Annotated in this window: 101 protein-coding genes (2 of these 101 cut by a window edge); 64 read left to right on the plus strand and 37 right to left on the minus strand. The window is 46.2% G+C overall.

Annotation, left to right across the window (positions count from 1 at the left end; all coding sequences use genetic code 11):
- The 6 genes from ACXAGP_RS10815 to ACXAGP_RS10840 all read left to right on the plus strand — a co-directional run.
- On the plus strand, nt 1-135 hold the 3' end of the coding sequence (locus ACXAGP_RS10815) for a pilus assembly protein PilP (protein ID WP_475261349.1). The gene continues 405 nt to the left of window position 1, outside the view; 135 of the gene's 540 nt are visible here — the last part of the coding sequence; the start codon falls outside the window, past its left edge; it ends in the stop codon at nt 133-135.
- Nucleotides 128-1,852, plus strand: a complete 1,725-nt coding sequence (locus ACXAGP_RS10820) for a type IV pilus secretin PilQ (RefSeq protein WP_475261350.1) — start codon at nt 128-130, stop codon at nt 1,850-1,852. Before ACXAGP_RS10815 ends, ACXAGP_RS10820 begins: the two co-directional genes overlap by 8 nt.
- 160 nt (nt 1,853-2,012) lie before the next feature.
- Nucleotides 2,013-2,528, plus strand: a complete 516-nt coding sequence (aroK, locus tag ACXAGP_RS10825; protein WP_338294293.1) for a shikimate kinase AroK — start codon at nt 2,013-2,015, stop codon at nt 2,526-2,528.
- A gap of 26 nt (nt 2,529-2,554) precedes the next feature.
- Entirely contained in the window at nt 2,555-3,622 is a 1,068-nt protein-coding gene (gene aroB, locus ACXAGP_RS10830) for a 3-dehydroquinate synthase (RefSeq protein WP_475261351.1), read from the plus strand.
- A gap of 42 nt (nt 3,623-3,664) precedes the next feature.
- Complete coding sequence (locus ACXAGP_RS10835) at nt 3,665-5,698, plus strand: hypothetical protein (protein WP_475261352.1); 2,034 nt, start codon at nt 3,665-3,667, stop codon at nt 5,696-5,698.
- Between the two features lie 67 nt (nt 5,699-5,765).
- Nucleotides 5,766-6,596 (plus strand): Dam family site-specific DNA-(adenine-N6)-methyltransferase, encoded by an 831-nt coding sequence (locus ACXAGP_RS10840; protein WP_475261353.1) that lies wholly within the window; start codon nt 5,766-5,768, stop codon nt 6,594-6,596.
- Here the strand turns inward: ACXAGP_RS10840 and ACXAGP_RS10845 are convergent.
- The 5 genes from ACXAGP_RS10845 to ACXAGP_RS10865 form a co-directional block, all read right to left on the minus strand.
- Nucleotides 6,591-8,471, minus strand: a complete 1,881-nt coding sequence (locus tag ACXAGP_RS10845; RefSeq protein ID WP_475261354.1) for a methyl-accepting chemotaxis protein — start codon at nt 8,469-8,471, stop codon at nt 6,591-6,593. The genes ACXAGP_RS10840 and ACXAGP_RS10845 overlap by 6 nt on opposite strands.
- Before the next feature lie 36 nt (nt 8,472-8,507).
- Nucleotides 8,508-9,218 carry a nucleoside-binding protein gene (locus ACXAGP_RS10850; RefSeq protein ID WP_475261355.1) on the minus strand — a complete coding sequence of 237 codons (711 nt, stop codon included), beginning with the start codon at nt 9,216-9,218 and terminating at the stop codon, nt 8,508-8,510.
- A gap of 148 nt (nt 9,219-9,366) precedes the next feature.
- Nucleotides 9,367-9,597: a DUF2970 domain-containing protein gene (locus ACXAGP_RS10855; protein WP_475261357.1), complete on the minus strand. Its 231-nt coding sequence runs from the start codon at nt 9,595-9,597 to the stop codon at nt 9,367-9,369.
- Between the two features lie 14 nt (nt 9,598-9,611).
- Entirely contained in the window at nt 9,612-9,950 is a 339-nt protein-coding gene (locus ACXAGP_RS10860) for a hypothetical protein (protein WP_475261358.1), read from the minus strand.
- Nucleotides 9,951-10,621: 671 nt separating this feature from the next.
- Nucleotides 10,622-11,266: a TorF family putative porin gene (locus tag ACXAGP_RS10865; RefSeq protein ID WP_475261359.1), complete on the minus strand. Its 645-nt coding sequence runs from the start codon at nt 11,264-11,266 to the stop codon at nt 10,622-10,624.
- Nucleotides 11,267-11,551: 285 nt separating this feature from the next.
- On the opposite strand from ACXAGP_RS10865, the gene rpe reads away from it, so the two are divergent.
- Together rpe and trpS are read left to right on the plus strand one after the other, a co-directional pair.
- On the plus strand, nt 11,552-12,238 hold the full coding sequence (rpe, locus tag ACXAGP_RS10870; RefSeq protein WP_475261360.1) for a ribulose-phosphate 3-epimerase: 687 nt from the start codon (nt 11,552-11,554) through the stop codon (nt 12,236-12,238).
- A gap of 27 nt (nt 12,239-12,265) precedes the next feature.
- Complete coding sequence (gene trpS / locus ACXAGP_RS10875; protein WP_475261361.1) at nt 12,266-13,273, plus strand: tryptophan--tRNA ligase; 1,008 nt, start codon at nt 12,266-12,268, stop codon at nt 13,271-13,273.
- Here the strand turns inward: trpS and ACXAGP_RS10880 are convergent.
- Nucleotides 13,260-14,168 carry a LysR family transcriptional regulator gene (locus ACXAGP_RS10880; protein WP_475261362.1) on the minus strand — a complete coding sequence of 303 codons (909 nt, stop codon included), beginning with the start codon at nt 14,166-14,168 and terminating at the stop codon, nt 13,260-13,262. The genes trpS and ACXAGP_RS10880 overlap by 14 nt on opposite strands.
- 92 nt (nt 14,169-14,260) lie before the next feature.
- On the opposite strand from ACXAGP_RS10880, the gene ACXAGP_RS10885 reads away from it, so the two are divergent.
- The gene (locus ACXAGP_RS10885) at nt 14,261-15,064 is read left to right on the plus strand and encodes a class II aldolase/adducin family protein (protein WP_475261363.1); all 804 of its coding nucleotides are present in this window, start codon (nt 14,261-14,263) and stop codon (nt 15,062-15,064) included.
- An 87-nt stretch (nt 15,065-15,151) separates the two neighbouring features.
- The gene (locus ACXAGP_RS10890) at nt 15,152-16,021 is read left to right on the plus strand and encodes a bile acid:sodium symporter family protein (RefSeq protein WP_475261364.1); all 870 of its coding nucleotides are present in this window, start codon (nt 15,152-15,154) and stop codon (nt 16,019-16,021) included.
- Nucleotides 16,022-16,027: 6 nt separating this feature from the next.
- Here the strand turns inward: ACXAGP_RS10890 and ACXAGP_RS10895 are convergent, their stop codons facing one another.
- Entirely contained in the window at nt 16,028-18,343 is a 2,316-nt protein-coding gene (locus tag ACXAGP_RS10895) for a methyl-accepting chemotaxis protein (RefSeq protein ID WP_475261365.1), read from the minus strand.
- Nucleotides 18,344-18,595: 252 nt separating this feature from the next.
- Here ACXAGP_RS10895 and ACXAGP_RS10900 point away from each other — a divergent pair, with 252 nt between their 5' ends.
- From ACXAGP_RS10900 to ACXAGP_RS10925, 6 genes are all read left to right on the plus strand, one after another.
- Nucleotides 18,596-19,189 carry an anthranilate synthase component II gene (locus ACXAGP_RS10900; protein ID WP_475261366.1) on the plus strand — a complete coding sequence of 198 codons (594 nt, stop codon included), beginning with the start codon at nt 18,596-18,598 and terminating at the stop codon, nt 19,187-19,189.
- 74 nt (nt 19,190-19,263) lie between these two features.
- Nucleotides 19,264-20,427, plus strand: coding sequence for an HDOD domain-containing protein (locus tag ACXAGP_RS10905; RefSeq protein WP_475261367.1), 1,164 nt, complete (start codon nt 19,264-19,266; stop codon nt 20,425-20,427).
- A 326-nt stretch (nt 20,428-20,753) separates the two neighbouring features.
- Nucleotides 20,754-21,965 carry an aspartate aminotransferase family protein gene (locus ACXAGP_RS10910; protein ID WP_475261368.1) on the plus strand — a complete coding sequence of 404 codons (1,212 nt, stop codon included), beginning with the start codon at nt 20,754-20,756 and terminating at the stop codon, nt 21,963-21,965.
- A gap of 5 nt (nt 21,966-21,970) precedes the next feature.
- Complete coding sequence (astA, locus tag ACXAGP_RS10915) at nt 21,971-23,005, plus strand: arginine N-succinyltransferase (RefSeq protein WP_475261369.1); 1,035 nt, start codon at nt 21,971-21,973, stop codon at nt 23,003-23,005.
- Between the two features lie 2 nt (nt 23,006-23,007).
- On the plus strand, nt 23,008-24,480 hold the full coding sequence (gene astD / locus ACXAGP_RS10920; protein ID WP_475261370.1) for a succinylglutamate-semialdehyde dehydrogenase: 1,473 nt from the start codon (nt 23,008-23,010) through the stop codon (nt 24,478-24,480).
- Nucleotides 24,481-24,579: 99 nt separating this feature from the next.
- Nucleotides 24,580-25,386 carry a 2-oxoadipate dioxygenase/decarboxylase family protein gene (locus tag ACXAGP_RS10925; protein WP_475261371.1) on the plus strand — a complete coding sequence of 269 codons (807 nt, stop codon included), beginning with the start codon at nt 24,580-24,582 and terminating at the stop codon, nt 25,384-25,386.
- Nucleotides 25,387-25,456: 70 nt separating this feature from the next.
- On the opposite strand, the gene ACXAGP_RS10930 is transcribed toward ACXAGP_RS10925, so the two are convergent.
- The 5 genes from ACXAGP_RS10930 to ACXAGP_RS10950 all read right to left on the minus strand — a co-directional run bounded on the left by ACXAGP_RS10930 (nt 25,457) and on the right by ACXAGP_RS10950 (nt 31,463).
- On the minus strand, nt 25,457-26,023 hold the full coding sequence (locus ACXAGP_RS10930) for a lipid-binding SYLF domain-containing protein (protein WP_475261372.1): 567 nt from the start codon (nt 26,021-26,023) through the stop codon (nt 25,457-25,459).
- A gap of 111 nt (nt 26,024-26,134) precedes the next feature.
- A complete protein-coding gene (locus tag ACXAGP_RS10935) occupies nt 26,135-26,539 on the minus strand; it encodes an ExbD/TolR family protein (RefSeq protein ID WP_475261373.1) in 405 nt (134 codons plus the stop codon).
- A 214-nt stretch (nt 26,540-26,753) separates the two neighbouring features.
- Nucleotides 26,754-27,794, minus strand: a complete 1,041-nt coding sequence (locus ACXAGP_RS10940) for an ACP S-malonyltransferase (RefSeq protein ID WP_475261374.1) — start codon at nt 27,792-27,794, stop codon at nt 26,754-26,756.
- 16 nt (nt 27,795-27,810) lie between these two features.
- Nucleotides 27,811-30,045, minus strand: a complete 2,235-nt coding sequence (locus ACXAGP_RS10945) for a dehydrogenase E1 component subunit alpha/beta (RefSeq protein ID WP_475261551.1) — start codon at nt 30,043-30,045, stop codon at nt 27,811-27,813.
- A gap of 230 nt (nt 30,046-30,275) precedes the next feature.
- The gene (locus ACXAGP_RS10950) at nt 30,276-31,463 is read right to left on the minus strand and encodes an acyl-CoA dehydrogenase (protein ID WP_475261376.1); all 1,188 of its coding nucleotides are present in this window, start codon (nt 31,461-31,463) and stop codon (nt 30,276-30,278) included.
- Nucleotides 31,464-31,602: 139 nt separating this feature from the next.
- Between ACXAGP_RS10950 and ACXAGP_RS10955 the strand changes: the two genes are divergently transcribed.
- From ACXAGP_RS10955 to ACXAGP_RS10970, 4 genes are all read left to right on the plus strand, one after another.
- Entirely contained in the window at nt 31,603-32,424 is an 822-nt protein-coding gene (locus tag ACXAGP_RS10955; RefSeq protein WP_475261377.1) for a LysR family transcriptional regulator, read from the plus strand.
- 448 nt (nt 32,425-32,872) lie between these two features.
- Nucleotides 32,873-33,151 (plus strand): peptidylprolyl isomerase, encoded by a 279-nt coding sequence (locus ACXAGP_RS10960; protein WP_475261378.1) that lies wholly within the window; start codon nt 32,873-32,875, stop codon nt 33,149-33,151.
- A 303-nt stretch (nt 33,152-33,454) separates the two neighbouring features.
- A complete protein-coding gene (locus tag ACXAGP_RS10965; protein ID WP_475261552.1) occupies nt 33,455-34,366 on the plus strand; it encodes an SPFH domain-containing protein in 912 nt (303 codons plus the stop codon).
- An 8-nt stretch (nt 34,367-34,374) separates the two neighbouring features.
- Nucleotides 34,375-34,743 (plus strand): hypothetical protein, encoded by a 369-nt coding sequence (locus ACXAGP_RS10970; RefSeq protein ID WP_475261379.1) that lies wholly within the window; start codon nt 34,375-34,377, stop codon nt 34,741-34,743.
- A gap of 11 nt (nt 34,744-34,754) precedes the next feature.
- On the opposite strand, the gene ACXAGP_RS10975 is transcribed toward ACXAGP_RS10970, so the two are convergent.
- Together ACXAGP_RS10975 and parC are read right to left on the minus strand one after the other, a co-directional pair.
- On the minus strand, nt 34,755-35,450 hold the full coding sequence (locus tag ACXAGP_RS10975; RefSeq protein ID WP_475261380.1) for an SOS response-associated peptidase family protein: 696 nt from the start codon (nt 35,448-35,450) through the stop codon (nt 34,755-34,757).
- Nucleotides 35,451-35,453: 3 nt separating this feature from the next.
- The gene (parC, locus tag ACXAGP_RS10980; protein WP_475261381.1) at nt 35,454-37,763 is read right to left on the minus strand and encodes a DNA topoisomerase IV subunit A; all 2,310 of its coding nucleotides are present in this window, start codon (nt 37,761-37,763) and stop codon (nt 35,454-35,456) included.
- Between the two features lie 330 nt (nt 37,764-38,093).
- Between parC and ACXAGP_RS10985 the strand changes: the two genes are divergently transcribed.
- Nucleotides 38,094-41,219: a 7TM diverse intracellular signaling domain-containing protein gene (locus ACXAGP_RS10985; protein ID WP_475261382.1), complete on the plus strand. Its 3,126-nt coding sequence runs from the start codon at nt 38,094-38,096 to the stop codon at nt 41,217-41,219.
- On the opposite strand, the gene ACXAGP_RS10990 is transcribed toward ACXAGP_RS10985, so the two are convergent.
- A complete protein-coding gene (locus tag ACXAGP_RS10990) occupies nt 41,184-41,879 on the minus strand; it encodes a DUF2982 domain-containing protein (protein ID WP_475261383.1) in 696 nt (231 codons plus the stop codon). The two genes, ACXAGP_RS10985 and ACXAGP_RS10990, sit on opposite strands and share 36 nt — an antisense overlap.
- A gap of 417 nt (nt 41,880-42,296) precedes the next feature.
- On the opposite strand from ACXAGP_RS10990, the gene ACXAGP_RS10995 reads away from it, so the two are divergent.
- From ACXAGP_RS10995 to folE, 3 genes are all read left to right on the plus strand, one after another.
- The gene (locus ACXAGP_RS10995; protein ID WP_475261384.1) at nt 42,297-43,346 is read left to right on the plus strand and encodes an efflux RND transporter periplasmic adaptor subunit; all 1,050 of its coding nucleotides are present in this window, start codon (nt 42,297-42,299) and stop codon (nt 43,344-43,346) included.
- A gap of 2 nt (nt 43,347-43,348) precedes the next feature.
- On the plus strand, nt 43,349-46,459 hold the full coding sequence (locus tag ACXAGP_RS11000; RefSeq protein ID WP_475261385.1) for an efflux RND transporter permease subunit: 3,111 nt from the start codon (nt 43,349-43,351) through the stop codon (nt 46,457-46,459).
- A 131-nt stretch (nt 46,460-46,590) separates the two neighbouring features.
- Nucleotides 46,591-47,160, plus strand: coding sequence for a GTP cyclohydrolase I FolE (gene folE / locus ACXAGP_RS11005; protein ID WP_475261386.1), 570 nt, complete (start codon nt 46,591-46,593; stop codon nt 47,158-47,160).
- 16 nt (nt 47,161-47,176) lie between these two features.
- On the opposite strand, the gene ACXAGP_RS11010 is transcribed toward folE, so the two are convergent.
- The 5 genes from ACXAGP_RS11010 to ACXAGP_RS11030 all read right to left on the minus strand — a co-directional run bounded on the left by ACXAGP_RS11010 (nt 47,177) and on the right by ACXAGP_RS11030 (nt 51,955).
- Complete coding sequence (locus ACXAGP_RS11010; RefSeq protein ID WP_475261387.1) at nt 47,177-48,127, minus strand: S41 family peptidase; 951 nt, start codon at nt 48,125-48,127, stop codon at nt 47,177-47,179.
- Nucleotides 48,128-48,187: 60 nt separating this feature from the next.
- A complete protein-coding gene (locus ACXAGP_RS11015) occupies nt 48,188-48,838 on the minus strand; it encodes a UPF0149 family protein (RefSeq protein WP_475261388.1) in 651 nt (216 codons plus the stop codon).
- Nucleotides 48,839-48,861: 23 nt separating this feature from the next.
- Nucleotides 48,862-50,073 carry a SixA phosphatase family protein gene (locus ACXAGP_RS11020; protein WP_475261389.1) on the minus strand — a complete coding sequence of 404 codons (1,212 nt, stop codon included), beginning with the start codon at nt 50,071-50,073 and terminating at the stop codon, nt 48,862-48,864.
- 211 nt (nt 50,074-50,284) lie between these two features.
- The gene (locus ACXAGP_RS11025) at nt 50,285-51,427 is read right to left on the minus strand and encodes a MalY/PatB family protein (protein WP_475261390.1); all 1,143 of its coding nucleotides are present in this window, start codon (nt 51,425-51,427) and stop codon (nt 50,285-50,287) included.
- Nucleotides 51,428-51,550: 123 nt separating this feature from the next.
- Nucleotides 51,551-51,955 (minus strand): response regulator, encoded by a 405-nt coding sequence (locus ACXAGP_RS11030; RefSeq protein ID WP_475261391.1) that lies wholly within the window; start codon nt 51,953-51,955, stop codon nt 51,551-51,553.
- A gap of 153 nt (nt 51,956-52,108) precedes the next feature.
- Here ACXAGP_RS11030 and ACXAGP_RS11035 point away from each other — a divergent pair, with 153 nt between their 5' ends.
- Complete coding sequence (locus tag ACXAGP_RS11035; RefSeq protein WP_475261392.1) at nt 52,109-52,321, plus strand: YgaP family membrane protein; 213 nt, start codon at nt 52,109-52,111, stop codon at nt 52,319-52,321.
- Nucleotides 52,322-52,392: 71 nt separating this feature from the next.
- On the opposite strand, the gene ACXAGP_RS11040 is transcribed toward ACXAGP_RS11035, so the two are convergent.
- Nucleotides 52,393-52,581 (minus strand): hypothetical protein, encoded by a 189-nt coding sequence (locus ACXAGP_RS11040; protein ID WP_475261393.1) that lies wholly within the window; start codon nt 52,579-52,581, stop codon nt 52,393-52,395.
- Between the two features lie 114 nt (nt 52,582-52,695).
- On the opposite strand from ACXAGP_RS11040, the gene ACXAGP_RS11045 reads away from it, so the two are divergent.
- Nucleotides 52,696-53,514 carry an NAD-dependent epimerase/dehydratase family protein gene (locus ACXAGP_RS11045; RefSeq protein WP_475261394.1) on the plus strand — a complete coding sequence of 273 codons (819 nt, stop codon included), beginning with the start codon at nt 52,696-52,698 and terminating at the stop codon, nt 53,512-53,514.
- A 60-nt stretch (nt 53,515-53,574) separates the two neighbouring features.
- On the opposite strand, the gene ACXAGP_RS11050 is transcribed toward ACXAGP_RS11045, so the two are convergent.
- From ACXAGP_RS11050 to ACXAGP_RS11060, 3 genes are all read right to left on the minus strand, one after another.
- The gene (locus ACXAGP_RS11050; protein WP_475261395.1) at nt 53,575-54,996 is read right to left on the minus strand and encodes a sodium-dependent transporter; all 1,422 of its coding nucleotides are present in this window, start codon (nt 54,994-54,996) and stop codon (nt 53,575-53,577) included.
- Nucleotides 54,997-55,310: 314 nt separating this feature from the next.
- Nucleotides 55,311-56,045: an SDR family NAD(P)-dependent oxidoreductase gene (locus tag ACXAGP_RS11055; protein ID WP_475261396.1), complete on the minus strand. Its 735-nt coding sequence runs from the start codon at nt 56,043-56,045 to the stop codon at nt 55,311-55,313.
- 6 nt (nt 56,046-56,051) lie between these two features.
- Entirely contained in the window at nt 56,052-56,456 is a 405-nt protein-coding gene (locus ACXAGP_RS11060) for a thiol-disulfide oxidoreductase DCC family protein (RefSeq protein WP_475261397.1), read from the minus strand.
- A gap of 109 nt (nt 56,457-56,565) precedes the next feature.
- Between ACXAGP_RS11060 and msrA the strand changes: the two genes are divergently transcribed.
- Nucleotides 56,566-57,123, plus strand: coding sequence for a peptide-methionine (S)-S-oxide reductase MsrA (msrA, locus tag ACXAGP_RS11065; protein WP_475261398.1), 558 nt, complete (start codon nt 56,566-56,568; stop codon nt 57,121-57,123).
- A gap of 655 nt (nt 57,124-57,778) precedes the next feature.
- Here the strand turns inward: msrA and ACXAGP_RS11070 are convergent.
- The 3 genes from ACXAGP_RS11070 to mpl form a co-directional block, all read right to left on the minus strand.
- Complete coding sequence (locus ACXAGP_RS11070) at nt 57,779-58,564, minus strand: S1/P1 nuclease (RefSeq protein ID WP_475261399.1); 786 nt, start codon at nt 58,562-58,564, stop codon at nt 57,779-57,781.
- Nucleotides 58,565-58,642: 78 nt separating this feature from the next.
- Nucleotides 58,643-59,263: a flavin prenyltransferase UbiX gene (locus ACXAGP_RS11075; RefSeq protein ID WP_475261401.1), complete on the minus strand. Its 621-nt coding sequence runs from the start codon at nt 59,261-59,263 to the stop codon at nt 58,643-58,645.
- Nucleotides 59,264-59,268: 5 nt separating this feature from the next.
- Nucleotides 59,269-60,618 (minus strand): UDP-N-acetylmuramate:L-alanyl-gamma-D-glutamyl-meso-diaminopimelate ligase, encoded by a 1,350-nt coding sequence (gene mpl, locus ACXAGP_RS11080; RefSeq protein ID WP_475261402.1) that lies wholly within the window; start codon nt 60,616-60,618, stop codon nt 59,269-59,271.
- Nucleotides 60,619-60,821: 203 nt separating this feature from the next.
- On the opposite strand from mpl, the gene ACXAGP_RS11085 reads away from it, so the two are divergent.
- The 3 genes from ACXAGP_RS11085 to ACXAGP_RS11095 all read left to right on the plus strand — a co-directional run bounded on the left by ACXAGP_RS11085 (nt 60,822) and on the right by ACXAGP_RS11095 (nt 64,324).
- Nucleotides 60,822-61,808 carry a class 1 fructose-bisphosphatase gene (locus tag ACXAGP_RS11085; protein ID WP_475261403.1) on the plus strand — a complete coding sequence of 329 codons (987 nt, stop codon included), beginning with the start codon at nt 60,822-60,824 and terminating at the stop codon, nt 61,806-61,808.
- 206 nt (nt 61,809-62,014) lie between these two features.
- The gene (locus tag ACXAGP_RS11090) at nt 62,015-63,130 is read left to right on the plus strand and encodes a phosphoserine transaminase (protein ID WP_475261404.1); all 1,116 of its coding nucleotides are present in this window, start codon (nt 62,015-62,017) and stop codon (nt 63,128-63,130) included.
- Between the two features lie 15 nt (nt 63,131-63,145).
- Complete coding sequence (locus ACXAGP_RS11095) at nt 63,146-64,324, plus strand: phosphoglycerate dehydrogenase (RefSeq protein ID WP_475261405.1); 1,179 nt, start codon at nt 63,146-63,148, stop codon at nt 64,322-64,324.
- Nucleotides 64,325-64,398: 74 nt separating this feature from the next.
- Here ACXAGP_RS11095 and ACXAGP_RS11100 read toward each other — a convergent pair whose 3' ends face one another.
- Nucleotides 64,399-66,390, minus strand: a complete 1,992-nt coding sequence (locus tag ACXAGP_RS11100; RefSeq protein WP_475261406.1) for a sodium-translocating pyrophosphatase — start codon at nt 66,388-66,390, stop codon at nt 64,399-64,401.
- Nucleotides 66,391-66,909: 519 nt separating this feature from the next.
- On the opposite strand from ACXAGP_RS11100, the gene ACXAGP_RS11105 reads away from it, so the two are divergent.
- The 7 genes from ACXAGP_RS11105 (at nt 66,910) to ACXAGP_RS11135 (ending at nt 76,028) form a co-directional block, all read left to right on the plus strand.
- Nucleotides 66,910-68,061 (plus strand): efflux RND transporter periplasmic adaptor subunit, encoded by a 1,152-nt coding sequence (locus tag ACXAGP_RS11105; protein WP_475261407.1) that lies wholly within the window; start codon nt 66,910-66,912, stop codon nt 68,059-68,061.
- A gap of 17 nt (nt 68,062-68,078) precedes the next feature.
- Nucleotides 68,079-71,231, plus strand: a complete 3,153-nt coding sequence (locus ACXAGP_RS11110; RefSeq protein WP_475261408.1) for an efflux RND transporter permease subunit — start codon at nt 68,079-68,081, stop codon at nt 71,229-71,231.
- A gap of 176 nt (nt 71,232-71,407) precedes the next feature.
- Nucleotides 71,408-71,956, plus strand: coding sequence for an inorganic diphosphatase (gene ppa, locus ACXAGP_RS11115; protein ID WP_475261409.1), 549 nt, complete (start codon nt 71,408-71,410; stop codon nt 71,954-71,956).
- A gap of 136 nt (nt 71,957-72,092) precedes the next feature.
- The gene (locus ACXAGP_RS11120; RefSeq protein WP_475261410.1) at nt 72,093-74,603 is read left to right on the plus strand and encodes an intermembrane phospholipid transport protein YdbH family protein; all 2,511 of its coding nucleotides are present in this window, start codon (nt 72,093-72,095) and stop codon (nt 74,601-74,603) included.
- A 38-nt stretch (nt 74,604-74,641) separates the two neighbouring features.
- Nucleotides 74,642-74,830: a YnbE family lipoprotein gene (locus tag ACXAGP_RS11125; RefSeq protein WP_475261412.1), complete on the plus strand. Its 189-nt coding sequence runs from the start codon at nt 74,642-74,644 to the stop codon at nt 74,828-74,830.
- 19 nt (nt 74,831-74,849) lie between these two features.
- Nucleotides 74,850-75,179 (plus strand): YdbL family probable chaperone protein, encoded by a 330-nt coding sequence (locus tag ACXAGP_RS11130; RefSeq protein ID WP_475261413.1) that lies wholly within the window; start codon nt 74,850-74,852, stop codon nt 75,177-75,179.
- A gap of 114 nt (nt 75,180-75,293) precedes the next feature.
- On the plus strand, nt 75,294-76,028 hold the full coding sequence (locus ACXAGP_RS11135; RefSeq protein ID WP_475261414.1) for a methyltransferase domain-containing protein: 735 nt from the start codon (nt 75,294-75,296) through the stop codon (nt 76,026-76,028).
- Nucleotides 76,029-76,076: 48 nt separating this feature from the next.
- Here the strand turns inward: ACXAGP_RS11135 and ACXAGP_RS11140 are convergent, their stop codons facing one another.
- The 5 genes from ACXAGP_RS11140 to ACXAGP_RS11160 form a co-directional block, all read right to left on the minus strand.
- On the minus strand, nt 76,077-77,060 hold the full coding sequence (locus ACXAGP_RS11140; RefSeq protein ID WP_475261415.1) for a catalase family peroxidase: 984 nt from the start codon (nt 77,058-77,060) through the stop codon (nt 76,077-76,079).
- A gap of 158 nt (nt 77,061-77,218) precedes the next feature.
- Nucleotides 77,219-78,034 (minus strand): polysaccharide deacetylase family protein, encoded by an 816-nt coding sequence (locus tag ACXAGP_RS11145; RefSeq protein ID WP_475261417.1) that lies wholly within the window; start codon nt 78,032-78,034, stop codon nt 77,219-77,221.
- Entirely contained in the window at nt 77,995-78,702 is a 708-nt protein-coding gene (locus tag ACXAGP_RS11150) for a GDSL-type esterase/lipase family protein (protein WP_475261419.1), read from the minus strand. Before ACXAGP_RS11150 ends, ACXAGP_RS11145 begins: the two co-directional genes overlap by 40 nt.
- Before the next feature lie 194 nt (nt 78,703-78,896).
- Nucleotides 78,897-79,211, minus strand: a complete 315-nt coding sequence (locus ACXAGP_RS11155; RefSeq protein WP_475261420.1) for an antibiotic biosynthesis monooxygenase family protein — start codon at nt 79,209-79,211, stop codon at nt 78,897-78,899.
- A 3-nt stretch (nt 79,212-79,214) separates the two neighbouring features.
- Nucleotides 79,215-79,544, minus strand: coding sequence for an NIPSNAP family protein (locus ACXAGP_RS11160; protein ID WP_475261421.1), 330 nt, complete (start codon nt 79,542-79,544; stop codon nt 79,215-79,217).
- Nucleotides 79,545-79,629: 85 nt separating this feature from the next.
- Between ACXAGP_RS11160 and ACXAGP_RS11165 the strand changes: the two genes are divergently transcribed.
- Nucleotides 79,630-80,313, plus strand: a complete 684-nt coding sequence (locus ACXAGP_RS11165) for an ArsR/SmtB family transcription factor (RefSeq protein WP_475261422.1) — start codon at nt 79,630-79,632, stop codon at nt 80,311-80,313.
- Between the two features lie 79 nt (nt 80,314-80,392).
- Here the strand turns inward: ACXAGP_RS11165 and ACXAGP_RS11170 are convergent, their stop codons facing one another.
- Nucleotides 80,393-82,042, minus strand: a complete 1,650-nt coding sequence (locus tag ACXAGP_RS11170) for an endonuclease (RefSeq protein ID WP_475261423.1) — start codon at nt 82,040-82,042, stop codon at nt 80,393-80,395.
- Between the two features lie 313 nt (nt 82,043-82,355).
- Here ACXAGP_RS11170 and ACXAGP_RS11175 point away from each other — a divergent pair, with 313 nt between their 5' ends.
- Both ACXAGP_RS11175 and ACXAGP_RS11180 read left to right on the plus strand, forming a co-directional pair.
- On the plus strand, nt 82,356-83,552 hold the full coding sequence (locus ACXAGP_RS11175) for an MFS transporter (RefSeq protein ID WP_475261424.1): 1,197 nt from the start codon (nt 82,356-82,358) through the stop codon (nt 83,550-83,552).
- 3 nt (nt 83,553-83,555) lie between these two features.
- Nucleotides 83,556-84,026, plus strand: a complete 471-nt coding sequence (locus ACXAGP_RS11180; RefSeq protein WP_475261426.1) for a DUF3299 domain-containing protein — start codon at nt 83,556-83,558, stop codon at nt 84,024-84,026.
- Nucleotides 84,027-84,052: 26 nt separating this feature from the next.
- Here ACXAGP_RS11180 and ACXAGP_RS11185 read toward each other — a convergent pair whose 3' ends face one another.
- Genes ACXAGP_RS11185 through uvrA form a run of 3 tightly spaced genes read right to left on the minus strand, consistent with a single transcriptional unit; the run spans nt 84,053 to nt 87,990 of the window.
- Nucleotides 84,053-84,748 (minus strand): 2OG-Fe(II) oxygenase, encoded by a 696-nt coding sequence (locus ACXAGP_RS11185; RefSeq protein WP_475261427.1) that lies wholly within the window; start codon nt 84,746-84,748, stop codon nt 84,053-84,055.
- Complete coding sequence (locus ACXAGP_RS11190) at nt 84,748-85,143, minus strand: acyl-CoA thioesterase (protein WP_475261428.1); 396 nt, start codon at nt 85,141-85,143, stop codon at nt 84,748-84,750. Before ACXAGP_RS11190 ends, ACXAGP_RS11185 begins: the two co-directional genes overlap by 1 nt.
- 12 nt (nt 85,144-85,155) lie before the next feature.
- On the minus strand, nt 85,156-87,990 hold the full coding sequence (gene uvrA / locus ACXAGP_RS11195; protein WP_475261429.1) for an excinuclease ABC subunit UvrA: 2,835 nt from the start codon (nt 87,988-87,990) through the stop codon (nt 85,156-85,158).
- 170 nt (nt 87,991-88,160) lie between these two features.
- On the opposite strand from uvrA, the gene ACXAGP_RS11200 reads away from it, so the two are divergent.
- The 24 genes from ACXAGP_RS11200 to ACXAGP_RS11315 form a co-directional block, all read left to right on the plus strand.
- A complete protein-coding gene (locus ACXAGP_RS11200) occupies nt 88,161-89,513 on the plus strand; it encodes an MFS transporter (RefSeq protein ID WP_475261431.1) in 1,353 nt (450 codons plus the stop codon).
- Nucleotides 89,514-89,521: 8 nt separating this feature from the next.
- Nucleotides 89,522-90,088: a single-stranded DNA-binding protein gene (locus ACXAGP_RS11205; RefSeq protein WP_475261432.1), complete on the plus strand. Its 567-nt coding sequence runs from the start codon at nt 89,522-89,524 to the stop codon at nt 90,086-90,088.
- A 276-nt stretch (nt 90,089-90,364) separates the two neighbouring features.
- Nucleotides 90,365-90,940, plus strand: coding sequence for a response regulator (locus tag ACXAGP_RS11210; RefSeq protein WP_475261434.1), 576 nt, complete (start codon nt 90,365-90,367; stop codon nt 90,938-90,940).
- Nucleotides 90,941-91,109: 169 nt separating this feature from the next.
- Nucleotides 91,110-92,066, plus strand: coding sequence for an MSHA biogenesis protein MshI (locus ACXAGP_RS11215; protein ID WP_475261435.1), 957 nt, complete (start codon nt 91,110-91,112; stop codon nt 92,064-92,066).
- On the plus strand, nt 92,063-92,701 hold the full coding sequence (locus ACXAGP_RS11220) for a PilN domain-containing protein (protein ID WP_475261436.1): 639 nt from the start codon (nt 92,063-92,065) through the stop codon (nt 92,699-92,701). The genes ACXAGP_RS11215 and ACXAGP_RS11220 overlap by 4 nt, the downstream gene beginning before the upstream one ends.
- Entirely contained in the window at nt 92,698-93,360 is a 663-nt protein-coding gene (gene gspM, locus ACXAGP_RS11225; protein WP_475261437.1) for a type II secretion system protein GspM, read from the plus strand. Before ACXAGP_RS11220 ends, gspM begins: the two co-directional genes overlap by 4 nt.
- A gap of 1 nt (nt 93,361) precedes the next feature.
- Nucleotides 93,362-93,760, plus strand: a complete 399-nt coding sequence (locus ACXAGP_RS11230) for a hypothetical protein (RefSeq protein WP_475261439.1) — start codon at nt 93,362-93,364, stop codon at nt 93,758-93,760.
- Nucleotides 93,750-95,399, plus strand: coding sequence for a pilus (MSHA type) biogenesis protein MshL (mshL, locus tag ACXAGP_RS11235; RefSeq protein ID WP_475261440.1), 1,650 nt, complete (start codon nt 93,750-93,752; stop codon nt 95,397-95,399). Before ACXAGP_RS11230 ends, mshL begins: the two co-directional genes overlap by 11 nt.
- Before the next feature lie 3 nt (nt 95,400-95,402).
- Nucleotides 95,403-96,329, plus strand: a complete 927-nt coding sequence (locus tag ACXAGP_RS11240; protein WP_475261441.1) for an ExeA family protein — start codon at nt 95,403-95,405, stop codon at nt 96,327-96,329.
- Nucleotides 96,326-97,507 carry a tetratricopeptide repeat protein gene (locus tag ACXAGP_RS11245; RefSeq protein ID WP_475261442.1) on the plus strand — a complete coding sequence of 394 codons (1,182 nt, stop codon included), beginning with the start codon at nt 96,326-96,328 and terminating at the stop codon, nt 97,505-97,507. Before ACXAGP_RS11240 ends, ACXAGP_RS11245 begins: the two co-directional genes overlap by 4 nt.
- A gap of 2 nt (nt 97,508-97,509) precedes the next feature.
- Nucleotides 97,510-99,360, plus strand: coding sequence for a GspE/PulE family protein (locus ACXAGP_RS11250; protein WP_475261443.1), 1,851 nt, complete (start codon nt 97,510-97,512; stop codon nt 99,358-99,360).
- A 111-nt stretch (nt 99,361-99,471) separates the two neighbouring features.
- On the plus strand, nt 99,472-100,722 hold the full coding sequence (locus tag ACXAGP_RS11255; protein ID WP_475261444.1) for a type II secretion system F family protein: 1,251 nt from the start codon (nt 99,472-99,474) through the stop codon (nt 100,720-100,722).
- 71 nt (nt 100,723-100,793) lie between these two features.
- Complete coding sequence (locus ACXAGP_RS11260) at nt 100,794-101,297, plus strand: hypothetical protein (RefSeq protein WP_475261445.1); 504 nt, start codon at nt 100,794-100,796, stop codon at nt 101,295-101,297.
- A gap of 275 nt (nt 101,298-101,572) precedes the next feature.
- A complete protein-coding gene (locus ACXAGP_RS11265) occupies nt 101,573-102,193 on the plus strand; it encodes a prepilin-type N-terminal cleavage/methylation domain-containing protein (protein ID WP_475261447.1) in 621 nt (206 codons plus the stop codon).
- A gap of 257 nt (nt 102,194-102,450) precedes the next feature.
- Complete coding sequence (locus tag ACXAGP_RS11270; protein WP_475261448.1) at nt 102,451-102,972, plus strand: prepilin-type N-terminal cleavage/methylation domain-containing protein; 522 nt, start codon at nt 102,451-102,453, stop codon at nt 102,970-102,972.
- Nucleotides 102,973-102,991: 19 nt separating this feature from the next.
- Nucleotides 102,992-103,579: a prepilin-type N-terminal cleavage/methylation domain-containing protein gene (locus ACXAGP_RS11275; RefSeq protein WP_475261449.1), complete on the plus strand. Its 588-nt coding sequence runs from the start codon at nt 102,992-102,994 to the stop codon at nt 103,577-103,579.
- Entirely contained in the window at nt 103,569-104,180 is a 612-nt protein-coding gene (locus ACXAGP_RS11280) for a type IV pilus modification PilV family protein (protein WP_475261451.1), read from the plus strand. The genes ACXAGP_RS11275 and ACXAGP_RS11280 overlap by 11 nt, the downstream gene beginning before the upstream one ends.
- Before the next feature lie 8 nt (nt 104,181-104,188).
- Entirely contained in the window at nt 104,189-105,160 is a 972-nt protein-coding gene (locus ACXAGP_RS11285) for a PilW family protein (RefSeq protein ID WP_475261453.1), read from the plus strand.
- Nucleotides 105,161-105,197: 37 nt separating this feature from the next.
- Nucleotides 105,198-105,602, plus strand: coding sequence for a type II secretory pathway protein (locus ACXAGP_RS11290; RefSeq protein ID WP_475261454.1), 405 nt, complete (start codon nt 105,198-105,200; stop codon nt 105,600-105,602).
- Nucleotides 105,599-112,255: a LamG-like jellyroll fold domain-containing protein gene (locus ACXAGP_RS11295; RefSeq protein ID WP_475261455.1), complete on the plus strand. Its 6,657-nt coding sequence runs from the start codon at nt 105,599-105,601 to the stop codon at nt 112,253-112,255. The genes ACXAGP_RS11290 and ACXAGP_RS11295 overlap by 4 nt, the downstream gene beginning before the upstream one ends.
- 198 nt (nt 112,256-112,453) lie before the next feature.
- Entirely contained in the window at nt 112,454-113,497 is a 1,044-nt protein-coding gene (locus tag ACXAGP_RS11300) for a rod shape-determining protein (protein WP_229531281.1), read from the plus strand.
- Nucleotides 113,498-113,548: 51 nt separating this feature from the next.
- Nucleotides 113,549-114,394 carry a rod shape-determining protein MreC gene (mreC, locus tag ACXAGP_RS11305; RefSeq protein WP_475261456.1) on the plus strand — a complete coding sequence of 282 codons (846 nt, stop codon included), beginning with the start codon at nt 113,549-113,551 and terminating at the stop codon, nt 114,392-114,394.
- Nucleotides 114,394-114,873, plus strand: a complete 480-nt coding sequence (gene mreD / locus ACXAGP_RS11310; RefSeq protein ID WP_338294199.1) for a rod shape-determining protein MreD — start codon at nt 114,394-114,396, stop codon at nt 114,871-114,873. Before mreC ends, mreD begins: the two co-directional genes overlap by 1 nt.
- A gap of 17 nt (nt 114,874-114,890) precedes the next feature.
- Nucleotides 114,891-115,343, plus strand: partial view of a Maf family protein gene (locus ACXAGP_RS11315; RefSeq protein WP_475261458.1) — the 5' portion only. 126 nt of this gene lie beyond the right edge of the window; 453 of the gene's 579 nt are visible here — the first part of the coding sequence; the start codon lies at nt 114,891-114,893; its stop codon lies beyond the right edge, outside the window.

Raw genomic sequence — 115,343 nt, forward strand, 5'->3', positions numbered from 1 at the left:
TTTGGAAGAATCACCAGAATAACACAAAACACTGTATTCTATACCGAACAGTTGCCCGATGGGGCAGGGTGTTGGCAAGAGAAACATTCTAAATTAACAACTTCAGACGGGGCCGGAGAAGTAACCAATGTATGATAATAAATTTGCTCCATTTATCGTATTTGTTTGTCTTGTGCAGCTGTTCAATCAATCAGTTTTTGCACAACAAGACATCAGACTAGTTGATCCGTCGCCTGTGCAGAGCACCTCAGTTCAAGCAACACTCAATAATATTGATTTCAGAAAACTTTCTGACGGCAGTGGTGAGTTGCTAATAGAGTTTGACTCAAATGACTATCCGATATTGCTCTCCAGAGAAAACAAACTTCTGCATTTAAATTTACCCGGCATAAAACTTGGTGAAGGGCAACTGCTACGCCTGAATGTGACGGAGTTTACTACCCCAATTCAATATGTAGAAAGCTTTCAGGATGCTAACCAATCTTCATTAATAATAGAGATGGCTGGTGATTTTAATCATCACCATGAAAAAGAGGGCAGGCAGCTGCGGATCGTGATTAGTGAGGTTGAGTTGACTGACAATGAAGCCCGGTTTAAGGCACAGTTTTCAGGTGAGCCAATCTCACTCGATTTTCAGGATGTGCCTGTCAGACAAGTTTTGCAGATCATAGCCCAGGTTAACGGTTTTAATTTAGTTACGACTGATACTGTCACCGGCAACGTCACAATAAATCTCTCGGATGTACCTTGGGATCAAGCACTGAGTATGATTTTGCGCATAAAAGGGCTGGATCAACGGATGGAAGGAAATATTTTATTGGTTGCGCCTTCGGAGGAGATGGCCGCTAGAGAAGCGCAAATCTTGCAGACTAAAATGCAGGCAGCCGAGCTGGCGCCGCTCACGACTCGGCATATACAGGTAAATTATGCCAAAGCGTCTGACTTAGCGCAGATTTTGAAATCTAGTGATGGCAGTGTCCTCAGTGCTCGAGGTAGTGCGACAGTTGATGAGAGAACCAATACTCTCATAGTGAAGGATAGCCAGGAATCCATCGTGGAAGTACTGGAAATGATAGAGCTGTTGGATATTCCTGTGCGTCAGGTATTGATTGAGTCACGTATGGTGACAGTGCGTGACGGAGTAGATGAACAACTGGGAGTTCGTTGGGGCTTTAGCGACCGGCAAGATGAAGATGGTGTTTCGGGCTCTCTGGTGGCGGCAGATCAGCTTTCCGCGGGTACTGTACCTTCAATCGATGATAGGTTAAACGTTAATTTGCCGGTTAGCTCTCCTGCGGGGCGCATCGGTTTTACTGTAGCTCGCCTGGTGGACGGTACTATTCTGGATCTGGAGCTATCCGCGCTTGAGACGGAAAACAAAGGTGAAATCATTGCCAGTCCGAGAATAACGGTGGCCAATCAACATGAAGCCTATATAGAACAAGGTACTGAAATACCTTATGTTCAAGCCACCTCCAGTGGTGCTACCTCCGTAGAATTTAAAAAGGCCGTGTTAAGTATGATGGTAACTCCTCATATCACACCCGATAATCGCATTATTCTTGATTTAGTGGTCACCCAAGATACCCGTGGTGAGACAGTGTCTACACCCACAGGCCCGGCCGTTGCGATAGATACTCAGGAAATAAGCACTCAGGTACTAGTAGAAAATGGTGAGACAATAGTACTGGGCGGTATTTTTCAGCAAACCATCTCTGACGCGGATACCAAAGTACCGCTGCTGGGTGACTTGCCATTGCTTGGAGGATTGTTTAGAAACAGTCAACAAGTGAATGACAAACGGGAGCTGTTGATTTTTGTGACGCCAAAAATTCTGACGGATTCCTTGTAAAACCACAAAAAATCCCCATATCCAGCGAGTTAATCGAAGCAAACCGAAGATAAGGCAAGCAAAAGGGTTGCCAAATCGCGCCTGTAACTGAGATAATCCCGCTCTCGAAAATCGAGCGAGGTTGGAATTTCCATTTTTTTAGATTGTTGACGTAGATAAAATGGCCGAAAAAAGAAACATTTTTTTAATAGGGCCGATGGGGGCTGGTAAGAGCACCATTGGCAGACATCTGGCAGACGAATTACACTTAGAATTTTTTGACTCTGATCAGGAAATAGAAAAACGCACTGGTGCGGACATTTCCTGGGTATTTGATATTGAAGGCGAAGAAGGTTTTCGCGATAGAGAAGAGTCTGTCATCACTGATTTAACCGAAAAACAAGGCATTGTACTCGCTACTGGCGGTGGCTCTATCGTGCGCAATTCTGTGCGCAACAGATTGTCAGCCAGGGGCATTGTTGTGTATCTGGAAACGACTATAGACAAGCAAGTGGCTCGTACGCAAAGAGATAAGCGTCGTCCACTGTTGCAAAATAACGATCCGGAGCAAGTATTGAAGGGATTAGCGGGAGAGCGCAATCCACTGTACGAAGAAATTGCCGATTATACAGTTCAAACAGACGACCAAAGCGCCAGAGCTGTGGCGAATGCCATTATAAGTAAAATTGGTCTGTAACTAAATATCCTTTGGGGGGAGCGCGCATGTCGACCTTAACAGTTGAGTTGGGGGTGCGAAGCTACCCCATTATCATTTCTGAGAATCCACTTTCTCAACCAGAACTCATTAAAAAACACCTGAAAACCAATCGCCTGTTTGTGGTGACTAATCCTGTGGTTTATGACCTGTGGGCTGAAAAATTGCGCTCTGCACTTGCTGATGTCGATTTGGTGTTTATTCAGGTTCCCGATGGTGAAGAATACAAAACACTACACACCATGGAGCAAGTGATTGGCGAGCTATTGCAAAATCACGCTGCTCGAGATGCCACTTTACTGGCGCTAGGCGGTGGTGTTATTGGTGATCTGACGGGGTATGTTGCCGCCAGTTATCAGCGCGGCATTCCGTTTATCCAGATGCCAACTACCTTGTTGTCACAAGTGGATTCCAGTGTTGGTGGTAAAACCGCAGTAAATCATGCTTTAGGCAAGAATATGATTGGTGCGTTTTATCAGCCGCAAACCGTGATCATCGATACTCAAACTTTAACCACGTTACCGCCACGAGAGTTTTCAGCGGGTATGGCTGAGGTCATCAAATACGGTATTATCTATGATGCCGTATTTTTCCGGTGGTTAGAGTCGCAGCAGCAAGCCATTAAAGCTTTGCAAACTGATGCCATTCAAAAAATGATTTATCGTTGCTGTGAAATAAAAGCAGAAATTGTCGCCCAAGACGAGCGAGAAAAAGGATTACGCGCTTTACTTAATCTCGGCCATACTTTTGGTCATGCCATAGAAGCAGAGCAGGGCTATGGCAATTGGTTACACGGAGAAGCAGTTTCAGCTGGCACCATAATTGCTTCAATGGTTGCACAGCAAAAAGGCTGGTTGACAGCGTCAGAAGTCAGTCGCATTCGCAGTTTACACGAGGCGTTTGACCTTCCTGTGGAGGCACCGAAAGACATGGGTTTCCAACAGTTTATGGCGCACATGCAGCACGATAAAAAAGTCGAAGCTGGTCAGATTCGCTTTATTATTCCCCAAGGGATTGGCAAAGCGGTGGTGACCTCAGACATTGATAATGGGCTATTAAAAAGTATTTTAAAATAGCAGTAAGAACTTGATTAGACTTTGAAGGTAAATAAACCCGAAATGCAACATTCAACCTTGTTAACCGAATACACTGATATTTCCCAGCGGTTGGAATATCTGGTGGCGCACTCATCGCAAATGGTGTTTATCACCGGCGAAGATGTGGCGGTGCAACAAGGTTTCGTGGAGGCGTTTTTAGGGCAGCAAAGTCAACGGGCAAATGTGGCCTTTATCAACGCACGACGCGGAAAAAATGGTCATTATTACCTACAGCAGCTTTGCGAGCAGTTGCAAATTCGTCTCAACAAGGGTCACTCTTTGGTACAGGCTTTTGCCGCCAGAGCGGACAAAGGTGAGCCGATACTGATTGCTATCACTGCCGCTGAGAATATTCCTGAGGATGTGTTGCGAGAGCTTTGGGACCTGGTACTGCAAAATCGCTTCGCCCGCAATGGTGAGCAAATTAATATCTTGATGTTTGGCGAACACTATTGGGCGGAAGACGTGAAATCATGGTTACCTACTAACAATAACGATAAACCTGTATTACTCACTACACAAACCCTTGAATACGATGAAGAAACGGAAATCGAAGGCGACCTGGATGAGCTGATCGCCAACCGTCGGGCTTTGTTTCAGGAGCGTATGAAAAGCCGTGCCAACAGTCCTGTGAAGAGACAGTCACCGCTTAAAATCTGGTGGGTAAAACTGGCCTTGGCTCTGGTGTTTTTAGCCAGTTTCTCTTCTTTATTGATTTGGCAATATTTTGATGTCACATCTGCTGCGGTTAAGGAATTTACACAGTTTTTGTTTCAGAGTAATTCCGCTCCTGAAACTGCGAGACAGCCCGCTGAATTAGAATTAGAAGCAGAGCCAGAGAGTGCGGAATCTCTGGATAATCAACGTGTCGCCATGAACTTTAGCGATGCTATGGAACGCATTGAAAACAGCAACCAGTCGCAAAATTCAGCGACAGAATCAAGACTTGAAAGTGATGTTAATGTTGCTACTTTTAGCAAACAAAGTGCCGACTCACCTACGTCGGAGTTTATTGCCGATATCAGTGCAGAGCAGTTAAAACAGCTAAGAGATACCGGAACTATTAGCCCCACAAGCACTAATAATGTGACTGATACTGAAAGCGCCACAGAGGCACCTGCCGAATTGGCGACCAATGGGATTAATACTGATGTCAGTGCACTGGCACAAGAAAGCACCCTTAATCGAAATGGTGCAGTCGCTCAGGATGAGGCGCTATCGGCTTCCGTAATGGATGCGCTAGCCACCCTGGAAGTAATGACCTCACCTGTTACGAAAAATCAAGTAGACAGGGCTGAGCAACCACAAACTATCGCCAGCGAACCCGTAATTCTGAATGCCGCAAGTGAGCAAAATGCCACGCTAGACTCCATTGATCAAGCTTCACAATCTGAGCAAGAGGCAGCTACTGAGATAGTGAGTCAGCAAAGTGTAACATCTGACGCTTCAAACACTGAGAGTGCAATAAACCCGGTGATTACACCGGATACTAGTAATTCACAGCAGCCCTTAACTCTGGACACCCGTCGTGGTGAAGTTAACGATTACCCCGTGGAAGACATTGTGGCACAGCCTTTGGTAAGCGCGGATGGTACTGCTCAAACAGAAGCGCAGGCAACCGTACCATCAGAGAATAATGCCGGGGTGGAGGCTAACATCGGGGCTGAAGTTAATACCGTGTCTGACGTTGTCACTGAAAATGCCACTGAAACAACCGATAATGCGTTGGTAGCCGAACAAACCACCAGCTACCAATATCACGAACCCCTATTGTTAGAGCTACCGCAAAACAGTTTTGTACTGCAGATATCGGGGATTAGCAGTGAGTCGCTGTTGCAAGAATACTTAGTGGACAATCGTTTGCTCAATGATGTGTGGGTTTACAAAACCCGTCGCTATGGTGGTGATTGGTTTGTGGTGGTGCACAACCAAAATTACATCAGTCTGGATGCTGCCAGAGTCGCGGCACAGAACTTTTCGACACAATTTCCCGGCACGGAGCCTTTTGCCAAGACGCTTGCCCAAGTACGCAATGAAATTGCCAGTGTGAATTAGCTGTAATTTTTTATCAGTCAGGTACAATCTCAGCGTTCAGTTTTTCAGGTCAGATAATAATAACAGCATGCCGCAATCTAAACACCGCGCCTTTTTGAAGTGGGCTGGTGGCAAATACAACCTCATTGAGCGCATAAACAAAGAATTACCCAAAGCAAGTGTGTTGGTGGAGCCCTTTGTTGGTGCGGGATCAGTGTTTCTCAATACTGACTACGAAAGCTATCATCTTAATGACATCAACGAAGATCTGATCAACCTGTATAAAATTTTGCAAACGGATAGCCAGTCCTATATTGCTGAAGCTGAGCGATATTTTACGCCGGAATACAACCAGGAGAAGGTTTACTACCAGATACGAGAGCAGTTTAACCACAGCATCGATGTGTTTCAGCGGGCAGTGTTGTTTTTGTACCTTAATCGTCACGGCTACAATGGGCTTTGTCGTTATAACCTCTCCGGCAAATTTAATGTGCCATTTGGGCGTTATAAAGCCCCTTATTTCCCGCGCAAAGAATTAGTGTTATTTGCACAAAAATCCGCAAGAGCTACATTCAGTTGTTTACCGTTCCAGCAAGTTATGCTCAATGCGCCTGAGGGCTCAGTCATTTATTGCGATCCGCCTTACGCACCAGTGTCTGAAACGGCTTATTTTACCTCGTATGCTAAACAGGGATTTAGCTTGGCTTTGCAAGAAGAGCTGGCGCAATTGGCCAGCGATGTGAGTCAAACACACGGGCGTTTTGTTTTGATTAGTAATCACGATACGCCTTTTACTCGCAAGATTTATGCTTCTGCCAGGTTACGCAAACTCTCTGTTGCGCGCTTTATCAGCCCCAAAGGAGATGGGCGAAAGAAAGTAGCGGAACTATTGGCTTTATACAAGCCAGGCGCCTTATAGTTTAAATTTCGCAATCAAGTCGCTTAGTTTTGATGTCAGAGCATGCAATTCTTGAATGGCACTTTGCGCATTTTCCATTAACTCTTGGGTTTCCAGTGCGTCATTGGAAATAGTAACGACGTTACTATTAATTTCTGCTGTTGCAATTTGCTGCTCACTGGTGGCATGAGCCACCTGTTCATTAATTTGACTTATCTCACCAACAACATCGAAGGCATCCATCATTTTGCGGCCAGAATTGTTCACCAGTTCAACATTGGTTTTGGTGGATTCTCGGCCATTTTCAATTGCGGAAACAGACATGGAGGCTTTGGAGTTCAGGCGGCCAACCATTTCATTGATCTCTTCAGTGGACTCAGAGGTCCTCTTGGCCAGACTTCTCACTTCGTCCGCAACGACAGCAAAGCCACGCCCCTGTTCACCTGCTCTGGCTGCTTCTATTGCAGCGTTCAATGCCAATAGGTTGGTTTGCTCTGAAATGCCTCTGATGACTTCCAAAACATGGGTTATCGACGCAATTTCCTCAGATAATTCTTTGACACTGGTTACGGCATTTTCCATTGATGAAGAGAGCGTTGTCATTTCCTGAATAGATTTTTGCGCATCTTTGTTGCCGATAGTGAGCTCTTTTTGAGCGTCTGAAGCAAATCCTGATGCCTGCTTGGCGTTTTGGGATATTTGGCCTACCGTCGCTTCCATTTGATTTATTGCAGCTGCTACGGTTTGGGTACTGCTGCTTTGATTTTTCGAAACCAAAGTGGCCTTGCTTGAAGTTTGATTAACCGAGTCGGCTACCTTGGCGATTTCTTTTGCGCTGTCTGATACTGCGCTAAACATCATATGTAATCTGGCAATGAATTTATTAATTTCCCCCGCCAGCAGTCCTAGTTCATTCCCTGTATGTTCTGGCAGACGAACGGTGAGGTCACCTTCTCTTTCCGTAAGCCCCGTAATGGCATCGGTGATCTTATCCAAAGGGCGAAATATTTTTTCAGCAATAATTCTGACGATAAAAAATGCGGCTATTGCGACGATGATTGCGATGAAGAAGATTTTATAGATTGCTTCATCAATACTTTTATAAAGCTCTGCCTTGGGGATCTCCCCAACCAATTGCCAATCTATCGAATTCAAGGGCACACGAGCTGTAGCAAAGCTTTGGCCATCTTGTTCAATTGTACTGTAACCTTGACTGATAGACTTTGGTAAGCTGATTTTGTTGCCTATCTCATTCTTGTTCCGGTGTAATTTGATTTCACCTTGCTCATCAATGAGATACACCAAACCTGACTGAGCTATTGAATAGTTTTTAATGATCTCCGTCATGTCTGCGAGAGACTTCCCGATCCCAGCAATACCAATACGCTGGCCGTTTTGGACAATTGCGTAATTGATAAAGACTACCGGTACTTGAGTTGCCTGGTCGATATCAAAACTCAGTTCGAATTGGCGATTTGAATTAATGAACGAGTAAAACCACTGATCTTGCGATGGGGATAGGGTTCGGGATAATCCTTGATGGTTGTAATAGTTTCGCGATTCTTTCAGAACTACGTAAGCTGAGATGGCATCGTTTCTTTGTTTAATATCTGTCAGGTAGTACACAATGTTTTTTCGAAATGATTCAGGTTCACCTTGAGCTATCCATTGCAGCACCAGGTGGTTTTGGGCGATGCTTTGAGACAGAATCACAGGTGGTGCCAGCTCTAGTTCTATGGCGTTTCTTACCTCTCGCATTGCCGTAGGCAACTCTGTTTCACTGAGTTTTTGATTTGCCTGTTCCCTCAACCCCGAAGACACAAACAGCGATGATATGAGAATGGGCAGTATCGCGGCAGCAATTAAACTGGCGTATACTTGATGCTTTAACAACATGTTAGTTAGTCCTCTGAGTAGCAGTTTGCATTGCGCTTAAAAGTGCCACTTTGTTAGCAAATTGAGGTTTTTTTCATCGATGCCTTCGATGCCAAACTTATTAGTCCAATAAACATATTCGATACCGACATACAGCTTGCTTTTTTCAATGGAGAAATGCGGCGCCAGGTCGTATTTAAGCTGTGACGTAAAGTTAAGATGACTTTTCAGAACATTGCCAAAGTCATCCTGAGTGCTGGAGGCGAAATCAATAAAGCCATCGAAATAGAGCTTACCTAGCGGCAATCCGAAGACTACCGTCAGCTGCTCGCTGTTGTCGGCAAATTCATTGTTCCGTATATACAAGTTGGTTTGCAGATAATCAAAAGCAGAAATTTTTAGATCCAGTCCAATGCCATAGAGAAAATTAGTAAAACCGTCGCCAATTTCACTAGAGCCAGCCAGATAAATTGCACCGATAGGGGTTTGTTCAAATTGCTTGAGTTGATAGCGCAAAGTGAGCTCTGCATAGGTTTCGGTGAAACCATCATCTGACTCTAGTCGGTCAACAAAAAGGAAGCTGTCACCCCAAGTATTACCAGAAGCGTGCTCCAGGGTTAACACTGTCCGGTTGCTGTCACCCAGTTCATAATCATTGCCTCTAAGGGCGGTTATACTGAAGTCTGACCAGAGATTTTCAGCCAATAATTCACCAGCGAAACAACAAAAGATTAATCCTCCAATACAATGCCGTGTAACTCTATTCATAATTCATTTTCGCCTTAAGCTTTAAATATCTCGCCAGTGAGTGTGGAGCTTCATGGTTAGCAAAAGGGCTGGATGAAAAATCAACACTCACTGAACTGAGTGTTGTAGATAAGTGCTGGAAAATCAAATATCAGCGTCGAGTGTCAATTCAAGCGGGTAGAATCAGAGAAACGAGCGCGATGAGGGCGGCAACAAAAAGCGCTACAAAGCCAATACCCACAATTAAATAAGGCACAAACGAGGGTTGCTGAAAATCACTGTGGTGATTTTTAAAACTCTGCACGCCGAACATGCTGGCTGATACGCTTTTTATCACTTGCCACAAGGATGCTGGCTGTGGTGGATGCGATTCCGAGGGCGTCTTGGTTGGCTGAGACATCAGGATAGTCCCGATTAGCTGGCTGTGCTGTTATCCTGACCGCTATCGGTGACTCTTGTCAACAGCTCCAACAAATCCAGATAGTGGAACTGCTTGCTGGCACTGCTACCTGAGAACCAGGACACCCAACTGACACCGGACGCTTGCTGTTTGGCACAGCGATTGACCGGATGACTCATGGGCAATGATTTGTCAAAAGTGCTGTCGGCGGGGCAACTGCAGAATTGCAGGCTGTCATCTTCCAGTTCACCAGCGAAGGAGAGCATAGCCACTAATGCTGTACTCAGTACTAACATTTTTTGATTTCTTGTGGAGAGCATATTCTCAATCCTGGTTGCAACACTTTGTTTCATTATACGTCCTGTCTGACAAAGATAAGAGGAAGTTGGTCGTTAAAAATCTGTCGTTTATCTCAGCAATACGCTTGTTTAGCATACAAAGCGTGATATTTGGCCGTGAGTTAACATCCTGAGTTTGGACAACTTCAGTAACAAAAGTTCATATTTTTCAAGCTATGAAGCACAGATAAGCAGCAATTTAATAATATTCGGCTGGTATGAATTTTACCTGAATAGGATAGGCAGAGGTCATTTTGTAGGTATTCGTCGCAATTTGAGCGGTGGCGACAGTTCGCAGCAACAGGAGCAGGCGGCCATGCATCCTGCATAGCCGCCGAGATATATCCGACAGGCTCACCCTACAGAGCCCGGCAGACATATATACCCAAACCACCTCAAGATGCCTGCTTCAGAGCTTTCACGGCGCTTTCAGTACAAGGCGCACTTGAGAAGGAATGTCGGCTACCTTTCAAACAAGTGCAACACAGTAATGGAAGCGCCGTGAAGCTCCCGAAAGGCGGGGCCTAAAAGCATTTGTGCGGCGTTAAATTGTATCGACGTGAGAACAACCATGCCATCTCCAATTTACCTTGCCTAAATCCTTTTATCCTCCCGCTGAAGTCGAGTATCTTGAGGTAGTTTGGGTATATAAGTTGAAGCATCCGTGCTTCTGAGTGAATCTTTATTTACAGTGAGAAAGATTTGCCGATGCTGAACAGGATGGTTTCATCGCTTTCACCGCCACCCAGGTCACTGTCAGCAAACACCATAGAGATGCCAGCATCAAAACCGCCGATCTCTGTGCCATAGCCTACTTCAAAGTATTCCCCGTCTGCTTCGTCACCAAAGGTACCGAAAGTACCGTAGAAACCTTCGTGCTCTAAAGTTAGGCCCAGGAAGGTGTAGTCGCCGCCAGCAATGCCAAGGTCTGCGTCATCTTCCCAATCACCAATTGTATATTCAATAGACAGCATGCCCCAACCTAAGCCAAGGTTCAGTTCGTTGTAAGCTGAATCGAAGTCACCCGTGTACTGGTATGTAGTTACGCCGATACTGGCAGATACATCTTCGCTGATATCAAAACCGTAACCGCCATAAAAATCGATTTCCAGACCGTCTTCAACGTCTGCTACCCAAGTACCCAGGTAAAAACCACCCTCTTCGTAATCAAGTCCGGCACTTGCTGAGGCAGAAGAAGTTTGCTGAATACCGCGGAAGTGGTACTCAGATACCAAACCAACATTGGCGCTAACTTCGGCATAAGAGGCTTGCGAGAATGTGCAGGCGGCAACGGCAAAAGCGATTGCGGCGCTAGTTTTAGTTAATTTCATGTGTGTTTCTCCGTTTTTTGTAGTGTGCTGGCCTAACTAGAGCAAAACTGATGCCCGTTTATTTTATCCCTTTAAGGAAGTTTTAAGTGCTTCTTAAGTATCTGAAAAATATAGTTATATTTGGTTTTTATTTATCCGGGTGTTTTTCAGGATGCCAGTAAACGCCGCCTGGATTATTCGGACTGTGCACAAAATTAGCGCAATCGCACCAAAATAAGGCTTAGCCTTATGGGGGGGGAACTGGTATTTTGTGCGCCTGGATTATTGCTTGATTGAGAGTGAAAGATGTTTGATTCGCAGAAATTCCTGATTGCCCCTTCTATCTTATCTGCTGACCTGGCACGCCTGGGTGACGATGTTGCTCGGGTAGTAGCAGCGGGAGCGGATGTGATCCACTTTGATGTGATGGATAATCACTATGTGCCCAACCTGACATTTGGACCGGCAGTGTGTAAGGCCTTGCGGGATTATGGCATTACTGCAGATATCGACGTGCATTTGATGGTGAAACCAGTGGATGCCCTTATTGAGCAGTTTGCGGATGCGGGCGCCAGTTATATCAGTTTTCATCCCGAGGCAAGCGAGCATGTTGATCGCAGTATTCAATTGATTAAAGACAAAGGCTGCAAAGCTGGCTTGGTATTGAATCCCGCGACCCCACTTTCCGTTCTGGACTATGTTATTTACAAGCTGGATTTCGTATTATTAATGTCAGTAAATCCCGGTTTTGGTGGACAGGCCTTTATCCCGAAAACCCTGGACAAGCTTCGCGATCTAAAACATCTAATTCATGAGCAAGGGTTGGAGACCCGAATAGAAATTGACGGCGGCGTGAAAGTCGATAATATTCGCGCCATAGCAGAAGCCGGGGCAGATATGTTCGTCGCTGGCTCAGCGATTTTTAATCAACCAGATTATCAGCAGGTAATCGACGCCATGCGCAGCGAGTTGGCGCAGGTAAACAGTAAATAGTAATTGTATTTAAAAAGAGAGTTTCTGATGAGTAGTAAACCCATTGTATTAAGCGGCTGCCAACCTTCCGGGCAATTGACTATCGGCAATTATATGGGCGCCTTAAAACAGTGGGTGAGCATGCAGGAAGATCACGACTGCCTTTATATGTTGGTAGACTTGCACGCCATCACCGTGCGTCAGGATCCTAAACAGCTTTATGAAGCCTGTCTTGATGGTTTAGCGCTATATGTTGCCTGTGGTATTGATCCCGTTAAAAGCACCTTGTTTATGCAGTCGCATGTGCCGGAGCACGCCCAACTGGCCTGGATCATGAACTGCTACGCTCAAATGGGTGAGTTGAATCGCATGACCCAGTTCAAAGATAAGTCAGCGAAGAACGTCAATAATATCAACGTAGGCTTGTATAGCTATCCGGCACTACAAGCCGCAGACATTTTGCTGTATCAGGCGAATAAAGTCCCGGTAGGCGAAGATCAAAAACAGCACCTGGAGCTCACTCGAGACATCGCCACTCGTATGAATAATTTATACGGTGATCTGTTTACACTACCAGACCCATATATTCCTGAATTTGGTGCGCGCATTATGAGCCTTCAGGAGCCCACCAAAAAAATGTCCAAGTCGGATGATAATCCCAATAACTATATTGGTTTATTAGAAGAGCCTAAAAAGCTGGCGAAAAAAATAAAACGCGCAGTCACCGATTCAGACGAGCAAGCTCGTATTTATTTTGACGTGGCTGAAAAGCCCGGCGTTTCTAATCTGTTGACCTTGTTATCTTTGTCTACAGGACGCTCTGTGGCGGATTTGGTACCGGAATACGAAGATAAAATGTACGGCCATCTCAAAACAGATGTTGCTGATGCCGTTGTGGCGCTGGTGGAGCCAATTCAGGAAAAATTCAAAGCCTTGCGGGAAGACCGAGCTGCTCTTGATGCCATAATGAAAAGTGGTGCTGAGCGTGCTTCTGCCAGAGCCGCTGAAACCCTGGCAAAAGTGTACGATGCCGTGGGCTTTATCAAGCGTCCTTAGTCAGGTCTTCTGCAAGCACTGTAATTTCGTTTTTTAACCACATCACGGCGGGATCCAGTTCCGCCGCTTGCCACCAGTAGAGATGAATGCTGATTTGAGGCAGCTGCAATGGCAACGGTAAAATCGTCAGTGGCAGATGAGTCGCAAACTGACGCGCTGCGGTTTCCGGTGCGGTCATGATCAAATCCGTATTGCATACCACTTGCACGGCACCATAGAAGTTTTCACAGCGCAGTACCACATCCCGTTTTAAGTTCGCTGCCGTGAGGGCATTATCTACCAGGTTAATATCTGAGTCCTTCAAAGCAGCTACCACATGCGGCCATTTCTGATAACTTTCGAGGTCACATTGCCTCGTGATTGCATGGCCTTTGCGGCATAACAAAACAAACTTATTCTTTCCAAGTAGCTGATTATTTATGTTGCCCGGTATGGCGATAAGTGAATCCAATGCCAGGTCAATCTCCCCATTGTTTAGCGCTGAGGCAAGGTATTTTGGCTCAATGCTGTGATTGCGCAGGCGAATTTGTGGGGCGAGTTGTTGCAGCCTGGCCACCAGGGCCGGAAAGTAAAGGGCTTCCAGAATATCGCGCACCGCAATATTAAAGGTGCGTGGTCGCTTGCCCGGTTGCCACTGAGTGTTAGCCATGAGTGTGTTTTGCAGGGTGTGCAAGCCACTCTCTACATCGGCAATGATGCTCTGACAGTATTCGGTGGCGATCATCTGGCGTCCGTGGCGCTCGAATAACCTGTCATTAAAGTGTTCCCGCAATCGGGCCAAAGCATGGCTCACTGCCGGTTGCGTCAGATGCAGTTTATCCGCGGCCTTGCTCACCGAACCTTGTTGATAAATGGTCAGCAAAACATGGAACAGATTATAATCAATACTATGCATAAGATTAATGGGTGGCGATAAATATTCATCATTTGAGTTTATCTTTATGGCGTTTAAAATCCAATCAGTTTAAAAATTGAGCGGAGTATGTAATGTCTGGAAATCAAACCACAATCGAAAATATGACTATTGGCGCGGAGCAATACGTTGTGCCACAGCCGCCAGTATTTGATGATCCTGTACAACAGCGGGAGTACGATAAAGTGCGTTTGGCAGCGGCCTTTCGAGTATTTGCACTGCAGGGGTTTGACGAAGGGCTGGCTGGCCACATTACAGTGCGTGATGCCTTGGAAAAAGATACCTTCTGGGTGAACCCATTGGCGGTACACTTTCGCCATATAAAAGCCAGCGACCTGGTACGAGTGAGCCATCAGGGGGAAATACTCGAAGGAAAGCACGCCATCAACAACGCCGCGTTTGCCATCCACTCTCGTATTCACATGGCGCGGCCCGATGTTAATGCGGTTGCTCACGCCCATACTCGCAATGGCAGAGCCTTTTCGGCACTAGGCCAAAAACTGGCACCTATCTCACAAGATGCCTGTATGTTCTATGAAAATCACGGTTTGTTTGATCACTTTACCGGTGTTGTGGCGGGTTTGGATGAGGGGGATCTCATCGCGGAGGCACTTGCTGATAATTTGGCGGTTATATTGCAAAACCATGGGCTACTCACCGTTGGTAAATCCGTTGATGCCGCGGCGGCAAACTTTGTTTTGATGGACAGCTGCTGCGAAAGCCAGCTATTGGCGCAAGCCGCAGGTGCGCTAAAACCCATTCCGCATGAAATTGCCGTAAAAACGCGAGCCATGAATGCCAACGATTTGGTAACCTGGGGGAACTTCCAACCTCTATATCAAATCGTTCAAGCTCAGGACGATAGTTTTAAATATTAAAGCGCTAAAGCTTTGCAACAGTAAAGCATTTGACATACTGCACCATACAGGTGAGGGTAGTTCAAAAAAGAGAATAACAGGTGAACAATGCAAGACTCAGTCTTAACACAGGTATTACTGCCGCTAATCTTGGCGGTAATTATGTTCGGGATGGGGCTGAGTCTCACCAAAGCCGACTTCGCTCGCTTGTGGCGCACGCCCAAACCAATATTGGTGGGCTTGATTGGGCAAATTTTATTATTGCCAGCGTTGGCCTTCGCCGTTGCCATTTTATTTAATTTGTCTGAAGAGTTGGCCATTGGATTAATGATCCTGGCTGCCTGTCCCGGTGGCACCACTTCTAATGTGATCAGTCATCTGGCAAGAGCCAATTTGGCTTTGTCAGTATCATTGACTGCCGTGACCACCGTGATTTGTGTCTTTACCACGCCCTGGATTATTCAGTTTGCCATCCTGCAATTCAGCAGTGCTGAAGCACAATCCTTCTCATTGTTAAAAACTTCGATTGGCCTGATGGTGTTAACGCTGGCACCGGTCTTGGCGGGTATATGGTTTCGTTCTCGTTGGGAGCAAAGGGCGTTATCCATTGAGGGGGTTTTTCGCAAAATATCACTGATTTTCATGATAGTGCTGATCATTGCTATCGTGATCCAGGAACGCGACATGCTAATGAGTTCCTTTGACAAAGTTTTTTGGGCCACCGTCATTTTAAATTTTGCCGCCATTGGCACCGGGATATTATTGGCTCACCTAAGCGGATTAGCGTTCAGGGAAAGGGTGACTTTGGGTATTGAGGTGGGGGTGCAAAACGCATCGATGGCCATACTCATTGCCATCACCTTCTTATCCAGCCCGGCATTTGCCACTTCCGCCGGTGTCTATGGCGTCACCATGTATATTGGCTCAGTGTTTTTAGCCGCTTGGGCGAAGAAAAACGCAAAGCGACTCTGTAATTAGGGATTGCTAAGTACGGAATCGTCCCACTTCTTGCTGCAGGTCAGCCGCAATTTCGGCAAGACCTACAGCTGAACGGGCAATTTCATCGGATGCCTGACATAGTTCAGTTGATGATTCTCTAACGTGCTCGACATTGCGATTGATTTCGTCACAGGTGTACTTTTGTTGCTCGCTGGCAGAAGCCACCGCAGAATTCACCGAAGCCAATTGGGTAATTTGTTGGTTGAGCTGTTGCAGTGATTGATTAACACTTTCCACCAGTTCAATACCCTCTTCGGCAGAATCAGAGGCCCTGCCCATGGATTCGACTGCGTTATTGGCAACTGTGGTTAATTGTGCGATTTTGCCCTGAATTTCCACCGTACTTTCCTGAGTACGGGAAGCCAAATTGCGCACCTCATCGGCCACCACAGCAAAACCGCGACCGTGTTCGCCAGCTCTTGCCGCTTCTATTGCAGCATTAAGGGCCAACAAATTGGTTTGATCCGCAATGCTGTTAATGACAACCAATACTTCATTGATATTTTCCACTTCAGTTTGCAATGTTTGCAGGGTATTGGCAGATTGAGTGACTTCCTGTACCAGAAGTCCTATGTTTCCACTGGTTTGGGCCGCTCTTTGAGAATTTTTTTCGGTATTTTGTTTCGCTTCAGAAGTGCTGTTGGCGGCGACCACGGAATTTTCGGAGACTTCCTGAATCGCTTGATTAAATTGCTGAATAGACAAGGTGACTTCTTCGGCGTCATGCTGCTGACTCTGCGCAGCTTGATTGGTTTGTTCCGTAGTGGCGCTTAATTCAGTACTCGCAGATGAAATCATTTCAGCACTTTGTTTCACAATGCTGATAATTTTACGGATCTGTTCAATGAACTGGTTAAAACCATTGGCTATACGATCTATTTCAGGAATACCCGATTCAGGGATGCGAGTGGTCAGATTGGCATCTTCTGAAGTCAAGGCTTGAAACTCATTACTGATTTTCAGCAGTGGTTTGATGAGCATTTTTGCCAAGTAAAAGGTGAGAGCGACGCTGGCGGCGATCATCAGTGCGGTGACCAGAGTGCTGTAGCCCCATATTTTTGCTGTGAGTTCATAAGTGGGGGCGAAGGCTTCCTCCTCGTCGATTTCTGCCAGGATGCCCCAAGTGTAAGATCCTACTTCAACAGCTGCATAGGCCGAAAGCACCTTCACTCCGCGATAATCTTCAATTATTTCGAATCCACTTTGCCCTCTAAGCGCCTTATTGGCGCCAGAGGTATTAACAGATTGCTGCGCAATACTGGTATTTTTAAGTTCAATCTCGCTGGCAATATTACTCATCCCGCGAGTTTTTAAAACACTAAGATAACCTTTGGGATCTTCCACCCAAAAGCGACTTTCGTTTCTCAATGTCTGATCTTCACCGATTAAATATATTTCGCCACTGTCACCAAAACCGCTATCCTGCCATTTTTGTTCATGGGTCATGATGTCATTCAATCGACTGATGGGCATTTGAAAGATTAGCACTGTCGAGACAGTACCTTCATCGTACACCGGGGTGGCTATGAAACTGGCAGGGTTATTATAAGAGGGCAGATAAGCCTTGAAATCGGTTAACCAGGTTTGTCCGGGTTGAAGATTCACCGCTTTGTTAAAAGCCTCAGCGATACCGCTTTGCGCATAGGGCCCGCTGCGCAAATTAGTGGCAAAGTCCAACTCCTTAAATACGCTGTATACCAGGTTGCCTGTTTGGGCATCAACAATGAATACATCGTAGTAAGCAAAGGTCTCCAAAAATACTTTGAAGGTTTCATGGTAAGTGGCATGTGCTTCGGCATATTGAGTGCCGTTGTTTAGCTCAAACAGGCGGTCTTTGTTACCTAATGGGTTGGGGTTTTGCACGATAAAGTCATGTTGTAAAAGTAGTGCGTTTTCGCTTAAGCCGCCGAGCATAGCTGCAGTATTGGCGCTATCCTTATTTTGGCGCTGATATTCAGCCAGGAACTGATTCTGATAGTAATTACTCACTTTGCTAGCGATTTGATTGTCAAATGTTTGTTCGCTGGAATAGGCTTCAAAGGCTGAATTAAATGCACGACTGGCCTCTATCACCGTTTTATTGGTTGCCAATGCGGTCAATTGCCCCTCGATAGTGTGGAAGTAATTTTCTACTTCCCCTTTAACGAGCGAGCGTTTTGAGACTAAGTCCTTCTGATATTGATGCAATAACGCTTCGTTCATCTCAGCGATTGAAAGGCTTGAGTTAATTGTGACGTTGGTGAGTAGTGCAACAAAAACAATTAACGCAATAGCAGAAACCAGTCTGGCTTGTAGAGTCATAAACTTCCCTGTTTAAAAAATAACCTAATGTGGCACGTGAGATTCTAGATGGAGACTTGAGCACGATGCAAATACATTGCGAGAATAAGATAAGGAATTTTGTATGAATCTGTTAACGGACAAGCTTTTTAAGCAAACTGTGAATACCTGTTACACATATTCGCTAAATCTATAGAATGTATTCCTTCGAGGCTTGATTTTATACTCTTAAACCTGTTTAATTCCGCAGTTTTGTTGGCCTGATACCCTGATATGCGAATTCTGCTGCTGGATAATTTTGATTCTTTTACTTTTAATTTAGCGCGCTATTTTGAAGAGCTGGATTGTCAGGTAGAAGTCGTGCGCAATAATCAGACAAATGTGGCTGAGGTACGAAATTCAAATCCTGATTTGATTGTGATCTCACCAGGGCCTTGTTCTCCAGATGAGGCCGGAATCTCGTTGTCCTTGGTAAATGAATTGGCTGGGAGTGTTCCCATTTTTGGTGTTTGTCTCGGACATCAGGTGATCGCACAGGCTTTTGGGTGTCAGGTAGGCCGGGCATCGAAAGTGATGCATGGCAAAGTTTCAGAAGTTACTCATAGCGGACATCAAATGTTTTGTGGAGTACCTGAAAAGTTTGCAGTTACCCGCTATCATTCATTGGTAGTAAGTGAAAAAACCATACCGGAAGAATTTGAAGTGAGTGCTGTTGTCTGTACTTCTGGTTCTGTCGCTCCGGAAGTGATGGCCATTGCTCACAAAAAGTTACCATTGTGGGGCGTTCAGTTTCATCCTGAGTCGCATTTGACTGAACATGGCCATCGGATTTTACAGAATATACTTAACTTATCGCGGGCGGTATAGACACCGGGCTGCAAGATAGTGAGCCAAGCAGGCTTCTTTGTTACAACACTTTATAGCAGATACTGAGAAACGGAATGAGCGACGCGCAAGACATTCGCACAGACATAGATAATCGATATTACCACTTGCTAATGGGCTTACAGACCGGACAAGAGGCAGCTGGCATCGAGGTGGAAGGCAAGGTCAAAGCTGAGCATTCTGAGCAGCACAATTCCAGACGCAAGTTGTTGGATGTGGAGCGCATTGCCATGCGTGATAAAGAGTTGAATCAACGCTCTAAACTGCATTATCTGGAAAACATCAGCACCATCGTACACGAGGAAGTGTGCGACAGAATGCAAAAGAAAATAGATAACATTGATGATTTAAGCCAAAACGTATTGGGCATGGATGATGGTTTAGCTGCAGTTTATGATGCCCTCGCCATTAAAGCCGCTTCGATTGCCAAGATAGAACCCACCATCGCCGCCATTCCCTGGTTGACTAAAGAGCTTATGGACCTGTCTAACAGTCCGAAATATCGAAAAACAGATAGATTAGGCAAAGTTGTGCGTTTTGAAACGTTACGCATGACTTTAAGCTTTTTCGGTATTGAAAATCTGAAGCTATTGATCCCGATGCTGACGGTACAACGTTGGATCCCTAAGGTTACCGACCCATATCCGGCCTTTAAACAAAAGCTGTGGGAGCAGGTCATTGCCACTGGCATCAGTTGTAGAAAAATTGCTGAGTTTGGTAAGGTGGATCCTTTTCATGCCTATCTGGCAGGCATGTACCATGAGCTAGGTAAAATCGCCATCACCAAAATGTTCTTTAAGTTTTTCGACAATGTGCAGCAAGAGGCCATGATGGAAGCCCATAAAGAGCAAAAGCGCGAAGAACACCTTGCCTTGCAAGACGTAAAGATCGATCCCGATGTCTGGTTGGCAATGATGTGGAATCAGTCTTATCAAATTGCTGCAAATGCCGTCCAGCACATGAGCATGAAACGCGTGCCCATTTTCCAGGGCATGCAAGAACTGGCTGATAAAACTCCTTTAATTGAACGCTCACCGCTTGGACGTGTTCTGGAACAGGGGCGCTGTTATGCCCGATTCAGGGTACTCAGAAGCTACAAATTGCTAAATATCGAAGATGCCAAGAAATACCTGATTTCTTGCCGGATGCCAAAAGGTGCAGTTGCTGCGTTGAAAGATGTTGATATGCGCCAAATCGCCTTAAGCTTTGGTGAGGATTGAGTCGGTTAACCTCTATTCGGCGATGAAAATTGACGATTTTTCAGCAAATTCTCTCTATATAGCAAAATATTCTAAAAAATAAGAATTCAGTTCTATATAAGACTCAGTTGTACATTAAAGTATCAGAATGGGCGGTTTCTGATGGTTTTTTGTAACTCTATATCGAAACTTTCACATACTTATTCAGTTTCTATGCAATTTTAGCGTAGCCCTTTAAATACAAAGGTTTGACCACCGTAATTGAGAAGACAACAGGCGGCTTTTCTGGAATAATGCTGTCTCTTTTTTCACGGTGTATTACCGAATTACTCTACAGGAGGCAATATATGAATGTGACTCGTGAAATGTTTGCTGATGTCATGGTCCCTAATTACAACCCGGCAGCAATGGTGCCTGTGCGTGGTGAAGGTTCAAAAGTCTGGGACCAGGAAGGCAACGAGTACATCGATTTTGCTGGGGGGATTGCAGTCAACGCATTGGGACATTGTCACCCGGAAATGGTTGCTGCATTAAAAGACCAGAGCGAGAAGCTTTGGCACCTAAGTAACGTGTTTACTAACGAGCCCGCTATACGTTTAGCTAAAAAGCTAACCGATGCCACATTTGCTGAGCGTGTATACTTCGCTAACTCAGGTGCGGAAGCGAACGAAGCGGCACTTAAATTGGCGCGTCGCTGGGCGTTAGATCACCACGGTGACCACAAAGACCAAATCATTTCTTTCAAACAAGGTTTCCACGGTCGTACTTTCTTCACGGTAACTGTGGGTGGCCAGGCAGCTTACTCTGATGGTTTCGGCCCTAAGCCCGGTGCCATTGAGCACGCGACTTATAACGATCTTGAAAGCCTTAAAGCTATCATGAGCGAAAAAACCTGTGCAGTAATGATGGAGCCTCTGCAAGGTGAAGGCGGGATTATCTCTCCGACTGCTGAGTTTGTTGAAGGCGTCAGAGCTTTGTGTGATCAGCACAACGCATTGTTGATTTTTGACGAAGTGCAATCAGGTGTAGGCCGCACTGGTGAGCTGTATGCCTACATGGGCTTGGGTGTAACGCCTGATATCCTGACTACGGCTAAAGCATTAGGCGGCGGCTTCCCTGTGGGGGCCATGTTGACTACTGCAAAAATCGCTGAAAGCTTAAAGCCTGGTACTCATGGTAGTACATACGGTGGTAACCCACTGGCTTGTGCGGTAGCAGAAAAAGTCTTCGACATCATCAATGACCGCGAATTACTGGATAACGTTAAGCGTAAAGAGCAATTGTTCCGCGATGGCTTAAATGCCATTAACGACAAATACCATGTATTCAGTGAAATCCGTGGTAAAGGGTTGTTGTTGGGTTGTGCACTGAACGAAGATTATGCCGGTCGTGCCAGAGATTTCCTGGTTGCCTCCACTAACACTAAGTTGATGTGTTTGGTAGCCGGTGCCAACGTTGTGCGCTTTGCGCCATCGTTAGTGATCCCTGATGAAGACATCAAAGAGGGATTGGCGCGTTTTGAGCAAGCAGTTGCTGCAGTGGTTAACGGCCAGGAATAAGTCCTATGGTGATCATTCGTCCTATTACCTCAGATGATTTTCAGGCGCTCTATGAGATTGCCGAAGAGTCCGGTATTGGTTTTACGTCATTACCGGTAAACGAGGAAATTATTCGCAAGCGCATAGAACACGCCGAAGCTTCCTTTGCCAAAGAGGTAAGCAAGCCTGGCGTGGAAGATTATCTGTTTGTAATGGAAGATCCTGAAACCGGGCGTGTTTTAGGCACAAGTGGCATTGAAGCAGCAGTGGGTATGGACAATACCTTCTACTGCTATCACTTGGGCAAGGTCATCCACGCTTCCAGAGAGTTAAACATCCGCAATGAAGTGGGCACGCTAACTCTGTGTAACGATTACACCGGTGCTTCGGAAATCTGTACATTGTTTTTGCGTGAAGATGCCCGCAAAGGAGCCAACGGACGCTTCTTGTCGAAGTTTCGCTTTTTGTTTATCGCGGAACACCGTCAACGTTTTTCCGATACTATAATTGCGGAAATGCGTGGCGTCAGCGATGAAGATGGTAACTCACCTTTCTGGCAATGGTTGGAAGAGCACTTTTTCTCGATGGATTTCCCCACTGCGGATTATCTCACTGGCATCGGCCAGAAGGTGTTTATTGCTGAGTTGATGCCCAAGTACCCCATTTATGTGAATCTGCTGAGCAAAGAAGCACAGGCCGTTATCGGTCAGGTACATGAAAAAACCAAACCGGCACTTAACTTGCTGTTGAGTGAAGGATTCAGCAAAGGCGGGTACGTGGATATCTTTGACGGCGGTCCAACTGTAGAAGCGAATGTTAATTACATTCGCACGGCGCAGGCCAGCCGCAACTTACCGATTGAAATTGACAGCACTTTGAGTGGCGAAAAAGACAGTCACTTCGTTATCAACACCCAGGTTAAAGACTTCCGCGGTGTGATGACAGCTGTCAAAGTCAATGAAGAAAAAGACGTTGCCCGAATCTCACCTGAAGCAGCCAAGGCGTTAAACGTGAGCGCAGGTGAGCACATTCGTTTTGCTCCGATACATTTAGGAGAATAAGTATGTCTGAACAAATACATTACATTGGCGGCCAATGGGTTGCTGGTGAAGGCCACGGAGTGAATTCTGTGGATCCGGCTAAAAAGCAGGAAATCTGGAAAGGCAGCGCTGCCAGCAGTGCACAGGTAGATGCAGCTGTCGCAGCAGCTCGCAATGCATTCCAGAGCTGGCAACACGTGAGTTTTGATGAGCGTGTCGCTATTGTCGAAAAGTTTGCCGCTTTGTTAGGCGAGCACAAAGCCCGTCTGGCAAAAGTGATCGCAATGGAAACTGGTAAGCCTGAATGGGAAACTGCCACAGAAGTGGGCGCCATGATGGGTAAAGCTGCGATTTCCATTAAAGCCTACAACGAGCGCACCGGTACGGTAGAAAATGCCATGCCTTTGGGCAAAGCCTTTATTCGCCACAAACCTCATGGTGTGGTTGCGGTGTTTGGCCCGTATAACTTCCCCGGTCACTTGCCAAATGGTCATATTATCCCGGCCTTATTGGCAGGTAATACTGTGGTATTCAAACCCAGTGATTTAACGCCAATGGTAGCGGAAGAAACCGTAAAACTGTGGCAAGAGGCAGGGTTACCTGCAGGTGTGGTTAACTTGATCCAGGGCCATGTTGAGACAGGCAAGGCGCTTGCTTCTCACAATGGTATCGACGGCCTGTTTTTCACTGGTAGTTCCCGTACAGGTAAGCTGTTGCACGAACAATTTGCCGGTCATCCGGGCAAGATTCTGGCGCTGGAAATGGGTGGCAATAATCCGCTTATCGTGAAAGACGTAACAGATATTGATGCCGTTGTGCATGATATCGTGCAGTCTGCTTTTATCACCAGCGGACAGCGCTGTACTTGTGCGCGTAAACTGTTTTTACAAAACGGTGCGCAAGGCGATGCCATTTTAGCGCGCTTGATTGAAGTAACGCGTAACATCAGCGTGGGTCATTACGACGCAGCTGAGCAGCCCTTCATGGGCGCCATGGTGTCTGCTCAAGCCGCTAGCATGATGGTACAAGCACAACAGCAGTTATTGGAATTGGGTGCTACCTCCCTGGTGGAACTGACTCACACTGATACTGACAGTGGCTTTGTTACCCCGGGTATTGTTGATGTTACTTCGATTATCGACACTATGCCTGATGAAGAGCATTTCGGGCCACTGCTCAAAGTGGTGCGCTATGATGATTTTGACGTTGCCATTGACCATGCAAACAATACCTCCTTTGGTTTGTCTGCGGGCTTGTTGGCGGATAGTGAAGCGGATTATCAGCACTTCTTTAGCCGTATACGCGCCGGTATCGTTAACTGGAACCGACCTATCACTGGGGCCAGCAGTGCCGCACCTTTCGGTGGTATTGGTGACAGCGGTAATCACCGCGCTAGCGCTTATTATGCTGCAGACTATTGTGCCTATCCGGTAGCATCAGTGGAATTAGAAAAAGTCGCTATGCCTGGAACCTTAAGTCCAGGTCTCAAATTCTAAAAGTCTGATTTAAAATACATTTTACTAAAGTTATGCCCATCGCTTCGGCGATGGGCCTTTTCTTGTTGTTTGTGATTTGGAAGTTGTTTAAGAACCACTATGAATAAACTCGATACCCTATTTGCCAACCTTTGGCAGGACTACATAAATATCACCCCTTCTGCCCATAAAATCCATGATCTGTTGGGCATGCATGGCGAAATTGTTAACGATCATATCGCGTTGCGTACCTTTAACCTGGAAAAAGTGAACCTGGATAAGATCTCGGCTCACTTCACCAACTTGGGCTACGAAGAAAAAGGTCAATACACCTTTGAACAGAAAAAGTTGCGCGCTAAACACTTTGAGCACCCAGAGGCTAATCGCCCTAAAGTATTCATCAGTGAATTACTGGTAGAGGAGTTTTCCGAGCAGTTACAAGCCACGGTGCAATCCATGGTGGAGCAAATTGATGAAGCAGCTGTTGCGGCTGAAGGATTTGTTTATTCTGGTGTCCATTGGCAAATTAGTAGTGAGCAATATGACGCGCTGCTACAAGAGTCTGAATATGCGGCCTGGATGGCAGCGTGGGGATTCCGTGCCAATCATTTCACGGTAAGCTCTAACCATCTTGATGCCTTAAATCAATTGGTAGACATCAACGATACCTTGAAAAATGCAGGCTTTGAACTCAACACTTCTGGTGGCGAGATCAAAGGTGGCGAAGAGGTGCTGTTAGCACAGTCTTCCACTATGGCCGACAAAGTACCGGTTAAATTCAGCGATATCGAGCGTGTTATCCCAAGCTGTTTTTATGAATTTGCGCAGCGCTATCCCATGTCAAATGGTCAGCTGTATCAAGGTTTTGTCGCAGCATCTGCTGATAAGATCTTTGAAAGCACCAATGCTCGTAAGTTAGATTCGTAATAGCGTTTCTGATGAATATCCAAGGCGACCCCATTCTGGCGTGTCGCCTTTTTGTTTTTTAGAGCCCCGATTAGTTTAAGTCCCCATCCACCCAGAATTTAGTACCCTTGATAGTTGCCTGAAAAGCCAGACCTGCCTCTGTAAAAGTGTAAACCGTAACATCACCATAATAGGCTTCGCCTTCTACTGAGCCGCCCTTATCGCCTGCTTTCGCTGCCGCATCAGCATTGCCACCGAAGGTCCAGCCAGAATCGATAAAGCGGTTAAGAGCTCCCTCGTTGTGGAACACCATTACGATGCGGTAGTCTTTAGCGCCAAAACCCAGTCCAACACCACCTTCTGCCATATTCATATAGGTATGAACTCCTGTCCGCATGTTTTTAGCCACACCGTAACCGCCGCCAGCTGCCACAAAGATGATGTTGATATTGGCATTAGAAAACACGGCATAACCTGCTGCAGAGTTTATCTGGCTGCGCGTGTCAGGTTTTTCTTTGAATAGCTGAGTCATCACCTGGTCTTTCATTTGCAATACTTTTTGCCGTTTTTCGGCCACTGTACCCTCCGAGGAAGTGGCAGCACAGCCAGCTAGCATCGTTAAAAGTAGTACCAACACCAGATTTCGTAAAATAATCATAATGACTCCTTAGTTGTGTCGTACCAACTTTAGCAGCGCTCCGGGTAAGTCTCGAATTTAAGACATAAAAAAAGCCCCCATTTGGGAGCTTCTTCACAAGATTTGTTTATCTTATTCGCCGTCAACGGCCACCGATAAAGTACCAATGCCAGCTTCGGCTGCCTGGTCTAGTACGCGTACTACGATACCGTGTGGTGCACCTTTAGCTGCTTTAACAACTGCAACATCGGTCTCAACTTCTGCCAGGTAGTTCTGAATGTTAGCGTTAACACGCTCGATATCTACCAAGCGGTTATTCATATAAATCTGACCTGTTTCGGTGATCAGTATGCTTACCGCATCAGATTTAGTTTGATTCTGCTGTTGATTATCTTTAGGGCGCTGAACCTCTAAGCCTTTCTCTTTCACAAATGAGGTTGTTACGATAAAGAAAATCAACATGATGAATACGATATCCAACATGGGTGTCATGTCGATATCAGCTTCGTCTTCTACTGTTTTATGCTTCTTGGCCATTTAATTACTCCGTATCCGCTCATTTGGGAAATACATTCGATACGATTTGTGTCGCTATCATTATCATTGTAGACACATCATTCGCCACTCAGTGGCGGAAGACTTCCAACTATAGCCTGGTAAGTCTTTAGCTGCTATTAAAAATACATGCTTCCCACAAAAAATAAACCGTTTTGTAACAAAAATCATGTGCTTGCTGAATTTATAGACAATATTAGCAGACTATTTTTCGCTGCGCTTCCATGCCCATGGCTAAAATTACCGGATCCGCTTTTTGTCTTTCAATAAAGCTGGCCTTATCGGTTAAATCGTACCAGTTATGGGTGATGAGCGTTTGGGCTAAGGCTCCGCCTAATGTGGCTCCCGGTCCAGTGATAATCAAAGCATCAGGCGCAAACTCTTTGATACTCACCTCAATGGCTTTGCTGAAGTTATAAGTTTCCCGAACCTGAGTGCCCAAGGTGTAATCGTATAAGTCTGAAACTTCTGTACTGTGGGGTTGCCAGATAGTGCCTTCACCATCGATCAAAGGAATGTCAGGAGCGCCAAACAGATTCTTACTTAACTGCTGTTGCCCTTTGTTGGCAATGTCATTCATCATCGGTGTATGAAAGGCCGCATGATTGAATAAGCGCATCGGGTAGCGATTCTCCAATTCCGGTAGATGCTGAGCAAGTGCCTTAAGCGCTGCTTCATTACCGCCAAATACCATGTAACCACCCAGCAGAATAGATGCATAAAGTTCGCACTCTGCTTGCTGATTGATCACTTCGACGGCGTTTAGAACCAAAGCGAAACGTTCAGGGCAATGTTGCCAGTTATCGTTGACGATGGGGTAAATCGCCTGGCCACCTATCAAACCATTGGTCATCATAGATCCCATGGTATTGATAAGCATAGCGCCACTTTCGTGACTTAAAGCACCCGCAACCGCACAGGCGATATACCAGCCCATGGAGTTACCGGTGACGGCAACGATGTCGTACTCATCGCGATTGATATCCAAAAAGTCTCCGCGAGCGCAAGCGTAGATTAGCGATGAGGCGTTTTCACCGGCTGTGTGTTGGCGCATGTTGTACTTTTCAGCGGCATCCAATTCGGCAATGGAGAGCTGGTTGCGGGCTTTTCTATCGGCATCAATCACATCAATCATGGCTTGTTTGTCGCCGTGGTATTTAGCCAGATAGCCAAGTTCTTCTTTGTTGTAAGTGCCGCGACCCGGACAGATCACGACCGCGCGTTTTTTATTAGTCATGTGGTTTACTATCCTGTCAGGAAACTTGTTTTAAAGGTGCACTGTTGTTCACCAGCGCCATTGCTGCTGCAACGATACCCTGTTTATCAGGCAATACTTCATAGGAGGCACTGCCAAGAGGGATGAAGCTATCATCAGCCACCACACGAGCCACTTTTTCAGTGAGCTGATATTGTTCTCTGGCTTCCTGCAGTGCCGTGATAATCTCTTCACTGATGGAGCCTGTTTTACGGCATTCATCCACCACCAGAATATGCTCACAATCGGCGACGGCTTCAATAATGGCTTGCATGTTAAGCGGGGCTAACCAGCGAATGTCGATAATCCGAGTCTCAATGCCTTGCTCAGCAAGCTGTTTTTCTGCCTGGCGCGACAGGTAATATCCATTGCCATAGGAGATGATGCCCAGCTTTTTACCTGTGCCGAATACACCAGGCTTGCCCATTGGTGTTTCAATCGCCTGTTCCGGCGCCGGATATTCAAAAGTCCAGAGTCCATCACCGTCTTCGTGCAGGTCTTTGCGCATATACATGGCGATGGGCTCCAGGAAGATAACAACGCGTTGCTCTTCTTGGGCCAATCGCACTGACTCCCGCAGCATGTGGGCTGCATCTTCGCCGTTAGAAGGGCAGGCCACGATGAGGCCTGGAATGTCTCGAAATACGGCGAATGAGTTGTCATTGTGAAAATGACCGCCGAAGCCTTTTTGATAAGCCAGCCCGGCAATACGGATCACCATGGGGTTGGTGAACTGACCATTAGAGAAAAACGGCAAGGTGGCGGCTTCTCCTCTGATTTGGTCTTCGGCATTGTGCACATAGGCGAGGAATTGGATTTCCGGTATGGGCAAGATGCCATTGTGTGCCATACCGATAGCCAAACCGAGAATCGACTGTTCGTCTAGTAAGGTATTAATAACACGAGAATTACCAAACTTTTCTACAAGTTTACTGGTGACACTATAGACACCGCCTTTACGACCAATATCTTCGCCACAAAGCACAATGTTACTTTGCTGGTTCATCAAATCCATTAAGGTCCAGTTGATGATTTTGGCAAGATGCTGTTTTTTACTCAGGTTGTGTTTTTCGTGTTTAAATAGTTGTTCTCGTGGCTGAGATTCTGTGAACACGGGCACCGCTCGCTTATCCGGTACTAAAGAGTCCTTCACCTGCTCAGCCGAAGTTAATCGCGGCCGATTACCGGCACGTTCTGCGATGGCTTCAATCCGCGCTTTCAGTGAAAGGTACAGGTTGCTGATTTGCTCAGCGGATAAAATCCCGTTCTCAGTTAATAGACGGGCGCTGTGCAATAGCGGATCCTGATGTTCAATAGCATCAATTTCTGCACCTTTGCGATAGGAGAATTCACTGTCGGAACCGGCGTGCCCCAATAACCTGACGGTGTGAAAGTGCAAAAATACCGGCTTGCGTTTTTCGCGGGCAATTCTCACCGCTTCGCAGGCTTTTGCGTATGTATCTGTCAGGCTCAAGCCATCACATTCAATGTAGGTGAGACCGGGTCTTTGGCTAAAGTTGGCTTTTATCCAACCGCCCGGCGTCGGGGTAGAAATACCAATACCATTGTCTTCGCACACAAATACGATGGGCATAGGAATGGACTGAAATGCTGCCCAGCAAGTGGCATTAATCGCTCCTTGTGCCGTAGAGTGATTGGCTGACGCATCACCAAAGTTACACAAGATCACACCATCGTCTTGCAGCGGGCCTTCCAGTTGTAGTTTGCGTTTCAGAGCAATGCTAAATGCCGCGCCAGACGCTTTGGGTAAATGGGAAGCGATGGTACTGGTTTGTGGCGGGATAAACAGGCTCTTACTACCCAGCACTTTGTGTCTTCCACCGGAGGTGGGATCTTCACTGGAGGCAGCAAAAGACAATAGCATGTCGTATAACGGTGTTTGTCCTTTCACTTGCTTGGCACGCTGCACCATAAAAGCGCCACTGCGATAGTGCAAAAACGCCATATCATCATGGCGAAAGGCTTTGCCATAAGCGGCATTGCCCTCATGGCCCGCGCTGCCAATGGTGTAAAAGCTCTTGCCTTGCTTTTGCATTTTTCGGGATTGTAAATCCAGCAAGCGGCTCATGATTTGAGTTTCGAATAAGTCTACCAAGGCTTCATTTGACAGGCCTGATTCGGCAATACTGGTGTGGGAACGGGCAGTGGGGTACTGACCCTGTTTGACGGCATCGAAAAACTTGTCTTCGATTAACTGATTGCGATCCAACATCTTAATAGGCTCATTTTCGGGATGAATTGTCTCGTGGATGATGTTTTGAGCCTCAGGTGACAAGGGTTGCTGTTACCATCCGGCTCTGTCGTTAGGTGCAGATTTTTTTCTGCTTATTATTTTTTTGTGCCGAGAGTTAAAGGATTGCCCGGCACAAGCCGGGCGGGCACAGCGTTCAGGCTTTATTATTATTATTGCCTGACGTTCTTAACTCGTTGCATTGTTTGGTGTTAGCCTGCGAAAGCTTGTAATCCGGTTTGTGCTCTACCCAGGATCAGCGCGTGCACATCATGGGTACCTTCATAAGTATTTACTGCTTCCAGATTCATCACGTGACGGATAACGTGGAATTCATCGGCGATACCATTACCGCCATGCATGTCACGGGCAACTCGCGCGATATCCAGGGCTTTGCCACAAGAATTGCGCTTGATAAGGGAGATGGCTTCAGGCGCAAGTTTGTTTTGGTCCATCAGGCGTCCTGCCATTAAACAAGCGCTTAAGCCAGTAGTTATTTCAGTTTGCATGTCCGCCAGTTTTTTCTGGATAAGCTGGGTGGCAGCCAGTGGGCGGCCAAATTGCTCTCTGTCCAGGGTATATTGACGTGCTGCATGCCAGCAAAATTCTGCAGCTCCTAACGCGCCCCACGCGATACCATAGCGAGCTTTGTTCAGGCAGCCGAAGGGGCCTTTAATACCTTCTACATTAGGCATCAGGTTTTCTTCTGGAACAAATACACCGTCCATCACAATTTCACCAGTAATGGAGGCTCTTAAAGAGAATTTACCCTCAATTTTGGGGGCAGACAGACCTTCCATACCTTTTTCAAGGATAAAGCCACGTACTACACCGTCGAGTTTGCCCCAAACCACAAATACATCAGCAATCGGGGAGTTAGTGATCCACATCTTGGTGCCTGTTAAACGGTAACCACCGTCTACTTTTTCTGCTCTTGTGGCCATACTGGCAGGATCGGAACCTGAATTAGGTTCAGTTAAGCCAAAACAGCCTACCCATTCACCGCTGGCCAGCTTGGGCAGGTATTTATCCCGCTGAGCTTCTGAGCCGTAAGTATAAATGGGGTACATCACTAAGGATGATTGCACACTCATGGCACTGCGGTATCCAGAGTCCACACGTTCTACTTCACGGGCAATAAGGCCGTAAGCAACATTATTAACTTCGGCGCAGCCATACTTTTCTGGAAGAGTGCAGCCCAATAAGCCTAACTCACCCAATTCGTTCATAATTTCACGGTCAAAGTGTTCGTGGCGGTTGGCCTCAAGCACTCTGGGCATCAAGCGTTCCTGACAGTACTGGTGAGCGCTGTCGCGAATTAAGCGCTCGTCTTCCTCCAGAAAAGAATCTAATAACAACGGATCTTCCCAACTAAATGCAACTTTGCTTGACGAACTCATGGTATATCTCAGTGATGTAATCAAAATGTTAATGGGCGCTAGTGTAAGCCGAAAGTAAGATAAATAAAAAATATATTTTATTGAGGTTTGATATAGGTAAAATCTATATCAAGAGCCCTTGATTGTATAAGAGAAAACCATGGACCTACGTGCATTGCGCTATTTTGTGGCGGTAAAAGAATCCGGTAGCATTAGTGGCGCTGCCAGGCGTTGTTACGTGGCGCAGCCTTCCATTTCCTCCTCCTTGAAACAGCTAGAAGATACGGTTGGAAAATCGCTTTTCAGTCGGCATACCCGGGGAATGAAAGCGACAGAAGCGGGAGAACAACTTTACCCTTTGGCCAAACAACTATTAGGCCAGGCTAGTGCGATTGAGGAACTGTTTAAAACGGAAACTCGCAAGCTCCCCTTCCGTTTGGGGGTGGTAAGAGGGCTTGGTGTGCAGCGTATGAGTCAGATTTTGCAAAAATTTACTGCTGAAAACCCCGGGATTGAACTAACTCTGGTGCCGCCGGAAGAGGAATGCGACGCCAGGATTATCAACGAAACCGGATTGAACTCTGGTGAGCAATCACAGTTTATGTGGCAGGAAACTTTTCAGATTGCTCTACCTGCAGGCCATCCGCTTACCCTCAGAAAAGAGTTGTTATTAGCTGACTTGCACGGCCTGGCTTTTATTCAACGGCTGCCTTGTGATGCCGGCCTGGCGTTACAAAACAAACTTAACAGTTCCGGTTATAAAGTGGATATCCGGGCGCGTATTCAAACAATCGAATATGCCATTGGCCTGGTGAAGGCTGGTGTAGGTTGTGCTCTGTTACCCAACTACAAAGAAATTCTTGCGGACACGGAGATGCAATTTCGACAGATTAAAGAGGAACCTTTCTCAAGACATATCGTATTAGCCTGGCAACAAGACTCGGATATAGTGAGTTCCCTGGCGGAGATAGCGCAAGGTTGATGTGAATTGATATCTTTTTTTGACTTCAATGTAGCCTGACAGACGCCATCCATGGCTTTTCTGAACCAAATCCCTTTGGTCCACATACCATTTCTTTTTGCCAAAAAGAAACCGTATGCGAAAGAAAAAGGCTCCCCGCATTACGCTTAATCCATTGAAAAACTGCAAGTTTCCGTCGTCACGATGCGCGTCCATGCTTAGGCGTGACTTGATTTTCATCCCTGAAAATCACCGGAAACTTGCTTAAAGTTTTTCAATGGCGCTTCATGAGGGGAAATAGGGTGGTTTAATAACTTCCATGCGAGACGAAAAAATTAGACTTCGTTAGCACTTTCGATTGAATGGCTATAAAGATTGTGAACGGTCAGGCTTACTCAATTCACACAATTGACTACAACCCTCTGATTTACCTTTATACTTTACAAAAACGTAATCAAAAGAGAATCTCATGCCAAGAGCGAGTGCCTATCATATTTTGGTAAAGACCAAACAAGAAGCTGAAAAGCTTAAGCAGCAATTGAGCAATGGTGCTAACTTCCAGCAGTTAGCCAAAAAGCATTCACTCTGCCCCTCCCGTAAACGCGGAGGCGATTTAGGTGAGTTTAATCGTGGAGATATGGTTAAAGCTTTTGACGATGTTGTGTTCAAAAAAGCCTTGTTAGAAGTGCATGGCCCGGTAAAAACCAAATTTGGCTTTCACTTAATTAAGACTGTCTATCGCAGTTAGCTTTTTTAAGATACTTTAGATGCTAAGGCACTTGAGGCGTAACTTTCGCACTCAAAAACACTGGAAGGTTAGTTTCATTCAGATTAGGTTTAGGTTAACTGGATATACTACACAGTATAGAAATCTCCAGTTTCTATTGTTCCTGTAGAAAGTTCCTTGATATCTTTCCTTTATACGCAGAGTTGCTTTCCCAACTCTGCATTTTTTTATTCTGTTTATCTTATCATTCATTACTCATTGCACATCCTCACAAAGGTGTTATTTTTAGCCTTCAACACTGAAATTTAAATAGGGATGCGCGTGATGAAGGTATTGATGTTAAGAGTCGTGGTCGTAACTAGTGCAATGTTACTGCTGGCGGGGTGCAGTTTATTTGGCGAAAAGGTGCAGGTTCCGCCGGCCCACATTGGCAAAGTGCTAACCAAAGATGGCTATAAAAAAGATAACTATGGTCCGTCTCGTTTTCGTTTAGACGCCTGTTTCGCTTATTGTGATTCCTTAGTATTGTTGGAAACTTCCGACCAGCCGGTTACTGAGCGATTTGCCTTGTTCATGCCCAAAGATCAACTGAATATGGGCTTTGATTTACGTATGACGGTAAGCGTGGATGATGCTCAAATTGATAATATCTATAAACGCGTTCCTGCAGAAAGGGGACTAATTTCTTTTAACAAGATTTATGTTACCTACGCCCAACCCATCATTCGAGATGTCGCTCGTCAGATAATGGCGAAATATACAATTAACGAAGTGGCCAGTTCGCGTGAGCGATTGAGCGCAGAGTTGCAAAATGCCATTGGTGAAGCGCTTAAGGCCGCGCCGCTCAAGCTGAAACGATTAGGTTTGGCCGATGTGCAATTCCCGGAAATCATCACCAAAGCGAAGGAACAGGCAGCTGAGCGCAGGGAGCAAATCGAACGGGAAAAAGCCCAGTTTGAAATCCAAAAGATTCAGCAAGAGCGCGAGTTGGCGCAGGCGCAAATGCAGCGTGCTATCGACCGTGAAAAAGCCGAAGCCACCAAAGAAGTGAATGAAATTTTGGCCAAGTCAGTGACGGATAAATATCTGTCGTATCGCTCTTTAGAGGTTCTGGAGAAAATGGCAAGTTCCAAAAATAAAGTGTTTGTACCTGTCGAGGCGTTAGGATCTTTGGGTTTGCAACAGGCTATCTTCGCCGACCAGGTTAAACAAACCGCGAAAAGTAAAAAGAATTAGGGGGGACTATGGATTCGATTATTGAAGCCATTCCGGAAATTGCGATTGCCGGTATTGTTGCAGGCCTGTTTTATTTTCTCAGTAAAGATAAGCTCAGTATCAGTGCCCGCAATAAATCGATGGTGGTCTTTGCGGCACTAGTGACTGTGTGGCTGATAATGTTAGCCCAAAGTGGTTCGGTGCCAGAGCAATTGCAGGTAGAGGAAAAGTCGCCCGATTATCAACAGCCATTGGCGGAGTTACAGGACACCTCGCCTGAGACGTTAACTGCAGAGGAGTCCAGTGAACGGCTTGCTGAGTTGAGGGAGCAGCAGAAACAAGGCACATCATTAGAAGGCGAGGAAACCAAGGAAGAGAGTGACGATAGTCAGCCCTAATATGTGACGAGTTAATCCGTCGAGATTATAAAAGGCTCGCCCAGGGTGTCGTCAAATTTACTGGGTTTACTGATTTGTTGCGTCTGTAAATCCTGGTAAATGCTCGGCTGCAATAACGGCTCAAATTGCTCTACGTTCTGATTGCCTTCATCCAGCCATGCGGCAATAAGCTTGTCGTCCTGAGGGAACATCATGGGAGTCGATTTGGAATGAATATTTTGCAGCTTAGGGTGCGGCGGCAAGGTGATTACTGAGCAAGATGTGATGCTTTCCCCGGTGCTGGAATGACGCCATTCTTTGCACAAACCCGCCATCAGTAAGGCTCCTTCTTTGGCCTGCATATCATGACAGTGCAGCAATTTCCCTGACTTGTATTCCGACTCGCCAAAGCCCTTTACTGGAATGAGAATTCGGCTTTGACGAAAAGGTCGATAGCCTGCTTTGCGGGGATTGTTCAGGCTGTCGTAACGGGTATTGATACTGGTGTATCGTGAAGGCTTGAATCCTGTTTCAGTTGGCTCCAGTAGTAACCACCAGATAGCATTTTCCATAATGCGCTTGCCGTTTTTCTGCCGCACAATGGATACTTTGCTGGCAGCGCCAATGTAGCGCTGATAAATTTGTGGCTCGTACCCAAGTTCAATATCCAGGGCGTCGCATAAAGCTCGGACACCTGGGTCATCGGTAACGTTGAGTCGACCACACATGGTTTACTCCTCGCTGGAAGGGGGAACTTCTGCTGGAAGCTCGGGCGCTTGCGTCGTGCTTGGCAGTTCGATTGCAACTTCATCCACTCGCTGTAGTCCACGTGGCAACTTGTTACCACGGCGACCACGCTCACCGCGATAATGCTCTAAGTCTTTTGAACTGAGCGTCATGGAGCGTTTTCCAGCTGTCACTTTTACCGAAGCGCCATCTGGAACTACTTCAAGGATACTGACATATTCCTCTCTGGATTGTGCTCTGGCAGAAGGAATGCTGATGATCTTATTGCCTTTCCCTTTGCCTAAACTGGGCAGATCTTTAAGTGGGAATAGCAGTAAGCGGCCTTCGTTTGAGATGGCCATACACCAGTCGGTTTCCAGGTTGTGCACTCGTCCTGGTCGCATGGCTTTCGCCCCGGTTGGCAGTGACAGATAGGCTTTACCGGCCTTGGCTTTGCTCAACATATCAGTGAATTGCCCTACAAAACCGTAACCGGCATCGGAGGATATCAGGAATTTCTGACTGTCTTCCGCCATGATGGCGTGTTCGAAGCTTTCACCTGCCACCACAGAAAAGCGCCCGGTGAGTGGTTCACCCTGACTTCGTGCCGAGGGTAAACTGTGAGCATCACAGGAAAAGGCGCGTCCGGAAGTATCCATAAACACTACCTGCTGATTGCTGCGACCTTTGGCGCTGCTTAAGAATTTATCTCCGGCTTTATAACTCAAGCCCACAACGTCAACATCATGGCCCTTGGCACAGCGAGCCCAACCTTTTTCTGACAGTACCACGGTAACCGCTTCTGAAGGCACCAGCTCTTTCTCAGACAGGGCTTTAGCTTCTCCTCGCTCAACGATGGGGGAGCGACGTTCATCACCGTATTTTTCGGCATCTGCCAGGATCTCTTTTTTGATCAGCGTTTTCAAACGGCGATCTGAGCTGAGCAATTGTTCCAGCTTTTCGCGTTCGGCATTCAGCTCATCTTGTTCGCCCTTGATTTTCATTTCTTCCAGTTTGGCAAGATGGCGTAGTTTTAATTCCAAGATGGCTTCGGCTTGGGTATCAGTAAGCGCGAAGCGTTTCATCAATTCTTGTTTTGGCTCATCTTCATAGCGGATGATGCGGATCACTTCGTCAATATTTAAGAAAGCAATCAGCAAACCTTCCAAAATGTGCAAGCGCGCCAGCACTTTATCCAAACGATATTGCAGACGACGAGTTACCGTTGCTTTGCGGTACTCCAGCCACTCTCTGAGGATCATGACCAGCGTTTTCACCTGAGGACGTCCGTCCAGGCCGATCATGTTGAGGTTAACACGATAGTTTTTCTCAAGATCGGTGGTGGCAAACAGGTGCTGCATCATTTGTTCAACGTCTACGCGATTTGAGCGAGGCGTCAATACCAGGCGTACCGGATTTTCGTGGTCTGATTCGTCCCGTAAGTCGCTCACCATGGGCAGCTTTTTAGCGGTCATCTGCGCGGCAATTTGTTCCAGCACTTTTGCGCCTGAGGCTTGATGAGGCAAAGCAGTTATAACGACATCGCCGTTATCCTCGTGAAAAACCGCGCGCATCTTGATAGAGCCCTTGCCCGTTTCATACAGCTTGCGAATATCGTCTTTGGGAGTAATGATTTCGGCTTCAGTGGGGTAATCGGGGCCCTGTACAAATTCCATCAATTCACTGAGCTCAGCTTTACTGTTATCCAGTAAATGGGCGCAGGCGTTGGCCAGTTCCCGCACATTGTGCGGTGGAATATCTGTGGCCATGCCCACTGCAATACCAGTAACGCCATTGAGCAATATGTGGGGTAATCGAGCCGGTAATACTTTGGGTTCTTTCAAGGTGCCGTCAAAGTTGGGTTGCCAGTCAACAGTGCCTTGCCCTAATTCTTGCAACAATACCTCACTAAAGCGGGATAGTCTGGCTTCGGTGTAACGCATTGCGGCAAAGGATTTGGGATCATCTGGCGCACCCCAGTTCCCCTGACCATCCACCAAGGGGTAGCGGTAAGAAAAGGGTTGTGCCATCAGCACCATGGCTTCATAACAAGCTGAATCGCCATGAGGGTGGAACTTACCTAATACGTCACCCACAGTACGGGCTGATTTTTTGTATTTGGCATTATTACTCAAACCCAAGTCTGACATGGCGTATACAATTCGCCGCTGCACGGGTTTTAAGCCATCTCCTATGTGGGGCAAAGCCCTGTCCATGATCACGTACATGGAATAGTTCAGGTAAGCATCTTCGGCAAAACGTCGAATCGGTAGTTGCTCTACACCGTCTTGGGAAATTGTAATGTCGTCGTTCATGAAATCCGGCTTGTTATTCTTGTTAGGGTTAAATTACCTGGCTTTGAGAGCCTCGCCTTTTCTGGCGCCGCCATTGCCAATACTCGATGTTACTTTTGGTGGCTGACTCTGTAAATGGCATCTGCAAAATCAGTAGAAATTTACTGGCTGTCACCACGTATTGGCAACCGAGTTGCAAACAAAACATCCAATGCGGAACGTAATTTTGCGCACAATGGTAATCAAATTTCACGTACCGCATTAAATATGATAAAAACATAACATTGGCACCTGTCATTCGACAATGTTTTCCGTTTGCCAGCAGACTTAATTATCCATAGCGGGTAAAAAATGATAAAAACAAGACGATTACCGCCCCTTTTGCTGTTCACTGTGTTGGCAATGCTGTTTAGTGTTTCTGCCAATGCTTGGATTCAACTATATAACAGTGAAGAATCCACCCTGCTCAACAAGCAATTACAGATATATTGGGAAAACCCCGGTCAGCCCCTCACTGTAGAACAAGTCATGAATCGAACCCAGTCATTTGCCTGGCCGCCTGGTGGAAACCCCAATTATGGCTTCCCCGACAGTGGTATATGGTTTTTTGCTGAAATGTCCAACATGAGTAATGTCTCTGAGTGGGTTACCGAAGTGGCATTTGCTCAGAATGATCAGGTGGATTTTTATTTAGTGGCGGATGGTCGTGTATTGTCCTCCGTATCTCAAGGCAAGCAACGAGGCCAGCAATTACATCGATTTCCCACATTTCGCATGAGTTTGCCATTTGGTAAAGATGTGCAGCTGTTTATCAGAGTACAAAGCGACGAGCAGGCAATGGTAGCGCCAGTATATATCGAGTCTGCGCGCTCATTTGAGTCTTCCGTGGCTCAAGACAATATCTGGTGGGGGATTTTTTACGGCGGTCTGGTGATTTTGTTGTTGTACAACATGGTGCTTTATGTCGTGACCCGGGAAAAGAGTTTGCTGGCTTATGTGGCTTACATCACGGCTGCAGTGCTTTGGCAATTCGTTTGGGGAGGGCACAGTCAGTTAGTGTTACCTGTTGCCACCAATGTGTGGTTTGCTGAGCATACCGATATTTTATTTTTGCTGGTGGGACTGGGTGCCGGGTTTTTCACCCTGACCTTTCTCGAAGCGAAAAAAACGGCACCCAAAATAAATCCAGTTGTTCGATGGATTATGCTAGGGCTGGCACTTTCACTGGTTGTTGCCTTAACGCAAATATTGCAACAGACAATACAAAATTATCTGGTTTATAGCATCTCAATACTGGCGATCTGTGTTTATTTGCTGGCAGGTCTGGAGAGTTATTTTAATGCTTTTAAACCAGCGCGATATTTCGTCTTTGCCTGGAGTGTACTGTTAACTGCTGCGCTTGTGGGCATGTTGGGGTTGGTGGGCATATTCCCATCCAATCAGTTCACCACGTATTGTTTTCAGGTGGGAGTATTTTTTGAAGCCGCGCTGTTTTCTGTGGCACTTATTGAAAAAACCCGCGAAAAACTGGAACTGGATGCCAGCTCAGCGAATGCCGACATTCTCAACAATATTGAGATTATTGAAGAGCAGAATGTGCACCTGGATATCGCTCGAAAAGAGGCCGAGCGCGCCAGTAAAATCAAAACCCAATTTCTGGCCAATATGAGTCATGAAATTCGCACGCCACTTAATGCCATTGTTGGATTTAGTCAGGAATTAGCCAAACAAAGCCTGCCTTTAGAGCAACAAGAACACGTGCAAATTATTAATCAGTCCGCCACCAATTTATTGGCGATCATTAACGACGTACTGGATTTTTCCAAAATAGAAGCGGGCAAACTGCAGATTAATCACGAAGCCTTCTCACTTGGGGATTTGCTGGAAGAGTTGGTTTTTGTGTTTGCCAAAGATGCACAAAAGAAAGGCTTAAAGTTTTACTACGAACCTTGTCCATTACCCACCCGGATTGTGGGTGACGGTGCCAGATTAAAACAAGTACTTACCAATCTTTTGAGCAATGCCGTTAAATTTACTAATGAGGGCTCAGTTAGCCTGGTAATCAATGCCCGACAAAAGCAAAAAGACATACTGGAATTAAACATACAGGTACAGGACACCGGTATAGGCATCGCGGCTGAGAATCAAGACAAGCTATTCCAATCCTTTTCCCAGTTGGATGACTCTTTGAATCGCAACTATCAAGGTACTGGGTTGGGCCTGGTGATTTGCCGTCAATTAATGCAATTGATGGGGGGGCGTCTCAATTATCACAGCGAGCATGGTACTGGTAGTTGTTTTGAAATATTCGTGGGTTGCCACAAAACCAGCAAACACAACGATATTGTGGAGCATGCGGATTGGATGAACAAACGTATTTTGCTGCTGGATCACGACCCGCGTAGCCGCTACACCAGCGCCTGCATTTTACATCGTCTTGGAGCACAGGTAACGTCAGGCACACACATCGATTGGTTGTCTGAGCAATTTGAAGCCTTCGACTACTTCTTTATCGATGAGCTAACCCTAGCCCGTTTTGACGAAAAACAAATGCTTCGGGTGATAAGAACCCTTGAGGTACAACAGAGAGTGTTGCTGGTGGGGGCCAATGGTAGCCCGACGGGCCCATTTGCTGAGCATTTTCACAAGCTTCTGGAAACTCCGTTGTTAGTGAGCCGTTTGCAAACCTTCCGCGACAAAGAGCAACAAAACCCCGGTAATATCTGGAACGAAAGGCTACTCAATCTTCCTAAAGTGAAGGTGCTGGCCGTGGACGACATGCCCATCAATTTGCGTTTGTTATCCACCTGGCTGAAGGAGTCTCCGGTGGAACTACAACTGGCTTACAGCGGGCAAGACGCACTAACGCTGTGTCAGAAAGAAGAGTTTGATCTGATTTTAATGGATGTACAGATGCCCGATATGGATGGGCTAGAGGCTACATCACTGATTAGAAAAACAACCCTCAATCAAGGAACGCCAGTTATCGCCGTAACCGCCCATGCCTTTAAAGAGGAAAAGGAGCGCCTGATGACCTCCGGCATGGATGATTATCTGCCTAAGCCTTTGGAGTTGGGGGCCTTGTTAAACCTCATAAAACGCTGGTGCAGTGTACCTGAGCACAATGTCACCATGTTAGCCGATATTGATTGGCAATTAGCGCTCAGCAGGGCCAACGACAATGAGGTGATTGCCAGGGAGATGTTGCAGGATTTTGTAACTTGCTTACCTGATGCGGTAATTCAAATTGAAAAGGCCTGTATGCTGGGAGAATGGCAGGAGATGCAACATCAGGTGCACAGGCTGCACGGAGCCAGCTGTTACACAGGGGTGCCCAAGTTACAGCGATTATGCGCTGAAATTGAAGGGGATCTAAAAGTGGGTCACATTACTGAGGCCAAGCGTGGTTTTGAAGAACTGAATCGCGCGGTAAAATCCGTACTAGCTCAACAAACTACGTTGGCAAGAGCGCAATAAATCGGCGAACTCTTCTGCGCTGCGATCAAGTTCAGCGCTATTGATATAGAGATCATATCCCAGCCCTGTTCGCAGCTTTTGCATACGGTTTGCGAACATTGCCTGTACTCCTCTGTAGATTTTGCCATCAGTGTCTTTGAACACATCATCTTCCAACAGGCCTTCGCCATAACAATTACCTGTTGTGCAGTCTTTATTGCCAACTTGTAGCAACAGTGGTCGTTGCTCCATTAACAGATGGGTCATCAAGCGCGGTGAGATCCTCTCCAATATTGGACCGTAGTTTTTGACGCGTATTCCCACTAAGGTTAAGTTCCTCTGCTCCAGGCCAAGGCTGACTTTGGGAATATCAATACGTTGTATATTCTGCCAAGCCAATTGCCAGTGACCATTGCGATGTTGATAGTGGATCTGTTCTTTGGAAATAGAAAGGCTGTGCTCTGGCTCGCGCATTTTTAGGTAGCCCAATAACAGCATGACGATTGCCGCCGAAGTTACACCGATGGCGGCTATGCTTAAGTCCTCGGGCAACAGTCGAAACATGGCGATTGCAATAAGTAATAAACCGCCGCCAATCATCAGACTGGTAAGGCCATTGCGTTTTGCAACGGGACGAATGTTTATGGTTTCTGAATCTTGTATATCCTGCTGCTCTGTCATTTGATGCTTCCGGTTACCACCAAAAATATTCCAATAAAATATACATGAGTACGGCCCACAACAAAATAAAGCGCAATTTTTTGCAGTAGGGACAGTCGGTTTGCCACCATTTCATCTTTTTATACCCGCCTAGTACTCTACCGGTGTCTCAGTTTATCTTGATGTTACTGGAAAAAAATGCGCCAATCAGGTGCAAATACAGGTATTTCATATTTTTCCGCAATTTTGCGACAGGATAACAAAAAATCACGATGAACAGCTGTCAAGTTGGTTGTTTTCAAACGGTCTGGAACATCTAATGGCAACGCGTCTGCTACAGTCAATATAAACCTTTTTCTGGTAATCTCGTAGTAGTCTCATTGACGGAATGGCGTCATGCGCTTTTTGTTTTGATTCACTAATGAACAGGACCTCTTAATGGCTCAACAATTTAAATTTTCTCCTTTGATTTTCGCGATACTGTTATTAGCGGGTTTACTGGTCTGGCTATACATGCCCGTGGACCAGCAGCAACAGCGGCGTCGCGGTGGAGACATACCAGTTGTAGCCCAGACTGTCCAATTGCAACCCTTTGCCCAAGTGGTGGAGGCGCTGGGCACGGCAAATGCTAATGAGGCCATTGTCGTGACTGCACAGGAAACCGATAAAATTGAAGCTTTGCTGTTTGATGATGGTGATCTGGTAACCCAAGGCCAGTTGTTAGTGCGCATGAATACCAAAGAAGAGCAGGCTCGACTGAACGAATTGAAAATTAATCTGGCCGAAGCACAACGACAGCTCAAAAGAGTTAAAAACCTGGCTAAAGAAAATGCGGCTTCTCAGCAACTATTGGATGAGCGAGAAGCGGAGGTGGATGCGCTGGTGGCACAAATCGACATTGCCGAAGCACAAATTGCAGATCGGGAGATTCGCGCTCCATTTGCTGGCTTATTGGGAGTCAGGCAAGTGAGTGAAGGTGCCTTAGTAAGACCTGGGGATCAAATTTCTACCTTGGATGACATTCAGACTTTGAAGGTGGATTTTAGTGTGGCGGAGCGTCACCTTCCCAGTGTCCGTCTTAAGCAAAAAGTCGCGGCAACCTCGGTGGCTTATCCCGGTCGGGTGTTTGAAGGGGAAATCTCCCATATTGATTCAAGAGTGGATGCCGCAACTCGAGCCATCAGAGTCAGAGCAAAAATTACAAACTCGGAACTGCTACTAAGACCAGGAATGTTATTGCAGATCCTGGTGCAAAAAAGCGTTAGTGAGTCTCTGGTAGTGGATGAGTCTGCACTGGTACCCATTGACGACAAGCAGTATGTATTTGTTATTGAAGAGGGCAAAGCCCGCAAGGTTGAAGTGCAAATAGGTACTCGTAAACCCGGCCAGGTGCAAATTGTTGCTGGGCTAACAAGCGGGCAACAGGTGGTTACTGAAGGTACGCTGCGCTTGCAGGATGGCACTTCAGTGCGCATCGTGGAGGGTTAACAATGATCCTCTCGGATTTATCAGTAAAACGCCCGGTATTTGCTACCGTAGTTAACGCATTATTATTAATTTTTGGCTTGGTGGCTTTTAATCTGTTAGCCCTGAGGGAATATCCCGATATCGATCCGCCCATCGTATCCATAAACACCAACTATCCTGGTGCATCTGCCACCATTATTGAATCCCGTATCACTCAGCTTATTGAAGATCGGATTAGTGGCATTGAGGGTATTAAAAACATTACCTCGAACAGCCGCAATGGTCGCTCTAGCATCAGGATTGAGTTTGAGTTATCAAGAGATATTGATGCCGCCGCTAACGATGTGCGGGAGCGGGTCAGCCGCGCTTTAAACAACCTGCCAGACCAGGCTGATCCACCAGAAGTATTCAAGAGTGATTCCGATGAGAATGTTATCGTCTGGTACAACTTAAGAAGTGACAACCTGTCGGTGCTGGAGCTTACTGATTATGCCAATCGCTTTATTGTGGACCGATTGTCTACCGCCAATGGGGTGGCCCGAGTCAGAGTGGGCGGCGGTCGAGATTATGCCATGAAAGTTTGGTTGGATCGCAATGCGATGGCGGCAAGAGGGATCACCGTTAGTGATGTAGAGCGAGTGATCCGCTCTGAAAACGTGGAATTACCTGCCGGTGAAGTAGAATCCCTGGATCGCAACATGGAAGTTCGGGTGGCTCGGACCTTCTTAACCGAAGATGATTTTGCCAACTTAACCATTGCACAAGGCCTGGACGGCTACCTGGTAAAATTAAAAGACATCGCCGAAGTGGAACTGACAGCTGAGGATGATGAAACGGAATTTCGTGGCAACGGTAAAAACATGGTGGGACTGGGTATTATTAAACAGTCTAAAGCCAACACCTTAGAGGTGGCTCGATCTGCCAAAAAAGCCATTGAGTCTATTCAGCAAAGCCTGCCGGAAAACATCATTATTGTGCCCAGTTATGATTCGTCCATTTTTATCGCAGAATCGATAGAAGAAGTTTACAACACGTTGGGCATTGCCATGTTGATGGTGGTGCTGGTGATCTATTTATTTTTGGGCAATATCAGGGCAACTTTTATCCCCGCTATTACCGTACCAATCTCGCTGGTTGCCGCATTCACCGTGATGCTGGCCTTGGGCTTTTCCATCAATCTCCTGACGTTGTTGGCCTTGGTATTAGCCATTGGCTTGGTAGTAGACGACGCCATTGTGGTACTGGAAAACATCTATCGCCGCATCGAATTAGGGGAGCCACCGCTTCTGGCTGCCTATCGCGGTGCTCGAGAAGTGGGCTTTGCCGTTATCGCCACCACTTTGGTATTAATATCCGTATTCGTGCCCTTAGTGTTTCTGGAAGGCAACATTGGTCGTTTGTTTACTGAGTTCGCTCTGGCCATTGCCGCCGCCGTGGCCTTTTCCAGCTTTACGGCACTGACGCTTTCTCCCATGTTGGGCTCCAAAATTTTGCAAAAAAGAGAACGCAACAGTGGCTTTGGCGCTTGGGTAGACAATCGCTTTTCTGCGTTGGAACGAGCCTATGATCGGGTGCTGGACAATACCTTGCACCAACCGCTGGTAACCGGGTTATTAATCATCGGGAGTTTATTGGCCATTTATTGCCTACTGCAAAAAATTCCCAGTGAGTTTGTGCCCAGAGAAGATAGAGGCAATTTCTTTGTATTGATGCAAGCGGCTGAGGGTGCCAGTTTTGAAAGCAATGCCGCTAACCTTGAAAAAATAGAGGCCATCTTGCTGCCTTACATCGAAAACGGCGAGTCAGATCGGGTTTTGGTGCGTACTCCGGGGTTTGGCGGTTCTGCCGGTATCGCCATCATTGGTGCGGTTCCCTGGGAGCAGCGCAAGCGCTCTACTTTTGAGCTGATGAACGAAATCAGTGGCAAGCTAGCTGATATACCCGACGTCAGAGCCTTTGCTGTAATGCGTAGCAGTCTGGGAGGCCGAGGCTTGGGCAGACCTGTGCAGTTTGTACTGCAGGGGGATACTTATGAAGACCTGGTGCGTTATCGCAATATTGTGATGGAAAAAGCATCAGACAATGAAAACTTACTGCGTCTGGACTCCGACTATAAAGAAACCTTACCGCAACTACTGGTTAATATTGATCGCGAAAGGGCGGCCGACCTGGGCGTCTCGATTGGAGACATTGGCCGCACTCTGGAAACCATGTTAGGACAACGTCGCGCTTCCACTTTTCTCGACCGCGGTGAAGAATACGATGTGATATTAGAGGGCAAAGACGAAGATTATCGCAGCCCCGATAGTATCGAAAATATCTATGTCAGATCCTCAACCAGCGAGAGGCTTATTCCGCTGGATAATCTGGTTAATGTGAGTGAGCAAGCTACATCCGCTCAGCTCAACCGCTACAACCGCATGCGTAGCATTACCATCAGTGCTAACCTGGCAGAGGGTTATACTTTGGGTGAAGCGTTAGAGTATTTGCGCACTGTAGTGAAGCAGGAGTTGCCGGAAGGCGTGAGTATCGATTATCGAGGCGAGTCTCAGTTGTATCAGGATTCAGGAAACTCGGTGTTATTTATATTTGTGCTGGCCTTAGTTATTACTTATTTGGTGCTGGCGGCTCAGTTTGAGAGCTTTGTGCATCCTTGGGTTATTCTGTTAACCGTGCCACTTGCTTTGGTGGGCGGACTTGCTGGACTCTGGCTAGCGGGGCTTAGTATCAACATTTACAGTCAAATTGGACTAGTAATGCTCATTGGTCTGGCCGCCAAAAATGGGATTTTGATTGTGGAATTCGCCAATCAACTGAGAGATGCCGGCTATGAATTTGAAGCTGCGTTAAAAAGAGCTTCTACCCAACGCTTACGCCCCATTGTAATGACTGGCTTTACCACCTTGTTCAGCGCCATTCCTTTGGTTATCGCCACCGGACCCGGCGCTGAAAGTCGCATGGTGATTGGCATGGTGATTTTTGCTGGCGTCGCGATTTCAGCTTTTATGACACTGTTTATCGTGCCAACGGCCTATTATTACCTGGCGAAAAATACGGGTTCACCGCAAAAACTGGCGCACCAAATTGATGAGATGCAAGAGAGTATCCCTTACAAAAAAGGCGGAGAAATCTAAATTTTTATTTCAGGCCCTCTGTGGGGCTATTTTTCTGGGGTGAACGCTTTATGTTCACCCCGGCTCGGTGGTATAATCCGCCACCCAAAAAATCTCGTATTACGGTTTTACCAAATTCAGGACAAAAGCAAATGGCAGACAATTCGGCCCAATCTCAAATAGCGCAGCATTACAACGATATCATTCAATTATTGGGTGAAGACGTCTCGCGAGATGGCTTGCTGGATACGCCTAAACGAGCGGCTAAAGCCATGCAAGCACTTACTTCTGGCTATGAAAAAAGCCTGGAAGAAGTGGTCAACGGCGCGATTTTCGAATCTGATACTGACGAAATGGTGGTAGTACAAGGCATAGAGTTTTACTCCCTGTGTGAGCATCATTTGTTGCCCTTTATTGGCACCTGTAATATCGCTTATTTGCCTGAAAACAAAGTGTTGGGCTTATCTAAGTTTGCTCGTATCGTCGACATGTTTGCCCGACGTCTGCAAATTCAGGAAGGTCTTACCAAGCAAATCGCTGAGGCTATTCAAGAGGTTACCGGGGCAAAGGGCGTTGGGGTGATCATGGAAGCTAAGCACATGTGTATGATGATGCGTGGCGTACAAAAGCAAAACTCTTCCATGGTGACCTCTGTTATGCTTGGCAACTTCCGTAGCTCTCAGGCTACTCGAGACGAGTTTTTACGACTTATCGGCAAGTAATTTTTTCTGCCTAATCTCAATCAGAAACGGCCTGCATTGCCAGGTCGTGTGCCATCTCAAGCGCATTTTCCATTTCCGTAAAATAATCCGGTTCAATACCTGTTTGATGCCAGTTTTCGCCGCTGACAGGGTCAATGGGAATGGCATGAGCCAGGGTAAGGCGCGAGTGTTTACTCAACGGCACTTGTTTGGTGAGCAACGCCAATCCCATAGTATTCATACCCACTACTTGTGCCATATCTTGCTGTTGCAACGTATAAGCAAATAGCTCCCACGTACCCAACACAAAGGGCGAAGTCAGGAGCCAGGTTTTTCCTCTCCAGTTTTTTAGCGAAGGGCTTTCTAAAGGAATGTTGCGCAAGTTTTGGCTTGTGCCTTTTAGTTGCAGAGCACTAATAATGGTTTCTGGCACTAACCAATAGCTTAATAATCTTTGAATTAATGGCAGGTTAGCTTCACCACTTTGACGAATATCCACTATGAGTGCGCTGCAAGACGAAAGCTTTGTTATCGCGTACTGGATATCGGGCAACGACTTTAAATCCAGGAAATTTCCGCGCAGATTCAAGTAACCTACATTGCCGGGTAAAATTTCACTTTCGATTGTGTAGCTATCAGGAAAGCCATCCGGGGCAGCCGTATTCGCAGTGCTTAATTTTCTATTGTTGAAGTGCAGTTCAAAGTTACTGTCGCCAGTGGCCGAAACCAGCAGTTGTTCCAGTTTAATTTTTAACATACCGAATGGTTTGTCGTCAGCAAATTGCCCATTGTGGTTTTGGTTGCCTAGTGCTTGTTCAACAGCACTAATTTTGTCCGGAAAGACGTAGTGCTGACGCAATGCTGGCACCAGGTTATCCAAAGTTTGGGTTATTTCCTCTTTGGCTATGATGAGTTCACTGTGTTCTGCCTGAAGGGCAGAAACGCAGAATAAGGAAAGAAAACACAACCAAGGTAACGCTTTTAGCATGTATTACACCGACAATTAACTAAGCTCTTTAGCTGGTGTCTTCCGTTGCAATTGCAAGTGCTAATGCCCCGGCATATTTTTTTGAAAGGTATCAAACTGCTGGGGTAGAAAGTCAACCAGCTCCCCTGATAGCTTAACGTACTCCTGAAGTGTGCTGGAGAGTGACTTTGCCAGTACGGGTAACTTCTGCTCAAAGTCTTCAGCATTTCGCTCTTGTGCCTGCTTAACGGCCATGTCGGTATCAGCAAAAGTAGTAAACATTTTTAAACAACGGGTTAAGCGTTTGGAAAACTGTTCCGAAGCCTCAGGTTCGGCTTCCATCATGGCTTGCCACGCTTCCTGCCAGACCTTTTCCAATAAACCATGTCCGGCGACAAGCCCCTGCATCCACAAGGCCAAATTGCCGTTACTTTCCGGCTCAGGACTAAAGTGGCAATCGGCAGGCAGGTTGACTTTATTGTCTCGCATGGCTTGCAATTGCTCCTTTAGCAGCTGCATAAGGATATTAGCTACTTTATCCACCTGCTGAGAGTTGATCTCTCCTCCGGTTTTAACCACCCATGGAAACCATTGTTCTGGCATGGGGATATCCGGGCTGGCACAGACGGCAAACAAAAGTCCTCTGATATAGACGGGGGATTGAAATATTTCTGCATTGTTTTGCCACTGGTAAAACTTTTCCAGCGCTTTGAGGCTTTCGGGTTGTAACATGGACTGGCTCATTTGTTGGCTAGTTAAAGTGTTTTGTATTGCGTAAGTTCATAGATCCAAGGCATGTGCAAGACTTCAATTTTGACCACTTTGGGTTTGTCTTCATCACTGATATAGAAAATTTGAGAAGGTGCACCACCAGATAGTTTGACCTTGTAGGTGTCAAAGCTACCGGCTGGTACAGTCACTTTTTCTTTACCCAAAGGAATATACTGGATTTTTCGTTCGGAAAACTGATAGGTATCGTACCATTTGAAGGTGAAAGCTTTGTTGTTGTCCCAAAATGGTACTGTCATGATGGCAGTAGTACGCTCTATTGAAGTCAGGCCTGAAGCATTCTCAATGCTTTGCCGCCCCTGTAGTTTATAGACAGCCCGAGAAATATCAGAGTAGCCGTAAATCACTCTGAAATTATTGTTTGGACCTTCTTCCCGCCATTCCATGTTAATGTCTGCGGCTCTGCCCATTGAGCCTGTCAGGCGCATGGAAATAGGTAACAAATCCTCTTTTTTAGCCACCGCTTTTATCGTGGCATCCACATTAAATTTTTTATTGCGGGTTACTTCTGTGAGTAATACTTGATTGTCTTGCACCTTCACTGTCTGGGTTGCGGTACCGGTTTTTTGTCCGGAAAACAACATGTTGAATTGCGACTCAAAGCTGTGTAATTTTTGTTTGTTGACCTTAATTTTAGCCAGTTCCGGTTTCTTCCACTCAACATATTGATCCACAGGACCTAATGAAAAGCTGCCGGGATTGATGGCATACAAGGTCCAGTTATATTCGTCTTCATCAATGTCTGGCTGTGGTTGCCCGGTTAGTCGCCAGGCCAATTCTGGAGTTGTATTACTATGACCCACTACCAGGGTTTTGAAATCAGACGCCTTTATCGACTCTGCCAACTGCGCTAAGTTTCTTGGATCATAGAGCTTCACCGTTAAACCCAACGCCGTAGCTAGCGGCTCGGCGGTTTGTTTAGTGCGCTGATAATCTGAGCTATAAATAACTTGAATACCCTTGTCTTTCAGGGCGTCCCGTAACTTTTTGGCTTGTACCCAGCCCTTTTCTGTGAGTTGTGGATCTTTACTGCTATCCCGCTGTTTTTCCATGTGTCGCACCAGATAAACATCGGCGTCTCTAATGTGTTCGTATTGGGCTATGGCCGGCCATGTCAACAGTGTGGAAATGAGCAGGATAGAAAATGACAGAGTTATTTTGAGTGAGTACTGATTCATGAGGTTTAGCAATTTTTGATTCTGACGTTACTATGACAAAAAAAAATGAGGACGTCATAAAAAGCTGAAAAATCCTGTTTTTTCAGTGGCTTTTTTACTTGCTTGGGTGCTGAGGATATAGATTTTGTCAGGCTGATGACCATGCTCTGTTTAGTCATGGCCATCAGATCATTAATAGTGGGGAGGCGGTTTGAGCCGGGCTCTTTAAGAGCTATCTGTTTAAGCGGGCGATGGTTTCTTCCAGCATGCTTCTCGGGCAACCAAAGTTGATCCTGAAAAAGTCTGGGTCAGCAAAGTCTGCACCTGGTGACGGCCCGACACCTTTGTTTTCTGCCCAGGTTTGGGGTAATTCGACACCAAGTTTGCTACCATCAATCCAGGCCAAGAACGTGGCCTGAGGCAACAACATATTCAGCCCTTCGATTTGATTGATCTGTTGGTATAGGTATTCACGGTTGCCTTTAAGGTATTGGAGCAAGGTGTCGTACCATTGATCGCATTGAGTGAAGGCGGTTTCGGTGGCCACCAAACCCAATATGGTCACCCAAGGCACGATGCCCATCATGGCTTTATTGAAATTCGCTCTTAGCTTGGCATCAGGAATAATGGCAAATGAGGTGCCAAGTCCGGCGACGTTAAAGGTTTTACTGGCCGCCATTAGGGTGACACTGTTGCTTTCAAGTGCTGGTATCGCCCCTGCTGGCAGGTGCGTGGCATTGTCATCTAATACCAGATCACAGTGAATTTCATCGGAGATCAGCAATACCTGGTTTTGCTCACAGATTCGGGCAATCTCAGCCAGTTCTTGTTGCGTGAACACCGTGCCCGCCGGATTTCCGGGATTACACACGATAAATAGCTTGCAAGCAGGGTCTTTCGCGGCTTCTTCAAGAGCATTAAGATCGATGGTCCATCGCTCGTTTTCAACAATGGTGGGGATATCAACGCGCTCTAATTGATTGATCCCCGGGGCCGCTAACAATGGCGGGTAGTTAGGCGTTTGCACAATGACTTTATCTCCGGCTTGGCAATAGGCCTGACATGCAACATTGAAGGCGGGTACAACACCGGGCGTCCATACAATCCATTCTGGTTTTATCTGCCAGTTGTGTTGCTTTTGTAACCAACGACATACCGCATTATTCGCTGGCTCGTAACGGGAAGGCAAATGATAGCCTAATAAGCCGTGATCAGTTCGAGATTTAATGGCATCTAAAATTGGCTGGGCACATTTAAATTCTGTATCGGCGACCCACATAGGGAAAATGTCTTTGCCTTCATATTTTTGCCATTTCAACGAATAGGTGTCACTGCGATCAGTTCGGATGTCAAAGTCGGATAGGGTATAGGGCATGGGAAAACTGCTATATCAAAATGGTTGTTATTAATGATTGCGCAACTATAGCTTTGGCCTGCATCAAAATACCAAGAATGTTGGGTTGTATATTATAACAAAGCCCGGATCACATCGGAGATACTAGGAATTACCGGTTGGTTGCGCACCGGGAACCAATTTTTGCACTTTATTGTGCAAACTGTTGGCGGTAAAAGGTTTGGCCAGAAAATCAGTCACACCCGCCTGAACAGCTCGGATCACATAATCCTTGGAAGCATTGCCAGTGACCATCAAAAAGGGAATGTCTTCACTTAGGATTCTCACTTCTTTCAAAAATTCCAGGCCGTTCATCCCCGGCACTTCCCAGTCACTGATGATCATTGCGAAGTATGCGGGATCTTTTTTAAAGCGAGATAACGCTTTAGCACAACTGGACTGAATATCTATGTCACCTAATTGCAGTTCCCGCAACATGTGACGCAAAAGCTCTTGAGTGAGCTCTTCGTCGTCAATCACCAAAATATTGGGACCTTTTGACATGGCCATAGTTTGATTTCTCCAGTGACTCGCGAATTTCCTTGGGAATCAAAGATAGCCTTAATCGCTGGCAAATTAAAGGGACAATTCTTTGATCACGATCAAAATGCACAATATTTGAACGAGGGATAATGACAGCAACTAAATAGCGGAGTGAACATCATGAGAGAAAGAGATAATGTTGGCGTTCTGGATACTGCAATTAGAGCAGTAGTTGCATGTGTACTATTAGCCTTGGCAATTGAAGGTATGTTCAGTGCGACAGTGAGTATTGTATTTTTAGTGTTAGGCTCTGCGCTGTTTGTAAGCAGTGCCACAGGTGTTTGCTTACTGTACAAAGCTCTGGGTATCGATACCTATCACTTAAAATACTGAGCAGAGACTATTGCAGTAATGAATACAAAAAACGGGAGCAGCTGCTCCCGTTTTTTTATTCGCTTTTTCGCTTACATTAGTGCGTAAACAAACACTAAGCTCAATGCCAGTCCTGATACACCAAAGAAACCGTATTCTACTTGAGAGCGTATAGCGTCGCCTTCTTTAACCGGTAAAAACGCCATGATCAGACTGCTCATACCGAGTGTAAACGCCATTAAAAATAAACCAAAAACAAACGCTGAGATCCACTCACCCATGTCAAAAACCTTATTTAATTTTTCACCTAGACTAATTATGCCCTAAAATCAGAGTATTGGCAGTGAGCCAGATCAAAAAACTTCGAATTTAACCTATTTCTGTCAGGAAAACCCATGAAAGTCGCTGTAATTGGAGCTGGATGGTTAGGCTTTTCATTATGTAAAGCATTACAAAAACAAGGTGTAGAGGTGGTTGCCAGCAAACGAGATAGCGAGCAGGCAGAAAAATTAACCTTTGAAGGGCTGGATACTTTTGAATATCAGCTAGGTGCAAGGCTCCCAGAGGCTTTAAAGTTGTGCAGTCATTTTGTGATCAACATTGGTGCTGGTCGAAGGGGGTTTCAAAAAGCGTTGTTTGAGCAGCAAATGCAAGAGCTTATGCAGCAATGTCTGGATACGGCTGATAAAAAACTATTGTTTATCAGTACCACCTCAGTGTATGGCGAAGCGAATCAGACATTTACTGAGGAAACGCTCCCAGATCCTATTAGTGACTCAGCCAAGGCCCATGTTGCGATTGAGCAATTTTTGCGAGATAAGTTTGCGCAACAATCCAGTATTTTACGATTGGCGGGACTCATTGCTGAGGACAGACACCCGGTGTATTACCTGGAAGGGAAAAAGGATATTACAGCGGCTCATAAGATGGTGAACCTGGTGCACAGGGATGATGCCATCGCTGCTATCAGGGCTATCCTTGACAAGCAGCTTTGGGGGGATGTGTTCCACCTGTGCGCTACTTCCCATCCGACCCGGCGAAACTACTATACTAAAGCGGCAGAATTACTGGAGTTAGTGCCGCCAGAGTTTTTGGATAACAGCGACCAGCCTGCAACCGGAAAATGCATTGATCCTGGCGTTACCCTGGAAAAGCTAGGACTTACTCTGCAATATGCCAGTCCCTTTGATATGCTGCCGCAAGAGGGTGAGTAGATACTCCGGGGAATCAAAAAAGGTCGGCATAGCCGACCTTTTTAATACATTAATAATAAGTTAGCCTATCAACCCGGCACCGAAATATTTCAGAGCTACGGTATTGATAAAGATTAACAACAGAATAAATGGAATAAAGGTGCCAATGGAAAAATCCACATATTTCTGGAACAGACTATTTTTGAATTCTGGCTCGCCCTCTTCCAACGCTTTGTTGAGGTTTGCCGATTTCCAGCGATAAACCACAAAGATACAAATCAGGAAGCCATTGAGTGGCAATATGGTGTCGTAAAATACATCATAGATGAGATCGAAGAAGGATTTCTCTGATCCCGCATAAGTAATAAAGTGAGTGGTAAAGTCCAGCATTCCGAAGGAAGTTGCTGAGATTGCGGCGAATACCACCATCGCTGCACCCAACAAGGTAAGCGAAGACTTACGGCTTAAATTTCTCTCATCCATAATAGCCGCATTAGGTACCTCTAAAATTGAAACCAGCGAAGTGATGGCGGCAAAAAATACCAGCAAGAAGAACACCGAACCGACTATGCTGGCACCCACGTAGCCGATAGTGGTTTGCAGGGCCAAAAATATCTTCGGCAGGAAGCTGAATATCATGCTTAACGAAGAATCACTCAATTCGGCGGTATTGGTGTTAGGGTTGAAAGAAAATATTGCCGGTAAAATCATCAGGCCTGCAATAAACGCGACCCCAGTATCCATTAAGGCCACCATTTTCGCCGAGCCTGGGATGCCATCACGCTTGCCCAGATATGAGCCGTAAGTGATCAGTATCCCCATACCCAGAGACAAGGAGAAGAAGGCTTGGGATAAGGCCGCGCTCACTACTGTCGCATTAATCTTGCTAAAGTCCGGCACCAGGTAGTACTCAACACCTGCAAAGGCGTTGTCCAGAGACAATACAAAAATAACCATCCCTACTAACATCACAAATAGCGTGGGCATGAGTATTTTTGCGGCTTTTTCAATACCTTGCTTTACCCCTCCCAACAGGATCAGGAAGACAATCGCGGTGACAATTGCCATAAAGGTAAATACCGTGCCAGCATTGACGAAATTATCGAAAAAGTCAGGTTCCGCTAGTTTCGCTAGATCCCCGGTAACAGAGAAATATAGATAACCAAAAATCCAAACCGTGATCACCATATAAAATACGGCAATCATGAAGGGAGTGATAATGGAAAGCCAACCAGCTATGTGCCAATGTTTTTCATTCGGTGCAATGGTTTTATAGGCACCTAGTGGATCTTTACGGCTATGACGACCTGCCGCCATCTCGGCCAACATCACTGGGAGGCAAATAAAGAATACAAATATGGCGTAAATAAGCAGAAACGCGGCGCCACCATTTTTAGTGGCTGCAACGGGGAATCCCACCATATTTCCTATACCGACAGCTGAGCCTGCTGCCGCCAGAATAAATCCTAATCGAGAGCCAAACTCTTCGCGGGGTGCATTCATACTGATGAATCCTTAGACTTCTTGTAATTGTTGTATTGGTGCCACTCAACCCCGGCAAGGTAAAAATCACATCAGGTGATTGCACACAGGGGAGGAGGCTATTTTACCGTCCGGGTAAAAGATCAACACGCTCTACACTTGTTGTTTATTGTTATTTTACGCAGGTTACGCAATGTAAACTGCTTGTTAACGGCGCTATGCTAGCAGCCCTCAAGGAAAATGTCCTTATTTAATATGACAAATATGTGTCGCGATTGAGAACAGTGAAGCAAGTTTTGTTTACACTACGAGCGGCATAAGGAGTGAGGTGTTAGTTACCAAGGAATGGGTTTGTTTTGCCAGTCAAGGTACCAGGGAGGCGGGGAATCCGGGGGCGAGTTTAAAATGTCAAACAAACAGTTAGCAGTGAATTCAGGTGTGAATAATTTCTCCGGTTTTATGTTGCGTTGAAAAGGTTCAGAAAGTCGAGTGTCGACAGTGCCGGGATGGTAGGCGATGAGATTACAAGCCTTAGCGCGTCGTTGATATTCTATCTGCGCAGTCTTAAGCAGCATATTTAAAGCCGACTTAGAAGCCCTGTAGCCATACCAGCCACCCAAACCATTATCGCTAATGCTACCTACACGGGCACTAAAAAATACAATATTGCTGGCCTCTGGATTTACTTTGCTTATTAATCCTTTTAGCCATAAAGCTGGCAAAATACTGTTGATGCGGAAGTATTCTGAGAGGGACCTTTCGCCGATATCCTCTAGTTTTTTTTCCGGAGTAATAGAAGCAGAACTGTCGTGTAGTACGCCGATGGTACTTATTACTAGATCGAAGTGCCGCTCTGGGAATGTTGCGCAGCACTGGGCGATACTCTGTTCGTTTTGATGTGGCAGGGAAATCCAATCGGTTTTAGTGAGATGGGCTGGTTCAGGCCGCCGTGATATCGCGGTGATTTGCGCTACATCGGGGTTACTCTCAAATTTTGCCTGGCAAGCTTCGGCAATGCCGCCGGAAGCGCCAATTAGCAGTACGTGCTTGAACCTGGATGAAGGATTCACAACGGCTTACCTGTCAATGCTGCAGCTTTGACAGCGAGCTTGCCCGGTTAGCCAGCGGGACAGCGTGAAGCGATGTTTGGCAAACTGAAGGTAACAATAATCAGCGATGACTTTTACAACCGGCCACCTCAATGGCGCAATTAACCAGCCTTTACCCACTAATCGCCAGGCGTGGTAGGTAACATCCAGCCCGGTTAACAATGTCTTGCTTGATTGATCTTCCAGGTAACCATGCAGTTTGCTCATTGCTGCCTGATGGCTAACCTCAGGAAAACGCGTTGCAAACTCCGGGGCATTGATATCGGCAAGTTGTATTTTGTGTTGCGAGTCGGCCTTCATCAGGTGGCGCATCTCCTTTACACACAAAGGGCATTGCCCGTCGTATAAAATGGTCAGTTGCTCTTGTTTCACAAGGTGGTTATTGCTCGGTTATAGGTTATAAGATAAAAGCTAAGCTGCGAATCATTGAATTTCGATTTATCATAGCTATATACAGCTCAAACAACCAAATGGATCCACAGTGAAATTATTAAAAGAAGCGACATTAGCAGGCGGCTGCTTTTGGTGTATTGAAGGTGCTTTTAATCAACTGCAAGGCATTATCTCGGCAAAGTCTGGTTATGCTGGTGGTGAGGTTAAAAATCCTACTTACGAACAGGTATGCTCCGGCAAGAGTGGTCATGCTGAAGTTGTCCGATTGGTTTTTGATGAAGAGCAGATAAGCTTCGAAGAAATCTTGCAGGTATTTTTTACCTTACACGATCCAACGCAGCTCAATCGACAAGGCAACGATATCGGTCCGCAATACCGATCAGCGATTTTTTACCACGATGATGAACAAAAGCAACAGTCGCTATCATTTATTCAGAAAATGGCCAATGAGGGTGTTTGGACGGATAAGATTGTTACAGAGGTTGCGCCACTGAGTAACTACTCAGAAGCAGAGAAGTATCATCAAGGTTATGCCAAAGATAATCCGCAGAACCAATATTGCGCCATGGTAGTTAATCCAAAATTGGCTAAATTTCGACAAACCTTCGCTGCACGTTTGAAATCCGATGTCGCCAATGATGCTTAATCGCGCTATAGATTGAAATCATTGCCGTAGATAACAAAAAAGCGTCAAAGTTACCTTTGACGCTTTTTTTAATTTTGAATATCCCTCTCAGCACTCCGTGCACCGACTTGTCCGCAAGTCGTTCCCGATAACCCTGAATCCATTTATCCCAACTTCTTGTCGGGGCGCAATTTTCATTGCGGGTCCATCAAATCCTATGTTACACAGCTCCGTCTGCGTTCCCTTTCCTTTATCCTTACAACCGCTAATCCTTCCCTGCGGCCTCCTTTGACGCTTTACATCCTGTCCCAATGTTTCCTTGTGACGGGACTAACTATAAGTGAATTGATAATTTTTTTTTGATGACAAGGCGCTGTTTAATGACAATTTGGTTACATAAATCCACATTGTTTTCGTAAAAATCTAATAAAAACATATGGTTATACTTTTTGGTCAGTTTGGGCGTGTTCAAATGAACTAGTATTTCTCACAGTGATGTAGGAAATCTCTTACAAAGAAAGTGGCATATTTCTTAGATGTTTCTGACAGGCTGTAATCCCGGAGGGTACCAGGGGTGAAAATAGATTAATATTACAGAAGGTTACAGAGATGGAGACCTTGAGTACTCAATTATTACTGGGTACAAGCCGTTTCAAGATCTCCGACTTTTTGCACATTATTTTTTGAAAATCTCATTAAAATAGTGAGCAATTCTGACACCCGCTTGCTTCAGGCGCTTTTTAACGGTGGGCATGTGCTCATATTTGTAATTCCAGGACAGCTTTGCATTGGCCTCTGGATAAATTTCCATGCGAATTTTTTGGCTTTCTGCCATCCATACAAGCGGATCGGTTTGGTGCCAATCTTGAACGTCTTGTTCATCTATAGCGGCTACCAGCCATTCAGTGAATTCGCTGTAGGATAGTTCTTCTTTGTTGATCAAACCTGAGTCCCAGACGCGGTGCAGATTACTCTCTTCCCAGTAGAACTCTACTTTGTGATCATTGCCGCCGCGATCAGTGCCGTTGCCAACATGCAGTGGTTGATGTAGATCACCAATAATGTGGACAATAAAGCGCACTGCTCTTTGTTTAATTTCTTTGCTGGTGTCGGGGTTTTGCAGATCTAATTTGAAGTTGTTCAATGCAGTGTAAGCGTCGCCTTCTTCTGGTGCGCCCACCTCTTTGTAGGTTTTGCCGTCTGGCACCGATACGTAATGCCATGGAGGCGTGGTTTTTTGCCAATACTCGTCAGGATTCGAGCGCATTTCATCTGGCCAGGTTGAGGCCTGTGCCAGTGTTTCAACACCCATGATGGCTTGCAACTGTTGTCTTGCTTGTGGCGTTAAATATTCGCTGGCAATTGCCCCTGTTATGCGGTGCCCATTGGCGCCAAACGCGTGGGCTTGTGACTGTATCAGGGATGTTCCGGCAAACAACAAAGTCAGCGCTAATTTTTTCATAAAATTCTCTGTCAGTTTGTATTGATTGTTAATTCTGGCATTGGCATTGAAACTTTTTATAAGCGCAATGCCAACCATCTAATTTTGCGCCTTATAACCCCAGCGCTGCATAAGTTGATTATCCAACCCTATGTGATCCAATATGCGGGCAACCACAAAATCCACCAGGTCTTCGATGCTCTGTGGCTGGTGATAAAAGCCAGGTGCCGCAGGCATAATAGTGACCCCCAGATTGCTCAAGGTAAGCATGTTTTGCAGGTGAATACTAGAGAGTGGCATTTCTCGTACCAGTAATAGTAGTTGCCCTTTTTCTTTGAGCACCACATCCGCGGCTCGTTCAATCAGGGTATTGCTGGCCCCTGTCGCCACCGATGACAGGGTGCTGGTGGAGCAGGGACAAATAATCATGGTTTTTGGCGCGGCAGAGCCAGAGGCTACAGGGGAAAACCACTCTTCTTTACCATAACAACGGATCTGCTGCTCAGCAGCGCCGAAACGTTCAGCGAAGAATTCACTGAGCTTTTCTGGCGGGCCGGGCAGAGTCAGTTTTTCCTCTGTGGCAAAGACCACTTTAGCTGCGCTTGAAACTAATAAGTGCACCTGATAATTGGCTTCTACCAGACATTGCAGTAGCTTCAAACTGTAGGGTGCACCGGATGCTCCGGTGATTGCTAAGGTAATTTGTCCTGCAAACGCCATAGTGCTCAACTTTTTCCTAATCTCTCTAACAGTTTAGTGTGAATGCCGCCAAAACCACCATTACTCATCACCAATAAATGGTCACCTTGTTGGCTGCTGTTGATAATATGCTGGATCATGGATTCCAGATCATCGAAGATAAACAGTGGTTTATTACTCTCTCGCGCAAACTCGCTGAGTTGCCAGCTGATATTGTCTGGTTGCAACAGATAAATTTCATCCGCCTCTTGAAGAGAATTAATTAGCTCGGCTTTGTGCACGCCCATTTTCATGGTGTTAGAGCGCGGCTCCAGAATGGCTAAAATACGCTCCTGTCGAACCTTTGCTCTGAGTCCAGCTAACGTTGTGGCTATCGCTGTAGGATGGTGGGCGAAATCGTCATACACTTTAATTCCCGCCGCCTCACCGCGCAGTTCCATGCGGCGTTTAACATTCTTAAAGTTAGCCAACGCTGCTGCGGCCGTCTCCGGACTTACTCCTACATTACGGGCCGCTGCAATAGCCATTAACGCATTGTGTACATTGTGCTCACCAATCAATGGCCAGTTAACTGTCGCGACCTTTTTATTTTCAAACAGCACTTCAAACTCACTGCCATCAGCCGTGATGAGAGTGGCAAGCCAATCTTTGCCGATGCTTTGCTGCTCAGTCCAGCAGCCCATTGCCAAGGTTTCTTCAATGGCAGGCACTGATTCGGGTTTTAATATCAGACCGTTGTTGGGGATCATTCTGATCAGGTGATGGAATTGCTTCTGAATGGCGGCTAAATCGTCAAAGATATCAGCGTGGTCAAACTCCAGATTATTAAAAATAAGGGTATTGGGACGGTAATGAACAAATTTACTGCGCTTATCAAAAAACGCGGTATCGTATTCGTCAGCCTCTATCACAAAGAAAATTGAATCTCCGGCTCGCGCTGAAACACCGAAATTTTCCGGAACACCACCAATTAAAAAGCCAGGCTTCATGCCGGCGTACTCTAAAATCCAGGCCAACATGCTGGAGGTGCTGGTTTTGCCATGAGTGCCGGCTACTGCCAGAACCCATTTATCTTTCAATAAGTGTTCAAGCAACCATTGCGGGCCGCTGGTGTAGGGCAGTTTTTTCGCTAAGACCGCTTCAACTGCAGGATTGCCGCGAGACATGGCGTTACCAATAATAACCATGTCAGGGGCAGGATCGAGTTGTTCCGGGTCATAACCTGTAGTGAGTTCAATACCCAGGTTTTCCAATTGGGTGCTCATCGGGGGATAGACGTTTTGGTCTGAGCCAGTGACTTTGTAACCTAACGATCTTGCCAGCACAGCTATGCCACCCATGAAGGTGCCACAAATGCCAAGAATATGAATATGCATGATTTAAAATTGTTCTTTTGTCGCAACAGGGCAAGACTACCAGAGCCGCCGCCATGGTAAAACCTATTTGACAGCCTGTAATTGATACATTTCGGTTTTGGAGGGTGTGTCGTGTTACAAATTGTTTTATCATTAACCGCCATAATAAGAACAACAAACATCCATTTACTCTACAAAGACATAAAGCACAGGTACCTCAATCAATGAAACGTTTAAATTCGCAGCTGCAGGAAGACGGCGCTCCCTTAGAACTCATTCTGTTACTTCGCACTTTACTGGCGGGCTGTAAGGAAATTTCCTTCCGTGTCAGTCAGGGCGCTTTGGCAGGTGTGCTAGGTTCAACACTTAGTGACAATGTACAGGGTGAAAGACAGAAAAAACTGGATGTGATTTCCAATCAGATTATTAAGGATATTCTCAGTGAATCCGGTTACGTAAAAGCGATTTCCTCGGAAGAAGAAGACGATGTGGTGGCTTGCAATCCCGAAGGTAAGTATCTGGTGAGCTTCGACCCGCTGGATGGCTCTTCTAATACTGATATTAATAGCCTTATCGGTACGATTTTTTCGATTTTTCACGCGCCTCAATGGATGGAGCCAAATGATCCCTCAGCTTTCTTGCAGCCTGGCACACAAATGGTAGCGGCAGGCTACGTGCTTTATGGCCCCTCCACCATGCTCACACTGACTACCGGTCGTGGTACTCATATCTATACGCTTGATAAAACCCATGGCGGCTTTCTGTTGACCAAAGGCAATGTACAGGTGCCCCAGGATACCTCAGAATTTGCCATAAATATGTCGAATCAGCGCCATTGGGAGCCAGCAATGCAGTCTTATGTCGCTGACCTTCTGGCTGGTGATACTGGACCGCGCGGCAAGAATTACAATATGCGCTGGGTCGCTGCGATGGTGGGGGATATTCACCGTTTGTTATGCCGTGGCGGTTTATTTGCTTATCCTTATGACCATCGCGATCCTGCAAAGCCGGGTAAGTTGCGTTTGATGTACGAGGCAAATCCCATGGCCTTTTTGATGGAGCAGGCGGGGGGAATGGCCTCTAGTGGTGAGCAGCGTATTATGGAAATCATGCCCACCGATATTCACCAACGCGTTCCGGTAATAATGGGCTCTGCTAATGAAGTAGAAGCGTGCCTTGGTTATCACCAACAGGCGCAAGACTCGGAATAAGCTCAGACACTCCATTGTTTTCAGGAGGAAGATGCGCTTCCTCCTGCACTTTTCCCTCTTCGATTTTCTAATTCAGTCTTCGATATTGCCTTTTGGCATAACATTTTGCTTGTAAAGGCGAAATTAACTCCAATATTATCCTTACACTAATTAGTATTGAACCCTATCGGCATTATGCCCCGCACTTTTTCCTAATGAGGACAAACATGAAACCCAGTGTTAAGCCGCACAATCCTAACTTTTCTTCCGGCCCCTGCTCAAAACGCCCAGGCTATGATGTCAACAACCTGGACATCAGTACCCTTGGTCGCTCCCATCGCGCGGCGATTGGCAAGGATGCCTTAGGGCGTGCCTGTTCAAAAACGGCTGAATTGTTAGGTTTACCTGAAGGCTATCGGGTGGGCATTGTGCCAGCATCGGATACCGGAGCGGTAGAGATGGCTTTGTGGTCTTTATTAGGCGCTAGAGGGTTGGACATTTTGGCTTGGGAGTCCTTTGGGTCAGGCTGGATAACCGACGTTACCAAGCAGCTCAAGCTTCAAGACGTGCGTCGTTTTGAGGCGGATTACGGTGAATTACCTGACCTGTCGCAGGTGGATTTTAGTCGCGACGTGGTGTTTACCTGGAACGGCACGACTTCTGGCGTACGTGTGCCCAATGGCGACTGGATAGCAGACGATCGCGAAGGGTTGACCATTTGCGATGCCACTTCCGCGGTATTTGCCATGGATATGCCTTGGCACAAATTAGACGTGGTTACTTATTCCTGGCAAAAGGTACTAGGCGGTGAAGGTGCCCACGGCATGCTGATTTTGAGTCCTCGCGCTGTTGAGCGGCTGGAATCTTATACACCGCCATGGCCATTGCCTAAAATCTTCCGCTTAACCAAAGGCGGAAAGCTGATTGAAGGCGTATTCAAGGGTGCCACTATCAATACGCCTTCCATGCTTTGTGTTGCCGATTACCTTGATGCTCTGGACTGGGTGGAAAGTATTGGCGGTATATCACAAACTATTGCGCGTTGTGATGCCAACCTTGAGGTAATTAGAGAGTTCGTAGCCAGCCGTGACTGGTTATCATTTTTGGCCAAAGACGATACTACTTTGAGCTCCACCAGTGTTTGTCTGGTATTGGATATTGATGAAGGTAAAGTGAAGGACATGGTCAAATTGCTGGAAAGCGAAGCCGTGGCGTTTGATATCGGTGCCTATCGCGATGCGCCTGCTGGATTACGCATCTGGTGCGGTGCAACGGTGGAAAGCAAGGATCTGGCTGCATTAATGCCTTGGTTAGATTGGGCCTATCAACAAGTGAATGGTTAAAACAGGGAGAGTGCAATGTTTAAAATCAAAACCTACAATCGAATTTCCGTTAATGGTCTGGAACGATTCTCTCGAGAGAACTATGAAGTAGGCGGTGACATTGCACACCCTGATGCCATGTTATTGCGCAGTCATAAATTACATGATGAGTTATTGCCAGCTACGCTGAAGGCCATTGCTCGCGCTGGCGCGGGCGTCAATAATGTGCCCGTCAAGCAATGCAGCGAGCGGGGTATCGTGGTATTCAACACGCCCGGCGCCAATGCTAATGCCGTAAAAGAATTGGTAATGTGCGGATTATTATTGGGCTCCCGTGGCATTACTGGTGGCATGAACTATGTGCAAACACTGACTCACATCCACGATGCTGGTGAGATGAGTGTACTGCTGGAAAAAGAAAAGAAAAACTTTGCTGGCAACGAGCTGTATGGCAAAAAGCTTGGCGTGGTAGGTTTGGGGGCTATTGGCTCCATGGTGGCAGAGACGGCACTGGCATTAGGCATGGAAGTGTTGGGTTTTGATCCAGCGCTATCGGTGGAAGCCGCGTGGCGTTTACCCAATCAGGTGCAGCGCATGGAAAATCTGCAAAGTCTGCTGAGCAAATCGGATTATATCACTTTGCATGTGCCCGCCATTGACGCTACCCGACACATGCTTAATAGCGATACTCTGGCCTATGTGAAATCGGGAGCCGTACTCTTGAACTTCGCGCGAGATGCTATTGTCGATGCACAGGCCGTGCTGGCCAGCCTGGATAGTGAGAAAGGCCTATCCCAATACATCTGTGATTTTCCAGAGCCGTGTTTAATCGGGCGCAACGATGTTCTGGCTATGCCGCACATTGGTGCCAGTACCCAAGAAGCCGAAGAAAACTGTGCCGTAATGGCGGCAAATCAGCTGATTGATTACCTGGAAAACGGCAATATTAAAAACTCGGTTAATTTCCCGGCTATTGCTATGGAACGAGACCCTGGCACCGTGCGTATCACCTTTGCCAACAGTAATGTGTCCGGGGTTCTGGGTCATGTATTAGGCGTATTGGCTGAATATCAGGTGAATGTTGCAGACATGGTGAACAAAAGCCGTGGCGAGCTGGCCTACAACATCATCGATGTTGAGGATACGCCGTCAAACGAAGTGATTGAAGCTATTAAAAGCGTCGAGCATGTTGTGAGTGTCAGAGTGCTGTCTTAGACACTCATATTTTACCCAACAAAAAACTGCACCTAGGTGCAGTTTTTTAGTTTTATCTACGCTGTGTCAGCGACTTAAAGCAGCGGTGCAATCACCAGGCTGACAATTGCCATCACATTGATCAAGATGTTCATGGAAGGACCTGATGTATCTTTGAAGGGGTCGCCCACTGTGTCTCCCACGACAGTCGCAGCATGCACCTCTGAGCCTTTACCGCCATAGTTACCTTTTTCTACGTATTTTTTGGCGTTATCCCAGGCACCGCCGGCATTGGCCATCATCAGGGCCAGCAATACACAGCCCAATAAGGCTCCGCCTAACATGCCGCCTAGCGCATGGGCACCAAGGCCAAACCCAACAAGAGGAGGAACCGCGACAGCAATGGTCCCTGGCAAGATCATTTTTTGCAAAGCGGCTTTGGTGGCAATATCCACACAGCGGCCTGTATCCGGCTCAGCTTTCCCTTCCATAAGTCCTGGGATTTCTTTGAACTGACGACGAATTTCCTGAATCATATCAAACGCTGCATCACCCACTGCCGTCATGGTGATAGACGCGATCAAGAAGGGTAAAATCCCACCGATGAACAGCCCCACTAGCACCGTCGGATTACCCAAGTGCAACACGAAATCACCTTTGAGAGATAGGGTTTCCACAAAGGCTGCAATGATGGCCAGGGCCGCCAAGGCGGCAGCGCCAATAGCAAAACCTTTACCAATCGCTGCAGTGGTGTTACCTAACTCATCAAGCGAATCGGTAATTTGACGAGTTTCTTCGCCCAGGCCACCCATCTCAGCGATGCCGCCAGCATTGTCTGCTACCGGACCATAAGCATCAATCGCCATGGTAATGCCGACGGTAGCCAACATGCCTACTGCGGCAATGCCGACACCGTACAAACCCGACAAGGTGGTAGAAATGTAGATAATGACGCAGATAGTCAAAACCGGCACAACTACGGACTGCATACCAACCGATAATCCGGTGATCATCACAGTGGCAGAGCCGGTTTCACCGGATTTAGCAATCTTACGCACTGGCGCTGCAGCGGTGTAATACTCAGTTACCAGACCGATAATAATACCGCCCACGGCACCTGTGATCACCGACCACCATACATTGTTACTAATACCGGCTTGGGATATTACAAACCAGGCTGCTGCTATAAAAATTATCGCCGCCGACATGGTACCCGCTCTGAGCGCCACATCCGGTTTGCTGGATGACATCGCCTTGACAACCAAAATGCCCAAAATAGAGCAAACCAGGCCAGTGGAAGCTAAAGCGAGTGGTAAAAACATTAGCGATTCACGGCTACCCAGCACGCCGACTGTCATGGTGGAAGCGATGGCGATAGTGGCGATCATCGAGCCACAATAGGACTCAAAGATATCGGAGCCCATGCCCGCAACGTCACCCACATTATCGCCTACGTTATCGGCGATAACGCCGGGGTTACGCGGGTCATCCTCCGGAATTCCGGCTTCGACTTTACCTACCAAATCGGCACCTACATCGGCACTCTTAGTGAAAATACCACCGCCAACACGGGAGAACAAAGCTACGATGGAGGCCCCCATTCCGAAACCGTGGATGGCATGCGCAGATTCAGGATCACCACCAAAATAAAGATATAAGAAACCTAAGCCAAGCAAGCCCATTGAAGCCACGCATAGACCCATGATGGAGCCGCCCATAAACGCAATGGATAAGGCTTTGGCTGGGCCGCTGTCGTGAGCGGCTTGAGTGGTGCGAACGTTGGCTTTGGTTGCAGTGAACATACCAATGTAGCCTGCTAATGCGGAGCAGCCTGCGCCAACAGCAAAAGCGATAGTGGTGTTAGTTCCAAGGGAAAAGTACACAAACGCCATTACTACCGCAGCAAACATAAAGAGCATTTTGTATTCGCGATGCATGAATACCATGGCGCCTAAATGAATGGCGTCAGCAATTTTTGCAATAGCGTCATTGGTTACAGGATGTTTTTTGATAAGGGTATAGATAATAAGGGCGAAGAGCAGACCGACCGCACCCATAATTGGAGGTAGATATGTAAATTCTGCCATGTACTTTCCTTCTTATTGTTATTGGATAGCCTGATACTACTCTTCCTGAAACCGACTATCGTGCAAAGCGCATTGACCGTTTTCGAATGCGTCCTGCTTGTTGCTTAAATTTCCTTCAATAATCTACAGTGTGTGAGAATGTTAATAAAATGTAAAGATTTGCTGCTTAGAAATTCACCTTATCTAAAATTGGTAATTTAAATACTCTTTGAACTATAGTGCCATTTCAAAAATATGCTTCATAAAAAGTCTCGCTCAAAAACAATGACACAGTTTTAGTATGGGTTTAATGTTCAGGTAACGAAGTTTTGTTAAAATCTCTGTGTTAAGGTGACTTTTGTCACATGGTTTTTTGCTCAGAAAATGCCAGAATAGATAGTGCAAAAAGTTACTCGGGGTCGTATTAGCGGCAGCCGGTGTCAATTAGTGTCAAGTTGCTCATAGTTGTTTACAAATCTTGTAAGACCGTTGACATTAATTTCAATAGAATATTCCGCAAGTTAACAAGGTTATTTGGTTATGAAGAAGAAGTGGTTAAAAGGGCTTTTACCCTTTGGTGTAATTGTATTTGGCATGGTAGGCATGACTGCCATCAAAGCGACAGCACAAAAAGCGGAAGATGAAGATGCAATTGATACGCGTCCTAAGGTGAGTGTTGAGGCTATTGCAGCACAAGATTACCAGGTGGTAATCACCGCTTACGGCGAGGTTGAACCGCTTGAGTCCACAAGTTTGTCTGCGCAAGTGTCTGGAGAAGTTGTCGATTGGCACCCCAATTTTGTGCCGGGTGGCCTGATTAAGCGGGGCGAAACCCTTTTCAGCATCGAGAAAGATACCTATCAGGCCGCTCTCTACAGTGCACAAGCGACTTTGTCACAGGCAAAAGCGGCTTTGATTGAAGAGCAAGCCAGAGCCGATGCGGCAAAGGAAGAAGCAAAACAAATTCCCGCAGCCAGAGTAACGGATTTATATTTGCGCAAACCGCAGTTATTGACGGCTCAAGCCAATGTGAAATCAGCACAAGCACAGCTTAAAATTGCTCAGCGAGACCTGGACAATTGCGAAGTAAAAGCACCCTATGACGCGCTCGTGGTATCCCGAAATTTGGGGGTTGGCCAGTTTGTTTCAATGGGGGCTCAAGTCGCCCAGTTATACAATGTGGAGTACGCCGAGATTACCCTGCCAATTGCGGGCTTCGACACTACCTTTTTACCCGATGAAGTGACGGGCGTTAAAGCTAATGTGGTTAGTAAGGGCATCAAAACTATTCAACGAGACGGTGTGATTGCTCGAGATTTAGGCGTGGTAGACACCGCAACGCGTATGGGCCAGGTGGTCGCCCGTGTAGCCGACCCTTATGGCCTTAAAACCGGCGCTCCTAAGCTGAAATTCGGTAGCTTTGCAGAAGTGAATTTCATCGGCAAAACCCTGGAAAACGTTTTTAAACTGCCGCAGGAGTTGGTGACCAACCAGACAGTTTGGGTAGTCGATAATGAACAAAAACTGGAGCCGCGCTCAGTAGCTGTACTGCGTGAAGAAGGCGAATTTTATTTGATTAGTGATGGTTTGAGCAATAACGACCAATTGGTTACAACGTTGCCTGAATACCCGCAAAAAGGCATGGAAGTTAAGCTGATAGACGGTAGCGATAATTCCACGGCAAGCCTGTAATTGCGAGGAGCAAAAGCATGAGTACTGAAACTGAAAAACCCAAAGGGATCATTGCTTGGTTTGCCAACAACTCGGTGGCGGCAAACCTGTTGATGGTGTTTATCCTGTTTATGGGGATCGTGAGTTATCTCACCATTCAACGCCAGATGTTTCCCAATATCGAGATCAATTATATTGATGTGACTGCGGTCTATCCGGGGGCTTCGCCACAAGAGATTGAAGAGAGTATTCTCATCAAGATTGAAGAGGCCATCAAAGAGATCACGGAAATTAAGAAGACCATCTCCAGAGCCAATCGCGGTTCAGGTAGTGTCGCATTGGAAATCAAGACAGATGTTGAACTGACGGATGTTCTGGATAAGGTCAAAAACAAAGTCGATTCTATCGCTACCTTTCCGGCAGAAATGGAGCCGGTGAATGTTTCCCAACGAGAATTCCAGCAACAGGTTATTGAGTTATCTTTGGTGGGTGACGTGCCGCTGGAAAAACTGAAACCATTGGCGAAACAAATCGAAGATGAATTGTTGTCCCTTAGCAATGTATCGCTGGTTAACTTAGGGGATCCCAATGATGAAATCGCGGTGGAAGTGGACCCCGATCAGTTGCGCAAATACAACCTCACCATTGCCGATATCAGCAACGCTATCCGCAATTACTCCACAAATATCTCTGCCGGTCAATTACGCACTGACAGTGGTATCGTATCGGTACGGGTGGAAAATCAATATTACTCCGGTGAAGAATTCCGCCAGATTCCGGTAAAAATCGGTCGCAACGGTGCAAAAGTATTGCTTCAAGATGTCGCCACCATTCGAGACGGATTTACTGAAGGGGAGAACTACTTCAGTTATTCGGGCCAGAATGCCATTTACTTGTCTGTCAATGCCACCAAAGATCAAAACATGGTACCGGTGGCCAAGTCGGTGAAAGACTTTATTGCTGAGCGCAATAAAACTTTACCTCAAGGTCTTGAATTAAAGATCCTGGTGGACATGACTTATTACCTCAATGCCCGCTTGGACATGATGCTGAAGAACCTGACGCAAGGTTCAATATTGGTAGCGATTATGCTGTCCATATTTTTGCGCTTTGGTTTGGCTAAATGGGTTATGTTGGGCTTACCAGTATGCTTCCTGGGGGCGGTACTGCTAATGCCAGCGATGGGAGTCAGTATCAATATCCTGTCCTTGTTTGCGTTCATCATGGTATTGGGGATCGTGGTGGATGATGCCATTGTCATTGGGGAAGCTGCCTATACCGAAATAGAGAAAAAAGGCGGGGGTATTGATAATGTGGTGCGCGGAGCGCAACGGGTTGCCACGCCAGCTACTTTCGGTGTACTGACTACTATTGCAGTGTTTGCACCCTTCTTATTTTCCAGTGGCCCTGATGGCGTATTCTTTAAAACTATTGCCAGTGTGGTAACACTGTGTTTGATCTTTAGTTTGATCGAATCTAAGTTGATTTTACCGGCTCACATCGCTCACACAAAGTTCAAACCATCTCGGCCTGGTTCATGGCGAGCTCGCTTCAACAAGCGCTTTTTTGCCTTTGTAAACGGACCTTACAAACGCTTTGTGGAGTTGTGTACAGAATGGCGCTGGACGGTATTTACCGCGTTCATCGCGTTATTGATGTTGGCGATGGGCTTAATTCAGGCGAATCATGTACGTATGGTTCCCAGACCCGCTGTACCACATGACTTCCCTAGCATCAGTATCGAAATGAATGAGACCGTGTCTGATAAAGCCACCATTCAGGCGTTAAAAATGGTGGAACAAGCCATTTATCGCGTCGATGCCGAGATAGAACAAGAGTTTGGCCAGAACATGGTGAAAGACTTGTTGGCTTTTAATAACAGTCGAACCACCGGTCGCTTAGTGGTGCCTTTAGTGGATGAGGATCTACGTCCCTTTGACGCATTTGAGTTATCCAGGCGCTGGCGCCATGCGATTCCGGAAATACCCGGCATGAAATCCTTCCACATTCAGGACAATGTCACCGGCGGCGAATCGGACGAGTTTGGTTATTTATTGTTTGGCAGTGATATCAAAACCTTAAATGCGGCGGGGCGCCAGTTTATTCGCATGTTGCAAGATGAGAATGGTCTGTTTGATGTGAGTTCTACCATAGACCCTGCCAGCAAAGAGATACAGTTAGAATTATTACCCGTTGCCAATGATCTCGGTCTCGACCTTGCCAACATTGCGCGTCAGGTGGGAAATAGTTTTTACGGCGGAGAAGCGCAGCGTGTTATTCGCGATGGCGAAGAAGTGAAAGTGATGGTGCGCTATCCAAGACTGACCCGTGAGCGTTATGCTGAACTCAAATACACGGTGATTAAAACGCCTACAGGTAGTGAAGTGATGTTAGGGGATGTGGTAGCCCTCAAAGAGGAGCCAGGCATCAGTTACATCCGACGTGAAGGTGGTTACCGCAGCGTTTATGTCTTTGGGGCAATTGATGAGCAGTTGGTGGAACCTGGTGAAGTCACCAAAACTATCCAGGACAAATTGCTACCGGCCTTAAAAGAAATGTACCCGTCGGTTAAGACCGAGCTGGGCGGCTCTATCAAGGAAACCCAGGATCAACAAAACGAGCAGTTGTTGTTTTTCTTTGCTGGTATGTTGATGGTGTACATATTGCTGGCTGTGCCTCTTAAGAGTTACGCACAACCCTTTATCATTATGTCGGTGATCCCGTTTAGTTTAACCGGTGCCATTTGGGGACATTTCTTCTTTGGCCTTGATTTGAGCATGATGTCTTCATTTGGTTTGATTGCCGCGGCAGGGGTTGTCATTAACGATAGTTTGGTGATGACAGATTATGTCAACTCTCACCGCCGGCAAGGGTATTCTGTGCGAGAAGCGGTTATAGAGGCGGGCTGTGCTCGATTTAGAGCTATTACCCTCACCTCTATCACCACATTTGTAGGGGTTTTGCCCTTGATGTTTGAAACCAGCCTGCAAGCAAAATTCGTTATTCCAATGGCCATTGCGCTCGGTTTTGCAGTGTTGTATGCCACGCTGGTAACCCTGCTATTGGTGCCTAGTATGTACATCATGCTGGAGGACATTAAATGGTTTTTCGGCAAACTATTCGGTTTTGCGAAGATACCCTTTCTCAGACTGAAAGGCATGATATTTCCCGGAAAAGCCAGCGACGCCTAGTTCTCTGAGTTTTTGCTAAATGTCTAAAAATGGTGCCTTTTTGGCACCATTTGTTTATCTGTCAGGAAAATTCTTCTATTTAATACCCGCTAACACTAAGGCAAGCATTGAATCGGACGGGTTTGACCTTATAATTCCCGGTAATTCTTAAAACTTTCAACTTCAGGATATTTCCTATGAGCTTAAATGCTGTACCTGCTGGCAAGAACTTGCCAGATGAAGTAAACGTAATCATTGAAATCCCGGCCCATTCAGATCCGGTAAAATACGAAGTAGACAAAGAATCTGGTGCGATTTTTGTTGACCGTTTCATGGCAACTCCCATGCACTACCCAACTAACTATGGCTATGTACCACACACCTTGTCTGATGACGGTGATCCGGTAGACGTATTAGTTATTACTCCTTTCCCATTGTTGGCGGGTTCTGTTATCACTTGTCGTCCGGTTGGCGTACTCAACATGACGGATGAGTCAGGCGAAGACGCAAAAGTACTGGCCGTGCCAAAAGATAAGCTGTCAACTTTGTATCGCGGTATCACAGAATACACGCAGGTATCTGAGCCACTGCTGAAGCAAATTGAGCACTTCTTTGCCCATTACAAAGATTTAGAACCTAACAAATGGGTGAAAATCGAAGGTTGGGCCGATGCTGCTGCAGCGAAAAAAGAAATCGTAGACAGTGTTGCGCGCTACAATGACGCCGAAGACAAGCCGGCGTTCTAAGCTGCTTTGTTTTATCCATTCTGAAACGCCGCTTTTAAGCGGCGTTTTTTTTGGGCAATTTCCAGCAATTCATATCATGGTCATGAATATCTCGCTATGATGCAGTTTGATTTACTAAATCGATAATTTTTGATAAATGAGTAAGCGTTTACTTGCTGCTGCAAGCGCACTGTTGATGTTAGGCATACTGAGCCTGGTTTATCTGCCCTATTACGTTCAGCAAAAAGTGGCCAGCAGTGTGGCTGAATTTGACGGGCAATTGCAGTGTTTAGATTGGTCCGTAAAAGGTCTGAATCGCATCGCAATCCACAAGCTTTGCCTGGAGTCACAGGGCATTAAATTGGTAGTGCGGGACGCTGATTTGCTGCTGTCGTTGCGACAGTTATGGTCCTCATCTTCAAAGTTGGCGGTATTGTCGCAGGCGCAGGTATTGCGCCTGGATATCAGCATTCCAGTTGACAAGTTTTTTATGGATACGACTGAGAAAAAGCAAACCTCAGATCCCCAACTGGAACAAGCTTTAGCCGTTGTTGCCGAAATTCCCTTTGTGCAATTACCTGAGTTATCTATCGCTAAAATCACACTGCAGCTCACGTCCTCGCCGGAGGAGCATAAGACTAAGTTGTTTGAAAATGCCTTGCTGAGCTGGTCGTTGAACAACAAATCCAGTACCAGTGAAAACAGAATAACCATCAGCAGTTTATTAGATAGCCAGCAATGGCTGAGATTCACTCAAGACAAAAAGGGTAAATTTAAGTTAGCCTGGCAGCTCAGTTTGACAGACTTATATGAGGGGGGGAATCAGCTAGTCAGCGCTGAACAAAAAGAACGGTTTAAGCTACTGCGCAAACTATCGGGGCTATGGCAAGGGCAGTTGGAAGTTGACAGTAAAAATCCAGCGCAGCTATTTTCAAGTCATGCTATTACGGACCTTAAAACGCTGCTGCAGCTGCCTGAAATATCTTCCGTGGCAATTGGCGTCGCAGGAACTTTGGATTTTGAGGCGGCCTTGAATGTGCTTGAAGGAGAGCAGAAATGGCGGGTCAGCAATATTTCTCAATTGCCTTTGGCCCTCACCGGAGTCACCGATTTTGCAAGTAACTACTTACAGAAAGTAGAAATACCGGGATGGCAGTTGCAAGATCCCTTAAGCGATACAATTTCCCTGCAACTGCCTGTCGAGCTCCTGTTGTCAGATGCCATGGTAATCCGCACTCAGGGTTCCTTGATACTCAAAAGTGCTGCTCAGCAACTGGAATTTGATGACATTGTTGCGGATATTGCAGGTCTTAGTCTAGATGCAAGGCTTGCTGCGCAAGTGGCACTGCAATTACGCCAAAATGCTGCCGAACTAGAGCAATCTATGGCCGTTTCAGGTGTAATTTCCGGAGGGCTTCAATATCAAGCTGAAACGGTTAACTTAAATAACCTGGTGTGGCGTTTTAGTAGCGAGGAATTGTTCAGGTTGCTACCAGCAAGTAGCAATGCAGATTTTGGTAATACTTCGATAGCGGGGCAAAGTAACGCAACCTTGAGTGCTGATGAGTGGCAAATAGCAGGAAGTTACCGGGCCAGAATTGCTCATCCAAAATTAACTTTATCATCTGATTTAGAGGCTAGATCAGAGTACCTCGAACTATCGGGAGACTACCAGCTTGTCCCCGAAAGCGTTCAGATGAAAGGAACAATCTCTTTGCAGGAGCAATTGAATGCTTCATTCAAAGTGGCAGGGGAACTGTCAAATCTGCATATCGATGCTCAGTTGCAACCGAGTGATTTAACACGGGTATCTTCACTTTTTCATGGCCTACCTGAAACATTAACAGTAACGCAGGGGGCGATATCAGTTAGGGCTTCCGGAGTATTTCAGCAAGGGCGGGTTGGGCCATTACAATTTGAACTAGCTCTGAAAGAAGCATCAGGAGCCTGGCAGAATTACGCGGTGTCGGACTTGACTACTGAATTTAAAGGGCGCATGCAGTCTGATGGCAAGATAGTATCATTCTCTAACGTGATGCAGATTGGCAATTTCTTTGCGGGTGTGGATATTAGCGATATCAGTTTTGAATATGGGATTGAAAACGGCAGCAACGACCTGCTGGGACTGACCCCGGTGATACATAACCTCAAAGCAAATCTGTTAGGTGGTCAGATTAAAGTGCAACAGCCATTTTATCCCATGGCCAAGCATGGCCAGATAAATCTGTCGGTTGAGCGCTTATCGGTGAGCGAGCTGGTGAATCTGTTTGATCAACAAGGGTTGCATGTTTCGGGAGCGCTAAGTGGCACGGTACCGGTGTTGTTCAGCGAAGGTTCTGTTAGTGTGCCGCAAGCTGAACTCAATGCCGTGCAACCTGGAGTTATTCGCATCAGTGACAATCCGGCATTTATGAGCCTCAAAAGTAGTCAAAAAAATCTGGCTTCAACATTGAGTCTTTTGGAGAATTTACAATACTCTAAATTGGATACCACTATGAGTTTGCAGCCAAATGGTTGGTTGGAATTGGCGGTGAAGATGCAAGGGATGAATGTGGAGCAACAGCAGCCCATTAACTTTAATCCCACCTTTAGTACAAATTTATATACTGGTTTAAAGGCGCTAAGGGCGGGCAAGGATATTTCTGAGGCTATCGAAAAGCGTTTTTGAGCATGGGTATTTGTCAGACAAACAGGAGAAGAAACAGCATGAAGGGGATTTCAACGGTTGCGCTTATTGCGCTGGCCATCGCCCTGACAGGGTGCACACACAGAGTTGAGGTGGCAGCCAAAGAGCCAATAACCATCAATCTCAATGTTAAAATTGAGCACGAAATCCGGGTAAAGCTGGATAAAGAATTGGAAGATGTCTTCAGTGAAGACAGCGAATTGTTTTAATCTTGCTTGGGAATCGAACATGAAACACTTTCTTAAACCTCTATTATTGTTGTGCCTTCTGGCATTTAACACAGCAGCTTTTGCCATTTCTCTGGATGAAGCCAAGGCACAAGGCCTGGTGGGTGAGCAATTGGACGGCTACCTTGGCCTCGTAGTGCAAAACAATGAAGCACTTAAGGTCATCGAAGACGTGAATGCAAAACGCAAAGCGCTATATCAAAAGCTGGCTGAAAAGAACGGTGTGGACCTGGAAGTTGTGGCCAAACTGGCTGCTGAAAAAGCCGCAGAAAAAACCCAATCCGGACATTACATTCAGAATATGGCAGGCGAGTGGGTGAAAAAGCCTTAATCAGGCTAAGAGATTGTTCAATGATCCTTTGCTTTGAGAATTACTCTTTTCAAAATTTGATTTTTGATGGCTTTAGGGTAGTTTAGTTAACCAAAATGTTAAGGAATTCACCCATTGAAACTGAAAACTAAACCATTCTCGCTATGGATGTTGTCTGCTTTTTTCGTGGTACAGACAACTTTTGCCGATCCTGCAGTCTATCAATCAGCCATCGAGCATCCAAATCGACTTGCTTCAGATTTGCAATACGATGAGGCCAGAAAGCCGTTAGATAGCTTGTTTTTTACTCAAATTGATACAGGTGACAAGGTCGTTGAATTAGGGGCCGGAGGAGGCTATACCACGGAACTCTTATCCTGGGTTGTGGGCTCTGAGGGCAAAGTTTATGCACATTTTTTATATAACCAACAGCGCCTGGCAGAAGAGCGATTAGCCAATGTGGTTTCCTTAAAACAACATCATCTGAGTGAGCATGGCGATGTGTTGCAAGAGTTGAACGTTGCTGAAGGACAACTTGATGCCATCGTTATTTTTTACATTCTTCACGATATTTATTTGAACGAAGAAATGAACGATGATCTTTTCCCTACTTTGTTTAGAGCACTAAAACCCGGTGGGAAGCTAATCATTCTGGATAACGCTGCGGCCAAAGGTTCGGGCCTGGCTAACATTGGTGATTTGCATCGAATTGATGAAAACTACGTAAAAGAAGTGGTCATGGCTGAGGGATTTGAGCTAGATGCTGAGTTACAGAGCTTGCGCAATCCTGAGGATGATCATACTAAGCCATGGGGAGATTTTAAAGGCAAACAAGATCGCTTTGGCTTGCGTTTCGTCAAGCCTGATTAATTGGTGTGACATTCAGGGTTCCATCTGGAACCCTGTGGAATCTAATATTTACTGGCCACTTAAACGCTTCCCAAAAGAGATCGCATAAGCAGCTGAACGCATTTTAAGCACGGGATCGTCACTGGGCGTAAAGCCTTGCGAAAGTACATTGGGATCAAAATTGGTCCCGGTACAGGCATCTCCGCCAGCGCTTTTAAGCGTAATTTTTCCTAAATTAACCACTTGTCTGTCGGCGGACCATTGAATAGAAGGATCGTTTACCGCATCACCTTCCTCCCCCAAACTCACATTTAGAGAGAAACTCACCGGACCTTCAGCTAATTGCTCTGTTAAGCGCTCTTCCAGGAAGGGCGTTTCCAGCGCTTTAGCCTGTTCTGGTTCCATTGTTTTCACCCCAAAATCCGGTGAGATATGCCAGCGAAGCATTACCGATTCATCACCACTATTGTAAAAGAAGGTGTGTAAACCAAAAAACTCGGTATTGGCGTAGGAAAAAGCGGTTTTAGCTTGCTGATTCCAAAGGGCATTGGCCTGAACACTAGGATTTACTTTGATGTACTCCATGGTTTTTTGCGGATTGCGCTGACCATTCTCATCAGGCAGTAGCGTGCTTAGAAAACCAAAAAATGTTTCGGGATCTTTACCAGCAAACACCGGAAAGTTATTGCCAGTAAATATATGTCGTGAACCATCTTTTAGGGTGATCTGCACCGCCATACCTCGAGTGCCTGGTGCTCGCTCATCCGCGTTAGGGTTACCACCCCCCATGGAAAAGCGCACAGATATCGGCAGCTCACCACTGCTGATTAAAGGCGCATCAGCAAAAGGACCTGCTTCAGAGTTTGGCGTGAAACTGCCGATAGCACACACGCCCGAGGCATGCGCTTTGCGAACGCCGGGGTGTTTACCACTTAATTTTTCAAAAAGTTCAACAAGCTGGTGGGCTTGCACAGATTCAGGTTTTGCTGCCTGCGCCTGATTCGCTAATACAAGACTTAAAAGCGTGGTTGCAATTATCGCCGTTTTTCTCATCCATCTTCTCCATGTGGTGTGCTCAATGGGACTTGTTTGTAGTACGAGTATAGATGGAAAAAGGCGTAGGAAAATTTCACATAAGAGGAATAAGTTTATCCAGGTACTCCCCTTAGGTGCAAAATGTACAAGGGCTCCATCCCGAGCCCATGTGCTTTTTATTTTGTAATTTCATTCTCGTTCAAATACGCGGCAAAATCGCCAGCGGATACGTACCATATATCACTCTGGTGAGCGATATTCGCCAACAGCTCTTCCATATAAGACCAGCTATTGTTGGGTTCATTGAGATCAAACTCCCAAGAATGTCCCCAAATTACCAGGACTGTTAATTCATCGGCTTTGAGTTGTTTATAAGCTTTGATAAGGGGCAATGCGTCCTTGTGATGGATCGTTGGGTGCCATTCGAATAAATCCACAGGCAAATCGAAAGTGCCAGTAGAGACAACTGTGCGAGCATTAGTAAAGCCCACTTTTGCCAGTGTTTGCTTGGCATTGTCGTCAAAGGATCCCAATGGATAGGCAAAAGACTGTATTTTTTCCTCTTTTAACTGACTTAAGATATGTTGATCTTGATGCACCTGTCTGAATAGTTCGTCTGGCGCCAAACCCGCAAGTCCGGGGTGAGTGTGGCTATGTCCTGCAATTTCATGATCAGCATATAAAGTCGCCACCTCATTGTGGGATACGTACTTGCCGATTTCGCCAATTACATTTTTCAACCAAGGGGCCTGTTGGCCAAATAAACCCGAACTGAGATTAAATGTGCCTACGACCTGATATTGATTGAAAAGCTGGACTAATTTTCGGTCCTGAACAACACCATCATCATAGCTAAAGATTACGGCTTTTTTGGCACCGTTTGGGTAGAGCAGCTCTGCTGAATAAATGGGAAGCACAAACAAGCAAATAATCACTAAACAAAATAGTCTCATTACAAAGCCTCGATGTAGGGCAGGAGGATTTCTTGCCATAAGGCATATCCTTCAGCGTTGAGGTGAGTGCCATCGGTTGTAAGCTCTGGTCGCATTACACCGTCAGGAGTGACAAAGGATGAATGCAATTCAATGTATTGGAACTGCTTGTTTGGAATTTGCTGGATCTGTTGATTAACTTCCTTGGCCAAGACTGTAATAAAATCGCGATGGTCAGGTAACAGACTTTGCACAAATATTTGGGTATCAGGCAGTGATGCACGTAATTCTTTGGTTATCTTTTGAATGTTTTTTGCTATGGAAGATAATTGCTGGATTTCCTGTTGATAATACAAATTGAAGATATCGTTGATACCAATGAGAATGAAAATAGCTTTTGGTGAGCTTTCTTGCAGCTCATTTAGACGGGCTAATACCCCATAAGTCATGTCTGCTTTTATACCGCGGTTTCTAAAATGTGTGCCGCCAAAACGCACTCCCCAGTTCATTCCCATTTCGGTGATACTGTCGCCAACAAAAACGATGTCCCCTCGGTTTAAAGGCTGAAGCGAAAACATAGACATCCGTTCACGATAGTGATTTTTTAGCCACTCTGACTGATAGGGGATTTTGCTGGCTTGTTCACTTTGCACCGGAAAAGCGAAGCCAATTGAAATCAAAACAATGCAAATTGAAAAAAACAGAATTACCGGGTTCGTAGTTTTCATAGAGAAATCCAATGCAGTAGTTAATTAAAAGACAAGCAAAATATAGTCTGAATTCAAACTACCAATATTAGAAATTCATTGATATATCATGCATTCGTATTCATATTACAAGGAGGCCTTGCGCCCAACACAAAAAAGGCTCCATCTGGAGCCCTTATGACTTTTGTCGTCGGTCTAAACAGATCCAGACATTTTTATTGTTTATTGGCATTTCTGCCATATGAACGAGAAATTTCAGCGATATGAATACGGTAGTGGTGGAATAGTTCCTGTTTACCTTTTAATTGTGCTGCTTGGTGTTCGTTGTCTTCACGCCACTCTTTAATGGCGGCTTCATGCTGCCAAAATGACAAAGACAAATATTTGTCAGGATCGCTCAGGCTTTGAAAACGCTCTATCGAAATAAATCCATCAATCTTGCCGACTTTATCTCTTAAAACTGCTGCGATATCCAGATATTCATTCATGCCATCCTGAGCTGGCTCCACTTCAAAAATTACTGCAATCATTGTTTAGTCCTCTTGTTGTGGAGCTGGCAGTTCAACATTTCTTAGAAATGTGCGCTTTTCTCTTAAAATAAATTGCTCTTTTTGAGCAAACTCAAAGTTTCCTTTTCCTCCTGCAGAGTCTTTCAAACGCTTTCGGTAGGATTCATACTCCGCCAGGGAAGTAAAGGTGATCAGTCCATAGGCAATATCGTTGGTGCCCTCTTTGGGAAGAAAGTAGCCCAATAATTCACCACCACATTCCGGGATCACAGTGAGCCAGGTTTGCGCATATTGCTCAAACAGGTGAAGTTTAAATGGGTCGATCTGGTATTCAATAAAACAGGTGATTTTCATGCTACTTGCTCCAACGTATGTTTTTGGGCAGTCTAGCGTTTTTATTTTTGTGATAATTCGATGCTTATCGAACTGTGAGGAAAAAGTGCCAGAACCGAACATTGTCAGTATCGCCGCACTCATTGGTGATAACACACGAGCCAGTATGTTGATGGCGCTGATGTCGGGTAAAGCACTGACGGCCACCGAACTGGCCACGGAAGCGGAAGTCATGCCACAAACAGCCAGCAGTCATCTTAGCAAACTTGTGGATGGCGGATTATTGCTCGTGAGAAAGCAAGGGCGGCACAAATACTTTCAACTCAAAGATGAGCAGATAGCGGCACTAATCGAACAGATCCTTAACATTAGTGCTGTTGCGACCAATATCAGTATCAATCCTGGTCCCGCCAATGCCCGTCTCAGGGCGGCCCGAATTTGCTACGACCATTTAGCCGGTGAATTAGGGGTTGCAATGTATGGCGCCCTTATTCGACAGGGATTTTTAACAGATGGGCAAAATGAGCCGCAACTAAGCGCAGCAGGTGTCAGCTATTTTACTGCCATTGGCGTGGATATCGATGCCATGAGTCGCACCAAAAGGCCTCTGTGTAAAGCTTGTCTGGATTGGAGCGAACGCCGCAGCCATTTGGCTGGAAGCATGGGAAAATGGGTTTTACAGGACATTTTTAACAATAATTGGGCAAAACAGGACCTGGATTCCCGGGCGATTGCGTTCTCAGTCTCGGGGCTGCGTTCCTTCAAGCAACGTTACGGTATTGCTCAGTGACTCCTGATTTACCATAAACGAAAAAGGGCTCCATCTGGAGCCCTTGTGCCTTCTGTCGTCGGTCTTATTATTATACTTTTTAGTTGCCCCAGATGCTGGAGACAAACTCAGGATGATCCACAAACGGGTTGCGGTTGGCCTGGTGTAGTTCTGCCGCATTGTTGCGATCAATTTCTTTTTGGCTTACCGGGTCAGCGTTGTGCCACTGTTTCATCAGCGCCAGGAACCAGCTTTCGAACACTTGATTGGACGTGCCGTTCAGTACTGCATCGCCGTAGCTGCTATTGTTTTCCCAACCTGCAATCACATCTTCATAACGAGTTGCCATGTAGAAGTAAGCGCGAGCCAGGTCACCTTTGAACTCGTCAATGGGTTCAAACACTGTACCAGAATAACCTAAGCCAGATGCCGCAGAGCCCAGTTTAGAACCATTACTAGAAGTATAAGTGGCGCTACCAACTTCACCGTAGGGGTAACTTCCGCGTTGCGCGTTAACATAACCGTCTGTGGCAAAAATATGGTGGGCATCAGAGTTCATCGGCTCAATCTTGCCGCCAAACCAGCTTTTCGGGAACGAGTGCTCGCGGTTGTAACAATCAGCCTCACCACTGTAAGTACCGCACTGGTCAGTCACTTTGGTGAAGTTGAAAGGATCAGAGCCATTAGGTGCTTCAGAATAAATATCCAGGATTGAACCATCATTCTCATAATAGTTATCAATTTCCGTTTGCTCGTAGAAAGTCCACAGTGCACCGTAACCCTGATTGCTATGACCTTTGATTATGTCGTGCAGTGCAGTTTTTAAGGTGTAACCGCTAAGGCCTTCGGCACTCTGGTAATAGGCTTCGAGGTCGCTGTTGCTGCCGCCGCCAGTGCCGCCACCGTTGCCACTGCCAACGGTAAAGGTGTGTGTGGCCGTTGAATTGAATTCACTGCCATTGAAAATTTCAGTGCCCGCCACATCGAAGCTGTAGGCACCGCTACCATACCCACAGCAGATACCGTCGCCGTAGCTGTCGTTGATTTGGAAAGTGTAATCACCATCCGCCAAACAAAACTCTTCGGTATAGCTGGTGTTATTAGAGAAGTTATCGCCAGATGCAATAGTATTGTTACTGGAGTCTGTTAGCTGCCAGCTGGTCTCACTGGCGTAATTGTCAGTGAGTAAGTTGAATTGCGCGCTGGTATCTGCACATCCACCCGTACCGCCGCCGGTGCCACCGCCAGTACCTGTGCCTGCATCAGTAGGCTCAAAGCTATCAACGTAAACTATTTCTGCTCCGTCAAATCCGGAAACATCATAAAAGCGCAAGCCGACTTCGATAGTACCAGTGGAGCTGGCTGTATAAGATTGGCTAATTTGTTGCCACTGATTTGTCAGGTTCTCATTGGAATAACCGTAGTAACCGTTTACGTACATTCTGGCGCGGACGTTGCCCTCAGTGTGATAAACGCGGGCGCTAAAATCATAGCTCTGACCTGCAGTTACGCTCACTGTTTGACGAAAGTCAGTGGAGCTTTGTGTGCCGGTTGTTACGTTGATGGATGCTGAACTTGTACCGTTAAAGCTGTATGCAGTAGATTGGCTAACACTGATACCTGAATCGATAGTGGTCCAGCCATCGGGGGCATTGCCTGTCCAGTTTTCAAATTCACCATTTTCTACCTGGGCAAGTGCAACCGGGCTTAAAAGAGCCAGACTGGTAAGGGCCGTGAGTACCTTTTTCATTATTGTCTCCGCTTCTGTCGCAAGGAATAGTTGTTTTTTAATATGTTTTTTGAACAGGCGTCACTGCTCAAACAATGTGCAGTCTGGTTACAAATTGTGACAAATACAATACAGTTATTTTACAAAAATTGACCAATTGGTTCAGTTTTTGTACACAATTCAGGATATCTTTTTAAAAATCGGACCTGTGAGGCTTTTTTACCGATTAAAATTCAGCCTCCGTGAAACAAAAGTAAGCTTATTCGTTAACTGAATTAGGCTCAGCTAGCAATTTGCATTACAATCGCCACTTCGATAAACAGCAGGTTCCAGCATGACTTCTAATTTTCAGGCGCTTCGTCAAAAACCCGAGTTTTTATTGCTCGCTATGGCGTTTGTAATGCCATTAACATTTTCTGTTTGGAACGCACTGCTCAATAACTTTGTGATTGAAAAAGCCAGTTTTACCGGCGCAGAAATAGGCATGTTGCAAAGCTTGCGTGAGGTTCCCGGTTTTCTGGCTTTCACTGCGGTGTTTGTTTTATTGGTACTCAAAGAGCAAACCTTTGCTCTGTTGTCGTTAGCGGTTATGTCGATAGGGGTTGCTATGACGGGATGGTTTCCGTTTGAAATCGGACTTTATTGCACCACCGTGTTGATGTCTATTGGATTCCATTACTTTGAAACCGTAAATCAGTCGCTGACTTTGCAATGGTTGCACAAAGACAAAACAGCCCACTTTATGGGGCAGCAGTTAGCAGTGAAAAGTTTTGCTTCATTGTTTGCTTACGGTGCCATTTGGGTATTGATGGAATGGTTAGGAGTAAGTTACAACATGATGTATATGCTGGCAGGTGGAGCTGGCTTGCTCATCGTTGTTATTCTTTGGATTACATTCCCTACCTTCAAAGAAGCAACCGGCCAACACAAGAATCTCATTATGCGCAAGCGTTACTGGTTGTATTATGCGCTGACCTTTTTCAGTGGCGCCAGGCGACAAATCTTCGTGGTGTTTGCTGCCTTTATGATGGTGGAAAAGTTCGGCTATAGTGTTGGACAAATTAGCCTTTTGTTTGCCGTTAATTATATTTTTAACCTGCTGTTTGCGCCTGCGATTGGCAAGTGGATCCACAAAGTAGGCGAAAAAGCGGCGTTAACCTTTGAATACATCGGCTTGTTTATTCTGTTTATCGCTTACGGGCTGGTGGAAAACGCCACATTAGCTGGAGCCTTGTTCATCATCGATCATTTATTCTTTGCACTAGCTATAGCCATTAAAACCTACTTCCAGAAAATTGCGGATCCAAAAGACATTGCCTCAACGGCTGGCGTGAGTTTTACCATCAATCACATTGCAGCGGTTGTGATACCAGCATTGTTGGGCATTATCTGGTTGACTTCCCCAAGCCTGGTGTTTTTTATTGGTGCAGGCTTTGCGTTTTGTTCTCTGGTATTATCCCGCAACATTCCTGGAGCTCCGGGCCAGGGCAACGAAGTTGTGTTTAACCCATTTTCACCTTCAAAAGTGTAGTGTATGAAAAAAGTAATCCCACTGTTGTTAACTCTCTTGCTAGGCATAAGCTCAGCGTTAAAAGCTGAAACCGTTGAGCTGTATTGGGAGGATCTTATCCCTGAAGGTTATGTGCCATCCGATGCTTTGCCAGAAATTGACCATACAAATCCTATGGCACAATCCAACCCTAATGCACCGGTAAGAACTGACTTAAATGGCAAGCAAGTTAAGATCCCGGGATTTGTGGTACCGCTTGAAGGGGATGACACAATTACTGAGTTTTTGTTGGTGCCGTTTTTTGGTGCTTGTATTCACGTGCCACCACCACCTTCCAATCAAATTGTCTATGTGAATTTTCCTGAAGGCGCTAATGTGGATAACCTGTACGATGCAGTTTGGGTAACGGGAACCCTGCAAACTGAGGGGTGGACGGGCGATTTAGCGACTGTGGGTTACAACATGACAGGTATGGAGATCGCCCCCTTTGAATAAGGGAGCGATCATTCAGGATTCAGCCGTTAGCCACGATACAGGTGCTCAGCGCGCTGAAATAACACCCAAGACGTTATGATCTGTTTGTTGCCACTGATAGGCACGTTGCCGCGATGCGTGTGGGTAAAGTAGGCTGGTGCAATCACCATAGTGCCCTTTTGGGGTTTTACCGATTTGTTTTGGTAATAGAACTGGGTTTCTCCGCCCTCTTCAACATCGTTTAAGTAATACATAAATAACAGAATACGGTGTAGGGCTTCATTGTCCGGTAACTGCGGGTACACTTCTGAGTGCCAATAAGGATAGCCGCCTTTGCCTGCCTCATACTTTTGCATATTGATATCACCAAAACGGAAAAAGTGCGGAATAAACTGTTCCAGCTTGGGTTTAGCCAATTCGTTGTAGTTTTCTTCTGTGATATTGGTGGGCTCGCCCGTTACAGGGTGTTTTAGCTTTATTCCTAAAGGGCCAATAAAGGCGAAGAAATACTCATCAAAATAATCGATGACCTGGCGCGTTGTGGTGTGTACTACTTTGGTGAACTCTTCTTTGAATTCAGCATTACTGCTGATGGAGATATCGCGGCTGATCTTCTTTGACGTGTCGACACCGCCGCCTGTGCGCCCCTGAAAAGTCCCGGGATGAGCGGCAAATTTAGCCATCAAATTGTCGCAAGTCGCATCATCCAATGCGTTGGGGATAACTTTAATAAAATCCGACATCAGTCTGCTTCCACTGCGATGGATTGCAATTGGCTGCGAATGTTGTCTGGCACCGCGCAGGCTTTTTGTGCCTTATAATCAAAATGCACCATAGTGGTTAACCCTTTGGCGCAGCGTTCGCCGTTTTGCCAGACCTCCTGAAATACATCAAAGGAGCTGCCACCAAGGCGGCTGATGCCGGTTTTGATGGTGACTTCGCCCAGGAAGATCTGTTTTAAAAAATCCACCTTGTAACTGGCCAGGATGAGAGGCCAGTTGTTGACATCCATCTCAGGGGTAAACATCTTAAATACCGGCTCGCGGGTGGCTTCAAACCACTGAACTAATGCGGTATTGCCAACGTGTTGTAAGGCATCGGTTTCGCAAAAACGGACTTTAAACGTTTCTTCCAGCATGATGATTCCTTTTTATTTATTGTTTTTCAGGAAAGGCGCAAGAAAGTGGCCAGTGTGAGAACCCGCTACTTTACAGACTTCCTCAGGAGTGCCTTCTGCAATAATATTGCCACCACCAGAGCCGCCTTCAGGTCCGAGATCCACTATCCAGTCAGCGGTTTTGATCACATCAAGGTTGTGCTCTATTACTACAACGGTGTTGCCGTGATCTCTCAGGCGATGCAATACCGCCAGTAGCTGCTTGATATCATGGAAGTGCAACCCGGTTGTGGGTTCATCCAGAATGTATAGGGTTTTACCGGTATCTCGCTTGGACAGCTCTTTAGCCAGTTTTACCCGTTGTGCTTCACCCCCTGACAGCGTGGTAGCCGCCTGACCCAAACGAATATAAGACAGGCCTACATCCATCAAGGTTTGCAACTTGCGATTGATGGCGGGCACGGCATCAAAAAACTCGCGAGCGTCTTCAACTGTCATTTCCAGTACTTCGTGGATGTTCTTGCCTTTGTACTGAATTTCCAGTGTTTCACGGTTGTAGCGTTTGCCTTTACAGACATCACAAGGCACGTACACATCCGGTAAGAAGTGCATCTCTACCTTGATAACGCCATCACCTTGACAGGCTTCACAGCGGCCCCCTTTAACATTAAAGCTAAAGCGGCCGGGTTTGTAACCACGCGAGCGGGATTCTTGCGTACCGGAGAACAACTCTCTAATTGGCGTGAAAATACCCGTGTAAGTCGCCGGATTTGAACGAGGCGTTCTGCCAATGGGGCTTTGGTCGATATCCACCACTTTATCCAGCTGATCCAGGCCGGTTATGGCTTTGTAAGGCGAAGGTTCATCAGTGGTGGCACCGTTTAATTCGATATGCGCGATCTTATAAAAAGTATCGTTTACCAGGGTGGATTTACCAGAGCCGGAAACCCCGGTAATGCAGGTCATCAGGCCTACTGGCACTCGTAGGGTAACATCGTTAAGATTATTTCCTGTGGCACCTTCCAGTTCTACCCAGGCATCATCTTTGTTAACGATACGGTTTTGGGGGGCGGTGATTTCCTCTTTACCAGACAGGTATTTACCTGTTAGGGAGTTATCATTATTGAGGATGTCTTCCAGTTGCCCTTCGGCAACGATTTCGCCGCCGTGCACACCTGCACCAGGGCCGATATCCACCACGTAATCGGCCAGGCGAATGGCATCCTCGTCGTGCTCCACCACGATCACGGTATTACCTAAATCCCGCAGGTGGGTCAGGGTTTTAAGTAAGCGCTCATTATCTCTTTGATGCAGACCAATAGAGGGCTCATCCAAAACATACATCACACCGACAAGACCAGCACCGATTTGACTGGCCAATCTGATGCGCTGCGCTTCACCACCGGATAGAGTATCGGCACTGCGGGATAGATTCAGGTAATTTAACCCGACATTCACCAGGAAGGTGAGCCTGTCGTTAATTTCCTTGAGGATCTTTTCTGCGATTTGAGCTCGCTGTCCTTGTAGTTGCATATTGGTGAAAAAGTCCTTCGCTTCCACGATAGACATTTCGGAGACAGTGGGCAGCGTGGTATCCGATACAAATACATTGCGCGCTTCCTGACGCAAACGACTGCCACCACAGCTGGTACAAGGCTGTTGGCTCAAGTATTTAGCCAACTCTTCCCGCACTGCATTGGATTCAGTTTCTTTATAACGGCGCTCCATGTTGGGAATTATGCCCTCAAACGGATGCTTGCGAGTCATGATGTCGCCGCGGTCGTTTATGTATTTGAAGTTAATAGAAGTGCCTTTACTGCCGTAAAGTACCACGTCTTGCGCTTTTTTATCCAGCTCGTTAAAGGGAGTATTTAAATCAAATTCATAGTGTTCGGCGACTGCCTGCAACATCTGGAAGTAGTAGTAACTGCGTTTATCCCAGCCGCGAATGGCACCACCAGAAATGCTGATCTCTTCATTGGTGATCAAACGCACAGGGTCAAAGAACTGCTTGGTACCCAAACCGTCACAGGTACCACAGGCTCCCGCCGGATTGTTGAAAGAGAAGAGTCGTGGCTCAAGTTCGGTGATGCTATAGCCACAATGAGGGCAGGCAAAATTCGCTGAAAACACCAACTCTTCTTTGCCCGGCTCATCCATCCAGGCTACGCGAGCTACCCCAGCGGATAATTCTAAAGCGGTTTCAAAACTTTCGGCTAAGCGCAATTGCAAGTCTTCTCTGACTTTGAAACGGTCTACCACCACATCGATACTGTGCTTTTTGTGCAAATCCAGCTCAGGTGGATCGGATAAATCGCAGATTTCACCGTCGATTCGAGCTCGAATAAAGCCCTGTGCCGCCAGATTTTCCAGGGTTTTAATGTGTTCGCCTTTGCGATCTTGCACTACCGGTGCCAGCAGCATCATTTTACTGTTTTCTGGCAATTCCAGCACTTTGTCCACCATCTGGCTTACGGTTTGCGCCTGCAATGGTGCATTGTGATCGGGACAGCGGGGCTCACCCACGCGGGCAAACAACAATCTCAGGTAGTCGTATATCTCAGTGATGGTGCCCACAGTAGAGCGAGGGTTGTGGGACGTGGACTTTTGCTCAATAGAAATGGCCGGAGACAATCCTTCGATGTGATCCACTTCGGGTTTTTCCATCATGGATAAGAATTGTCGTGCATAGGCCGAAAGGGACTCAACGTAGCGTCGCTGGCCTTCTGCATAGAGCGTATCAAATGCCAACGAGGACTTACCCGAGCCAGACAAGCCTGTGATCACAATGAGCTTGTCACGTGGTAATTCAATATTGACGTTTTTCAGATTGTGGGTTCTGGCACCCCTGACAGTAATTTTGTCCATGCAGTGAAAATAGCCGTTCAAAAAAAGAGATATTATATGCATATATATACAGTAGTTAGCAAATGGTTTAATTTATCGACTGTGGCCATTAGCTACTGTCTCTGAAGCGGTTTTTATGCTAATATTCGCCGCCTTTTTTTGTCCCAATTCCAACAGGAAAATAGACCGTTTTGAATCAAACTGAAATTCGAGGCGCCTTGTCACTGGCTTTTGTTTACTTGATGCGCATGCTCGGGTTGTTCATGGTAATGCCGGTACTGGTGGTTCTTGCTCAGGATTATCCCGATTACACCCCCATTTGGGTGGGTGCGGCTATTGGCGCCTACGGCTTGTCGCAAGCGATTTTGCAAATCCCCATGGGCATACTTTCCGATAAGTTGGGGCGCAAGCCGGTCATTATCGGTGGTTTGCTGTTGTTCGCTATGGGAAGTCTTATCGCAGCCTATGCCGATTCAATGTGGTTATTGACCCTCGGCCGTTTTTTACAAGGTACCGGAGCTATAGCGGGTGCGGTTATGGCTCTTGCCGCGGATATTAGTCGAGAGAATCAGCGCAGCAAGGTAATGGCCATTATCGGCATTGCCATTGGTTTTTCTTTTTATTTGTCTCTGATTTTGGGGCCGCTAATAGCAGCGTCTGCGGGATTACAGGGAATATTCATGGTGACTGCGGTTTTAGCGCTGGTGTGTATTCCACTGGTTAAATTTGCTGTGCCTGATGCCATGGTTAGTGCGCCCGGCGGCGATACGCTACCCGACAAAACCCAGCTGTCCGAAATGCTGCGTTCGTCACAATTGTGGCGTCTAAATCTTAGTGTATTGCTGTTGCACATGATGATCACTTTGGTGTTTGTACAGTTACCCGTGAATTTCCAGAGTTTGGGCTGGGAGTTGTCCCGTCATTGGGTTTTGTATTTGCCAATCTTGCTGCTGGCGATTGTGGGTATGGCATTAATGATGGGCTTTGGTCGCAAATTTAAAAACAATGCCATGCTCATAGTTGCACTGTTTCTTATGGCAATCGCGTTTTGGGGATTAGCCAGTTTTGCCCATCAATTCTATTTGTTAATGGCTTTTGTAGTGCTGTTTTTCACCGGATTTAATTATCTAGAAGCCAATTTACCCGCCATGGTGGCCAATATCGCGCCACCCGGAAAAAAAGGCTCTGCCATGGGCATTTATGCCAGTTTTCAGTTTTTTGGCGCATTTTTAGGAGGCATTGTCTCAGGATTGCTAATTGCTCACTTTGGTGCGCAGTTACTCTGGTATTTAGCGGCGGGCATCTGTATTCTTTGGTCAGGTTTGTTTTTCGGTTTCAGCCAAACCGAACGTCTGACACGCTACACCCTGTCTTTGAATTTGGCAGGCAGGGACTTAGGCACGATTAAGACCCAGCTCAACGCATTACCGGGCGTCAGTGAATTTGTCATTGTGCCAGATGAATCTGCCGTGTACCTGAAGGTACAAGGCAAACAATTTGATATTATGAAAGCCAGAAAACTGGCTGATCCAAGACTGAATTAGGAGAGAACATGGCCAGCAGAGGTATCAACAAGGTTATTATCGTAGGTAACTTGGGGCAAAACCCTGAGGTAAAATACATGCCAAATGGTAATGCCGTTACTAACATCAGCGTAGCCACCAGTGAAAGCTGGAAAGATCAGCAAGGCCAATTGCAAGAGCGCACCGAATGGCACCGTATCGTTATGTTCCGCAAACTGGCTGAGATTGCCGGACAATACCTGACAAAAGGTTCGCAAGTTTACATTGAAGGTAAACTGCAAACCCGTAAGTGGCAAGACCAAAATGGCCAGGACCGTTACACCACCGAAATCGTTGCCGACAACATGCAAATGTTAGGTGGTCGCCAGGGTGGTGGTAACGAAGGCGGTGGTTATCAGCCTAATCAAGGTATGCAAGGTGGTGCGCCGCAGCAAGCGCCAAGCTATCAGCAAATGCCCAATCAAGGTGGCGGTCAACCGAATCGTGGCGGTCAACAAGGCGGTGGCAACCAAGGTGGTTTCAATCAAGCTCCGAAACAACCTTCGCAGCCTATGCAAGAGCCAGATTTTGACTTTGATGACGATATCCCGTTCTAAATTCCGGATATTTATCCCTAAAGCCCTGTTTATCAGGGCTTTTTTATTTGTCTTTGATTTAAATGGCCACAACACCGCCCAATTCAATATGCGAACAGGTATTAGAATTAACCTCGGGCTGCCAACTCTCAACAGCTATTTCGCCGCTATCCAGAGTGTCTGTTTGAATGAAGCCTCGCAAAGCTTTTGTTTTAAAAACAACTCCTTATACTTAAGTCGCATTGCGGCCTCATTGTATGTGAAGATAATAAATACAAAACCTTAAGTTGGAATAACATGTTTACGCCCAAAGAGATCGACTTTCTCAAGAAAGAACTCAATTTCTCGGTTTCCCAGGTACAAGAAAAACTGGATGAGCCGGATATTGAAGGGGCTAAGCGTTATCAGCTGGAAGAAAAGTTGATCACTATGGTGTCGGTGGTGAATAAACTTGAAAGAGCTCGCCCTGACAAAGATCTGCGCAACAAATCGGTGCGGGTTTTGATTGTTGATGATGTGGACTCGATGCGCAAAGTGCACCGTCACTATATGCTCTCCTGTGGCTTTCGACACATTGATATGGCAGAAGATGGCTTGCGTGCTTACTCACTCATGCGCAAAGCCATAGCTGAAAATAACCCTTATGACCTTGTGATTTCAGATTGGGAAATGCCGAAAGTTAGCGGCCTGGAACTTTTGCGCAAGGTGCGAACCGACAAAGAGTTGTGGAAAACGCCTTTTTATTTGATCACCAGCTTGGGCGATAAAACGCATATTCTGCAAGGCATTAATACAGGCGCTACCGGGTACATGGTCAAACCCATAAATCAGAAGATCGTGAATCACAAATTTAAAGATTATCTGGATTGCTAAAGCAGGTCTTATCTTCGCTGAAATTTTCTTCTTTTCAGGTTTTAGTAATTAAAACCTCTAAAAAAGCGTCAAATATGCAGATAAATAATATTATAAGTCACTCGGTGGATATGGTGCTTTTGCTCAGAGTTTGTTCTAATAACCAAAATACAAGAATAATAAGTTACAAATGCGCGTAGGTTGGAGAAAACTGATTTCCTATTTAAATCGCAAACCCTCGGGGTTCGCGAGTTTAGGCATCGAATACGACATCAACGGACTGCATTTGTGTGCTACTCAAGAAATAGACGGGCAGCAAACCTGGGTACTCAATCAAACTTTTCCACTGCAAGATTGGCAGTCTTCTCTGAAATCCTTTGTTGAAGAACAGCAACTTCAGAACACCAAAACCACCTTGGTTTTCGCCACTAAAAAATACAAGCTGGTACAAACTGATAAACCCGCCGTACCGGAAGAAGAGTTAGCCCAGGCTTTACAATGGTCGGCCAAAGATCTATTGATGACCCAGGACGAAGTGGTGATGGATTATTTTGATTTGCCTGCTCAGACTATGGGCGCAAACAAAGTTAATGTGGTGGCTATTCCCAAAGCTGAGCTTTTCGATGTCTGCCAGGGAGTGCTGGAAGCGGGCCTGTTTATCGAGCGCGTCACTGTTGAAGAACTGGCTACTTGTGAGTTATTACCCAAAAACCAAGAGGGTTATGTCACCGTGTTTCAGGCGCCGGGTGCTGAAGTGTGCTTAAACATTGTAAAAGCTGGCAAGCTCTATTTCTCCAGACGTATTAAAGGTTACGAGCAAATCAGTAGTTTCACCGAAATGGAATTGCAAATGGGGGTTTCGGAAACCCTCAGTGTCGAGTTGCAGCGTTCTATGGACTTTTTTGAAAGCCAGTTGCGTCAGGCCCCGGTGAAAAAAATCTATCTTAATCTGGACACCGAGCATCAAGGCGTATTAGCCAAATTAATCGGCGATGCCATGCAGGTAGAGTCAGAACCCTTCGTGCCTGGTTTTGCCAAAAGTGAAGAGTTGCAATGGTCTGATACGTCACTGGCGGCACTCGGTGGTGCATTTTCCGTTCAAGAGATTGATGAGCAAACCACTAATGAAACCGGGGATGCCGCATGAAGTATCGCGTCAACCTATTTCCCGAAGAACTCAAACCCAAGTTGCAGTTATTTACTGCCGGCTTTGTGCTGTTAATGTGGCTCTTTAGCGGTGTTCTCTTATTTGCCATCAGTGAACATTATCACCAGGAATTTCGAGATATGCAGGTGGCCACTCGCGATATTCAGCAAAAATATAACCAGCAAACCAAGATGCTGAAAATGCTTACCGAAGCACGAGACACCCGTGCTCAAGATCCGGCACTAGTGGCTCAGGTGCAAAAACTGCAAAACGAAGCGCGAGACAAAGGGTTGTTACTGGAGGAACTGCGGGGGCGGGAACAACTTAAAAACCAAGGCTTTTCCATGCTAATGGAGGATCTGGCGCTTAATCATGTGGACGGCGTTTGGTTAACCCGTATCAGCATCAATGAACAAAAGATTCGCATGGAAGGTGCAACCATTGAATCGGCGAAAGTACCTTTTTGGGTGAGTCAATTAAGAGAATCTAACTACTTTACCGGCCGTAGCTTTGCTGGAGCTCGTATGTTTCGAGATGATCAGGACAAGCTCAATTTTGTGATCAGCTCCGAACTGGTGGAGTTGGCCGTAGAGCAAGAGGTACAAAAACAATCTTCGGGAGCCGGACAACCATGAATTTTGACATCAAACGTTGGTCGGACGTAGAGGATAAGTTCAGTGAACTTTCTACCAGAGAAAAGTCTTTGGCCTTATTGAGTGGTTTGGTAGCGGTACTATTTGGTGGTTATGTTTGGCTTGTTGAGCCGGTGCAGTTGGAAATTGAAAAGTTAACTCGTACGGTTGAGCGGCAAAAATCTCAATCCGGGCAGTTAGACAGGCAAATCAGGGCCGTTGAAGTGGAGTTGGAAGAAGATCCCAATGAACCTTTGCGCAAAAATAGGGAAAAGTTTGCTCAGCAAATCATTGATATAGATGAGAAGTTACGGGAGCAAACTGTCGATTTGATCCCGGCCAATAAAATGCCTCAGGTGTTAGAAAAAATATTAAGTCAGTCGAAAAAGTTAAAAGTATTGCAAATGGAGTCCATTCCGCCTGTCAGGATGATGGATATTAATGCGGATAGTGGGGCAAGGGTTAACTTATTTCAACACGGGGTGCTGTTGGTACTGGAAGGTGAATACGGCCATATCTGGGAATACCTGAATGAAATTGAATCGCTTGAATGGCGGTTTTATTGGAAACGTTTTGATTATATTGTGGAAGAACACCCCAAAGCGCGGGCCGAAATTGAGCTGTATACTCTGAGTACCAGCAAGGCGTTCATTGGTGTGTGATATGAGAATATTTCTGATAGCCATTCTGGTATTACTGCAAAGCGCCAATGCCGAGGCGCGACAATTGATGAAAGATCCAACTCGTCCGGCGGATAAACCGGTTCTGGTGACTGACGAGGAGGGCAATGTGTTACCAGAGGAAGGCATCAGTGACGGTGCTGGATTGGGGCAAACCAATCAGACTGCCTTTCCAAGTGTTAAGTTATCGGCAATTGTGGTTACGGAACCTGTGAAATATGCCATAATCAACAATGAGGTGGTTTATGAAGGGCAATCCTGGCGCAATGTTTTGTTAAGCCAAGTGAAGCCATACAGCATAATAATAAAACTAAACGACCTCGAAAAAGAAATTACAATAAGTAAAACTGATTTTATCACTGAATCAAACTATGAAAATTAGGTGCGCTATCCTGATTTTTCTGACGCTAGGTTTGGCAGCATGCCAGAGTCCTAGTCGTCCGGAAATGACACAACCTGCCAAATCGGCATTGGGCAAGGCTATTGCTGAAGATGCCGGAGATGAGGCCTCTGCTGCTCCGCTACAAACGGTGCCACAAGCTGTTGCGGAAGCATTGCGCCCGGAATTACCTGTGCAAAAAGAACGTGAGTTGTTCGGTGAGCCGCGTTTGGATATTCAGGCCAATCAGGTGGAAGCCCGCACTTTCTTTTCTGGGCTGGTGAAAAACAGCCACTACAGTATCGCTATCCACCCTGATGTGCAGGGCAACATCACGCTAGACCTGAAACAAGTTCGTTTGCAAGATGTGTTTGAAATCGTTAAAGAAATATACGGTTATGACGTTCAGCAAAACGGCAATATCTATCGCGTTTTCCCATCTGGAATGCGTACCGAAACTTTCGCGGTGAACTACTTGCTGATGCAGCGAGATGGCACCAGCTCCAGTAGTGTTAGCACCGGTGGTGTATCTCAATTTGGTGGCGGTAGCGGCAACAACAACAACCTCGGCGGTGGTAACCGTAACAACAATAATAATAATCTGACTGGTGGCGCCGGTGGTAGTAATGGCACCAGTATTTCCACCACTACGCAAACTAACTTCTGGGCACAGTTGCAGACTGCGTTAGTTTCCATGATAGGCGCTGAACAAGGTCGCAGTGTCGTGGTTTCTCCGCAAGCGGGCTTGGTGTCAATAAGGGCCATGCCTGATGAGTTGCGCCAGGTGCGCAAGTTTTTACAAGCATCACAAGAAAGCGTGCAGCGCCAGGTCATTCTGGAAGCGCGCGTTATTGAATTAACACTTAGCGATGAATACCAGCAAGGTATTAACTGGACGCAAATCCTGAGTCATTCTGGCAGTACTGATTTTCGCTTTAGTGCAGGTGCCAGCACTTCGGGAAATGAGATAACCGGGGCGCTGGGGGGAATATCCAGTTTATCCTTTATTAATCAGGATTTCTCTGGCGTACTGTCTTTACTCTCTACCCAAGGCAATGTGCAGGTATTATCAAGCCCCAGAGTCACGGCTTTAAACAATCAAAAAGCGGTAATTAAGGTGGGCAGTGACGAGTACTTCGTTACGGATGTCTCCAATCAAAGCACCACTAATGCCAGCACCACATCCACAACACCCGATGTGGAATTAACCCCTTTCTTCTCCGGTATAGCACTAGATGTTACGCCGCAAATTGATGAGCGCGGTAGCGTACTGCTACATGTGCATCCATCTGTCATCGAGACTGAAGAGCAGCAAAAAGTGGTGACCATTAACCAGGAAGAACTGGTTTTGCCCCTCGCTCAGAGTAATATTCGCGAATCTGATACAGTTATCCAGGCCCGTTCTGGCGAAATTGTGGTGATTGGTGGCCTGATGTCTACCAGCACCACTGACAACGTTTCTAAAACCCCATTTGTTGGCGATATCCCACTTGTAGGAAACCTGTTTCGCAATAAACGCGAAGCGGTTATCAAACGAGAGTTGGTGATCCTCATTAAACCCACCGTCGTCAGACAAGGTACCTGGCAACAACAACTGAAGCAAAGTCAGGACTTTATTGCTGACTGGTTGTATGTGGATTAAGCCATGTACCTGTATCATTTTGGCCTCAGGGAGTTACCTTTTACACTAACCCCCAATACCAGTTATTTCTACGGCTTGCCGTGCCACAAAGAAGCGCTGGACGTGATTTTACACGCGCTAAAAGCCGGTGAAGGTTTTATTAAGGTTACTGGTGAGGTGGGTACTGGCAAAACCCTTATTTGCCGAAAGATTCTCAACGAATTGCCAGATCATTTTGTTACTGCCTACATTCCCAACCCTTATTTGTCACCAGAAGAGCTGCGCAGGGCCGTGGCCACCGAACTCAAAGTCGATTTGAGCTCTCAGACGGATCAGCAAGAGTTTACCCATCGTATTCAGGAAAAACTGATTGAGATCCACAAAGGCGGCAACTCCGTTGTACTGATCATTGATGAAGCTCAGGCACTGCCTAGCGAGAGCCTGGAAGTGTTGCGTTTGTTCACCAACCTTGAAACTGAATCGAGAAAGCTGCTGCAAGTGGTGTTATTTGGTCAACCCGAGTTAGACAGCAAAATTAGTAAAGGCGAACTGCGCCAGCTCAATCAACGTATTACCTTTAGCTATGTCTTAAAAACCATGGACCAGGATCAACTTTACCATTATCTCAAACACCGATTGAGCGTTGCAGGAAACCGTAGCGAAGAGATCTTTGGTCGTAAAGTGTGTGCCATCCTCCATAGAGCCTGTCGAGGCACACCGCGCATTGCTAACGTGGTTGCTCACAAAGCTTTGATGCTTGCCTACGGTGAAGGCAAGCCCTATGTAACTAAAGAACACATTAAGTTAGCCGTAAAAGATACTGATGCCTGTTTACAACCAAGGTCGAATGGTGGACTCGTCATTTTTATTGTAATTTTGGCGTTATTATTGCTTTTAGTTGTATTTAGAACTGAAATCACCAATTTTTTGACTGGAGCTGAATTGCTGTGAGTGTCGTTAACAAGATGCTAAAGGATCTGGATAACAGAGCCGCCCATGAAGATAGGGACGGTTCGGATTATCATGAGCCTTCTGAATCTAAACGCATTCGATATATGATTATCTTTATCGCACTGGTAGGGGTCTCTGCCGCCAGCTATTTCAGCTATCGCGCTCTGGGACCTGAGTACTTTTTAGATCTTTATGCTCAGGCAAAACAAATCATATCGGGCGAAGAACCCAAGCAACAGCAAAGTAAAAAAGTGTCGGTCAATAGCGCACTGGATCAGATGATGCCCACTCGTGGAAATGCTGCTAGCAAGGAATCCGAAGAAGAAGTTGAAACGGCGAAAGCAGAGACTTCGCCGGAAACGAGTGTTGAATCAGACAACAGCGGTTCAACTATCGACAACGCTCAAGTTGCACAAGAAGTCGCTGTAGTTAGTCAGGCATCGGAGGCACAAACCCTTAGTGAGTCCACTGAAACAAGCGTAGAGGAAGTTTCTCAACAGGAGGCTAATATACCTGTTCCTAATTTAAACAATGTAGTACCTGGACAGACTTTGGTACCGGGTCAAACGGATGACTCTTTTGTTCAAGTCAGCAATGCAGAAGATGCCAACGCCCAAATATCCGAATTAACCAGTCTGGCAGCGCAGGCGGTGGCAGAAAAAAACGTCACGCGGGCCATAGAGATATATCGCCAAATCCTCAATATCGATTTTAAACAGCATGAAATCCGCAAAAAATTGGCGGTGTTACAGTATTCCAATGGCAATAACGGCGCGGCGAGCGTGGTGCTATCGGATGGCATTAGCATTGCACCCCAGCGAGTGGATTTTCGTTTGATGCTGGCGCGCCTGTTTTACCGCGAAAAAAAGCTGCGTGCCGCTTATACCGTATTGGAAGGTGTGGAGCCTGACGTACAGCGCAACATTGACTTTTACGGGCTGAAAGCCACCGTTGCCCAGGAGCTAGAACTCAACGCCGAATCTTCTCATCTTTATGGTCGCCTGGTAATCTTCGAACCAAACCGCGCTCAATGGTGGTTGGGACTCGCTATTTCGTTAGATCGCATGTCACAACGAGATGGTGCCTTAAAAGCCTATGAGAATGCCGCTGATTTACGACAGTTGTCAGCCTCCGCCAACGACTTTATCAGGCAGCGAATTCTCGAGCTGGGAGGCTAAATTTGAAGCCTAAGTTAAAGATGCGGCTTGGGGACCTGTTGGTTCACGAGTCTGTCATCACCGATGAGCAATTACAGCAAGCCCTGTCGGCACAGCGAGAAACAGGGCGTAAATTAGGCCAGGCATTACAAGATCTGGGCTTTGTGACTGAAAAAGGTTTGCTCACTTTCCTTGCGCAACAGCTCAATATCCCCCTGTTAGATATCTCTCGCAAAAAAATCGATCCTGAAGTGGTGAAGCTGGTACCTGAGGTTCAAGCACGCCGCTTAAAAGCCTTACCGCTGGAAGAGCGAGACAACAGTATTCTTATCGCCATGAGCGATCCGGCTGATTTATCTGTTGTTGACACCCTCTCGAATATCTTACCTAAGCCTATCGATCTGGCGATTGTCCCGGAATCACAGCTATATCACGCCTTTGATACCTATTATCGCCGTACTGAAGAAATCGCCTCTTTTGCTCAGGCATTGGCGTCTGAGTATGAAGATGATGAAGATTTCGATCTGGCGGATACCGGTGGTGATGAAGAAGAAGACACCACGGTTGCTAAGCTATTGCAGTCAATTTTTGAAGATGCTGTGCAGATGTCTGCCTCGGATATTCACATTGAGCCAGATGAAGGCAAGTTGCGCATCCGACAGCGGGTGGATGGCGTATTGCAAGAGAGCGTTATCAACGAAAAAAACATTGCCTCAGCATTAGTTTTGCGACTGAAGTTGATGTCGGGTCTGGATATTTCGGAAAAGCGTTTACCGCAAGATGGCCGCACCAACATTCGTATCAAAGGCCGCTCTATCGATGTGCGGGTATCCACCATGCCAGTACAAAACGGTGAGTCGGTGGTTATGCGTTTATTGGACCAATCGGCGGGCTTATTAACACTTGAACAAACCGGTATGCCGGAGCGTTTATTGAAGCGTTTCAGGCAGTTATTACATCGTCCTCATGGCATGATTCTGGTAACCGGGCCTACCGGCTCAGGTAAAACCACCACTTTGTATGGGGCACTGTCAGAGCTCAACCTGCCAGCCAAAAAAATTATTACCGTTGAAGACCCGGTGGAATACCGTTTGCCACGTATCAATCAGGTGCAGGTGAACAGCAAAATCGGCCTGGATTTTAAAAGCGTACTCAGAACCACACTGCGTCAGGATCCCGATATTATTATGGTGGGTGAGATGCGGGACCACGAAACCGTGGAAATAGGCTTACGTGGTGCCTTGACCGGTCACCTGGTGTTATCAACCTTGCACACTAATGATTCCATCAGCAGTGCGATTCGACTTCTGGACATGGGCGCGCCAGGGTACCTGGCAGCCAGTTCTTTGCGCGCTATTATCGCTCAGCGATTAGTACGCCGTATTTGTAAAAATTGCCGGACCGAATGCCGCCCGGAAGAAGATGAATTGTTCTGGATTGATAATATTGAAACCGGAGCAAGACGCTTTAAATATCACAAAGGCGCGGGTTGCCAAACCTGTAACCAAACGGGATATCGCGGTCGTATTGGGGTGTTTGAGTTACTGGAAATGACCGAAGACATGATGAATGCCCTTAAAGATGCCGATACCGGGTTGTTTGGGCGCACCGCCAAACGGGCACCAGGTTATGTGCCGCTGGCCAAAAGTGCATTGCAATATGCCAAAGTGGGGTTAACTTCCATTGAGGAAGTACTGAAACTGGTAGAAATGGTGGCTGAAGTCTCTCAAGAGGCAAAACCCAAAGCACAAACTCAAAGCTCGCAGGCATCTAAACCGGCTGTAGCCAAACAACCCGCAGCGCCTGCGCCAGTTTCTAAGCCGGACTTAAACCAACCCAGAAAACCTGACTGGGGCGATGGGGATAAATCCTGATGAGGTATTTAAAGCACTTCAATATTCCCGATGTTGCTGAATTATTGAACTGTTTTTACCTGAACAGTTGGTGTATAAGTAGTGACAATGCAACTATAAAAGGTGGCCGTTTTGGCTAATTTCAGTTATTCAGCCCGTGATCCATCCGGGGCATTGGTAAAAGGCAGTATCGATGCCGCCAACCAAAACGCCGCGGCACAAGCTTTGCTTGGGCGAAAACTGATCCCGGTTAAAATAACCGCTGCCAAAAAAGCTGCAGCGAAAGCCACAAAATCAAAAGAGTCAGGCAAGAAAAAGACTGGACTTAATATCGAGTTGTTTGTACCTGAAGTCAGTCTTGCTGATTTGGTGATTTTTTCCCGGCAAATGAACTCATTGATGAAAGCGGGCATTCCTATCTTACGCGCAGTCAATGGTCTGGCAGAAACCACCAACTCAGTTAAGATGAAGGCCGCGCTGGAAGATATTGCTGATCAGTTGGAGCGCGGTAGAAATCTGTCGTCAGCGCTGCACAATCATCCCAAAATCTTTGATCAGCTGTTCTGTAGTATCGTGCACGTTGGGGAAAATACCGGGCAATTGGATATGGCGTTTTTGCAGCTGGCGGTTTATCTGGAAAGGGAGCAAGAAACCCGCAAACAGATTAAGTCCGCTACTCGCTATCCCATGTTTGTATTGATTGCCATCGTGGCGGCGCTAGTGATCATGAACATTTTTGTTATCCCCACCTTTAAAGGCATGTTTGAGAAACTGGGCGCTGATTTACCACCTATGACCCAGTTTCTGTTGGCGATGTCTGATTTTTTTATCACTAAATGGCAATTGCTGGTGGGCGCCATAATTGGCGGATTATTTACCTTAAAACGCTATCTCAATACTAAAGATGGTCGAACTCGTTGGGACAGGTATAAGTTACGTATGCCAGCCGTAGGCGATATCTTAGAACGTTCACTGTTGGCGCGTTTTTGTCGCAGCTTTTCCATGATGTTGAAGGCGGGAGTGCCACTGACTCATGCACTGAACTTAACCGCCGACGCAGTAGATAACGCTTATGTTTCTGAGCGTATAGTGGGGATGCGACAAAATATCGAAAGGGGCGAGAGTTTAGCCAGAGTTGCTGGCACCAGCGGCTTATTTACGCCGCTTGTTATGCAGATGATTAATGTTGGCGAAGAAACTGGTCGGGTTGATGAATTGCTGGAAGAAGTGGCAGAGTATTATGAGCGTGAAGTGGATTATGATTTAAAGACCCTCACGTCAAAAATTGAGCCGATACTGATTTCTATTGTCTCTGCAATGGTGTTGGTGTTGGCGTTGGGGATATTTACTCCCATGTGGGATATGATGAACGCCCATAAGTAGGTGGGAATAATATACGTTACTATCACGTTTTCATCAGGCTATAACTGAAATTTACAGGGATAAAAAAATTCATGGCGCAAGCTGAAGCAAGCACAAAGGGTGTGTTAATCAACTTTATTATCATCGTGATCATGTTCGTGATGATAGCCACCTTTGTTTGGTATTTTGATAAGAATGAACCCAATGTGCAGAAAACAGCCTTGATGAATGCCGCTGATAAATTTAATAACCTGGTTGTTGCTGCACATTGGCAATGGCGCGCCAAAGGCGAACCAGAGCGTATTATGCTGGTGGATTACAACATCGATACCCAAAAGGAAACCAATCGGCTACCGGTAAACATGAGCGATTTGGGCTGGCCAAGGGTAGAGCCCAACATGGATGGCTGTAAGAAAGTTTGGGACATGATTCTGGATATGCCACTGCAACTGGATACCTTTAGAGTCAGAGCCGAGTTTTTCGACGGCATCAATAACGGTGGGAAAATCCTTGATTCAAAATGTCGTTTTAGTATTACCGCCGGTGCTTGGTTTGATTATTATATCTACACCGGAAGGGTTCAAAAATTTGAATAATAAAGCTACACTATTGCTTTAAGGTTGTTCACCTGACACAAAAACAAGCTGTAGTAGGGATACTGGTAAATTAGTTACACCGTATCTCGTAGGTTCCTCTCATTTATCACGTCGAATCTTAAGAGATCACCATAACTTGCCGATACATAAGGATGATGGCAACACTATTGTTGTGGGATTTTTTAAACCTCAAAACAATGCTTAAGACTAAAGTAGGATGTTATTTCTACACGATTAGAGTGATCATACACCTCATACGGAGTTAAAAAGTAACCATGAATCGTTACGTCAAGATGCACAAAATGGCAAAGCAGAACGGATTTTCACTTATAGAGTTAGTGATTGTTGTGGTGGTGTTAGGATTGTTAGCAGCCACGGCACTACCGCGATTTCTTGACGTAACCGATGATGCCGAAGACGCCACCGTAGAGGGCGTTGCTGGTGGTTTCGCCACTGGTGTCGGTTTGATTCGAGCACAATGGGAAATTGAAGGTCGTCCTTCGGAAAACGTCAGTGCTAACGTTACTGCGGTAGTACTTGGTGGTGTTGAGATCGCGGTGGACAAGGACACTGGCTATCCCACTGGCCTTGCACAAACTAACTCCGAGGACGTGGATATTGACGAAGAAGATTGCTTGCAGGTCTTTCAGCGCATTATTCAAAGTTCACCTACTATCACCACGGAGTGGCAAGGGGGACAGGAAAACGCCTTTGAAGGTGTGCGTTACTACACAACAGTGGCCGATGGTGCAGCGGAAGAGAACAACGACCTGTGTTACTACTATTTAACTCAGACGGTGAAAAACGAAACAGCACAGCCTTCGGATGAAAATGTCGGCAATGGTTTTGTTTATGACCCGCGTTTCGGTCAGGTCACCACCTTCAGCAATAACTAAGGTGAAAGGATCACGAGTGTCAATTTTTGAAATGTGAAAAGTTGGCACCTTATTTGAATAACTCGGACAGAGTCAAAAAATTGGTGGGTTAGCAAGTAAGCAGTAACAGCGACCAAAAAATAACCGGGATTTTGACCTAAATCATAGCAGTACAAGGGGACTGCGATAACAATATGATTAGGGATGAAAAATTGCTAACACAAAAGAATTAATTTGAGGTTTAAACGATGAGAGTAGTAAACATGAAAACGGCAAACATGAAACAACAAAAGGGTTTTACCCTGATTGAGTTGATTATTGTAATTATTATCTTAGGTATTTTGGCGGTGACCGCTGCACCTAAGTTTTTGGATATCAGTGCAGATGCAAACTCTGCAACTGTGCAGGGTGTGCAAGGCTCTGTTAGGGCTGCAGTTCAATTAGTGCGTTCCAAGGCGCGCATCGATGGCGTGGATAACGATGCCTATGATGGTACAACTGATGAGTCAGTTCAGTTAGACGGGCAAGCGATTGATGTGGACAATGGGTTTCCTGCTCCTCACGCAGACAACATTTTGGCAATGCTAGATACTTCATCAGGTGATTTTGTCGCGTACCAAGATGATGCCACAGATACTGACGCTGCTGAAGTTCGTATCTGGCCAGCTGGTAAGCAAAACGATGCCGCTGACGGTGATTTGGCAGGTTCCAGTGGTGATGCGCCAGATGATTGTTATGTATCTTATGCATACACAGGTAGTGGCAATCCATCTGTTACTGTAGTAACCACTGATTGCTAGTGCGCTTAAAGTGAATTGAGTGTATAAGCACAGATTAACTTCATCTGACTCAACCAAGGGCTTTACCTTGGTTGAGTTGGTTTTGGTTATTGTTCTGGTGGCTATGCTTTCAGTTTATGCTCTTCCCAGGCTGTTCGATTCCTCAGAAATAGCCGCTACAGTCTATCAGAATCGAGCCATATCCATTCTGCGCAATATGCAAACTCGCGCCATGCAAGATACTCGTAATGATGGCTATTGTTATAAAGTCTATTTTGATACCACTAATGAAGAATTTGGTATTCCTTCCAGTGATTATTCGGTAACTGATGATCAAAACCTGATCGATGCCACTTGTGCTAATAGCATTGATAAAAGTGATGAAGCGCAGTTTTTTTATGTCCCTTCAAGCGCTTTAATAGAAGATAATATCGATCTTGAAGCCAATGCTAATGATGGCAGTAATATATCTTCTGTGGAATTTGACACATTGGGCAGAGCCAATCAAAATGACTTATCATGTGATGGGGATTCGACCAACGGGTATGATGGCTGTCGCATAGCGTTCATCGGCGACTCAACGGCCTATGTGTGTGTTGAGTCAGAAGGGTATATCTATGCCTGCTAGCAATAAAAATTTACAATCTGGTTTTTCGCTTATTGAGCTGGTCATAGGTATCACCACCTTTGCCATTGCCTTAACTATTGTCACGGGAGTGGTTGCTCCACTCATCAATCGCAGTGTTGAACCCATCTATCAGGTGCGAGCCACCGAACTGGCACAATCCATGTTCAATGAAATTCTCGGCAAATATTACGATGAAAACTCCGACCGCAACGGTGGTCGCATTCGCTGTGATGAAGATCTCAATGAAGATGGAGAACTCAAAAAGCAAGATGATGAAACTGAATGTTCAGCCACGTTAGGGCCTGATAATGGCGAAAATGGCCGTGAAGATTTTGACGATGTCGACGATTTTAATGGCTATTACGAAGACGATGTTTTGCAGAATTCTCTCGGTTTGGATATGGAGTTAGATGGTGAGGAATTGTATGCCGGGTTCGCTGTTGGTGTTTCCGTTTTTTATGATAGTGACATGGACTCTATTGCCAACAGTGATGAAGATCCCGTGCAGGAAAACACAGGCAATATTAAGTTTATTCAGTTAACCGTGACCACGCCTGATGGTGAGGACATGGTGTTCTCTTCTTTCAAACATAATTATTGAGGTGTTGTATGAATGATGTAAGCAACACCCGATTACAATCCAATATATCAAAATGCAGTTCCGGTTTCACCCTTGTAGAGATGATCGCTGTGATCGTGATTTTGGGCATTGTCTCTTTGGGCGTCACCAACTTCATGAGCAATAGTGCACAAATGTATGTCGATACCGCCGAGCGGGACGATATTCTCTCTCGCAGTCGCTACACGGTTGAGCGTTTAAATCGCGCTATTCGTTATGCCCTACCTAACAGTATTCGCGTAGCCGCTAATAAGCCCTCCGGGCAAGATGTGAACGCTCACTGTATGGAATACTTTCCTATTGAATGGAGTACCTTTTACCTGTCTATTGCCACCGGCGCCGATGATCCCATTACAACAATTGAGGGACCAGATATGGTAAGTGCGCTGAATAGTGCTACTTCTGGTTACGATGACACTAACGAACAAGATCATTATGTAGTGATCTATCCCACCGATCCCGACCAGGTGTACGTTAGCGAAAGCGAACTGACAGATGATGATGGTCGAATAGTTCGAGTGCAAGATGTCAGAGACTCCTCGCGAGATGGCTTAAAAGAAGTAGAATTTCAGGATGAAATTAGCTTTGATGAAGAATCTACGGTTGAGCGTTTTTATATTGTCAGCGACCCCATTAGTTACTGCCTGGTACTGGAAGGTGGCAGCTACAATTTATACATGTTGACGGATTATGGCATCCTGGAAGACCAGGAGGCGGATATTGATGTATTAGAAATAACCTATGGTGCCAGCAAAATCTTGATGGCAGAAGATCTCACTAACGATATCAGCCAGATCAATAACGGGCAGCTCAATAATAATCGTCCCTTTGATGAAGCTCCTTTTCGCGTAGAAGATTCCCGTCTGCAACGCAATTCTATCGTTCATACACTCTTGATGTTTGAGCGCAATGACGAAGTGGTAGTGTTTAATAATGAAATTCATATGCAAAACTCGCCCTGATTTCAGCAGCCCGAAGCACCAATCGGGCAATATGCTGATGATGAGTATTTTCGCCATTGTGGTTTTGGCGTTCTTAGGCATGTCTATGGCACAATTATTGGCCACCAGTTCTTCCAGTATTGTTTATGAAGTCTACGGTCTTCGCGCATTAAATGCTGCGCGCAGCGGTCTGGATCAAAAAGTGTTAGACGTTTTTTCCGGGCAGACCAGTGATGCCAATCGCTGTGATGCCGATGGTTCCGACTCAGACCTATGGGTACAGCAAGATTTCGACGATGTACCGGGATTGGAAAATTGCAGTGTTATTGCGCTGTGTACTGTAACCGAAGTGGACGATACCAATTATTATCGCTTTGAAAGCCAGGGCATGTGCGAGCTGGAAGGTGAGGGTATCGTCGTTAGCCGCACTCTCGCCATTGACGGTCGGGATGTACAGTCATGAGAGGCATATATCTGACATCGCTTTTGATATGTTTGTTGTTTACTCGCACGTCAGTTGCACTTCAGTGTAACATCAATCTCTCTAATATATTTACAGACGCTGTAGCAAGCCATGAAAATAGTGGCAAAATAACGTTTGAGCGCAATGCTCAAACCTATTTAATTCGCTACGGCACCTTGTATTACAACGATGGAATCATCGATTTTAAAGATATCGATGATAAAACCGACAACACCAGCTGTGGTAACAAAAAGTGTCAGTCTTCAGGCAATGTAACAGATGAGTTAGATATCGGCGACTTTCAGGATTCTGATGGCAGTAATGTAACCATTGATAGAAATGATTCAGGAGAGTTGCCTGCAGGCGATTATAAAAACGTTGTTTTGAAAGAAAATGCACAGATCAGATTTACCACATCTGGCGGTGTTTATCGCATCAAAAAACTGGAAATGGAGCGCAATAGTTATGCGGGGTTTTCTGGCGGTACTTATTACATTGATGATTTAACAGTAAAAGAAGGTGGCCAGATTTGGCACCTTGGCGGTGATACCGTTGTAATCCATGCTGACAACAACATTAATTTTGAACGCAATTCTGCGATTAATTCCTGGTCTTCTGCCAATAAGTTCTTCATTTATGCCGAAAAAGATGTGCATCTCAAAGAAGGGGTGAATTTCAAGGGCTTTATCTATTCTGATAAGAAAATTCAAATGGAGCGAAATGCTGTTGTCAGAGGTGGTCTGAATTCTGACGATATTCAAATGAAAGAGAGCACCATTGTCTATTATGATGAAGAAGAAGTGGCGAATCTCAGCGTATGTGATGGCGGTGGAACTGAACCAACGGGTCCACTGCCAGAGCCCATAGCTCATTGGCCTTTAGACATTTGCCCAGTTAATGGCAATACCATTGCTGTTCCCGATGCTGTGGGCAGTGTCGATGGCGTGACTATTGGTGGTGCTGACAGCGACAGTGAAGCTCAGTATTGTCAGGGAGTGAGTTTTGATGGTGGTTCTGGCCATGTGAACATACCTCATGACAATAGCTTTGCCCTTGAGGAAGGCAGTTTGTCTTTCTGGTTTAAAACATCAAATGCCACTTATCCCGGTGACGCTGGTGGACGGGGTCAGGCAATTTTGTCGAAAGACTCTCGTGGTCGCGATGATGGCGGTAGCCTGACCTTTTGGATCTATGAGCCAGGTGATACGCGTATAAGAGCTCGTTACCAGTCTGAAGATTATAGCTACAATCTGTTTTCTACCACCCAGGTAGCCAGCGATACCTGGTATCACGTGACTTACACTTGGGGTAGCGAGGGCATGCAGTTGTACGTCAATGGCACACTGGAAGATTCTCGTTCAGAAACCTATGGTATTGAGGACAATCCAGAGCCCATTATCTTAGGGGCCAGCGCGCATCGCTCCGGCAATAACAGCTCGGATCCCGATGATCTCTATGATCACTTTATCGGTAGTATGGATGATGTGCGCTTGTTTGACGAACAGCTTAGTCAAAGTCAGGTGGATGAGCTTGTCGGTTTATCTACCTATAATTGTGATGAATGCGACGACCCTGAGCCTGAACCCGAACCGGTTTTAATCGGGCATTGGAAAAATAATCTATGTTCCTTAACAGGTGCGGCGGATGAAGTGATTGACTCGGTGGGGGGGAATCACGGTCAAGCGCTGGATGGCACCAGTATCGAAAACGACGGTAAATTCTGCCAGAGTCTGAAATTCAACGGCGTGGATGCTCATGTGAATATCCCTGATGCCAGTGAGTTTGAACTGGACTCAGGAACACTTTCTTTCTGGTTCAAAGCTGAAGATTTATCTCATAGCAGTGACTCTGGCCAAGGCGGTCAGGGCTTGTTTTCCAAAGATTCCAGCGGTTGGGATAGCGGCGGTCATCACCTGACTATTTGGCTGCAAAGCAGTGGTCAAATTCGGGCGAGGCACCAGACAACGGATTCCAGTGACGATAAAAACCTCTATACTTCTAGTGGGGCCATAAGCGAAAACACCTGGTATCACCTGGTTTATAGCTGGGGTAGCTATGGTATGAAGATGTACCTCAATGGCACGTTAGTAGACAGCAATGCCGACAACCGTGGCTGGTCTGGTAATCCTGAACCCATTACTCTGGGGGCCAATGCCTGGGTAACCGAGAACAATGGTTCTAGTAGTCAGTACTTAAAAGATAAGTTCTTAGGCGAGATGGACGATTTACGCATCTACGAAGGACAGTTGGATGACAATGCGGTTGCTGAACTTTACGCTGAGGAAAACACTGACAGCTGTGAAGAGTGTGTTGATCCCGACCCCGTGCTGGTTGGGCATTGGAAAAACAATGTCTGTAGTATCAATGGCACTGAAGGTGAGGTGGTTGACGCAGTAGCCGGCAATCATGGTCAATCAGTGGATGGTGCTGGAATCGATACTAATGGCAAGTTCTGTCAGGCATTAGAATTTGACGGTAAAGACGCTAATGTCTTGATCCCCCATGCAGATACCTTTGAACTGGCCAGTGGTTCACTCTCTTTTTGGTTTAAAGCCGAAGACTTAAGCCACAGTGAAGATCATGGTCAGGGCGGCCAAGGCTTGTTTTCTAAAGACTCCAGCGGTTGGGATGCCGGTGGTGATCACCTGACAATCTGGCTAAACAGCAATGGTTCTATCCGTGCTCGCCATCAAATATACAATTACAGCTCTTACGATAAAAATGTCTATGCCGCTTCCGGCTCAGTAACGGCCAACCAGTGGTATCACCTGGTTTATACCTGGGGTAACGAAGGTATGCACCTGTATTTGAATGGTGCTGAAGTGGACAGTGATGCCAGTACCCGTGGTTTAGCAGGTAACCCGGAGCCCATAATCTTGGGTGCTAACGCTTGGGTAACAGAGAACTATGGATCCTCCAGTCAATATCTGAAAGACAAATTTAATGGCCAAATTGATGATCTGCGCTTGTACGATGGGCAGTTAGATGGCGATGGGGTCAGTGAACTATATGCGCTGGAAAATCCCGATTCCTGTGAAGAATGCGAGGCACCCGATCCGGTATTAATTGCCCATTATGGCGGAGATGTATGTACCCTAAATGGTGACGGCGGTAGTTATGTGGATATGGAAAATGGTTACAACGGTATCTACATGGATGGGGTTACAACTGCGGCAGGTAAATTCTGTAATGCAGTGGGCTTTGCAGGTATTGACGAGCATATTAACATTCCTCACAGAGAGGCATTTGCCATTGAGCAAGGGGCCATCTCGCTTTGGATAAATGTACCGGAACTGGATTACGCCAATATCGACGACAGTATTCACCCGGGCCAGGCCATCTTCTCCAAAGATTCGCAAGGCACTGATAATGGTGGTCAGCATTTGACTATGTTTGTTAAATCTGACGGTGCCATTCGAGTCAGACATCAAACCAGCGGTGAAAATGAAATAGTCTCTGCGGCCAATCTTATTCAAGAAGGTCAGTGGCATCACATTTTATATTCCTGGGGTGATAGCGGTAAGCGGTTATATATTGATGGCCAGTTGCGAGACAGCGATAGCAGCGCATCACAAGGCATTGCCACTAATCCGGAACCTATTATTTTGGGCGCCAATGCGTCTACTACAGGGAACGGAGTGTCAGAGCCGTCGAAATTAGACAACTGGTACAAAGGTAGTATTGATGATCTGCGTATCTACGGCGATGCGCAACCCGATGATGAATTTGTAACAGCTTTGTATGAGCAAGACTATGCCTGTGCGGCTTGTGATACGACTTTGGCACATTATAAATTTGAAGGTGCCAGCAATGTGGCGTTGAACGACGAAAACGGCGCTTTCAATGGTACTGATTACATAAGCAATGGCACTAATCTGAGCTTTTTGCACGGCAATGGCGGAAGTTTACTGGGCTCTTGTCAGGTGGTTTCGATCCCCAGGAATGACAGCGGTTCAGCACAAAATGCAGTTGATACCGGCATTAACCCCAAAAATGATATAGGTGCAAAAGGTACGATATCCTTCTGGTATCAGGCTAATGAATCTTGGGTTAATGGTCGTGCCAGACAGTTGTTTGATGCCTCTAATTCGGCCATTTATTTTTACGGCACCATTACCAATGACGGTAAGATATTATTTGGTATGGAAGACCAGGCCGACCGGGATGCCAGAATATATACCTCTTACGCCATCAATTACCCCGTAGGAACTTGGGTGCATTTGGCATTCACCTGGGACCTTGATGCCCGTGAAATGAAAATTTATGTAAACGGTGTTGCGCAATCCACAACAGGTGGCGTGCCCTCTAACATGAGTAACGTACTGGGCAATATGAATTCATTGTTCATTGGCGACAATCGTCATCCCACTTATTTCCCTGAAGCTACAGGCAATTCAGCGGACGGGCAGTTTGATGATGTGCGTGTTTATCGGTTGGTGCAAGATTCCACCAACATATTACAAGACATGGCTGAGTTATCGCCGTGTGCGATTTCGGTACACCATTATTTGATTGAGTACGAAACTCCGGCATCGGTTTGTGCTAACCCGGAAATAACCATAAAAGCCTGTCAGGATGAGGCGTGTAGCGCTTTAGTTCCAGGCACGCAATTGGTTGCTTTACAATATGAATCTGATGGCGTATTTCGCGCCATCGATAGTGATTTGAATTTGGTGAACGGTATTGCTGTGGTCAATGACTGGAACCGATATGCAGTTGAAACAGGTCAAATTCAAATGCCTTCTGCTTCCCCAGTCGCTGCAAATGGTTATACCTGCTCGCAAGAAAACTGTGAGATCAGTTTTGATTACACCCTCGACATTATCTTCCGGGATGCCAATGGCGATTCAGATGCCATTCCTGCGCAGATAGCGCAGCAAACCTTCTCATCTGATAGCAATGCTGTCATTGTTAAATCACCTGATACTTGTCCGGCACTGGAAAACCCCGTTGCACTGGAAGTCGCGGTGGAATGCATCAATCCAGCGACGTGCTCTGGCAATTCCTTTGAGATTAGTAGCGGTAGCACGACTCTGGCATTGTCTCCAAGTGATAGTGGCGAGGCGCTCAATTACACTACTGTGTCCAATATGTTTAATGGCGTTGAAATGCAACTCAACGATTTGAAGTTCAATGATGTTGGCGAGATCAAATTACATGTCAGAGCTGCAGGCTCTATAGCCGAACAACAGTTTACGGTTAAGCCCGCCTGGTTGGAGTTAAGCAGCGATGCAGGTACCACCCAAGTTGCTGGTGAAGACTTCAACATCAATGTTACTGCTTATGGGGCTGAAGGTGATGTAGTACCTAACTATTTACCCGGTGATTTGGCGTTTTCTATGGAGCGTTATACGCCTGAACAGGTAGTAGAAAATCGAGCCAACCTCACCATCACTAATCCGAATGATGATCAAGACATTATCAATATTCTGGATGACAGCATTGTCACTCAGTTTGGCAATAATGCCTTTACCTCTGCTCAGCCGGTATTCACTGGTGGCGTATCTGCTGAGATGGTGGCGAGTATGGACGAAGTAGGTCAGTTTGCCATTGATGTCAGAGATAACGATTATTTGGGAACTGGTGTGATTAACAGTGCCTTAGTGAACGATGGTAATACACAGCTAAGTGACTATGTCTTTACTCGTTTCATTCCTGGCTACCTGGCGCTGGAAACCACCTTCGATTATGCGCCATATTGTGGCAGCTTCACTTACCGAGGTGATGTGATCCCCTCTTATGATGAGATTAATGATACTACGCCGCACATACTGCAGTTCACTGCAAAAAATGCTAAGAATGCGGTAACCACCTACTATGATGCGGCTACCGGAGACTCGTTCAAATTTGATACTGACAATCAGTTCGAATCAAGACAGTACAGCACTGATGATAATAGCGTCAGTAGTACGTTGGGTGCTGTGGAATTTGATGTGGGTGATTTGTCTGACGGTGTCTTCAGCTTTGTGATGAGAAACGACAACATCCTGTTTAACAAAGCCAGTAGTCCGACTTTGCCGGCAACTACCGGAACTGGAGAAGGCAATACAAACATTCAGTTCTTGCTATCGGCTGATGCCATGAAAGATTTGGATGGAGTGGGAGTAAAAGACCTGTATGCTGACGCTGGTTGGTCAGGGTTAACACTCGATGCGGTGATGCAAGGCATCGAAATTCGGGAAGGGCGTTTCAGGGTGGTGAATGCGGTATCTACAGAATCGTCTTTAGAGGTGGTCTTCGAAGCGCAGTATTATGCACAGGTGGAAGACGGTGAATCTGGCACCTGGAAAACCAATGCACTGGATAGTTGCAGCAGCTTTAGCTCAGACCAGATCAAAATATTGAATGTCAGCAATGGCATTACCGGTACGCCTGCCATTTCCGGTAGCGGCACCCTTGATGCTGGTTTAGGAGATGGTGTCTCTGCCATGACTCTGTCGGTCACCTTCGCTGATGAGGACAACCCCACAGGAGCGGTATTCCTCGGCTATGACATTGAGGACGAATTCGACTTTATGGAGTATCAATGGTGTGATACTGAGAACTATGACAGTAACCTCGAAACCTTGTCATGCGATAACCCGGCAGCTGAATTTGTATTCGGGCTAGTGCGCGGTAACGACAGGGTTATTCACTGGCGGGAAGTTTTATAACGACCGGAGTTGAATGTCGAAGGTGTAAAGAAACGCGAATTTGCAGACATATTCGCGTTTTTTTTACACGTATTAAAATAAATACCTGAATATAAGCCACTTCTGTGGTCATATCTGTTGCTGATCAAGCGGCACGTTGGTAAAGTTAGCGCCATAACATGCCATAACAATACTTGCTAAAAAGGAACCGGACCTTCCATGTTTAAGAAACTCCGCGGAATGTTCTCCAACGACCTTTCCATTGACCTCGGTACTGCTAATACTCTGATCTATGTAAAGGATCGCGGGATAGTACTTAATGAACCCTCTGTAGTTGCGATTCGTCAAGAGCGCGCAGGCGGACCTAAAAGTGTAGCATCAGTGGGTGCTGCCGCGAAAAGAATGCTGGGCCGGACTCCAGGTAATATCAAAGCCATACGTCCCATGAAGGACGGTGTTATCGCCGACTTCTATGTGACAGAAAAAATGTTGCAGCACTTCATTAAGCAAGTACACGACAACAATTTTTTAAGACCAAGCCCGCGGGTATTGGTTTGTGTTCCCTGTGGCTCCACTCAGGTAGAACGCCGTGCCATCAGAGAATCGGCATTGGGCGCAGGCGCTCGGGAAGTGTATTTGATTGACGAACCTATGGCTGCTGCGATTGGTGCAGGATTACCTGTTTCAGAAGCGACGGGCTCTATGGTGGTAGATATCGGTGGTGGTACCACGGAAGTAGCGATCATTTCCTTGAACGGCGTAGTTTACTCTTCTTCGGTACGTATCGGTGGTGACAAGTTTGACGAAGCTATTATCAGTTACATTCGTCGTAACTTTGGTTCACTGATCGGTGAAGCCACTGCAGAGCGAATCAAACACGAAATCGGTGCCGCCTATCCAGGTGAAGAAGTGCGCGAAATTGAAGTACGTGGCCGTAACTTGGCAGAAGGTGTACCAAGAGGCTTTACCCTGAACAGCAATGAAATCCTGGAAGCGCTACAAGAGCCACTAACGGGTATCGTATCTGCGGTTATGGTGGCACTTGAACAGTCACCACCAGAATTGGCGTCTGATATCTCTGAGCGCGGCATGGTGCTTACCGGTGGTGGTGCCTTGTTAAAAGACCTCGACCGTTTGTTAATGGAAGAAACGGGTATTCCCGTGGTTATCGCCGATGATCCACTTACCTGCGTAGCGCGCGGCGGTGGTAAAGCATTCGAAATGATCGATATGCACGGCGGCGACTTGTTCACCTATGAATAACTAACAAGAGGGCCGCAGGTCCTCTTCTTTTATCAGGCACTTTGACCTTTCATGGAAACCATCTTCTTAAGAGGTCCATCTCTTAACATTCGTTTGGTAATCGCCATTGTTTTATCCGTGGTGTTGATGGTTTTAGATCATCGACTGGATAGCTTTAGCAGTGCCCGTATTTTCCTCAATAGCCTGGTTGCCCCTATCCAATACGCTGCCAATCTACCCGGCGCGATGCTTAACTGGACATCCACTAATCTCACCACGCAACAACAGCTGCTGGATGAAAATGAGCGCCTGACAAGAGAAAACGTATTGTTAAGCGAGCGAATTCAGCAGAATAACTTTTTGCGCCAGGAGAATGAGCATTTACGGGCCTTGTTAGGTTCTGTTTCTGAACAGGGCGTGCGCAAAATGATAGCCGAAGTGATGGCCATTGATAACAACCCTTATAGTCATCAGCTGGTCATAAACAAAGGCACGATTAATGGTGTTTACGAAGGTCAAGCAGTACTGGACGAACACGGCGTAGTGGGACAGGTGCTGCACGTTGCCACTACCAATAGCCGGATTTTATTGATTTCTGATATCACTCACGCTGTGCCGACGCGCTTGCTTAAAAACAACGTGCAGTTGATTGTTTCCGGAACGGGTAATCTCACCGAATTGACCCTGGAACACGTGGCCCACAGTTCTGATGTCGCTGTTGGAGACGTGCTGATTTCCTCAGGCTTGGGCAATGTCTTCCCACAAGGTTATCCGGTGGCGGAAATCAGTGAAGTGATCCGCGATGAGTCTCGCCCCTTTGCTTATGTTAAGGCCAGACCCGTTGCTAAGCTCGACAGATTGAAATACTTGTTGCTGCTATGGCCAGAATCGGCGCAAGTCGCGGAGGCAAGTGAATAATGTTTGCCTTAAAGCACTATGTTATCGGTTTGAGTATTCTTGTGGCGCTGTTACTCCAGGTTATGCCTATGCCGCCACTGGTGGACCCTTATCGCCCTGATTGGCTAATGCTGGTCATTGCTTATTGGACGTTAGCCTTGCCCCACAGAGTGAGTATTGGGGTGGCCTTTCTCAATGGTTTAATACTGGATATCTTACTGGGTACGACACTTGGGGTGCACAGTCTGGCGTTAACCGCGGTAACTTATGTGTTGGCCATGAATTATCAACGCTTGCGCAACTATTCGGTGTGGCAACAAGCTATTATTGTAGGTTTAATCGCTGCGCTTTATCACTTGCTGATATTTTGGTTGTTGCGTCTACTCAACGATATTGACTTTATCTTCGCTTACATGTGGCCGGTGTTTACCTCCATGCTTATCTGGCCATGGGTATTTTCACTTTTGCGTAAACTCCGCCGCCAGTTTCGCATTACCTGATTAATTCTGGGTTCACCATGATTGTATTAGCCTCTTCTTCTCCCAGACGGGCCTGTTTATTGCAGCAAATTGGTATTGAGTTTGAGCGCCAATCGGCTGACATTGATGAGTCGCCTCTGGCTGGCGAGTCCGCCACGGCTTTGGTGGAACGACTGGCAAGGGAAAAAGCTGAGTATGTGGCGAAGCTGCGCCAGGATGATTTATTGGTACTTGGCTCCGATACTATTGGTGTATTGGGAGATGATATTTTGCTCAAGCCAAAAAATGTTACAGATTTTCATGCAATGATGAGCAAGATGTCCGGTCAAACTCATCAGGTGATTACGGCAATCGCGATTGCTAAATGGTGTACTGAGTCTCAGCAATGCTTGTTAGAGAGTGAGCAGGTGAGCTCCAATGTCAGCTTTACAGAGTTAAGTGAGCAAGATATTGCAGACTATTGGGACACCGGCGAACCTCAGGACAAAGCT

It is taken from the genome of Planctobacterium sp. AWM4_229, from assembly GCF_056160305.1.

What these genes read in the sequence shown, in the direction of transcription:
- ACXAGP_RS11185 (WP_475261427.1), bottom strand. Translation starts at nt 84,748, where the DNA reads ATGTCGGATTTTATTAAAGTTATCCCCAACGCATTGGATGATGCGACT.
- ACXAGP_RS10850 (WP_475261355.1), bottom strand. Translation starts at nt 9,218, where the DNA reads ATGAATAGAGTTACACGGCATTGTATTGGAGGATTAATCTTTTGTTGT.
- mshL (WP_475261440.1), top strand. Translation starts at nt 93,750, where the DNA reads ATGAAAATTAGGTGCGCTATCCTGATTTTTCTGACGCTAGGTTTGGCA.
- ACXAGP_RS10895 (WP_475261365.1), bottom strand. Translation starts at nt 18,343, where the DNA reads ATGACTCTACAAGCCAGACTGGTTTCTGCTATTGCGTTAATTGTTTTT.
- rpe (WP_475261360.1), top strand. Translation starts at nt 11,552, where the DNA reads ATGTTTGATTCGCAGAAATTCCTGATTGCCCCTTCTATCTTATCTGCT.
- mreD (WP_338294199.1), top strand. Translation starts at nt 114,394, where the DNA reads ATGTTTGCCTTAAAGCACTATGTTATCGGTTTGAGTATTCTTGTGGCG.
- ACXAGP_RS10975 (WP_475261380.1), bottom strand. Translation starts at nt 35,450, where the DNA reads ATGTGTGGTCGACTCAACGTTACCGATGACCCAGGTGTCCGAGCTTTA.
- ACXAGP_RS10970 (WP_475261379.1), top strand. Translation starts at nt 34,375, where the DNA reads ATGGATTCGATTATTGAAGCCATTCCGGAAATTGCGATTGCCGGTATT.
- ACXAGP_RS11175 (WP_475261424.1), top strand. Translation starts at nt 82,356, where the DNA reads ATGACTTCTAATTTTCAGGCGCTTCGTCAAAAACCCGAGTTTTTATTG.
- ACXAGP_RS10880 (WP_475261362.1), bottom strand. Translation starts at nt 14,168, where the DNA reads ATGCATAGTATTGATTATAATCTGTTCCATGTTTTGCTGACCATTTAT.
- ACXAGP_RS10905 (WP_475261367.1), top strand. Translation starts at nt 19,264, where the DNA reads ATGAGCGACGCGCAAGACATTCGCACAGACATAGATAATCGATATTAC.
- trpS (WP_475261361.1), top strand. Translation starts at nt 12,266, where the DNA reads ATGAGTAGTAAACCCATTGTATTAAGCGGCTGCCAACCTTCCGGGCAA.
- ACXAGP_RS10865 (WP_475261359.1), bottom strand. Translation starts at nt 11,266, where the DNA reads ATGAAATTAACTAAAACTAGCGCCGCAATCGCTTTTGCCGTTGCCGCC.
- ACXAGP_RS11205 (WP_475261432.1), top strand. Translation starts at nt 89,522, where the DNA reads ATGGCCAGCAGAGGTATCAACAAGGTTATTATCGTAGGTAACTTGGGG.
- ACXAGP_RS11110 (WP_475261408.1), top strand. Translation starts at nt 68,079, where the DNA reads ATGAGTACTGAAACTGAAAAACCCAAAGGGATCATTGCTTGGTTTGCC.
- ACXAGP_RS11265 (WP_475261447.1), top strand. Translation starts at nt 101,573, where the DNA reads ATGAATCGTTACGTCAAGATGCACAAAATGGCAAAGCAGAACGGATTT.
- ACXAGP_RS10845 (WP_475261354.1), bottom strand. Translation starts at nt 8,471, where the DNA reads ATGTTGTTAAAGCATCAAGTATACGCCAGTTTAATTGCTGCCGCGATA.
- ACXAGP_RS10855 (WP_475261357.1), bottom strand. Translation starts at nt 9,597, where the DNA reads ATGTCTCAGCCAACCAAGACGCCCTCGGAATCGCATCCACCACAGCCA.
- ACXAGP_RS10835 (WP_475261352.1), top strand. Translation starts at nt 3,665, where the DNA reads ATGCAACATTCAACCTTGTTAACCGAATACACTGATATTTCCCAGCGG.
- folE (WP_475261386.1), top strand. Translation starts at nt 46,591, where the DNA reads ATGGCAGACAATTCGGCCCAATCTCAAATAGCGCAGCATTACAACGAT.
- ACXAGP_RS11240 (WP_475261441.1), top strand. Translation starts at nt 95,403, where the DNA reads ATGTACCTGTATCATTTTGGCCTCAGGGAGTTACCTTTTACACTAACC.
- ACXAGP_RS11220 (WP_475261436.1), top strand. Translation starts at nt 92,063, where the DNA reads ATGAAGTATCGCGTCAACCTATTTCCCGAAGAACTCAAACCCAAGTTG.
- ACXAGP_RS11290 (WP_475261454.1), top strand. Translation starts at nt 105,198, where the DNA reads ATGATGAGTATTTTCGCCATTGTGGTTTTGGCGTTCTTAGGCATGTCT.
- uvrA (WP_475261429.1), bottom strand. Translation starts at nt 87,990, where the DNA reads ATGGACAAAATTACTGTCAGGGGTGCCAGAACCCACAATCTGAAAAAC.
- astD (WP_475261370.1), top strand. Translation starts at nt 23,008, where the DNA reads ATGTCTGAACAAATACATTACATTGGCGGCCAATGGGTTGCTGGTGAA.
- ACXAGP_RS11010 (WP_475261387.1), bottom strand. Translation starts at nt 48,127, where the DNA reads ATGCTAAAAGCGTTACCTTGGTTGTGTTTTCTTTCCTTATTCTGCGTT.
- ACXAGP_RS11280 (WP_475261451.1), top strand. Translation starts at nt 103,569, where the DNA reads ATGCCTGCTAGCAATAAAAATTTACAATCTGGTTTTTCGCTTATTGAG.
- ACXAGP_RS10990 (WP_475261383.1), bottom strand. Translation starts at nt 41,879, where the DNA reads ATGACAGAGCAGCAGGATATACAAGATTCAGAAACCATAAACATTCGT.
- gspM (WP_475261437.1), top strand. Translation starts at nt 92,698, where the DNA reads ATGAATTTTGACATCAAACGTTGGTCGGACGTAGAGGATAAGTTCAGT.
- ACXAGP_RS10900 (WP_475261366.1), top strand. Translation starts at nt 18,596, where the DNA reads ATGCGAATTCTGCTGCTGGATAATTTTGATTCTTTTACTTTTAATTTA.
- aroB (WP_475261351.1), top strand. Translation starts at nt 2,555, where the DNA reads ATGTCGACCTTAACAGTTGAGTTGGGGGTGCGAAGCTACCCCATTATC.
- ACXAGP_RS10890 (WP_475261364.1), top strand. Translation starts at nt 15,152, where the DNA reads ATGCAAGACTCAGTCTTAACACAGGTATTACTGCCGCTAATCTTGGCG.
- ACXAGP_RS11020 (WP_475261389.1), bottom strand. Translation starts at nt 50,073, where the DNA reads ATGAATCAGTACTCACTCAAAATAACTCTGTCATTTTCTATCCTGCTC.
- ACXAGP_RS10885 (WP_475261363.1), top strand. Translation starts at nt 14,261, where the DNA reads ATGTCTGGAAATCAAACCACAATCGAAAATATGACTATTGGCGCGGAG.
- ACXAGP_RS11170 (WP_475261423.1), bottom strand. Translation starts at nt 82,042, where the DNA reads ATGAAAAAGGTACTCACGGCCCTTACCAGTCTGGCTCTTTTAAGCCCG.
- ACXAGP_RS11085 (WP_475261403.1), top strand. Translation starts at nt 60,822, where the DNA reads ATGAAACGTTTAAATTCGCAGCTGCAGGAAGACGGCGCTCCCTTAGAA.
- parC (WP_475261381.1), bottom strand. Translation starts at nt 37,763, where the DNA reads ATGAACGACGACATTACAATTTCCCAAGACGGTGTAGAGCAACTACCG.
- ACXAGP_RS10820 (WP_475261350.1), top strand. Translation starts at nt 128, where the DNA reads ATGTATGATAATAAATTTGCTCCATTTATCGTATTTGTTTGTCTTGTG.
- ACXAGP_RS11070 (WP_475261399.1), bottom strand. Translation starts at nt 58,564, where the DNA reads ATGAAAAAATTAGCGCTGACTTTGTTGTTTGCCGGAACATCCCTGATA.
- ACXAGP_RS11230 (WP_475261439.1), top strand. Translation starts at nt 93,362, where the DNA reads ATGAGAATATTTCTGATAGCCATTCTGGTATTACTGCAAAGCGCCAAT.
- ACXAGP_RS11215 (WP_475261435.1), top strand. Translation starts at nt 91,110, where the DNA reads ATGCGCGTAGGTTGGAGAAAACTGATTTCCTATTTAAATCGCAAACCC.
- ACXAGP_RS10940 (WP_475261374.1), bottom strand. Translation starts at nt 27,794, where the DNA reads ATGACTAATAAAAAACGCGCGGTCGTGATCTGTCCGGGTCGCGGCACT.
- ACXAGP_RS10840 (WP_475261353.1), top strand. Translation starts at nt 5,766, where the DNA reads ATGCCGCAATCTAAACACCGCGCCTTTTTGAAGTGGGCTGGTGGCAAA.
- ACXAGP_RS11285 (WP_475261453.1), top strand. Translation starts at nt 104,189, where the DNA reads ATGAATGATGTAAGCAACACCCGATTACAATCCAATATATCAAAATGC.
- ACXAGP_RS11130 (WP_475261413.1), top strand. Translation starts at nt 74,850, where the DNA reads ATGAAACACTTTCTTAAACCTCTATTATTGTTGTGCCTTCTGGCATTT.
- ACXAGP_RS11120 (WP_475261410.1), top strand. Translation starts at nt 72,093, where the DNA reads ATGAGTAAGCGTTTACTTGCTGCTGCAAGCGCACTGTTGATGTTAGGC.
- ACXAGP_RS11050 (WP_475261395.1), bottom strand. Translation starts at nt 54,996, where the DNA reads ATGAATGCACCCCGCGAAGAGTTTGGCTCTCGATTAGGATTTATTCTG.
- ACXAGP_RS10930 (WP_475261372.1), bottom strand. Translation starts at nt 26,023, where the DNA reads ATGATTATTTTACGAAATCTGGTGTTGGTACTACTTTTAACGATGCTA.
- ACXAGP_RS10995 (WP_475261384.1), top strand. Translation starts at nt 42,297, where the DNA reads ATGGCTCAACAATTTAAATTTTCTCCTTTGATTTTCGCGATACTGTTA.
- aroK (WP_338294293.1), top strand. Translation starts at nt 2,013, where the DNA reads ATGGCCGAAAAAAGAAACATTTTTTTAATAGGGCCGATGGGGGCTGGT.
- ACXAGP_RS11045 (WP_475261394.1), top strand. Translation starts at nt 52,696, where the DNA reads ATGAAAGTCGCTGTAATTGGAGCTGGATGGTTAGGCTTTTCATTATGT.
- ACXAGP_RS11095 (WP_475261405.1), top strand. Translation starts at nt 63,146, where the DNA reads ATGTTTAAAATCAAAACCTACAATCGAATTTCCGTTAATGGTCTGGAA.
- ACXAGP_RS11295 (WP_475261455.1), top strand. Translation starts at nt 105,599, where the DNA reads ATGAGAGGCATATATCTGACATCGCTTTTGATATGTTTGTTGTTTACT.
- ACXAGP_RS11180 (WP_475261426.1), top strand. Translation starts at nt 83,556, where the DNA reads ATGAAAAAAGTAATCCCACTGTTGTTAACTCTCTTGCTAGGCATAAGC.
- ACXAGP_RS11270 (WP_475261448.1), top strand. Translation starts at nt 102,451, where the DNA reads ATGAAACAACAAAAGGGTTTTACCCTGATTGAGTTGATTATTGTAATT.
- mpl (WP_475261402.1), bottom strand. Translation starts at nt 60,618, where the DNA reads ATGCATATTCATATTCTTGGCATTTGTGGCACCTTCATGGGTGGCATA.
- ACXAGP_RS11015 (WP_475261388.1), bottom strand. Translation starts at nt 48,838, where the DNA reads ATGTTACAACCCGAAAGCCTCAAAGCGCTGGAAAAGTTTTACCAGTGG.
- ACXAGP_RS10945 (WP_475261551.1), bottom strand. Translation starts at nt 30,045, where the DNA reads ATGTTGGATCGCAATCAGTTAATCGAAGACAAGTTTTTCGATGCCGTC.
- ACXAGP_RS11160 (WP_475261421.1), bottom strand. Translation starts at nt 79,544, where the DNA reads ATGAAAATCACCTGTTTTATTGAATACCAGATCGACCCATTTAAACTT.
- ACXAGP_RS11075 (WP_475261401.1), bottom strand. Translation starts at nt 59,263, where the DNA reads ATGGCGTTTGCAGGACAAATTACCTTAGCAATCACCGGAGCATCCGGT.
- ACXAGP_RS10965 (WP_475261552.1), top strand. Translation starts at nt 33,455, where the DNA reads ATGAAGGTATTGATGTTAAGAGTCGTGGTCGTAACTAGTGCAATGTTA.
- ACXAGP_RS11300 (WP_229531281.1), top strand. Translation starts at nt 112,454, where the DNA reads ATGTTTAAGAAACTCCGCGGAATGTTCTCCAACGACCTTTCCATTGAC.
- ACXAGP_RS10910 (WP_475261368.1), top strand. Translation starts at nt 20,754, where the DNA reads ATGAATGTGACTCGTGAAATGTTTGCTGATGTCATGGTCCCTAATTAC.
- ACXAGP_RS11000 (WP_475261385.1), top strand. Translation starts at nt 43,349, where the DNA reads ATGATCCTCTCGGATTTATCAGTAAAACGCCCGGTATTTGCTACCGTA.
- ACXAGP_RS11100 (WP_475261406.1), bottom strand. Translation starts at nt 66,390, where the DNA reads ATGGCAGAATTTACATATCTACCTCCAATTATGGGTGCGGTCGGTCTG.
- ACXAGP_RS11105 (WP_475261407.1), top strand. Translation starts at nt 66,910, where the DNA reads ATGAAGAAGAAGTGGTTAAAAGGGCTTTTACCCTTTGGTGTAATTGTA.
- ACXAGP_RS11040 (WP_475261393.1), bottom strand. Translation starts at nt 52,581, where the DNA reads ATGGGTGAGTGGATCTCAGCGTTTGTTTTTGGTTTATTTTTAATGGCG.
- ACXAGP_RS10925 (WP_475261371.1), top strand. Translation starts at nt 24,580, where the DNA reads ATGAATAAACTCGATACCCTATTTGCCAACCTTTGGCAGGACTACATA.
- mreC (WP_475261456.1), top strand. Translation starts at nt 113,549, where the DNA reads ATGGAAACCATCTTCTTAAGAGGTCCATCTCTTAACATTCGTTTGGTA.
- ACXAGP_RS11150 (WP_475261419.1), bottom strand. Translation starts at nt 78,702, where the DNA reads ATGAAAACTACGAACCCGGTAATTCTGTTTTTTTCAATTTGCATTGTT.
- ACXAGP_RS10955 (WP_475261377.1), top strand. Translation starts at nt 31,603, where the DNA reads ATGGACCTACGTGCATTGCGCTATTTTGTGGCGGTAAAAGAATCCGGT.
- ppa (WP_475261409.1), top strand. Translation starts at nt 71,408, where the DNA reads ATGAGCTTAAATGCTGTACCTGCTGGCAAGAACTTGCCAGATGAAGTA.
- astA (WP_475261369.1), top strand. Translation starts at nt 21,971, where the DNA reads ATGGTGATCATTCGTCCTATTACCTCAGATGATTTTCAGGCGCTCTAT.
- ACXAGP_RS11030 (WP_475261391.1), bottom strand. Translation starts at nt 51,955, where the DNA reads ATGGCCATGTCAAAAGGTCCCAATATTTTGGTGATTGACGACGAAGAG.
- ACXAGP_RS11145 (WP_475261417.1), bottom strand. Translation starts at nt 78,034, where the DNA reads ATGGCAAGAAATCCTCCTGCCCTACATCGAGGCTTTGTAATGAGACTA.
- ACXAGP_RS11260 (WP_475261445.1), top strand. Translation starts at nt 100,794, where the DNA reads ATGGCGCAAGCTGAAGCAAGCACAAAGGGTGTGTTAATCAACTTTATT.
- ACXAGP_RS11090 (WP_475261404.1), top strand. Translation starts at nt 62,015, where the DNA reads ATGAAACCCAGTGTTAAGCCGCACAATCCTAACTTTTCTTCCGGCCCC.
- ACXAGP_RS10960 (WP_475261378.1), top strand. Translation starts at nt 32,873, where the DNA reads ATGCCAAGAGCGAGTGCCTATCATATTTTGGTAAAGACCAAACAAGAA.
- ACXAGP_RS11210 (WP_475261434.1), top strand. Translation starts at nt 90,365, where the DNA reads ATGTTTACGCCCAAAGAGATCGACTTTCTCAAGAAAGAACTCAATTTC.
- ACXAGP_RS10985 (WP_475261382.1), top strand. Translation starts at nt 38,094, where the DNA reads ATGATAAAAACAAGACGATTACCGCCCCTTTTGCTGTTCACTGTGTTG.
- ACXAGP_RS10935 (WP_475261373.1), bottom strand. Translation starts at nt 26,539, where the DNA reads ATGGCCAAGAAGCATAAAACAGTAGAAGACGAAGCTGATATCGACATG.
- ACXAGP_RS11155 (WP_475261420.1), bottom strand. Translation starts at nt 79,211, where the DNA reads ATGATTGCAGTAATTTTTGAAGTGGAGCCAGCTCAGGATGGCATGAAT.
- ACXAGP_RS11035 (WP_475261392.1), top strand. Translation starts at nt 52,109, where the DNA reads ATGAGAGAAAGAGATAATGTTGGCGTTCTGGATACTGCAATTAGAGCA.
- ACXAGP_RS11140 (WP_475261415.1), bottom strand. Translation starts at nt 77,060, where the DNA reads ATGAGAAAAACGGCGATAATTGCAACCACGCTTTTAAGTCTTGTATTA.
- ACXAGP_RS10950 (WP_475261376.1), bottom strand. Translation starts at nt 31,463, where the DNA reads ATGAGTTCGTCAAGCAAAGTTGCATTTAGTTGGGAAGATCCGTTGTTA.
- ACXAGP_RS11125 (WP_475261412.1), top strand. Translation starts at nt 74,642, where the DNA reads ATGAAGGGGATTTCAACGGTTGCGCTTATTGCGCTGGCCATCGCCCTG.
- ACXAGP_RS11190 (WP_475261428.1), bottom strand. Translation starts at nt 85,143, where the DNA reads ATGCTGGAAGAAACGTTTAAAGTCCGTTTTTGCGAAACCGATGCCTTA.
- ACXAGP_RS10860 (WP_475261358.1), bottom strand. Translation starts at nt 9,950, where the DNA reads ATGAAACAAAGTGTTGCAACCAGGATTGAGAATATGCTCTCCACAAGA.
- ACXAGP_RS11025 (WP_475261390.1), bottom strand. Translation starts at nt 51,427, where the DNA reads ATGCCCTATACCCTATCCGACTTTGACATCCGAACTGATCGCAGTGAC.